Source organism: Pseudomonas sp. P4_C4, from assembly GCF_056402055.1.
Map to the genome: position 1 here is coordinate 1 of NZ_JBFUID010000008.1, position 115,343 is coordinate 115,343.

The 115,343-nt window shown below is 59.3% G+C and carries 96 protein-coding genes and 3 tRNA genes (1 of these 99 running past the window's edge); 57 read left to right on the plus strand and 42 right to left on the minus strand.

Annotation, left to right across the window (positions count from 1 at the left end; all coding sequences use genetic code 11):
• Positions 1-1,475, minus strand: a 1,475-nt coding sequence (gene recN / locus AC1DXW_RS06575; protein WP_477759857.1) for a DNA repair protein RecN, incomplete at its 3' end; no start/stop codon positions are given.
• 240 nt (positions 1,476-1,715) lie between these two features.
• Between recN and grpE the strand changes: the two genes are divergently transcribed.
• From grpE to AC1DXW_RS06615, 8 genes are all read left to right on the plus strand, one after another.
• Positions 1,716-2,282: a nucleotide exchange factor GrpE gene (grpE, locus tag AC1DXW_RS06580; protein ID WP_223458579.1), complete on the plus strand. Its 567-nt coding sequence runs from the start codon at positions 1,716-1,718 to the stop codon at positions 2,280-2,282.
• Positions 2,283-2,384: 102 nt separating this feature from the next.
• Positions 2,385-4,301, plus strand: a complete 1,917-nt coding sequence (dnaK, locus tag AC1DXW_RS06585; protein ID WP_477752817.1) for a molecular chaperone DnaK — start codon at positions 2,385-2,387, stop codon at positions 4,299-4,301.
• A 294-nt stretch (positions 4,302-4,595) separates the two neighbouring features.
• A complete protein-coding gene (gene dnaJ, locus AC1DXW_RS06590; RefSeq protein WP_477752816.1) occupies positions 4,596-5,720 on the plus strand; it encodes a molecular chaperone DnaJ in 1,125 nt (374 codons plus the stop codon).
• 10 nt (positions 5,721-5,730) lie between these two features.
• Complete coding sequence (gene dapB, locus AC1DXW_RS06595) at positions 5,731-6,534, plus strand: 4-hydroxy-tetrahydrodipicolinate reductase (RefSeq protein WP_057716481.1); 804 nt, start codon at positions 5,731-5,733, stop codon at positions 6,532-6,534.
• A 259-nt stretch (positions 6,535-6,793) separates the two neighbouring features.
• Positions 6,794-7,930, plus strand: coding sequence for a glutamine-hydrolyzing carbamoyl-phosphate synthase small subunit (gene carA, locus AC1DXW_RS06600; RefSeq protein WP_046038697.1), 1,137 nt, complete (start codon positions 6,794-6,796; stop codon positions 7,928-7,930).
• 118 nt (positions 7,931-8,048) lie between these two features.
• Entirely contained in the window at positions 8,049-11,270 is a 3,222-nt protein-coding gene (gene carB / locus AC1DXW_RS06605) for a carbamoyl-phosphate synthase large subunit (protein ID WP_477752815.1), read from the plus strand.
• Between the two features lie 2 nt (positions 11,271-11,272).
• Positions 11,273-11,749 (plus strand): transcription elongation factor GreA, encoded by a 477-nt coding sequence (greA, locus tag AC1DXW_RS06610; RefSeq protein ID WP_108218328.1) that lies wholly within the window; start codon positions 11,273-11,275, stop codon positions 11,747-11,749.
• A gap of 28 nt (positions 11,750-11,777) precedes the next feature.
• Positions 11,778-12,182, plus strand: a complete 405-nt coding sequence (locus tag AC1DXW_RS06615; protein ID WP_477752822.1) for an MFS transporter — start codon at positions 11,778-11,780, stop codon at positions 12,180-12,182.
• A gap of 9 nt (positions 12,183-12,191) precedes the next feature.
• Here AC1DXW_RS06615 and AC1DXW_RS06620 read toward each other — a convergent pair whose 3' ends face one another.
• A complete protein-coding gene (locus AC1DXW_RS06620) occupies positions 12,192-12,500 on the minus strand; it encodes a YhbY family RNA-binding protein (RefSeq protein WP_007942889.1) in 309 nt (102 codons plus the stop codon).
• Positions 12,501-12,605: 105 nt separating this feature from the next.
• Here AC1DXW_RS06620 and rlmE point away from each other — a divergent pair, with 105 nt between their 5' ends.
• The 17 genes from rlmE to AC1DXW_RS06705 all read left to right on the plus strand — a co-directional run bounded on the left by rlmE (position 12,606) and on the right by AC1DXW_RS06705 (position 28,604).
• Positions 12,606-13,238 carry a 23S rRNA (uridine(2552)-2'-O)-methyltransferase RlmE gene (rlmE, locus tag AC1DXW_RS06625; RefSeq protein ID WP_429368067.1) on the plus strand — a complete coding sequence of 211 codons (633 nt, stop codon included), beginning with the start codon at positions 12,606-12,608 and terminating at the stop codon, positions 13,236-13,238.
• A gap of 199 nt (positions 13,239-13,437) precedes the next feature.
• Positions 13,438-15,348: an ATP-dependent zinc metalloprotease FtsH gene (gene ftsH, locus AC1DXW_RS06630; protein ID WP_057398827.1), complete on the plus strand. Its 1,911-nt coding sequence runs from the start codon at positions 13,438-13,440 to the stop codon at positions 15,346-15,348.
• Between the two features lie 8 nt (positions 15,349-15,356).
• Entirely contained in the window at positions 15,357-16,208 is an 852-nt protein-coding gene (gene folP, locus AC1DXW_RS06635) for a dihydropteroate synthase (protein ID WP_477759858.1), read from the plus strand.
• A gap of 16 nt (positions 16,209-16,224) precedes the next feature.
• Positions 16,225-17,562 (plus strand): phosphoglucosamine mutase, encoded by a 1,338-nt coding sequence (gene glmM / locus AC1DXW_RS06640; RefSeq protein WP_477752813.1) that lies wholly within the window; start codon positions 16,225-16,227, stop codon positions 17,560-17,562.
• Positions 17,563-17,628: 66 nt separating this feature from the next.
• On the plus strand, positions 17,629-18,384 hold the full coding sequence (gene tpiA, locus AC1DXW_RS06645; RefSeq protein WP_477752812.1) for a triose-phosphate isomerase: 756 nt from the start codon (positions 17,629-17,631) through the stop codon (positions 18,382-18,384).
• 4 nt (positions 18,385-18,388) lie between these two features.
• Complete coding sequence (gene secG, locus AC1DXW_RS06650; RefSeq protein ID WP_017336473.1) at positions 18,389-18,772, plus strand: preprotein translocase subunit SecG; 384 nt, start codon at positions 18,389-18,391, stop codon at positions 18,770-18,772.
• A gap of 22 nt (positions 18,773-18,794) precedes the next feature.
• Positions 18,795-18,880 (plus strand) — tRNA-Leu (locus AC1DXW_RS06655).
• 97 nt (positions 18,881-18,977) lie between these two features.
• Positions 18,978-19,054, plus strand: a tRNA-Met gene (locus tag AC1DXW_RS06660).
• A 138-nt stretch (positions 19,055-19,192) separates the two neighbouring features.
• Positions 19,193-19,651, plus strand: a complete 459-nt coding sequence (rimP, locus tag AC1DXW_RS06665) for a ribosome maturation factor RimP (RefSeq protein ID WP_007973115.1) — start codon at positions 19,193-19,195, stop codon at positions 19,649-19,651.
• Positions 19,652-19,710: 59 nt separating this feature from the next.
• On the plus strand, positions 19,711-21,192 hold the full coding sequence (nusA, locus tag AC1DXW_RS06670; protein WP_008057419.1) for a transcription termination factor NusA: 1,482 nt from the start codon (positions 19,711-19,713) through the stop codon (positions 21,190-21,192).
• Positions 21,193-21,219: 27 nt separating this feature from the next.
• A complete protein-coding gene (gene infB, locus AC1DXW_RS06675) occupies positions 21,220-23,745 on the plus strand; it encodes a translation initiation factor IF-2 (RefSeq protein WP_477759859.1) in 2,526 nt (841 codons plus the stop codon).
• Between the two features lie 159 nt (positions 23,746-23,904).
• Complete coding sequence (gene rbfA, locus AC1DXW_RS06680) at positions 23,905-24,306, plus strand: 30S ribosome-binding factor RbfA (RefSeq protein ID WP_007973108.1); 402 nt, start codon at positions 23,905-23,907, stop codon at positions 24,304-24,306.
• 3 nt (positions 24,307-24,309) lie between these two features.
• Entirely contained in the window at positions 24,310-25,227 is a 918-nt protein-coding gene (truB, locus tag AC1DXW_RS06685) for a tRNA pseudouridine(55) synthase TruB (protein ID WP_046038714.1), read from the plus strand.
• Between the two features lie 143 nt (positions 25,228-25,370).
• A complete protein-coding gene (rpsO, locus tag AC1DXW_RS06690) occupies positions 25,371-25,640 on the plus strand; it encodes a 30S ribosomal protein S15 (protein ID WP_347910535.1) in 270 nt (89 codons plus the stop codon).
• Positions 25,641-25,846: 206 nt separating this feature from the next.
• Positions 25,847-27,952, plus strand: coding sequence for a polyribonucleotide nucleotidyltransferase (pnp, locus tag AC1DXW_RS06695; RefSeq protein ID WP_477759860.1), 2,106 nt, complete (start codon positions 25,847-25,849; stop codon positions 27,950-27,952).
• Between the two features lie 138 nt (positions 27,953-28,090).
• Positions 28,091-28,166 (plus strand) — tRNA-Thr (locus AC1DXW_RS06700).
• A gap of 132 nt (positions 28,167-28,298) precedes the next feature.
• Positions 28,299-28,604 carry a DUF6388 family protein gene (locus AC1DXW_RS06705; RefSeq protein ID WP_477752821.1) on the plus strand — a complete coding sequence of 102 codons (306 nt, stop codon included), beginning with the start codon at positions 28,299-28,301 and terminating at the stop codon, positions 28,602-28,604.
• A gap of 51 nt (positions 28,605-28,655) precedes the next feature.
• Here the strand turns inward: AC1DXW_RS06705 and nadC are convergent, their stop codons facing one another.
• Positions 28,656-29,504 (minus strand): carboxylating nicotinate-nucleotide diphosphorylase, encoded by an 849-nt coding sequence (gene nadC / locus AC1DXW_RS06710; protein WP_477752810.1) that lies wholly within the window; start codon positions 29,502-29,504, stop codon positions 28,656-28,658.
• A gap of 252 nt (positions 29,505-29,756) precedes the next feature.
• Between nadC and ampD the strand changes: the two genes are divergently transcribed.
• The 4 genes from ampD to AC1DXW_RS06730 all read left to right on the plus strand — a co-directional run bounded on the left by ampD (position 29,757) and on the right by AC1DXW_RS06730 (position 34,057).
• Positions 29,757-30,317 (plus strand): 1,6-anhydro-N-acetylmuramyl-L-alanine amidase AmpD, encoded by a 561-nt coding sequence (ampD, locus tag AC1DXW_RS06715; protein WP_477752809.1) that lies wholly within the window; start codon positions 29,757-29,759, stop codon positions 30,315-30,317.
• Positions 30,314-31,150 (plus strand): regulatory signaling modulator protein AmpE, encoded by an 837-nt coding sequence (gene ampE / locus AC1DXW_RS06720; protein ID WP_477752808.1) that lies wholly within the window; start codon positions 30,314-30,316, stop codon positions 31,148-31,150. Before ampD ends, ampE begins: the two co-directional genes overlap by 4 nt.
• A 1,523-nt stretch (positions 31,151-32,673) precedes the next feature.
• The gene (locus tag AC1DXW_RS06725) at positions 32,674-33,378 is read left to right on the plus strand and encodes a methyl-accepting chemotaxis protein (protein ID WP_477759873.1); all 705 of its coding nucleotides are present in this window, start codon (positions 32,674-32,676) and stop codon (positions 33,376-33,378) included.
• Positions 33,379-33,667: 289 nt separating this feature from the next.
• On the plus strand, positions 33,668-34,057 hold the full coding sequence (locus tag AC1DXW_RS06730) for a hypothetical protein (protein ID WP_477752807.1): 390 nt from the start codon (positions 33,668-33,670) through the stop codon (positions 34,055-34,057).
• On the opposite strand, the gene AC1DXW_RS06735 is transcribed toward AC1DXW_RS06730, so the two are convergent.
• Both AC1DXW_RS06735 and cra read right to left on the minus strand, forming a co-directional pair.
• Positions 34,058-34,834: a TatD family hydrolase gene (locus tag AC1DXW_RS06735; protein ID WP_477759861.1), complete on the minus strand. Its 777-nt coding sequence runs from the start codon at positions 34,832-34,834 to the stop codon at positions 34,058-34,060. It lies immediately after the preceding gene.
• 3 nt (positions 34,835-34,837) lie between these two features.
• On the minus strand, positions 34,838-35,833 hold the full coding sequence (cra, locus tag AC1DXW_RS06740; protein WP_477752805.1) for a catabolite repressor/activator: 996 nt from the start codon (positions 35,831-35,833) through the stop codon (positions 34,838-34,840).
• Positions 35,834-36,122: 289 nt separating this feature from the next.
• Here cra and ptsP point away from each other — a divergent pair, with 289 nt between their 5' ends.
• From ptsP to AC1DXW_RS06760, 4 genes are all read left to right on the plus strand, one after another.
• The gene (gene ptsP, locus AC1DXW_RS06745) at positions 36,123-38,984 is read left to right on the plus strand and encodes a phosphoenolpyruvate--protein phosphotransferase (RefSeq protein WP_477752804.1); all 2,862 of its coding nucleotides are present in this window, start codon (positions 36,123-36,125) and stop codon (positions 38,982-38,984) included.
• Entirely contained in the window at positions 38,984-39,925 is a 942-nt protein-coding gene (pfkB, locus tag AC1DXW_RS06750) for a 1-phosphofructokinase (RefSeq protein WP_477752803.1), read from the plus strand. The genes ptsP and pfkB overlap by 1 nt, the downstream gene beginning before the upstream one ends.
• Before the next feature lie 11 nt (positions 39,926-39,936).
• Complete coding sequence (locus AC1DXW_RS06755) at positions 39,937-41,676, plus strand: PTS fructose-like transporter subunit IIB (protein WP_477752802.1); 1,740 nt, start codon at positions 39,937-39,939, stop codon at positions 41,674-41,676.
• Between the two features lie 185 nt (positions 41,677-41,861).
• A complete protein-coding gene (locus AC1DXW_RS06760) occupies positions 41,862-43,403 on the plus strand; it encodes an alkaline phosphatase D family protein (protein ID WP_477752801.1) in 1,542 nt (513 codons plus the stop codon).
• A 57-nt stretch (positions 43,404-43,460) separates the two neighbouring features.
• Here AC1DXW_RS06760 and AC1DXW_RS06765 read toward each other — a convergent pair whose 3' ends face one another.
• The gene (locus AC1DXW_RS06765) at positions 43,461-45,989 is read right to left on the minus strand and encodes a PepSY domain-containing protein (RefSeq protein WP_477752800.1); all 2,529 of its coding nucleotides are present in this window, start codon (positions 45,987-45,989) and stop codon (positions 43,461-43,463) included.
• Between the two features lie 133 nt (positions 45,990-46,122).
• Positions 46,123-48,459 carry a TonB-dependent receptor gene (locus tag AC1DXW_RS06770; protein ID WP_477759862.1) on the minus strand — a complete coding sequence of 779 codons (2,337 nt, stop codon included), beginning with the start codon at positions 48,457-48,459 and terminating at the stop codon, positions 46,123-46,125.
• 207 nt (positions 48,460-48,666) lie between these two features.
• Here AC1DXW_RS06770 and AC1DXW_RS06775 point away from each other — a divergent pair, with 207 nt between their 5' ends.
• A complete protein-coding gene (locus tag AC1DXW_RS06775; protein ID WP_477755294.1) occupies positions 48,667-49,347 on the plus strand; it encodes a Fe2+-dependent dioxygenase in 681 nt (226 codons plus the stop codon).
• Positions 49,348-50,115 (plus strand): tetratricopeptide repeat protein, encoded by a 768-nt coding sequence (locus AC1DXW_RS06780; protein WP_477755293.1) that lies wholly within the window; start codon positions 49,348-49,350, stop codon positions 50,113-50,115.
• Between the two features lie 99 nt (positions 50,116-50,214).
• On the opposite strand, the gene AC1DXW_RS06785 is transcribed toward AC1DXW_RS06780, so the two are convergent.
• The 7 genes from AC1DXW_RS06785 to AC1DXW_RS06815 all read right to left on the minus strand — a co-directional run bounded on the left by AC1DXW_RS06785 (position 50,215) and on the right by AC1DXW_RS06815 (position 58,040).
• Positions 50,215-51,180, minus strand: coding sequence for an alpha-xenorhabdolysin family binary toxin subunit B (locus tag AC1DXW_RS06785; RefSeq protein ID WP_477755292.1), 966 nt, complete (start codon positions 51,178-51,180; stop codon positions 50,215-50,217).
• A 107-nt stretch (positions 51,181-51,287) separates the two neighbouring features.
• On the minus strand, positions 51,288-52,469 hold the full coding sequence (locus tag AC1DXW_RS06790) for an alpha-xenorhabdolysin family binary toxin subunit A (RefSeq protein ID WP_477755291.1): 1,182 nt from the start codon (positions 52,467-52,469) through the stop codon (positions 51,288-51,290).
• Positions 52,470-52,749: 280 nt separating this feature from the next.
• Positions 52,750-53,913: a type III PLP-dependent enzyme gene (locus tag AC1DXW_RS06795; RefSeq protein WP_108218162.1), complete on the minus strand. Its 1,164-nt coding sequence runs from the start codon at positions 53,911-53,913 to the stop codon at positions 52,750-52,752.
• A 660-nt stretch (positions 53,914-54,573) separates the two neighbouring features.
• Entirely contained in the window at positions 54,574-55,731 is a 1,158-nt protein-coding gene (locus tag AC1DXW_RS06800; RefSeq protein WP_477755290.1) for an osmoprotectant ABC transporter ATP-binding protein OsmV, read from the minus strand.
• Entirely contained in the window at positions 55,728-56,381 is a 654-nt protein-coding gene (locus AC1DXW_RS06805; protein ID WP_477755289.1) for an ABC transporter permease, read from the minus strand. The genes AC1DXW_RS06800 and AC1DXW_RS06805 overlap by 4 nt, the downstream gene beginning before the upstream one ends.
• A gap of 19 nt (positions 56,382-56,400) precedes the next feature.
• The gene (locus tag AC1DXW_RS06810) at positions 56,401-57,303 is read right to left on the minus strand and encodes a glycine betaine ABC transporter substrate-binding protein (RefSeq protein WP_477755288.1); all 903 of its coding nucleotides are present in this window, start codon (positions 57,301-57,303) and stop codon (positions 56,401-56,403) included.
• Between the two features lie 20 nt (positions 57,304-57,323).
• A complete protein-coding gene (locus AC1DXW_RS06815) occupies positions 57,324-58,040 on the minus strand; it encodes an ABC transporter permease (RefSeq protein WP_477755287.1) in 717 nt (238 codons plus the stop codon).
• A 438-nt stretch (positions 58,041-58,478) separates the two neighbouring features.
• On the opposite strand from AC1DXW_RS06815, the gene AC1DXW_RS06820 reads away from it, so the two are divergent.
• A complete protein-coding gene (locus AC1DXW_RS06820; RefSeq protein WP_060541686.1) occupies positions 58,479-60,062 on the plus strand; it encodes a peptide chain release factor 3 in 1,584 nt (527 codons plus the stop codon).
• A 403-nt stretch (positions 60,063-60,465) separates the two neighbouring features.
• Here AC1DXW_RS06820 and AC1DXW_RS06825 read toward each other — a convergent pair whose 3' ends face one another.
• Complete coding sequence (locus AC1DXW_RS06825) at positions 60,466-61,119, minus strand: HD domain-containing protein (protein WP_477759863.1); 654 nt, start codon at positions 61,117-61,119, stop codon at positions 60,466-60,468.
• Between the two features lie 267 nt (positions 61,120-61,386).
• Between AC1DXW_RS06825 and AC1DXW_RS06830 the strand changes: the two genes are divergently transcribed.
• On the plus strand, positions 61,387-61,641 hold the full coding sequence (locus tag AC1DXW_RS06830; RefSeq protein WP_223454129.1) for a hypothetical protein: 255 nt from the start codon (positions 61,387-61,389) through the stop codon (positions 61,639-61,641).
• A gap of 136 nt (positions 61,642-61,777) precedes the next feature.
• Here AC1DXW_RS06830 and AC1DXW_RS06835 read toward each other — a convergent pair whose 3' ends face one another.
• The 9 genes from AC1DXW_RS06835 to AC1DXW_RS06875 form a co-directional block, all read right to left on the minus strand.
• On the minus strand, positions 61,778-62,758 hold the full coding sequence (locus AC1DXW_RS06835) for a peptide ABC transporter ATP-binding protein (RefSeq protein WP_477753386.1): 981 nt from the start codon (positions 62,756-62,758) through the stop codon (positions 61,778-61,780).
• Positions 62,758-63,726 carry an ABC transporter ATP-binding protein gene (locus AC1DXW_RS06840; protein ID WP_477759864.1) on the minus strand — a complete coding sequence of 323 codons (969 nt, stop codon included), beginning with the start codon at positions 63,724-63,726 and terminating at the stop codon, positions 62,758-62,760. The genes AC1DXW_RS06835 and AC1DXW_RS06840 overlap by 1 nt, the downstream gene beginning before the upstream one ends.
• Before the next feature lie 10 nt (positions 63,727-63,736).
• The gene (locus AC1DXW_RS06845) at positions 63,737-64,648 is read right to left on the minus strand and encodes an ABC transporter permease subunit (protein WP_477753388.1); all 912 of its coding nucleotides are present in this window, start codon (positions 64,646-64,648) and stop codon (positions 63,737-63,739) included.
• Between the two features lie 16 nt (positions 64,649-64,664).
• Entirely contained in the window at positions 64,665-65,675 is a 1,011-nt protein-coding gene (locus AC1DXW_RS06850) for an ABC transporter permease subunit (protein ID WP_477753389.1), read from the minus strand.
• 72 nt (positions 65,676-65,747) lie between these two features.
• Positions 65,748-67,343, minus strand: coding sequence for an ABC transporter substrate-binding protein (locus tag AC1DXW_RS06855; protein ID WP_477753390.1), 1,596 nt, complete (start codon positions 67,341-67,343; stop codon positions 65,748-65,750).
• 78 nt (positions 67,344-67,421) lie between these two features.
• Positions 67,422-68,855 (minus strand): OprD family porin, encoded by a 1,434-nt coding sequence (locus AC1DXW_RS06860; protein WP_477753391.1) that lies wholly within the window; start codon positions 68,853-68,855, stop codon positions 67,422-67,424.
• Positions 68,856-69,029: 174 nt separating this feature from the next.
• Positions 69,030-70,631 (minus strand): ABC transporter substrate-binding protein, encoded by a 1,602-nt coding sequence (locus AC1DXW_RS06865; RefSeq protein ID WP_477753392.1) that lies wholly within the window; start codon positions 70,629-70,631, stop codon positions 69,030-69,032.
• Positions 70,632-70,934: 303 nt separating this feature from the next.
• On the minus strand, positions 70,935-72,560 hold the full coding sequence (locus AC1DXW_RS06870; protein WP_477753393.1) for an ABC transporter substrate-binding protein: 1,626 nt from the start codon (positions 72,558-72,560) through the stop codon (positions 70,935-70,937).
• Between the two features lie 489 nt (positions 72,561-73,049).
• Positions 73,050-73,766, minus strand: coding sequence for an SIMPL domain-containing protein (locus AC1DXW_RS06875; RefSeq protein WP_477753394.1), 717 nt, complete (start codon positions 73,764-73,766; stop codon positions 73,050-73,052).
• 314 nt (positions 73,767-74,080) lie between these two features.
• Between AC1DXW_RS06875 and AC1DXW_RS06880 the strand changes: the two genes are divergently transcribed.
• The 9 genes from AC1DXW_RS06880 to AC1DXW_RS06920 all read left to right on the plus strand — a co-directional run bounded on the left by AC1DXW_RS06880 (position 74,081) and on the right by AC1DXW_RS06920 (position 85,663).
• The gene (locus AC1DXW_RS06880) at positions 74,081-75,343 is read left to right on the plus strand and encodes an ATP-binding protein (RefSeq protein WP_477759865.1); all 1,263 of its coding nucleotides are present in this window, start codon (positions 74,081-74,083) and stop codon (positions 75,341-75,343) included.
• Positions 75,336-75,896, plus strand: a complete 561-nt coding sequence (locus AC1DXW_RS06885) for a response regulator transcription factor (protein WP_007981466.1) — start codon at positions 75,336-75,338, stop codon at positions 75,894-75,896. Before AC1DXW_RS06880 ends, AC1DXW_RS06885 begins: the two co-directional genes overlap by 8 nt.
• 97 nt (positions 75,897-75,993) lie before the next feature.
• Positions 75,994-77,721, plus strand: coding sequence for an ABC transporter ATP-binding protein/permease (locus AC1DXW_RS06890; RefSeq protein WP_477759866.1), 1,728 nt, complete (start codon positions 75,994-75,996; stop codon positions 77,719-77,721).
• 205 nt (positions 77,722-77,926) lie between these two features.
• Positions 77,927-78,676 (plus strand): FadR/GntR family transcriptional regulator, encoded by a 750-nt coding sequence (locus AC1DXW_RS06895; RefSeq protein ID WP_008018739.1) that lies wholly within the window; start codon positions 77,927-77,929, stop codon positions 78,674-78,676.
• A 385-nt stretch (positions 78,677-79,061) separates the two neighbouring features.
• Positions 79,062-79,973, plus strand: coding sequence for a 5-dehydro-4-deoxyglucarate dehydratase (kdgD, locus tag AC1DXW_RS06900; RefSeq protein WP_007981458.1), 912 nt, complete (start codon positions 79,062-79,064; stop codon positions 79,971-79,973).
• Positions 79,974-80,034: 61 nt separating this feature from the next.
• Positions 80,035-81,477 carry an aldehyde dehydrogenase family protein gene (locus tag AC1DXW_RS06905; RefSeq protein ID WP_477753398.1) on the plus strand — a complete coding sequence of 481 codons (1,443 nt, stop codon included), beginning with the start codon at positions 80,035-80,037 and terminating at the stop codon, positions 81,475-81,477.
• A 150-nt stretch (positions 81,478-81,627) separates the two neighbouring features.
• On the plus strand, positions 81,628-82,998 hold the full coding sequence (locus tag AC1DXW_RS06910; RefSeq protein ID WP_477753399.1) for an MFS transporter: 1,371 nt from the start codon (positions 81,628-81,630) through the stop codon (positions 82,996-82,998).
• Between the two features lie 11 nt (positions 82,999-83,009).
• Positions 83,010-84,563 carry a galactarate dehydratase gene (garD, locus tag AC1DXW_RS06915; protein ID WP_477759867.1) on the plus strand — a complete coding sequence of 518 codons (1,554 nt, stop codon included), beginning with the start codon at positions 83,010-83,012 and terminating at the stop codon, positions 84,561-84,563.
• A gap of 158 nt (positions 84,564-84,721) precedes the next feature.
• Positions 84,722-85,663, plus strand: a complete 942-nt coding sequence (locus tag AC1DXW_RS06920) for an AEC family transporter (RefSeq protein ID WP_477753401.1) — start codon at positions 84,722-84,724, stop codon at positions 85,661-85,663.
• Here AC1DXW_RS06920 and AC1DXW_RS06925 read toward each other — a convergent pair.
• The 7 genes from AC1DXW_RS06925 to gatC form a co-directional block, all read right to left on the minus strand.
• A complete protein-coding gene (locus AC1DXW_RS06925; protein WP_477753402.1) occupies positions 85,660-87,141 on the minus strand; it encodes a PhoPQ-activated pathogenicity-related family protein in 1,482 nt (493 codons plus the stop codon). The genes AC1DXW_RS06920 and AC1DXW_RS06925 overlap by 4 nt on opposite strands.
• A 215-nt stretch (positions 87,142-87,356) precedes the next feature.
• Complete coding sequence (locus AC1DXW_RS06930) at positions 87,357-87,737, minus strand: carboxymuconolactone decarboxylase family protein (protein ID WP_477753403.1); 381 nt, start codon at positions 87,735-87,737, stop codon at positions 87,357-87,359.
• Positions 87,734-88,795, minus strand: coding sequence for a calcium/sodium antiporter (locus AC1DXW_RS06935; RefSeq protein WP_477753404.1), 1,062 nt, complete (start codon positions 88,793-88,795; stop codon positions 87,734-87,736). The genes AC1DXW_RS06930 and AC1DXW_RS06935 overlap by 4 nt, the downstream gene beginning before the upstream one ends.
• A gap of 50 nt (positions 88,796-88,845) precedes the next feature.
• Positions 88,846-89,220 (minus strand): septal ring lytic transglycosylase RlpA family protein, encoded by a 375-nt coding sequence (locus AC1DXW_RS06940; protein ID WP_442095881.1) that lies wholly within the window; start codon positions 89,218-89,220, stop codon positions 88,846-88,848.
• 179 nt (positions 89,221-89,399) lie between these two features.
• A complete protein-coding gene (gene gatB / locus AC1DXW_RS06945; protein ID WP_347910607.1) occupies positions 89,400-90,845 on the minus strand; it encodes an Asp-tRNA(Asn)/Glu-tRNA(Gln) amidotransferase subunit GatB in 1,446 nt (481 codons plus the stop codon).
• A gap of 10 nt (positions 90,846-90,855) precedes the next feature.
• On the minus strand, positions 90,856-92,307 hold the full coding sequence (gene gatA / locus AC1DXW_RS06950) for an Asp-tRNA(Asn)/Glu-tRNA(Gln) amidotransferase subunit GatA (protein ID WP_477753405.1): 1,452 nt from the start codon (positions 92,305-92,307) through the stop codon (positions 90,856-90,858).
• A gap of 16 nt (positions 92,308-92,323) precedes the next feature.
• Positions 92,324-92,611, minus strand: a complete 288-nt coding sequence (gene gatC, locus AC1DXW_RS06955; RefSeq protein WP_007901429.1) for an Asp-tRNA(Asn)/Glu-tRNA(Gln) amidotransferase subunit GatC — start codon at positions 92,609-92,611, stop codon at positions 92,324-92,326.
• A 210-nt stretch (positions 92,612-92,821) separates the two neighbouring features.
• On the opposite strand from gatC, the gene mreB reads away from it, so the two are divergent.
• From mreB to tldD, 8 genes are all read left to right on the plus strand, one after another.
• On the plus strand, positions 92,822-93,859 hold the full coding sequence (mreB, locus tag AC1DXW_RS06960) for a rod shape-determining protein MreB (protein ID WP_002555108.1): 1,038 nt from the start codon (positions 92,822-92,824) through the stop codon (positions 93,857-93,859).
• A gap of 143 nt (positions 93,860-94,002) precedes the next feature.
• On the plus strand, positions 94,003-95,139 hold the full coding sequence (gene mreC / locus AC1DXW_RS06965; protein ID WP_477753424.1) for a rod shape-determining protein MreC: 1,137 nt from the start codon (positions 94,003-94,005) through the stop codon (positions 95,137-95,139).
• The gene (mreD, locus tag AC1DXW_RS06970; protein WP_007970244.1) at positions 95,139-95,630 is read left to right on the plus strand and encodes a rod shape-determining protein MreD; all 492 of its coding nucleotides are present in this window, start codon (positions 95,139-95,141) and stop codon (positions 95,628-95,630) included. Before mreC ends, mreD begins: the two co-directional genes overlap by 1 nt.
• Before the next feature lie 32 nt (positions 95,631-95,662).
• The gene (locus AC1DXW_RS06975; RefSeq protein WP_477753406.1) at positions 95,663-96,259 is read left to right on the plus strand and encodes a Maf family protein; all 597 of its coding nucleotides are present in this window, start codon (positions 95,663-95,665) and stop codon (positions 96,257-96,259) included.
• Between the two features lie 57 nt (positions 96,260-96,316).
• On the plus strand, positions 96,317-97,774 hold the full coding sequence (gene rng / locus AC1DXW_RS06980; RefSeq protein WP_007970246.1) for a ribonuclease G: 1,458 nt from the start codon (positions 96,317-96,319) through the stop codon (positions 97,772-97,774).
• 75 nt (positions 97,775-97,849) lie between these two features.
• Positions 97,850-101,653, plus strand: coding sequence for a YhdP family protein (locus AC1DXW_RS06985; RefSeq protein ID WP_477759868.1), 3,804 nt, complete (start codon positions 97,850-97,852; stop codon positions 101,651-101,653).
• Positions 101,654-101,815: 162 nt separating this feature from the next.
• Positions 101,816-102,670, plus strand: a complete 855-nt coding sequence (locus AC1DXW_RS06990) for a carbon-nitrogen hydrolase family protein (protein ID WP_477753408.1) — start codon at positions 101,816-101,818, stop codon at positions 102,668-102,670.
• A gap of 12 nt (positions 102,671-102,682) precedes the next feature.
• Complete coding sequence (tldD, locus tag AC1DXW_RS06995; protein ID WP_477759869.1) at positions 102,683-104,125, plus strand: metalloprotease TldD; 1,443 nt, start codon at positions 102,683-102,685, stop codon at positions 104,123-104,125.
• A 105-nt stretch (positions 104,126-104,230) separates the two neighbouring features.
• Here tldD and yjgA read toward each other — a convergent pair whose 3' ends face one another.
• Positions 104,231-104,755, minus strand: a complete 525-nt coding sequence (gene yjgA, locus AC1DXW_RS07000; RefSeq protein ID WP_057716427.1) for a ribosome biogenesis factor YjgA — start codon at positions 104,753-104,755, stop codon at positions 104,231-104,233.
• A 108-nt stretch (positions 104,756-104,863) separates the two neighbouring features.
• On the opposite strand from yjgA, the gene pmbA reads away from it, so the two are divergent.
• On the plus strand, positions 104,864-106,210 hold the full coding sequence (gene pmbA, locus AC1DXW_RS07005) for a metalloprotease PmbA (RefSeq protein ID WP_477759870.1): 1,347 nt from the start codon (positions 104,864-104,866) through the stop codon (positions 106,208-106,210).
• A 153-nt stretch (positions 106,211-106,363) separates the two neighbouring features.
• On the opposite strand, the gene AC1DXW_RS07010 is transcribed toward pmbA, so the two are convergent.
• The 10 genes from AC1DXW_RS07010 to AC1DXW_RS07055 all read right to left on the minus strand — a co-directional run bounded on the left by AC1DXW_RS07010 (position 106,364) and on the right by AC1DXW_RS07055 (position 113,479).
• Complete coding sequence (locus tag AC1DXW_RS07010; RefSeq protein ID WP_008046141.1) at positions 106,364-106,639, minus strand: HPr family phosphocarrier protein; 276 nt, start codon at positions 106,637-106,639, stop codon at positions 106,364-106,366.
• Between the two features lie 15 nt (positions 106,640-106,654).
• The gene (rapZ, locus tag AC1DXW_RS07015) at positions 106,655-107,512 is read right to left on the minus strand and encodes an RNase adapter RapZ (RefSeq protein ID WP_477753410.1); all 858 of its coding nucleotides are present in this window, start codon (positions 107,510-107,512) and stop codon (positions 106,655-106,657) included.
• 2 nt (positions 107,513-107,514) lie between these two features.
• Positions 107,515-107,979, minus strand: coding sequence for a PTS IIA-like nitrogen regulatory protein PtsN (gene ptsN / locus AC1DXW_RS07020; RefSeq protein ID WP_150718657.1), 465 nt, complete (start codon positions 107,977-107,979; stop codon positions 107,515-107,517).
• Positions 107,980-107,991: 12 nt separating this feature from the next.
• Positions 107,992-108,300 carry a ribosome hibernation-promoting factor, HPF/YfiA family gene (gene hpf / locus AC1DXW_RS07025; protein WP_007941242.1) on the minus strand — a complete coding sequence of 103 codons (309 nt, stop codon included), beginning with the start codon at positions 108,298-108,300 and terminating at the stop codon, positions 107,992-107,994.
• Between the two features lie 74 nt (positions 108,301-108,374).
• Positions 108,375-109,868 (minus strand): RNA polymerase factor sigma-54, encoded by a 1,494-nt coding sequence (locus AC1DXW_RS07030; RefSeq protein WP_477753411.1) that lies wholly within the window; start codon positions 109,866-109,868, stop codon positions 108,375-108,377.
• A gap of 272 nt (positions 109,869-110,140) precedes the next feature.
• Complete coding sequence (lptB, locus tag AC1DXW_RS07035) at positions 110,141-110,866, minus strand: LPS export ABC transporter ATP-binding protein (protein WP_477753412.1); 726 nt, start codon at positions 110,864-110,866, stop codon at positions 110,141-110,143.
• A complete protein-coding gene (lptA, locus tag AC1DXW_RS07040) occupies positions 110,866-111,414 on the minus strand; it encodes a lipopolysaccharide transport periplasmic protein LptA (RefSeq protein WP_477753413.1) in 549 nt (182 codons plus the stop codon). Before lptA ends, lptB begins: the two co-directional genes overlap by 1 nt.
• Positions 111,401-111,973, minus strand: coding sequence for an LPS export ABC transporter periplasmic protein LptC (lptC, locus tag AC1DXW_RS07045; RefSeq protein WP_477753414.1), 573 nt, complete (start codon positions 111,971-111,973; stop codon positions 111,401-111,403). Before lptC ends, lptA begins: the two co-directional genes overlap by 14 nt.
• 7 nt (positions 111,974-111,980) lie before the next feature.
• Positions 111,981-112,505 carry a KdsC family phosphatase gene (locus tag AC1DXW_RS07050; protein WP_008018712.1) on the minus strand — a complete coding sequence of 175 codons (525 nt, stop codon included), beginning with the start codon at positions 112,503-112,505 and terminating at the stop codon, positions 111,981-111,983.
• Positions 112,505-113,479, minus strand: a complete 975-nt coding sequence (locus AC1DXW_RS07055; protein ID WP_477753415.1) for a KpsF/GutQ family sugar-phosphate isomerase — start codon at positions 113,477-113,479, stop codon at positions 112,505-112,507. Before AC1DXW_RS07055 ends, AC1DXW_RS07050 begins: the two co-directional genes overlap by 1 nt.
• A gap of 276 nt (positions 113,480-113,755) precedes the next feature.
• On the opposite strand from AC1DXW_RS07055, the gene AC1DXW_RS07060 reads away from it, so the two are divergent.
• Together AC1DXW_RS07060 and mlaE are read left to right on the plus strand one after the other, a co-directional pair.
• A complete protein-coding gene (locus tag AC1DXW_RS07060; protein ID WP_477759871.1) occupies positions 113,756-114,565 on the plus strand; it encodes an ATP-binding cassette domain-containing protein in 810 nt (269 codons plus the stop codon).
• Positions 114,565-115,343: the 5' portion of a lipid asymmetry maintenance ABC transporter permease subunit MlaE gene (mlaE, locus tag AC1DXW_RS07065; protein ID WP_223546373.1), read on the plus strand. It continues 19 nt past the right edge of the window; 779 of the gene's 798 nt are visible here — the first part of the coding sequence; it begins with the start codon at positions 114,565-114,567; its stop codon lies beyond the right edge, outside the window. Before AC1DXW_RS07060 ends, mlaE begins: the two co-directional genes overlap by 1 nt.

The window sequence follows — 115,343 nt, forward strand, 5'->3', positions numbered from 1 at the left end:
GGGGTCACGGTCAGTACCTGCCCGCGCTCGCCGAGCCTGCGCAGCAACTGGCCGACGATTTCTGCAGTCGGACCACCGATACCAACGTCCACTTCGTCGAACACCAGGGTGGGAACGCGAGATGTCTGCGCGGTGATGACCTGAATCGCCAGGCTGATCCGCGACAGTTCGCCCCCGGATGCGACTTTTGCCAAAGCTTTCAATGGTTGGCCCGGGTTGGCGCTGACCAGTAATTCAACCTGTTCAAGTCCGTTAGGCAGCAGTTCGTCGCTACTGTTTGGACGCAGCTCGATGGTGAATCGCCCACCAGGCATGCCCAGGCGCTGGATCTCCAGTTCCACGGCGCTGGCCAGGCTGCTCGAGGCTTGATGACGCAGATCGCTCAGTTCGCGAGCCTTTTCCTGATAATGGCGAGCGTATGAAGACAGCTCATCGCTTAGCCGCTCGATGGATTCGTCGTTGGCATTCAGGGTTTCGATTTCATCCAGCAGTTTCTGCTGCATCTCGGCGACTTCGGTCGGCTGGATGCGGTGTTTGCGCGCAAGGGTGTAGATCGCGTCGAGGCGCTCTTCGAGGTATTGAAGGCGCGACGGGTCGGCGTCGAAATTGTCGAGGAAGCGGTTCAGCTCGCCAACAGCCTCTTCAACCTGGATCTGTGCACTGGTCAACAAGCTGCTGGCTTCGCCCAGTGCACCAATCGAACTGTTCACGCTGGACAGGCGGTTGAGGCTGGCGGTGAGGGCGTTCAGTACATTCCCGGAATCGCTTTCACTGCATTGCTCGACGACTTGCCGGCAGATGCCCAGCAGGGTTTCGGCGTTGGTCAGGTTCTTGTGTTCCTGCTCTAGCTGCTCCAGTTCGTTGTCGCCAAGGCCGAGGTTTTCCAGTTCTTCGAGTTGATAGCTGAGCAGCTGATGGCGAGCGCGTTGTTCGTCGCCGGAGTTGGAGAGTCGCTCCAGCTCCTGGCGAGTCTGGCGCCAGCGCTGTGCGGCAAGCTGCACCTGGCGGGCAAGGTCCGTGGCCCCGGCGTACTCGTCGAGCAGGCGGCGATGGGTGTCGGTCTTGAGCAGGGATTGGTGTTCGTGCTGGCTGTGGATGTCGATCAGCAGCTCGCCCAGCGCCTTGAGGTCGCCAAGCGGGCAGGGTGTGCCGTTGATGTAGCCACGCGAGCGCCCTTCGGATGTGATGACCCGGCGCAGGATGCACGGGCCGTCGTTTTCGAGGTCGCGTTCGGCCAGCCAGGCGCTTGCTTCCGGAATGTCGACCAGATCGAAGGTGGCCAGGATGTCGGCCTTGTCGGCGCCGGGGCGGACCACGCCGCTGTCGGCGCGATCACCCAGGGTCAGGCCCAGCGCGTCGAGCATGATCGACTTGCCCGCGCCGGTTTCCCCGGTGATCACGCTCATCCCGCGATCGAGTTCGAGATCGAGATGTTCAACGATGGCGTAGTTGTGTACGGACAGGTGCACCAGCATATGGGCCGCTCCCAGGTGTTAGGTCTGGTTATTTATACAGTGTTTTGTTTCTGGCTGACAATGCCCCTCGTTAGCTCGATTCGCTCGACCCGACGAAAGCCTTATCGCGACCGGGAATGACAAAGCAGTTGTTTTTTGTAGGGTTAATCGTCGGCGCCCCTTGAAGCCGGATTTTGCGGCCCCATATAGCTGGGCAGAAGCGCGAGTTGAGCTCGCGGACGATATTGAAAGGAGAAATCTATGGCTGACGAACAGACAGTGGATACGCAAAACCCAGACGCCAACCAGGCGCCCGAGGCTTCGGGTGAAGACCTGGCGGCTCGTGTACAAGTGCTCGAAGAGCAACTGGCAGGCGCTCAGGATCAGGCTTTGCGTGTAGCCGCCGATCTGCAGAACGTCCGCCGTCGCGCCGAGCAGGATGTGGAGAAGGCTCACAAGTTCGCGCTGGAAAAATTCGCCGGCGACCTGCTGCCGATCGTCGACAGCCTGGAGCGCGGCCTGGAACTGTCCAGCCCGGACGACGAAAGCATCCGTCCGATGCGCGAGGGCATCGAGCTGACCCTGAAAATGTTCCAGGACACCCTCAAGCGTTATCAGCTTGAAGCGATCGATCCGCATGGCGAACCGTTCAACGCCGTTCAACATCAGGCGATGGCCATGCAGGAAAGCGCCGATGTCGAGCCGAACAGCGTTCTGAAGGTGTTCCAGAAGGGCTATCAGCTCAATGGTCGCTTGCTGCGCCCGGCGATGGTCGTGGTCAGCAAGGCGCCTGCGCCGGTTTCGCCTTCGATTGACGAGCAGGCTTGAAATCCGCCGCAAGGCCCCCATTTATAAGTCAAGCGTTTAAGTGCTACCGCAGTTAGCCACCACTGCTGCGGCAACCAAATCCAAAGTTTCGGGAGAGTGAACATGGGCAAAATTATCGGTATCGACCTGGGGACTACCAACTCCTGCGTCTCCGTGCTGGAAAACGGCAAGGCAAAAGTTATTGAAAACGCTGAAGGCGCGCGTACCACGCCGTCGATCATCGCTTACGCCAACGATGGCGAAATTCTGGTTGGCCAATCGGCCAAGCGTCAGGCTGTGACCAATCCGCATAACACCCTGTATGCGGTGAAGCGTCTGATCGGTCGTCGTTTCGACGAAGAAGTCGTGCAGAAAGACATTCAGATGGTCCCTTACAAGATCGTCAAGGCTGACAACAGCGACGCCTGGGTTGAAGTGAACGGCCAGAAAATGGCACCGCCACAAATCTCGGCTGAAATCCTGAAGAAAATGAAGAAGACCGCCGAAGACTACCTCGGCGAGACTGTGACTGAAGCGGTGATCACCGTTCCGGCCTACTTCAACGACAGCCAGCGTCAAGCCACCAAGGACGCCGGCCGCATCGCCGGTCTGGACGTAAAACGTATCATCAACGAACCAACCGCAGCTGCTCTGGCTTACGGTATGGACAAGGCGAAGGGCGATCACACCGTGATCGTTTACGACTTGGGCGGTGGTACTTTCGACGTTTCCGTGATCGAGATCGCTGAAGTCGATGGCGAGCACCAGTTCGAAGTATTGGCCACCAACGGTGACACGTTCCTGGGTGGTGAGGACTTTGACATTCGTCTGATCGACTACCTCGTCGACGAATTCAAGAAAGAAAGCGGCATGAACCTCAAGGGTGATCCGCTGGCCATGCAGCGCCTGAAAGAAGCCGCTGAAAARGCCAAGATCGAGCTGTCTTCCGCTCAGTCGACCGACGTGAACCTGCCGTACATCACTGCGGACGCCACCGGTCCTAAGCACTTGAACGTGAAGATCTCCCGCGCCAAGCTCGAAGCGCTGGTGGAAGACCTGGTTCAGCGCACCATCGAACCTTGCCGCATCGCTCTGAAAGACTCCGGTATCGACGTTGGTGCGATCAACGACGTGATCCTGGTAGGCGGTCAGACCCGTATGCCTCTGGTGCAGAAGCTGGTAACCGAGTTCTTCGGTAAAGAAGCTCGTAAAGACGTTAATCCGGACGAAGCTGTTGCCATGGGTGCTGCTATCCAGGGCGCCGTACTGGCTGGCGACGTGAAAGACGTTCTGCTGTTGGACGTTAGCCCGCTGACCCTGGGTATCGAAACCATGGGTGGCGTGATGACCGCGCTGATCGAGAAAAACACCACGATTCCTACCAAGAAATCGCAAGTGTTCTCGACTGCCGACGACAACCAGGGTGCCGTGACCATTCACGTGCTGCAAGGTGAGCGTAAGCAAGCGGCGCAGAACAAGTCCTTGGGCAAGTTCGACCTGGCCGAGATTCCACCAGCTCCACGTGGTGTGCCGCAGATCGAAGTGACCTTCGACATCGACGCCAACGGCATCCTGCACGTAGGTGCGAAGGACAAGGCTACCGGCAAGACTCAGTCGATCGTGATCAAGGCTAACTCCGGTCTGTCCGACGAAGAAATCGAGCGCATGGTGCGTGATGCCGAGGCGAACGCCGAGGAAGACCGCAAGTTCGAAGAGCTGGCCGCTGCCCGCAACCAGGGTGATGCACTGGTTCACTCGACGCGCAAAATGGTTACCGATGCCGGCGATAAAGTGACCGCTGAAGAGAAGACTGCAATCGAAGCTGCCGTAGTTGCCCTGGAAGCCGCCGTCAAAGGCGACGACAAGGCTGCTATCGACGCCAAGGTTGAAGAGCTGTCGAAAGTCTCCGCTCCAGTGGCGCAGAAGATGTACGCCGAACAGGCTCAGCCTGCTGAAGGCGCGGCACCGCACGACGACAAGGCGGAAAAGGCTGACGACGTTGTCGACGCCGAGTTCGAAGAAGTCAAAGACCACAAGTAAGTTGTTGGTCGGCCGGTTGACTGCCTTCAGGCGGTGACTGGTAGGATGTCGCCGCGCGGGAGCTTGCTCCCGCGTTGGCGTATCTGGAATACGCGAATTTTTACAGCATGCGACAGCGTTCGCGTACTGGTGGTATGGCCGGAAATGCTCCTGCTTTTCGAGCCGCAAGTACCGCAGAATCAAAGACCAGGATCGTTGAATTGACGTGAGTTGGGTCCGGGCCTGTATTGGGGCTCAACGAGTTCGGCAAACTCAGGAGGGTTTTGTCGGACGTCCTCAAGAGTGCAAAGACTTATGGCAAAGCGTGACTATTACGAAGTGTTGGGTGTTGAGCGTGGCTCAAGCGAAGCGGACCTGAAGAAGGCTTACCGTCGCCTGGCGATGAAGCACCACCCGGACCGTAATCCCGATGACAAGGCGTCGGAAGAGATGTTCAAGGAGGCTAACGAGGCCTACGAAGTGCTGTCCGATTCCGGCAAGCGCGCGGCATACGACCAGTATGGCCATGCCGGTGTCGACCCGAGCATGGGTGGCGGCGGTGCCGGTTTCGGTGGTCAGAACTTCTCCGACATCTTTGGCGATGTCTTCAGTGACTTCTTCGGTGGCGGTCGCGGCGGTTCCCGTGGCGGCGCTCAGCGCGGCAGTGACTTGCGCTACACCCTGGAGCTGGACCTCGAAGAGGCGGTGCGCGGTACGACCGTGAATATCCGTGTTCCGACGCTGGTCAACTGCAAGCCTTGCGACGGCTCCGGCGCCAAGAAAGGTTCTGCGCCGGTGACCTGCCCGACTTGCGGCGGTATCGGTCAGGTGCGCATGCAGCAAGGCTTCTTCTCGGTGCAGCAGACCTGCCCGCGCTGCCATGGCCAGGGCAAGATCATTTCCGATCCGTGCGATTCCTGCCACGGCGAAGGTCGTGTCGAAGAGTACAAGACCCTGTCGGTGAAAGTGCCGGCCGGTGTCGATACCGGTGACCGCATTCGTCTGTCCGGCGAAGGCGAGGCGGGCGCTCATGGTGGCCCGACGGGCGACCTGTACGTGGTGATCAATGTGCGCGAGCACTCGATTTTCCAGCGCGATGGCAAACACCTGTTCTGCGAAGTGCCGATCAGCTTCGTCGATGCGGCGCTGGGTGGCGAGCTGGAGATTCCGACCCTTGATGGCAGGGTCAAGCTGAAGATTCCTGAGGGGACTCAGACCGGCAAGCAGTTCCGTGTGCGTGGCAAGGGCGTTGCGCCTGTGCGTGGCGGTGGTGCTGGCGACTTGATGTGCCGCGTGGCGGTCGAGACTCCGGTCAACCTGAGCCGTCGCCAGCGTGAAATGCTCGAGGAATTCCGTAGTTCGCTGGCGGATGACAACAGCCATTCGCCAAAAACCACCGGTTGGTTCGAAGGCGTGAAGCGCTTCTTCGGCGATTTGTAAGGAGACAGGCATGCGACGTATTGCAGTGATGGGCGCCGCCGGGCGCATGGGCAAGACCCTGATTGAAGCCGTGCAGCAAACTCCGGGCGCCGGTCTGACGGCGGCGGTGGATCGTCCCGACAGCACGTTGGTCGGTGCGGATGCCGGTGAGCTGGCTGCACTGGGTCGTATCGGTGTGCCTCTGTCCGGTGATCTGGATCGGGTGGTCGACGAGTTCGACGTGCTGATCGACTTCACTCACCCGACGGTGACCTTGAAGAACCTGGCTTTCTGCCGTAAGCACGGCAAGGCCATGATCATCGGTACCACCGGTTTCAGCGTTGAAGAAAAGCAGTTGCTGGCGGAAGCGGGCAAGGACATTCCGATTGTCTTCGCGGCCAACTTCAGTGTCGGGGTCAACCTGTGCCTGAAGTTGCTCGACACGGCAGCTCGCGTATTGGGCGACGATGTCGACATCGAAATCACCGAAGCTCACCATCGGCATAAAGTCGATGCGCCGTCCGGCACTGCCGTACGCATGGGCGAGGTGATTGCCGATGCGTTGGGCCGCGATCTGAAAAAGGTGGCGGTGTATGGTCGTGAAGGTCAGACCGGCGCTCGTGATCGTGAAACCATCGGTTTCGCCACGGTGCGTGCCGGCGACATCGTCGGTGATCACACTGTGCTGTTCGCCGCCGACGGCGAGCGTGTCGAGATCACTCACAAGGCGTCCAGTCGCATGACGTTCGCCAAGGGTGCGGTGCGTGCTGCATTGTGGCTGGACGGGCGCGAGCCTGGCCTTTACGACATGCAAGACGTGCTCGATCTGCGTTAAGATGCACCCGAAATCGGGCTCGCGCACAGCGTTTGAGCCCGGTTTTGTTCTGCCAAGCGACGTCCTGTCGCATTCTCCAGCCTTTAAGGCTCATTTGCGGTAGACCAAAAAGGCCTTTTTCTGTAAGCTACAGCTTTAGTGTGTCCACTAAAAGCGCGCAGAATAATTCAGTGAAGAAGCGGGGTGACGTGTCCATACGTCACTCCGCTTTTTTACAACCTGCGATCGCCCTTTCAGGCTTTATTTACGGGAGGTCTTCTTGACTAAGCCAGCCATACTCGCCCTTGCTGATGGCAGCATTTTTCGCGGCGAAGCCATTGGAGCCGACGGTCAAACCGTTGGTGAGGTGGTGTTCAACACCGCAATGACCGGCTATCAGGAAATCCTTACCGATCCTTCCTACGCCCAACAAATCGTTACCCTGACTTACCCGCACATCGGCAACACCGGCACCACGCCGGAAGACGCCGAGTCCAACCGCGTCTGGTCTGCCGGCCTGGTCATCCGTGACCTGCCACTGGTGGCGAGCAACTGGCGTAACACGATGTCCCTGTCCGACTACCTGAAGGCCAACAACGTTGTGGCCATCGCCGGTATCGACACCCGCCGCCTGACACGCATCCTGCGTGAAAAAGGCGCGCAGAACGGCTGCATCATGGCTGGCGACAACATTTCCGAAGCCGCCGCCATCGCCGCCGCCCAGGGTTTCCCTGGCCTCAAGGGCATGGACCTGGCGAAAGTCGTCAGCACCAAGGAAAGCTACGAGTGGCGCTCGACTGTCTGGGATCTGAAAACCGACAGCCACGCAACCATCGAAGCCTCCGAGCTGCCGTACCACGTGGTTGCCTACGACTACGGCGTCAAGGTGAACATCCTGCGCATGCTGGTCGAGCGCGGTTGCCGCGTGACCGTCGTGCCTGCACAAACGCCTGCTGCCGATGTGCTGGCACTGAAGCCGGACGGCGTGTTCCTGTCCAACGGCCCTGGTGATCCGGAGCCTTGCGACTACGCGATCCAGGCGATCAAGGACGTGCTGGAAACCGAGATTCCGGTCTTCGGTATCTGCCTCGGTCACCAACTGCTGGCCCTGGCCTCCGGCGCCAAGACCCTGAAAATGGGTCACGGCCACCACGGTGCCAACCACCCCGTCCAGGACCTGGACAGCGGCGTAGTGATGATCACCAGCCAGAACCACGGTTTTGCGGTAGACGAAGCGACCCTGCCAGCCAACGTCCGCGCGATTCACAAATCGCTGTTCGACGGCACCCTGCAAGGTATCGAGCGTACCGACAAGAGCGCCTTCAGCTTCCAGGGTCACCCGGAAGCCAGCCCTGGCCCGAACGACGTAGCGCCATTGTTCGATCGCTTCATCACCGAGATGGCAAAGCGACGCTGATCGCTGGCCCTGATGTAGCGAAGCTTGAGGGTGGTCCCGACACCGGCGGCCCCCTCAAGGCTTCAGAGATTGAACAAGACGGCTTGCCGACTGACCTGCGGATTTGAGTGACAAACCCATGCCAAAACGTACAGACATTAAAAGCATCCTGATTCTTGGCGCTGGCCCGATCGTGATCGGCCAGGCCTGTGAATTCGACTACTCCGGCGCCCAGGCCTGTAAAGCCCTGCGCGAGGAGGGTTACCGCGTCATCCTGGTGAACTCCAACCCGGCCACCATCATGACCGACCCGGCCATGGCCGACGCCACCTACATCGAGCCGATCAAGTGGCAGACCGTTGCCAAGATCATCGAGAAAGAGCGTCCGGACGCGCTGCTGCCGACCATGGGTGGCCAGACCGCCCTGAACTGCGCCCTGGACCTGGAGCGCGAAGGCGTTCTGGAGAAGTTCGGCGTAGAGATGATCGGTGCCAACGCCGACACCATCGACAAGGCTGAAGATCGTTCGCGTTTCGACAAGGCGATGAAATCCATCGGCCTGGCGTGCCCGCGTTCCGGTATCGCCCACAGCATGGAAGAGGCCAATGCGGTCCTCGAGAAGCTCGGCTTCCCGTGCATCATCCGTCCGTCCTTCACCATGGGCGGCACCGGTGGCGGTATCGCTTACAATCGTGAAGAGTTCGAAGAAATCTGCGCCCGTGGTCTGGACCTGTCGCCAACCAAGGAACTGCTGATCGACGAATCGCTGATCGGCTGGAAAGAGTATGAGATGGAGGTTGTCCGCGATAAGAAGGACAACTGCATCATCGTCTGCTCCATCGAAAACTTCGACCCGATGGGCGTGCACACCGGTGACTCGATCACCGTGGCTCCGGCACAGACCCTGACCGACAAGGAATACCAGATCCTGCGTAACGCCTCCCTGGCGGTACTGCGCGAGATCGGCGTGGAAACCGGCGGTTCCAACGTTCAGTTCGGTATCTGCCCGAACACCGGCCGCATGGTCGTGATCGAGATGAACCCGCGTGTATCCCGTTCCTCGGCACTGGCTTCGAAAGCCACCGGCTTCCCGATCGCCAAGGTCGCGGCCAAGCTGGCTGTAGGCTACACCCTCGACGAACTGTCGAACGACATCACCGGCGGCAAGACACCGGCGTCCTTCGAGCCGTCCATCGACTACGTTGTCACCAAGCTGCCACGTTTCGCTTTCGAGAAGTTCCCCAAGGCTGACGCGCGCCTGACCACTCAGATGAAGTCGGTGGGTGAAGTCATGGCCATCGGCCGTACCTTCCAGGAATCCCTGCAGAAAGCCCTGCGCGGTCTGGAAGTGGGCGTTTGCGGTCTGGACGAGAAGGTTGATCTGGCCAACCCGGAAAGCATGAGCGTACTCAAGCGCGAGCTGACCGTGCCGGGTGCCGAGCGTATCTGGTACGTGGCGGACGCAATGCGCGCCGGCATGACCGTCGAAGACATCTTCGGCATGACCATGATCGACCCTTGGTTCCTGGTGCAGATGGAAGACCTGATCAAGGAAGAAGAGAAGGTCAAGACCCTGGGTCTGACCAGCATCGACCGCGATCTGATGTTCCGCCTCAAGCGCAAAGGCTTCTCCGATATGCGCCTGGCCAAATTGCTGGGTGTGACCGAGAAGAGCCTGCGTGCTCACCGTCACAAACTGGAAATCTTCCCGGTCTACAAGCGCGTCGACACCTGCGCTGCCGAGTTCGCCACCGATACTGCTTACCTGTACTCGACGTACGAGGAAGAGTGCGAAGCGGCGCCATCGGGTCGTGACAAGATCATGATCCTGGGGGGCGGTCCTAACCGCATCGGCCAAGGCATCGAGTTCGACTACTGCTGCGTACACGCGGCACTGGCCCTGCGCGATGACGGCTACGAGACCATCATGGTCAACTGCAACCCGGAAACCGTTTCCACTGACTACGACACTTCCGATCGCCTGTACTTCGAACCAGTGACCCTGGAAGACGTGCTGGAAATCGTCCGCGTCGAGAAGCCGAAAGGCGTGATCGTCCAGTACGGCGGCCAGACTCCGCTGAAACTGGCGCGTGCCCTGGAAGCCGCCGGCGTGCCGATCATCGGCACCAGCCCTGATGCAATCGACCGCGCCGAAGACCGTGAGCGCTTCCAGCAGATGGTCCAGCGCCTGAACCTGCGTCAGCCGCCAAACGCCACCGTGCGCAGCGAAGACGAAGCGATTCGTGCCGCCGCCAAGATCGGTTACCCGCTGGTGGTGCGCCCGTCCTACGTACTGGGCGGGCGTGCGATGGAAATCGTCTACGAAGAAGAAGAACTCAAGCGCTACCTGCGTGAAGCGGTTCAAGTGTCCAACGACAGCCCGGTGCTGCTGGACCACTTCCTCAACTGCGCCATCGAAATGGACGTGGATGCGGTCTGCGACGGTAAAGATGTGGTGATCGGCGCGATCATGCAGCACATCGAGCAGGCTGGCGTTCACTCCGGTGACTCCGCATGCTCGCTGCCGCCGTACTCGCTGCCGGCGCACATCCAGGACGAGATGCGCGAACAGGTCAAGAAAATGGCCCTGGAACTCGGCGTGATCGGCCTGATGAACGTACAGTTGGCGCTGCAAGGCGACGACATCTACGTCATCGAAGTCAATCCGCGTGCTTCCCGTACTGTGCCGTTCGTGTCCAAGTGCATCGGTGTTTCCCTGGCAATGATCGCGGCTCGCGTCATGGCCGGTAAGACCTTGAAGGAAATCGGCTTCACCAAGGAAATCATCCCGAACTTCTACAGCGTGAAAGAGGCGGTGTTCCCGTTCGCCAAATTCCCTGGCGTTGACCCGATCCTCGGCCCAGAGATGAAGTCCACCGGTGAAGTGATGGGCGTGGGCGACACCTTCGGTGAAGCGTTCGCCAAGGCCCAGATGGGTGCCAGCGAAGTGCTGCCGACCGGTGGTACTGCGTTCATCAGCGTACGTGACGACGACAAGCCACTGGTTGCGGGCGTGGCCCGTGATCTGATCAACTTGGGCTTCGAAGTGGTCGCCACCGCCGGTACTGCCAAGCTGATCGAAGCGGCAGGCCTGAAAGTGCGCCGCGTGAACAAGGTGACCGAAGGTCGTCCGCACGTGGTCGACATGATCAAGAATGACGAAGTCACGCTGATCATCAACACCACCGAAGGGCGTCAGTCGATCGCTGATTCGTACTCCATTCGTCGTAATGCCCTGCAGCACAAGATTTACTGCACCACCACCATTGCTGCTGGCGAAGCCATCTGCGAAGCGCTGAAGTTCGGTCCCGAGAAGACCGTGCGCCGCTTGCAGGATCTACACGCAGGATTGAAGGCATGAGCATAACGAAGTACCCAATGACCGTTCAGGGCGCTCGCGCCCTGGAAGAAGAGCACACTCACCTGACCAAGGTCGTTCGTCCGAAGCTCAGCCAGGACATCGGTACGGCCCGCGAGTTGGGTGACTTGAAGGAAAACGCCGAATACCACGCTGCCCGCGAGCAGCAGGGTATGGTCGAGGCGCGGATCCGTGATATCGAAGGCCGGATTCAGAATCAGGTCATCATTGATGTCACGAGCATTCCGCACACCGGCAAAGTGATTTTCGGCACCACCGTTGAAATCGCCAACGTCGAGACGGATGAGCGCGTCACTTACCACATCGTGGGTGAGGATGAGGCTGACTTCAAACTCGGCAAAATTTCGGTCGGCTCGCCACTGGCTCGCGCCTTGATTGCCAAGGAAGAGGGTGATGTGGTTGCAGTCAAAACGCCTGGCGGCGTTATCGAGTACGAGATTGTCGAAGTTCGCCACATCTGAAGATCGGCGCCCGTTTCGTGCGGGCGCCATGCTTTGGCAGCTGACCCAGGTGTTGTGGGTCGGCGGCTTGTGGCTGTTGCAAATTGGTCTGTTGCCGGTGCTGGGGCGAATTGGCCTGGCGCCGCTGCTGATCGACGAAATCGCAGGCACGCTCAATACGTTGGTAGTGGGATTCGCCACGGCGTGTTTGATTTTTCAGGCTTTGGTGCTGATAAAGACCGAGGGCCTTGTCAGTCTATGGCGGGATATTCGCGGGAAACTGCTGTTGATGGCGCTGTATGCGTGCGCGATGTACTTCGCGGTGCGTTTCGGCTGGCCGGATGCCGTGCGTTGGCAGGCGTTCAGCTATCTTGTTCTGGGTTTTTCCGGACTGGTGCTGGTGTTGGAGCCGGTGCCGGGAGGGAGTGGCAGGGTGCGCGAAGCACACCCTTGACCCTTGTCATCACTTGAAGCGATGGACGTTCGACAGCTGCTTGTTGACGCTGAAGTTCTTGCGGTAGATCAGTGCCATCTTGCCGATGACCTGAACCAGATCCGCTTTGCCGACCTTGCAGAGCTCTGCAATGGACGCCAGGCGCGATTCGCGATCGAGGATGTTGAGCTTGATTTTGATCAGCTCGTGATCCGCCAAAGCGCGTTCGAGTTCGGCTAACACACCTTCAGTCAAACCATTGTCTGCCACAATCAAAACCGGTTTCAGATGGTGGCCAATGGATTTGTACTGTTTCTTCTGCTCTTGAGTGAGCGGCATAATCTGACCCCTGCGTCTGATCTTGTAAAAAGCGGCGGCCAGTTTACCCGAGCGAGTCCGGGACCGCCCAGTTAATCACGACCCGTTTTATTTCCGAGGTATCCCGTGGCCCGTTCCAAGACAAGCCTTAACTGGCTGAAAGAACATTTCAACGACCCATTCGTCAAAATGGCACAAAAAGACGGGTACCGTTCCCGCGCCAGCTACAAACTGCTGGAGATCCAGGAAAAGGACCGTCTGATCCGCCCGGGCATGAGCGTAATCGACCTTGGTGCGGCCCCCGGTGGGTGGTCCCAGGTGACCAGTCGTCTGATTGGTGGGCAGGGGACACTGATCGCTTCTGACATTCTGGAAATGGACAGTATCCCGGACGTAACCTTCATTCAGGGCGACTTTACCGAGGATGCCGTGCTGGCTCAGATCCTCGATGCCGTCGGAAATAAGGAAGTAGACCTTGTGATTTCCGACATGGCCCCCAATATGAGTGGATTACCGGCCGTGGACATGCCGCGAGCGATGTTCCTGTGCGAGTTGGCACTGGATCTTTCGACGCGGGTGCTCAAGCCCGGTGGTGATTTTTTGATCAAGATCTTCCAGGGCGAAGGCTTCGACGAATTCCACAAGAGCGTTCGCCAGCAGTTCGAGAAGGTGCAGATGCGCAAACCGACCTCGTCGCGCGACCGTTCTCGCGAGCAGTACCTGCTGGGCCGCGGTTTCCGCGGACGCAGTGAGGAATGAGTGAGTTTTCGATCGGGGTGATAGGATTTTTGTATTACGCCTTGTCAGAATTAGCGAATATTGTGTAGGAAGTGTTTCACAAAGGGTTACAGACGGCGCCTGCCAAGTTGTAGGTAATGTAGTAAGTTAGGCCGGTGAATATCATGCGAAGCGCGCGCCAGTAGCGGAGCTTGCTTCAGAGGGTAGTTAATTGAACGATATGGCAAAGAATCTGATCCTGTGGTTGATCATCGCGGCTGTCCTGGTGACGGTGATGAACAACTTCTCCAGCCCTAACGAGCCGCAGACCCTCAACTATTCCGACTTCATCCAGCAGGTCAAGGATGGCAAGGTCGAACGCGTGGCGGTTGATGGCTACGTGATTACCGGCAAGCGCAACGATGGCGACAGCTTCAAGACCATTCGCCCGGCGATCCAGGACAACGGCCTGATCGGTGACCTGGTGGATAACCACGTCGTGGTTGAAGGCAAACAGCCTGAACAGCAAAGCATCTGGACTCAACTTCTGGTCGCCAGCTTCCCGATCCTTGTGATCATCGCTGTGTTCATGTTCTTCATGCGGCAGATGCAGGGCGGTGCCGGTGGCAAGGGCGGGCCGATGAGCTTCGGTAAAAGCAAGGCGCGCCTGCTCTCCGAGGATCAGGTGAAAACTACCCTGGCTGACGTTGCCGGTTGCGACGAAGCCAAGGAAGAAGTCGGTGAGTTGGTCGAGTTCCTGCGCGATCCGGGCAAGTTCCAGCGCCTGGGTGGCCGCATTCCTCGCGGCGTGCTGATGGTTGGTCCTCCAGGTACCGGTAAAACCTTGATTGCCAAGGCGATTGCCGGCGAAGCCAAAGTGCCGTTCTTCACCATTTCCGGTTCCGACTTCGTCGAAATGTTCGTCGGTGTCGGTGCCAGCCGTGTTCGCGACATGTTCGAACAGGCCAAGAAGCACGCTCCATGCATCATCTTCATCGACGAAATCGATGCGGTCGGTCGCCATCGTGGTGCTGGCATGGGTGGTGGTCACGACGAGCGCGAGCAGACTCTCAACCAGTTGCTGGTCGAGATGGACGGCTTTGAAATGAATGACGGCATCATCGTGATCGCCGCAACCAACCGTCCTGATGTACTGGACCCTGCGTTGCTGCGTCCAGGCCGTTTCGACCGTCAGGTTGTTGTGGGGCTGCCGGACATCCGTGGTCGCGAACAGATTCTCAAGGTTCACATGCGCAAAGTGCCAATGGGCGACGACGTTGCTCCGGCCGTGATCGCTCGTGGTACTCCAGGCTTCTCCGGTGCTGACCTGGCCAATCTGGTGAACGAGGCATCGTTGTTCGCTGCTCGTGCCGGCAAGCGCATCGTCGAAATGAAAGAGTTCGAACTGGCCAAAGACAAGATCATGATGGGCGCCGAGCGCAAATCCATGGTCATGTCCGAGAAAGAAAAGCAGAACACCGCTTATCACGAAGCCGGCCACGCCATTGTTGGTCGCGTCGTACCTGAGCATGATCCGGTGTACAAGGTGTCGATCATCCCGCGCGGTCGTGCGCTGGGTGTAACCATGTTCCTGCCGGAAGAAGATCGTTACAGCCTGTCCAAGCGTGCGTTGATCAGCCAGATCTGCTCGCTGTACGGCGGTCGTATCGCTGAAGAAATGACCCTGGGCTTCGATGGCGTGACCACCGGTGCCTCCAACGACATCATGCGCGCCAGCCAGATTGCGCGGAATATGGTGACCAAGTGGGGTCTTTCGGAAAAACTCGGTCCGTTGATGTATGCCGAAGAAGAGGGTGAGGTATTCCTCGGTCGCGGCGGCGGTGGTCAGAATGCAAGCTTCTCCGGTGAGACAGCCAAGCTGATCGACTCCGAAGTGCGCAGCATCATCGATCAGTGCTATGGCACGGCGAAGCAGATTCTCACGGACAACCGTGACAAGCTCGATGCGATGGCCGATGCCTTGATGAAGTACGAGACAATCGATGCCGAGCAGATCGACGACATCATGGCGGGTCGTACGCCTCGCGAGCCGCGCGATTGGTCGGGTGGCACGGGTACTTCCGGCACCCCTCCGGTGGTGCAGGATGAGCGTCCGGAAACACCGATTGGCGGTCCTGCTGCTGACGTATAAGGTTTGAAATGACTTCTGTTCAGTCCTCGACCCGGTTGCCTTGCGGCAACCGGGTTCTTGATTTGGCCCAGACGCATGTCATGGGCATTCTCAATGTCACTCCTGATTCTTTCTCCGATGGTGGTCAATACAGCCAGCTCGACGCGGCCATGCGCCACGCCGAAGCCATGGTTGTGGCCGGCGCGACGCTGATCGATGTCGGTGGCGAATCCACCCGTCCTGGTGCCAGGGCGGTGTCGCCACTGGAAGAGCTGGAGCGCGTAGCGCCCATTGTCGAGCGCATCAGTCGCGAACTGGACGTCATCATCTCGGTCGACACCTCCACGCCAGCGGTCATGCGTGAAACTGCGCGCCTGGGTGCCGGGCTGATCAATGACGTACGTTCGTTGCGTCGCGATGGTGCCCTGGATGCTGCGGCGGCCACCGGGTTACCGGTTTGCCTGATGCATATGCTTGGAGAGCCAGGCGATATGCAGGACAATCCGCAGTATCAGGACGTTACAAGGGAAGTCGGTGAGTTTCTCGCCGAACGCATGCATCAGTGTTCATTGGTGGGAATTGCGGCTGAGCGGATCATTCTTGACCCCGGCTTTGGCTTCGCCAAAACCTTGCAGCACAATCTGAGTTTGTTCAAACATATGGAAGCCCTGCATGCCTTGGGGCGACCCCTGTTGGTCGGGGTTTCGCGAAAGAGCATGATTGGTCAGGCGTTGAATCGTCCGGTGGGAGACCGGCTGTATGGTGGTTTGGCGCTCGCGGCGCTGGCTTCGGCGAAAGGTGCGCGTATATTGCGCGTCCATGATGTAGCCGAAACAATGGATGTGGTGCGGATGATCGCCGCAGTGGAATCAGCCGAATAAGAATGATGGAGCACTTATGAGCAAAAAATATTTTGGCACCGATGGTATTCGTGGGCGTGTCGGTGAATACCCGATTACTCCTGATTTCATGCTCAAGCTCGGCTGGGCTGCAGGTATGGCGTTCCGCAAGATGGGCGCCTGCAAGGTATTGGTAGGTAAGGACACCCGGATCTCCGGCTACATGTTCGAGTCCGCGCTTGAAGCGGGACTGACGTCGGCAGGTGCTGATGTGATGCTTCTGGGGCCTATGCCGACCCCGGCGATTGCTTACCTGACGCGTACCTTCCATGCCGAAGCTGGCATCGTGATCAGTGCGTCGCACAATCCGCATGATGACAATGGCATCAAGTTCTTCTCCGGCAATGGCACCAAGCTGCCGGATGAGGTCGAGCACATGATCGAAGAGCTGCTCGATACCCCAATGACTGTGGTTGAGTCGAGCAAGATCGGCAAGGTGTCGCGAATCAATGACGCGTCGGGTCGGTATATCGAATTCTGCAAGAGCAGTGTGCCGACCGGTACCAGCTTTACCGGCCTCAAGATTGTGATCGACTGCGCCCATGGTGCGACCTATAAAGTGGCGCCGAGTGTGTTTCGTGAGTTGGGTGCCGAAGTCGTGGTCTTGTCCGCGCAGCCCAACGGTTTGAATATCAATGACAACTGCGGCTCGACCCATATGGGGCAACTGCAGGCCGCTGTGCTGGCTGAACACGCCGATCTGGGTATCGCCTTCGATGGTGATGGCGACCGGGTGTTGATGGTGGATCACACGGGGGCCATCGTCGATGGTGATGAGTTGCTGTTCATCATTGCTCGCGACCTGCATGAGCGAGACAAGCTGCAAGGTGGTGTAGTCGGTACACTGATGAGCAACCTGGGATTGGAGTTGGCCTTGGCCGACCTGGGGATTCCATTTGTCCGCGCCAATGTTGGTGATCGTTATGTGATTGCTGATCTGCTGGAGCGTAACTGGCTGGTCGGTGGCGAAAATTCGGGTCATATCGTTTGCTTCAATTACACCACCACTGGTGATGCGATTATCGCCGCGTTGCAGGTGCTGAAGGCGTTGAAAGCCCGTGCGCAAGGTTTGGCTGAAGCTCGTCAGGCGCTGCGCAAATGCCCTCAGGTGCTGATCAATGTGCGATTCGGTGGCGGCGCAAACCCACTCGACCATCCGTCGGTCAAGGAAGCCAGCGAGCGTGTGACCAAGGCCATGGCGGGTCGGGGGCGCGTGCTGTTGCGCAAGTCCGGAACCGAACCGCTGGTGCGTGTGATGGTCGAAGGCGAAGACGAAACGCAGGTTCGTGGCTATGCCGAAGAGCTGGCAAAACTGGTTACTGAAGTTTCTGCCTGAATTCGGCTTGCCAGCCATGATTGTGTTGGGTAACATCTGCGCCCACTTTGACCGACGAGGTACAGCATGCGTCGCCCTATGGTAGCTGGTAACTGGAAGATGCACGGTACCCGCGCCAGCGTCGCTGAGCTGATCAACGGCCTTCGTGACTTGGCCTTGCCGAGCAGTGTTGATGTCGCGGTATTCCCGCCTTTCCTGCATATCAATCAAGTGATTGATGGCCTGGAAGGAAAGTCGATTTCGGTCGGCGCGCAGAATTCTGCGGTGGAATCCGGGCAAGGTGCGTTGACTGGTGAAGTTGCAGCGAGTCAGTTGGTGGATGCAGGTTGTTCCCTGGTACTTGTCGGGCACTCCGAACGCCGCCAGATCATGGGCGAGCAGGACGCAGTGCTGATCCGCAAGTTCGCAGCGGCACAGGCATGTGGCTTGATTCCGGTGTTGTGCATAGGGGAAACCCTTGAGCAGCGTGAAGCCGGAAAGACTCTTGAGGTTGTCTCGCGTCAGCTGGGCAGTATCATCGAGGAGCTGGGTGTCGGTGCCTTTGCCAAGGCAGTGATCGCTTACGAGCCGGTCTGGGCCATTGGCACCGGGCTGACTGCAACGCCACAACAGGCGCAGGATGTGCACGCAGCCATTCGCGCCCAGTTGGCGGCAGAGAATTCTGAGGTCGCACAAGGTGTGCGGCTTCTATACGGCGGCAGCGTGAAGGCGGCCAATGCGGTCGAACTGTTCGGCATGCCGGATATCGATGGGGGCCTGATTGGTGGGGCTTCCCTGAATGCAGATGAGTTCGGTGCGATTTGTCGCGCCGCGGGAAACTGAAAAAATGCTGGAAACAGTCGTAGTCGTTTTTCATCTGCTGGGTGCATTGGGCGTAGTAGCTCTGGTTTTGCTGCAGCAGGGTAAAGGTGCGGATGCTGGCGCGTCTTTCGGAGCAGGTGCTTCAAATACTGTGTTCGGAAGCCAAGGTTCCTCTACCTTTCTTAGTAAGTTTACTGCTATACTTGCCGCAGGTTTTTTCATAACCAGCTTGGGGTTAGGTTACTTTGCTAAAGAGAAGGCTCACCAGCTGACTCAAGTAGGTCTCCCAAATCCAGCGGTACTGGAAGTTCCAAAGCAACAACCGGCTTCTGATGATGTCCCGGTGCTTCAAGAGCAAAAGTCGGCTACCCCAGCGACTGACGTGCCTCCAGCTCAAGAGCAGAAGTAAGAAGGGTTCCAAACGTAGTATTGCCGAGGTGGTGGAATTGGTAGACACGCAACCTTGAGGTGGTTGTGCCCATAGGGTGTAGGGGTTCGAGTCCCCTTCTCGGTACCAATTAGTCAGGAGAGCCCGCTGTTGCGGGCTTTCTTGCAGGTGGAAGGTTACATTGACCCTGTAGGGGATCGGTCGTATACTTCCGCCCCAGCTTTGTCGCGGGGTGGAGCAGTCTGGTAGCTCGTCGGGCTCATAACCCGAAGGTCGTCGGTTCAAATCCGGCCCCCGCAACCAGTTTAAGGAGCCCCTTTTAAGGGGCTTTTTGTTAGCTGGACACTTTCAACGCCGCTGTTCGACGGCGTTTCAAGGATGGGCGTTTCGCCCATTTTTTTATTTTGCATAGCATGCACATACATGCACTAGGGGGTTCAGGTGTCGAGCAAGCTAGAAGAGTTGCAGGCCTTGCTGGCCCCGGTGGTCGTGGCCCTAGGCTATGAATGCTGGGGTATCGAGTTTTCGGCTCAGGGTCGTCACTCGATGTTGCGCGTTTATATCGATAAAGAAGGCGGCGTGCTGGTGGACGATTGCGCCATCGTCAGCCGTCAGATCAGCGGTGTGCTGGATGTTGAAGATCCAATTTCCGTTGAATACACCCTTGAAGTTTCCTCGCCTGGCATGGAACGCCCGCTGTTCACTCTTGAGCAGTTTGCAAAATTTGCCGGTGAACAAGTGAAGATCAAGCTGCGCTCGCCTTTTGAAGGACGACGCAACTTTCAGGGCCTTCTGCGCGGCGTAGAAGAGCAGGATGTCGTGGTGCAGGTAGAAGACCATGAGTTCCTGTTGCCGATCGATATGATCGACAAGGCCAACATTATTCCCAGTTTTGACTGAGGCGTGCCAGATACTGCGGATCCCGCGGATCCAATGGCTTGCGAAAGGCGAGGCGTACGATGAGCAAAGAAGTACTGCTGGTTGTTGAGTCGGTATCCAATGAAAAGGGCGTACCGGCAAACGTTATTTTTGAAGCGCTGGAGCTGGCTCTGGCCACTGCTACCAAAAAGCGTTTCGAAGACGAAGTTGATTTGCGTGTGGAAATCAATCGCCACACTGGTGCATACGAGACATTCCGTCGCTGGACGGTCGTCGAAGAAGCAGACCTGGACGATCCGGCCATCGAAACCTGGCCGAGCAAGGTTGCCGAAACGCATCCTGGCGCCAAGGTCGGTGATGTCGTAGAAGAGAAAATCGAGTCCATCGAGTTCGGCCGCATCGCTGCACAGACTGCCAAGCAAGTCATTGTGCAGAAAGTTCGCGAAGCCGAGCGCGCTCAGGTGGTTGACGCTTACCGCGAGCGCCTGGGTGAAATCATCTCCGGCACCGTGAAAAAAGTCACCCGCGACAACGTGATCGTTGATCTGGGTAACAACGCTGAAGCGTTGCTGGCTCGTGAAGACATCATTTCTCGCGAAACTTTCCGGGTTGGCGTGCGTCTGCGTGCGCTGCTCAAGGAAATCCGCACCGAGAACCGCGGCCCGCAGTTGATCCTGTCGCGCACCGCGCCGGAAATGCTGATCGAGTTGTTCCGCATCGAAGTGCCGGAAATTGCCGAAGGCCTGATCGAAGTGATGGCTGCGTCCCGTGATCCGGGTTCGCGCGCCAAGATCGCCGTTCGCTCCAAGGACAAACGCATCGACCCGCAGGGCGCTTGCATCGGTATGCGCGGTTCGCGCGTCCAGGCAGTGTCGGGTGAGTTGGGCGGTGAGCGTGTTGACATCGTTCTGTGGGACGACAACCCGGCTCAGTTCGTGATCAACGCCATGTCCCCGGCCGAGGTTGCGGCAATTATCGTTGACGAAGATGCCCACGCAATGGACATCGCCGTTGGCGCAGACAATCTGGCTCAGGCCATCGGTCGCGGTGGTCAGAACGTGCGTCTGGCTAGCCAGTTGACTGGCTGGACCCTGAACGTGATGACCGAATCGGACATCCAGGCTAAACAGCAAGCAGAAACCGGCGACATCCTGCGCAACTTCATCGACGAGCTGGAAGTCGACGAAGATCTGGCGCAGGTGCTGGTGGACGAAGGCTTTACCAGCCTGGAAGAGATTGCCTACGTACCGTTGGAAGAAATGCTCAACATCGACGGCTTTGACGAAGACACCGTCAACGAGCTTCGCGCTCGGGCCAAGGATCGCTTGTTGACTAAAGCCATCGCTACTGAGGAAAAGCTGGCAGACGCCCATCCGGCCGAAGACCTGCTCTCGCTTGAGGGTATGGACAAGGATTTGGCGATGGAACTGGCGGTGCGCGGCGTAATTACCCGCGAAGACCTGGCCGAGCAGTCTATTGACGACCTGCTCGACATCGACGGCATTGACGATGATCGTGCCGGCAAGTTGATCATGGCCGCCCGAGCCCACTGGTTCGAGTAATTAGGCGCGGCCTGAGGAGAGAAGTGCATGACGCAAGTCACGGTGAAACAACTGGCCGATGAGGTCAAAACACCGGTAGAGCGCCTGTTGCAGCAGATGCGTGAGGCAGGTCTGCCGCACACCGCCGCCGAAGAACATGTGACTGACAGTGAGAAGCAATCGTTGCTGACTCACTTGAAAAGCAGCCACAAGGCGAAAGTGGAAGAACCACGCAAGATTACGCTGCAGCGTAAAACCACCAGCACCCTGCGGGTTGCTGGCAGCAAAAGCATCAGCGTTGAAGTACGCAAGAAGAAAGTCTTCGTACAGCGCAGCCCGGAAGAAATCGAAGCCGAGCGCAAGCGTGAACTGGATGAACGTCGCGCAGTAGAAAATGCTGCTCGTCAGAAGGCTGAAGAAGAAGCCAAGCGTCGCGCCGAAGAAGAAGCGCGTCGCCAGCCTGCTGCTGCGCCGACCGCTCAAGCCGTACCTGTTGCAGCGCTTGCTGTGGTGGCCGAGCCAGTTCGCGAAAGCGCACCGGTTGTGGCAGCCGCTCCAGCTCCTGCGGCCGATACCCGCAAGCGCGACGAACAGCGTCGTCCGGACAAGCCACGTGCCGACGACAACAGTCGTCGCGGTAGCGGCGATGGCGAGCGCAAAAACGCTCCGCATCGTGCTTCGGTCAAGGAAAAGGCGCCGGCTCCACGCGTCGCCCCACGTACTACCGACGAAGAAAGCGATGGCTTCCGTCGTGGTGGTCGTGGCAAGGCCAAGCTGAAGAAGCGCAACGCCCACGGTTTCCAGAGCCCGACCGGCCCTGTCGTGCGCGAAGTGAAGATCGGCGAGACCATCACTGTTGGCGATCTCGCCCAGCAGATGTCGGTGAAGGCTGCTGAAATCATCAAGTTCATGTTCAAACTGGGTACTCCAGCGACCATCAACCAGGTACTGGATCAGGAAACTGCTCAACTGGTTGCCGAAGAGCTGGGCCACAAAGTGACCCTGGTCAGCGACACCGCCCTGGAAGATTCCCTGGCCGAGTCCCTGAAGTTTGAAGGCGAGGCAGTTTCCCGTGCACCAGTCGTGACCGTAATGGGCCACGTTGACCACGGTAAGACTTCCCTGCTCGACTACATCCGTCGTGCCAAGGTAGCTGCTGGCGAAGCCGGCGGTATCACCCAGCACATCGGTGCGTACCACGTTGAAACCGACCGTGGCATGGTGACGTTCCTCGACACCCCTGGTCACGCCGCGTTTACCGCAATGCGTGCCCGTGGTGCCAAGGCGACCGACATCGTGATCCTGGTGGTGGCGGCGGACGACGGCGTGATGCCGCAGACCATCGAAGCTGTTCAGCATGCCAAGGCCGCGGGTGTTCCGCTGGTCGTCGCGGTGAACAAGATCGACAAGCCGGGCGCCGATCTCGATCGCATCCGTAGCGAATTGTCGGTTCACGGCGTGACGTCGGAAGAGTGGGGTGGTGACACGCCGTTCGTACCGGTCTCGGCGAAGATGGGTACTGGCGTCGACGAACTGCTCGAAGCTGTTCTGCTGCAAGCCGAAGTCCTGGAACTGACCGCAACTCCGTCGGCTCCTGGTCGTGGCGTCGTGGTTGAATCCCGTCTGGACAAGGGCCGTGGCCCGGTGGCTACCGTTCTGGTTCAAGACGGTACCCTGCGTCAGGGCGACATGGTCCTGGTCGGTTCGAACTATGGCCGCGTTCGCGCCATGCTCGACGAGAACGGCAAGCCAATCAAGGAAGCCGGTCCGGCCATCCCTGTCGAGATCCTCGGCCTGGACGGTACCCCGGATGCTGGCGACGAGATGAGCGTGGTTGCCGACGAGAAGAAAGCCCGTGAAGTGGCTCTGTTCCGTCAAGGCAAGTTCCGCGAAGTCAAACTGGCTCGCGCTCACGCCGGCAAGCTGGAAAACATCTTCGAAAATATGGGTCAGGAAGAGAAGAAGACGCTCAACATCGTCCTCAAATCCGACGTCCGTGGTTCGCTCGAAGCGTTGAACGGTGCCTTGAACGGCCTGGGTAACGACGAAGTGCAAGTGCGCGTGGTCGGTGGCGGCGTCGGTGGTATCACCGAATCCGATGCCAACCTGGCACTGGCCTCCAACGCTGTACTGTTCGGCTTCAACGTGCGTGCCGATGCCGGCGCGCGCAAGATCGTCGAGCAGGAAGGTCTGGATATGCGTTACTACAACGTGATCTACGACATCATCGAAGACGTCAAGAAAGCCCTGACCGGTATGCTCGGCAGCGATGTTCGCGAGAACATCCTGGGTATCGCCGAAGTGCGTGACGTGTTCCGTTCGCCGAAGTTTGGCGCGATCGCCGGTTGCATGGTTATCGAAGGTGTTGTGCACCGTAACCGTCCAATCCGTGTACTGCGTGAAGACATCGTTATCTTCGAAGGCGAGCTGGAATCCCTGCGCCGCTTCAAGGATGACGCTTCCGAAGTACGTGCCGGCATGGAATGCGGTATCGGCGTGAAGAGCTACAACGACGTTAAAGTCGGTGACAAGATCGAAGTCTTCGAGAAGGTGCAGGTTGCTCGCAGCCTCTAATTCGCGCACTTCAGGAGCCGTGACGGGTCGTCGCATGCAAATGCGCAGTTCGTCACCAGGACTCTAAACGCAACGCCCGGTCTGGCTTTTGTCAGGCCGGGCGTTTGCCGCTTTCAGACCTCACGGGTTTCACCGTGGGGCAGTAACAGGTAACAAGACATGGCAAAAGAATATAGCCGTACCCAACGCATCGGCGATCAGATGCAGCGTGAGCTGGCACAACTGATCCGTCGTGAAGTCAAAGACCCGCGCGTCGGCCTGGTCACCATTACCGCAGTGGAAGTCAGCCGTGACGTCGGTCACGCCAAGATCTTCATCACCGTGATGGGGCAGGACAGCGCCGAAGAAATCGCACAAAGCATCAAGGTGCTCAACTCCGCCGCCGGTTTCCTGCGCATGCAGCTGGCTCGCGAGATGAAGCTGCGCAGCGTTCCACAGCTGCACTTCCACTACGACGAAAGCGTCGTGCGTGGTGCGCATCTGTCGGCATTGATCGAGCGCGCAGTGGCTGAAGACAATCAGCATCCGGTTGCGGCAGAAGCCGAAGACACCAAGGAGTAATCGGTGGCTCAGGTCAAACGTATCCGTCGTAACGTCAGCGGCATTATCCTTCTCGACAAGCCGCTGGGGTTCACCTCCAACGCGGCCTTGCAGAAGGTTCGCTGGTTGCTGAACGCCGAAAAGGCCGGTCATACCGGCAGTCTCGATCCCTTGGCCACCGGCGTGTTGCCGCTGTGCTTCGGCGAAGCCACCAAGTTCTCGCAATACCTGCTCGACTCCGACAAGGGTTATGAAACCCTGGCGCAACTGGGCAAGACCACCACCACGGCGGATGCCGAAGGTGAAGTTTTGCAGGAGCGCCCGGTGACCGTTGGTCGCCCCGATGTCGAGGCGGTACTGCCGAAATTTCGTGGGCAAATCAGTCAGATACCGCCGATGTACTCGGCGCTCAAGCGTGATGGCCAGCCGCTGTACAAGCTGGCGCGTGCAGGCGAAGTAGTGGAGCGCGAACCGCGTTCTGTTACTATTACGCGCTTGGAATTGCTGGCCTTCGAAGGTGATACTGCGCGGCTGGCGGTGGATTGCACTAAAGGCACCTATATCCGCACCCTGGTGGAGGATATCGGTGAGCAACTCGGTTGTGGTGCTTACGTTGCAGAACTGCGACGTACCCAGGCCGGGCCATTCACCCTGGCGCAGACGGTTACCCTCGAAGAGCTGGAAGCGGTACATGCCGAAGGCGGCAACGAAGCGGTCGATCGCTTCCTGATGCCATCGGACAGCGGCCTGCTGGATTGGCCACTGTTGCAGTTCTCGGAAGCGAGTGCGTTCTACTGGCTCAACGGCCAGCCGGTACGTGCCCCGGATGCTCCGAAGTTCGGCATGGTGCGGGTACAGGATCACAATGGTCGCTTCATCGGTATCGGTGAAGTGAGCGAAGACGGGCGCATCGCGCCGCGTCGACTGATTCGGTCAGAATGACCGGAAACCAGCTTGTGTCAAAGCAGGCTGGCGAGGGTGGCTGTCAACAGGCACGGTCACTACTCATTTTTAGATACAGGGATTTGTCCCTGGCCTGTTGAAACTGTTTTTCTGAAACAGTTTCCTGATAAAAGGATTGCCTCATGGCTCTCGACGTTCAAGAAAAAGCTCAAATCGTAACTGACTACCAGCAAGCTGTTGGTGACACCGGTTCGCCAGAAGTGCAAGTTGCACTGCTGACCGCCAACATCAACAAGCTGCAAGGTCACTTCAAGGCCAACGGTAAAGACCACCACTCCCGTCGTGGTCTGATCCGCATGGTTAACCAGCGTCGTAAGCTGCTGGACTACCTGAAAGGCAAGGATCTGGGTCGCTATCAGACTCTGATCGGTCGCCTGGGTCTGCGTCGCTAATAAGCGATTGCGCTAGAGGTTGGTTGTCTGTCGTGCACCAGTGGGTTTCCCGCCGGTGCATGGCAGGCTCCCAGCCTCAAGTTTTATCTGGATACCTGCTTTGCCTGAGTAACACCTGGACAAACCAGTCGGGCCGATTCCCGGCGTTGCCCAAGAATTTCGCAAGAAACCAGTTCCCCCAAGAGCCACAAAGAAGGTAGGACACCGTGAACCCGGTAATCAAAAAATTCCAGTTCGGTCAGTCGACCGTTACCCTCGAGACTGGCCGTATCGCCCGTCAGGCCTCCGGCGCAGTATTGGTCACCGTTGACGACGACGTCAGCGTATTGGTGACCGTAGTCGGTGCAAAACAAGCCGATCCAGGCAAGGGCTTCTTCCCTCTGTCTGTTCACTACCAGGAAAAGACTTACGCTGCCGGTAAGATCCCTGGCGGTTTCTTCAAGCGCGAAGGCCGTCCTTCCGAGAAAGAAACCCTGACTTCCCGACTGATCGACCGTCCGATCCGTCCGCTGTTCCCGGAAGGCTTCATGAACGAAGTGCAGGTTGTCTGCACCGTCGTTTCCACCAGCAAGAAGACCGATCCGGACATCGCTGCGATGATCGGTACCTCGGCTGCCCTGGCGATCTCCGGCATTCCTTTCGATGGCCCGATCGGCGCTGCCCGCGTTGCGTTCCACGAAAGCACCGGCTACCTGCTGAACCCGACTTACGAGCAACAGGCTGCTTCCAGCCTGGACATGGTCGTTGCCGGTACTTCGGACGCTGTGCTGATGGTTGAATCGGAAGCCAAAGAGCTGACCGAAGACCAGATGCTGGGCGCGGTACTGTTTGCTCACGACGAGTTCCAGGTTGTGATCAACGCTGTTAAAGAACTGGCTGCCGAAGCTGCCAAGCCAACCTGGACCTGGGCTCCTGCGCCAGAAGCCACCGAACTGCTGGGCGCTATTCGTGCCGAGTTCGGCGAAGCGATCTCCCAGGCCTACACCATCACCGTCAAGGCCGACCGTTACGCTCGCCTGGGCGAGTTGAAGGACCAGGTCGTTGCCAAGCTGTCCGGTGAAGAAGGCCAGCCTTCTTCCAGCGAAGTCAAAGCCGCTTTCGGCGAAATCGAATACCGCACCGTTCGCGAAAACATCGTTAACGGCAAGCCACGTATCGACGGGCGCGACACCAAGACTGTACGTCCGCTGAACATCGAAGTCGGTGTTCTGCCGAAGACTCACGGTTCGGCCCTGTTCACCCGTGGTGAAACCCAGGCCCTGGTAGTCGCGACTCTGGGCACCGCCCGTGACGCACAGCTGCTGGACACCCTGGAAGGCGAGAAAAAAGACCCGTTCATGCTGCACTACAACTTCCCTCCGTTCTCGGTGGGCGAGTGTGGTCGCATGGGGGGCGCTGGTCGTCGTRAAATCGGTCACGGCCGTCTGGCCCGTCGTTCGGTTTCGGCCATGCTGCCTGCCGCTGACGTGTTCCCGTACACCATCCGCGTGGTTTCGGAAATCACCGAATCCAACGGTTCGAGCTCGATGGCTTCCGTTTGCGGCGCTTCCCTGGCCCTGATGGACGCCGGTGTGCCGATGAAGGCGCCGGTTGCCGGTATCGCCATGGGTCTGGTTAAAGAAGGCGAGAAATTCGCCGTCCTGACCGACATCCTGGGTGACGAAGACCACCTGGGCGACATGGACTTCAAGGTAGCCGGTACCGCCAAAGGCGTGACCGCGCTGCAGATGGACATCAAGATCAAGGGCATCACCGAAGAGATCATGGAAATCGCTCTGGGCCAAGCCCTGGAAGCGCGCCTGAACATCCTCGGCCAGATGAACCAGATCATTGGCCAGTCGCGTACCGAACTGTCGGCCAACGCTCCGACCATGATCGCGATGAAAATCGACACCGACAAAATCCGTGATGTCATCGGTAAAGGCGGCGCGACCATTCGTGCGATCTGTGAAGAGACCAAGGCTTCGATCGACATCGAAGACGACGGTTCGATCAAGATCTTCGGCGAAACCAAGGAAGCGGCAGAAGCTGCTCGTCAGCGCGTTCTGGGCATCACCGCTGAAGCCGAGATCGGCAAGATCTACGTTGGCAAGGTTGAGCGCATCGTCGACTTCGGCGCATTCGTCAACATCCTGCCAGGCAAGGACGGTCTGGTTCACATCTCCATGCTGAGCGACGCTCGCGTCGAGAAAGTGACCGACATCCTGAAAGAAGGCCAGGAAGTGGAAGTACTGGTACTGGACGTGGACAACCGCGGCCGTATCAAGCTGTCCATCAAAGACGTGGCAGCAGCCAAGGCTTCGGGCGTTTAATCGCGCCTCACGCCTGACCGCTTCAACGTTGTAAAAAATGCCCCGCCGTGAAAACGAAGGGGCATTTTTTTGTCTGCAGGAAATTGAGACGTTCCGGAAGTTGCCTGCCTCTGAAGTCAGTGCTAGGTTTAGCCCACCGCCCGTGTAGCTCAGCCGGTAGAGCAGCGCACTCGTAACGCGAAGGTCGCAGGTTCGATTCCTGTCTCGGGCACCAGCAAGACTTGTTTTCAGATGATCCCGAATGGTTCTGAAGGCCAGACAAACCGCGCTTTATACGGTTTTTTGCGTCAGAGAGATCCTTGATGATCCAGATCCATCTTCCATTCCCCAGATCAACGAGAACGCCATGACAATAAAAGAATTGACCCAAGAAGCCAGACACGAAGAAGCACTGAAAAAGTACATGCTGGATGTGCCGGATCTGATGGAAGAGATCAAGGACCTGAGTGCCGATGATCAGAAGGACCAGATTCAGTGGGCGTTTGAGGATGAAGCCGAAGCCCAGGGCTTGCAGCCGTGGGAGTTGAGCCTCAAATACACCTCGACACCAGAAGAGTACGAGACAGAACGCCTGAAGCTGCATAAAGAAGCGGCCGAGGTGCTAGGTGTCGAGTGGGAAGAGTACTGCGAGATGAACAATCTGGTGGTTTGAACAAAAACGCCAGCCTCAATGGGGCTGGCGTTTTTCATTGCACAAGAGCGATCAGATGCTCAGGCGCATCGAAAGGTCTACAGCCTTCACATCCTTGGTCATCGCACCGATCGAAATGTAATCCACCCCGGTCCGGGCAATCGGCAGCAACGTACTTTCGTTGATCCCGCCGCTGGCCTCCAGTTTGGCCTTGCCGGCATTCAGGCGCACGGCTTCGCGCATATCGTCCAGGCTCAGTTCGTCGAGCATGATGATGTCGGCACCGGCCGCCAGCGCTTCTTTCAGTTCATCCAGGCTTTCCACTTCAATCTCGACTGGTTTTCCCGGGGCGATCTTGTGCGCGGCGGCTATGGCCTGGGCGATGCCGCCGCTGGCGGCGATGTGGTTTTCCTTGATCAGGAAGGCGTCATAAAGGCCGATGCGGTGGTTATGGCAACCGCCGCAGGTCACGGCGTACTTTTGCGCCAGGCGCAGCCCCGGTAGCGTTTTACGAGTGTCGAGCAGTTTGACCTGAGTCTCGGCCACGAAGTCCGCCAGGTATTGCGCGCGGGTCGCCACGCCGGAGAGCAATTGCAGGAAGTTCAGGGCGCTGCGTTCGCCAGTCAGCAGTGAGCGTGCAGGGCCTTCGAGGTGGAACAGCACCTGGTTGGGCGTCACCCGTTCACCGTCGGCAACCTGCCAGTGCACCGCCACCCGTGGATCCAGTTGCCGAAACACGGCATCTACCCAGGCGGTGCCGCTGATGACGGCCGCGTCGCGGGTAATGATGGTGGCTTTGGCCAGGCGTTCAGCCGGGATCAACTGCGCGGTGATGTCGCCGCTGCCGATGTCTTCGCGCAACGCACGGCGCACGTTGGCTTCGATTTCGGCGGTCAGATCGGCGAGACGTAGATTCGGCATAATGGACTCCACAAACAAAGTGGCTCGATTATAGGGCCATGGCAGCGACCAACCCAAGGCATCAGCGCGTTACATTGGTGCTGGCGCCTGCATTTGGTCGAATCCCTGTCGTTGTCGGCGTAGGCCGTCGATTCCGAACAAACGCCAGTTTGAGATCGGCAACCTCCAGCGCCTCAATCGCGGCAAGTGATCGCGCCCCGGGGGATTATCACGGCATACTGTGTCAACTCAGTCGATGTCGAAGGAATATGTATGCAGTTGGACCCCGCGAGCGGTTGGATTCAGGGTGTGCATGTCTGCCCCTCACCCAACTTCAATGCGCGCCCCACAGGCGAAATTTCCCTGCTGGTGATCCACAACATCAGCCTGCCACCGGCGCAGTTCGCCACCGGTAAGGTGCAGGAGTTTTTCCAGAATCGTCTGGATGTCACCGAACATCCCTATTTTGAAGGGATCGCGGATTTGCGGGTGTCCGCGCACTTTCTGATTGAGCGTGACGGTACCGTCACTCAGTTCGTTTCATGCCTTGAGCGTGCTTGGCATGCGGGTGTTTCGAGCTTCGAGGGACGGGAAACCTGTAACGATTTTTCCGTGGGCATCGAACTGGAAGGCACGGATGATCAGCCGTTCACCGACGCGCAATACAGCGCGTTGACAGCCCTGACCCGCCAGTTGCAGCAGGCGTTCACGGCAATCACCACAGAGCGCATCTGCGGGCACAGCGACATTGCACCGGGGCGCAAAACCGATCCAGGGCCGGCGTTCGACTGGGCACGCTATCGTGCCGCCCTGGCACAAGAGGAAGGACGATGAGTTTTCTGGTGTTGCTGTTGGCGGTGTGGATCGAGAAGTTCTCGGCCTTGCGTCATCGGGTTCAGCGTGACAGTGGCTGGACACAGGAGCTGAACAAGCTTGAGGCCAGCCCGCGACTTTCGGGCCGGCCCTGGCTGGTGTTGTCGGTACTGGTCTTGTTGCCGGTGGCGTTGCTGGGTTTGCTGCTGGTCATCATCGAGCCGGTGGCCTACGGGTTGCTGGCGTTGCCGATTCATTTGCTGGTGGTGATTTACAGCCTGGGGCGCGGTGATCTGCTGGGCGATCTCGGGCCGTTCCGCGATGCCTGGCGTCGGGAGGACCTGCAAGCAGCAGCCCATGTCGCCAAGCGCGATCTGGACATTTGCGCCGACAGTGGCGAGCAACTGCTGGAACAGGTCGAAGGGCATTTGCTGTGGGAGGCCTACCATAGTTTTTTCGCGGTGATTTTCTGGTACTTCCTGTTGGGTCCGGTCGCCGCGCTGAGCTATCGGTTGCTGGCGCTGGCCGAAGAACACGGAAAAAACCCGGCGGTGGTCGAACGCGCCGGGCAACTGCGTCACGCCTTCGACTGGGTGCCGGTGCGTCTGCTGGCGGCGAGCCTGGCATTGGTCGGCAATTTTGTCGCGGTCAGCCGGGTCATGCTGCATGAGCTGCTGAACTGGAACATCAGCGCCGCGCAATTGATCGTGAAAGTCGGGCTGGTGGCCGGTGAAATTCCGGCGCCGGTGGCTGGCGCAGAAGGTATCAACAACCTGGACCGCATCTGGGAACTGCTGCTGCGTGCCGCAGTGCTCTGGTATGCCGGGTTTGCGCTGTGGACGGTCCTGCCTTAGCGCTGTAGTCAGAAATCAGAGCAAGCTCCCTCGCCACAGGGCGATCACTTGTCCGAAGTGCTTCGCCCTGTCGTTAACCTTAAGTTACAAAACCCCCTGCCGATTTAAGTTATACAGAGATAGCGCTGAATAGTGGCTATCTGCCGCCCGTCTGCGCCTGCCAATAAAAAAAATAAGAAATCGAAGGGAGACATCCAGTGAAGAGCTTGCTCTATCCCGCTGTCGCACTGATGAACCGCCTGAGCTTCGGCATGAAGTTCAGCCTGATCAGCGTACTGTTCCTGGTGCCGATGCTGGTGACCAACTTCTATCTGGTACGTGACTCCTACCGCGAGTTCCAGGGCACGCGCATCGAACTGCAAAGTCTCGACCTGTTGGGCAGCAGCCTGACGTTGCGGCGCGATCTGGAAACCCTGAACAACCTGGTGCAGATCGATGTCAGCCTCGGCCAGTCCGGCAAGGCCAGCAATGTCGAATCGAAAATCAGCGCCCTTGAGCAGAATATTCTGACTCGCCTGCAAGGGCTGACGGCAATGACCAGCGACCCGGAGCAGGTCGCGGTGTTTGATGGCAAACGCGATGAAATGATCGCCGCGTTCAAGGCCCAGCAAACGGAAAACTCCCTGCAAAGCAAAAGTGCCCTGATTGGCAAACTGGTCGGCAGCGCGCAGATTTTCAGCCAGCTCATCACCAGCCAGGCCGGCCTCAGTCGCGACAATCAGAGCGACATGCGCCAGTTGAGCGAGCTGGTCACCCTCGTCACGCCACGTGTCACCCAGATCCTGGGCGAAGGTCGGGCAATGGGTTCCTATTCGTTGGGGCAGGGTTTCATCAACTCGGCTTCGAGTACCCGTTTCGATGAATTGCTGGTGCAGATTGAAAAGCTCCAGGCCGAGTATGGCCTGAAACTGCAGGATGCCCTGGGTTCCAGCAAAGCCGCACGCGATACCTTGGCCGCTCAGGCCGATAGCAGCCGGGCATCCTTGAAGAAAGCCAGCGAGCTGTTTGAAGAACAAGTGGTCATGGCCGATACCCTCGACGCGCCGTGGCAGGGCTTTTACGATCAGGTCAGCGCCCTGATGGACCAGACCTACCAACTCAACGAGGCGACCCTGAAGTATATGGGCCCGCAGTTGCAGCAACGCCTGGACCAGAACCGTACGCACATGGTCTTGCAGGCCGTGGCGTTGTCAGTCGTATTTGTATTGATCTTTTATCTCTACGGCGCTTTCTATGTCTCGACCCGCACCACGCTCAAGCGCCTGGGGGCGGTGATGGACAAGGTGGCGGCCGGCGACATGACCGTGACCTTCAGCGCCCACAGCCGCGATGAGCTGGGGGAGTTGGGCGAGGTGTTCAACGGCACCGTGAAGAAAATCCATGACCTGATCGAGCGGGTGGGGCAGACCGTCAGCGAAGTCGAGCGTCAGGCCGGGCAAGTGGAAAATGTTTCCGCGCAAAGCAACCAGGCCGTCGCCGGGCAGCGCACGCAAATCGAGCAAGTGGCCGCGGCGATGAACCAGATGTCGGCCACTTCCCAGGAGGTCGCGCGCAGTGCCGCCGCGGCAGTGAGCAGTGCCCACAGTGTCAACGACGAAACCATCAGTGGTCGCGGCTTGGTGGAGTCGCAGCAAGGCAGCATTGCCGCGCTGGCCAGCGAGATCGATCAATCGGTGCGGGTGATCAATCAACTGGCCAACGACAGCCAGTCCATCAGCCGCGTGCTCGACGTGATCAAGAGCATCGCCGAGCAGACCAATCTGCTGGCGCTCAATGCCGCCATCGAGGCCGCACGGGCCGGTGAGCAGGGCCGTGGTTTCGCCGTGGTAGCCGATGAAGTCCGGACCCTGGCCAAACGGACCCAGCAATCGACCGAAGAAATCGAGCAGATGATCGCCAGGCTTCATGGCGGTGTCGGCGCGGCGGTCAAGGCCATGGGCACCAGCCATGAAATGGCCAACGGCACGGTGGGGCAGTCGGAGAAGGTCCAGCGGGCGCTGGAAAACATCCTGGGCGCGGTCGGCATGATCGTCGACCAGAACCAGCAGATTGCCGCCGCCGTGGAGCAACAAACCGCCGTAGCCCACGACATCGACCAGAACATCGTCGAGATCAATCGCGCCGGCGAGCGTACCGCTGAAGGTGCACATCAGACCGAAGATGCCAGCCGGGCGTTGTCGGCCCAGGTCGTGGAGTTGAAACAGTTGATCAGTGCATTCAGGGTCTGAAAGTCTTCTCGAGACCCTGTGGGAGCGGCGTTCCGCAAAATCTGTGAACCACCCAAATCACTGTAGGAGGGAGCTTGCTCGCGATGGCGGCAGCACATCCAACATCCATGTGGCTGACCCACCGTTTTCGCGAGCAAGCCCGCTCCCACAATTTTGGTGTACTGTCGGAAAGTTTCGTAATACTTTTTCCCTTTACGGGTGGGAGTCCTCCTGATTTCCTCCGTGCACTGGATTTTGGATGTCAATCAAGGAAGAGTTACGCGGCTTACTTCATGGAGGAAACCCGGTTATGTCTGTTGCAACATCAGGAATCCAGGGGCGCTGTGCGCATTGTCAGCGCACATTGCTGCTTCAACCCTGGCAGCTCAACGCCATTTCGATCAATGAAGCGTTTGCCTGTGCCCACTGCCAGAAGCACGTTCAGTTACGTTGCCCGGAACAATTCAAACGCTTCAAGTCCCTCGACTCTTTTTCGCTGTTGCGCGCCAGCCTGCGGGTGATGGTTTGCACTGCCTTGCTGGTGGCGTTGGTGATGGAGTGGTTGGGGATGCTCAGCGTCATCGAACAGCTGAATGCTTCGCTGATCGTCATATTCGTGTACTTCGCGGTGGTCCTTTATTTCCGCCGGCGCCAGCACCTGACGCTGGTCCTGGAGGCTGCCAGGGCTCACGTCGACTGATTACCAGCCGAACACTTCGCAGCTGTTGGCGGTGCTGGCAGCCGCCAATCGTTCCGGGCTGATCGCCATCCATTGCGCCAGTGCCGTGCAGATCGCCGGCAAGTGTGCCGGACTGTTGCGCTGGCCGGGGAACATGGCAGGGGCCATGTCCGGCGAGTCGGTTTCCAGCACCACCGAATCCAGTGGCAGTCCGCCGAGCACGCGGTGCATGCGTAGCGCCTGCGGCCAGGTCGGGGCGCCGCCAAGGCCGAGTTTGAAACCGAGCTTGATGTATTCCCGCGCTTCTTCCTGGCTGCCGGCGAAGGCGTGGATGATGCCGGCCCGTTTCAGGCGAAACCGTTTGAGCGTGGCAATCACCGCCGCATGGCTACGCCGCACATGGATCAATGCCGGAAGATTGAAATTCACCGCCAGTTGCAATTGCGCCTCGAACAACGCCTGCTGACGGTCGCGGTCCAGGGTTTCGATGAAGTAGTCCAGGCCGATCTCGCCCACCGCACACAGTTGCCGATGGCCGGCCAGACGGGTCAGCCAGTCACCGAGTTCGCTCAGGTGTTGCGGTCGATGATCGTCCAGGTACACCGGGTGCAATCCGAACGCGGCGTGCAGGTCGGGATCACTCTGCACCAGCTCCCAGACCCGCTGCCAGTTGGCCTGATAAACCCCCAGCACCACGATCCGCCGCACCCCCAGGGCGCGGCTTTCGGCCAGCAGCGCCTGGCGGTCGGCGTCGAAGTCCGGAAAATCCAGATGGGTGTGGGTGTCGATCAGCTCCACGGTTCAGTCCTGAAGAATACGCTGCTTGAACGTGCGCGGGATGGCTTGCACGCCGGGCCGGTAATCAGACTGCTCGATGGCTGCCAGGGCCAGCGCGAGGACCTTGTCTGCGATCAGCTGATGTTGCTGGGCCATGGCGTTGACCGGCAGTGGCAGGAAGTCCAGTAACTGGGTATCGCCGAACGTGCCGAGGCGTAGCGGGCGGTTTCTCAGCGGGAAGTCGTGCAGCGCATCGAACACGCCCTGAAGCAGCACGTAGGAGGTGGTCACCAGGGCATCGGGTAAATGGCCCAGGCGCTGCAGCAACTCGTCCATCAATTGTTTGCCGCACTCGCGACTGAAGGATTCGCCTTCTTCGATCAGCACTTCCCCGTTGAACCCGACGAGCGCCTCTTTGAAGCCAGCGGCACGTTCCCGGCTGATGCTCAGCTCTGGGCGGGCGCCGATCAGCGCGATGTGCCTGGGCAGCGGCTCCAGCAGGCTGCGGGTCAGTTGCAGGCTGGCCTCGCGGTCGTCGCTGATCACCGAACAGAAATGCTCGGGCTCCATGACCCGGTCGATGGCGATGATCGGAAGGCCCTTGGCCTGCAATTGGCGATAGCTGTCGTCGCCGGTCGGCAGGCAACTGGCAACGATCAGTGCGTCGCAGCGCCGGGCGCGGAACAGTTGCAGCAATTGCCGTTCGCTGTCCGGTGCATCGTCGGAACTGGCGATCAGCAACTGATAGCCCCGGGCTCGCGCACCTTGTTCCAGCAATTTGGCGATTCGCGCGTAACTGGGGTTTTCCAGATCCGGCAGAATGAACCCCAATGTGCGCGTGTGTCGGCTGCGCAAGCCAGCGGCCTGTGGGTTAGGCGTGAAGCCATGCAGTTCGACGACTGCGCGCACGCGTTCGACGGTGGCGCTGCTGATGCGCTGTTGTTCGGCCTTGCCATTGATGACATAGCTGGCGGTGGTGACGGACACACCGGCCAACTGGGCGATATCACTGAGTTTCAACCCGCTGTTTCCTTGTTTTTTCGAGATTGCCTCGACATTTTCGTCAATCCTAACCGATTAAGGCAGGCGACCATTGTCGCAACGCATCCGACAAGTTGAGCTTCAAGGATGGGACATTATCGAGTAACGTGCCATTCATTCTAGATTAAACGTTTCAGCAAGCGTATTTTCTACGTTAGAGGCGCCTTTGGCCGGTTCTGCCGTGAAACCGCCAAAATGACGACCAAGCGCCTGAGCTGGCTCATTCAAAACAATACCTGGCGCCCCAAGGCGCCAAAAAGGAGAACACATGCTCGAGCTCACTGTAGAGCAGATTTCCATGGGCCAGTCGGCTGTGGATAAATCCGCAGCGCTGCAATTGTTGGCCCGGCATCTGGTCGCCGACGGCCTGGTTGCCGAGGGCTATCTCGCCGGTTTGCAGGCGCGGGAGGCCCAAGGCTCGACCTTTCTCGGTCAAGGTATTGCCATCCCCCACGGTACGCCCGAAACCCGCGACCTGGTGTTCACCACCGGTGTGCGCCTGATGCAGTTCCCCGATGGCGTGGACTGGGGCGATGGTCATATCGTTTACCTGGCGATCGGTATCGCCGCCAAATCCGATGAACACCTGCGCCTGTTGCAATTGCTGACCCGCGCCCTCGGCGAGACGGATCTGGGCCAGGCCCTGCGTCGCGCCGGTTCCGCCGAAGCATTGCTGAAGTTGCTGCAAGGCGCGCCGCAGGAGCTGGCGCTGGATGCGCAGATGATCGGCCTGGGTGTGGCGGCCGAAGATTTCGAAGAGCTGGTCTGGCGCGGCGCACGTCTGTTGCGGCAGGCCGACTGCGTGAGCAACGGTTTCTCCGCCGTGCTGCAGCAGGTTGAAGCGCTGCCCCTGGGCGATGGCCTGTGGTGGTTGCACAGCGAGCAAACGGTGAAGCGCCCTGGCCTTGCCTTCGTCACCCCGGACAAACCGCTGCGCTATCTCGGCCAGCCACTCAATGGACTGTTCTGCCTGGCCAGCCTTGGTGAGGCCCATCAAGCGCTGCTCGAACGCCTGTGCGCGTTGTTGATCGAAGGGCGTGGCCATGAGTTGGGACGCGCCACCAGCAGCCGCAAAGTCCTCGAAGTGCTCGGTGGTGAAGTGCCCGCCGACTGGCCCAGCGCGCGAATTGCATTGGCCAACGCCCACGGTTTGCATGCGCGGCCGGCGAAAATCCTCGCGCAACTGGCAAAGAGTTTTGAAGGTGACATCCGCGTGCGCATTGTCGATGGTCACGACAGCGCGGTGTCGGTAAAGAGTTTGAGCAAGTTGCTCAGCCTCGGCGCCCGTCGGGGACAGGTTCTGGAAATCATTGCCGAACCGGGCATCGCGGCTGATGCGTTGCCGGCCTTGTTGGCCGCCATCGAAGAGGGCCTCGGTGAGGAAGTCGAGCCGCTGCCGCCAGTAAGCCAGGCACGCGAAGTCGTTGCCGATATGGCCGAAGTGGTCCTCGCCCCGGTGTCAGGCAGCGTGGTCCAGGCGATTGCCGCCGCCCCGGGGATTGCCATCGGCCCGGCGCATATTCAAGTGCTGCAAACCATCGATTACCCGTTGCGCGGCGAGTCCGCCGGCATCGAGCGTGAGCGTCTCCAGCACGCCCTGGCGCAGGTGCGTCGTGACATTCAGGGCCTGATCGAGCGCAGCAAGAGCAAAGCCATCCGCGAAATCTTCATCACCCACCAAGAGATGCTCGACGACCCGGAACTGACCGATGAGGTCGATGCGCGCCTCAAGCAGGGCGAAAGCGCCCAGGCGGCGTGGATGGCTGTGATTGAGGCGGCGGCCCGGCAGCAGGAAGCGTTGCAGGATGCCTTGCTGGCCGAGCGCGCAGCCGACTTGCGCGACATCGGGCGCCGGGTGCTGATGCAGCTCAGTGGCATCGAAACCCCGAGCGAGCCGGATCAACCGTACATTCTGGTGATGGACGAGGTTGGCCCGTCCGACGTCGCGCGTCTGGATCCGGCTCGCGTGGCCGGGATTCTCACCGCCCGGGGTGGCGCTACGGCGCACAGTGCGATTGTTGCCCGGGCCTTGGGCATTCCGGCACTGGTCGGCGCCGGCCCCGGCGTGTTGCTGCTGGCGCCGGGTACGCCATTGCTGCTCGATGGCCAGCGGGGTCGCCTGCATGTGGACGCCGACGCGGCGACCTTGCAGCGCGCCACCGCCGAGCGCGATACCCGCGAGCAACGCTTGAAGGCGGCTGCTGAACGGCGCCATCAACCGGCGCTGACCACCGATGGCCACGCCGTAGAAGTGTTCGCCAACATTGGTGAAAGCGCTGGCGTAACCGGCGCGGTGGAGCAGGGCGCCGAAGGCATTGGCCTGTTGCGCACCGAACTGATTTTCATGGCCCACTCGCAAGCGCCCGACGAAGCGACCCAGGAAGTCGAGTACCGCCGCGTCCTCGACGGTCTGGCCGGGCGGCCGCTGGTGGTGCGCACTCTCGATGTCGGTGGCGACAAACCGCTGCCGTACTGGCCGATTGCGAAGGAAGAAAACCCCTTCCTCGGCGTGCGTGGCATTCGCCTGACCTTGCAGCGCCCGCAGATCATGGAAGCGCAATTGCGCGCCTTGCTGCGGGCGGCCGACAACCGGCCGCTGCGGATCATGTTCCCGATGGTGGGCAGTGTTGACGAGTGGCGCCAGGCCCGTGACATGACCGAACGTCTGCGCCAGGAAATCCCGGTCGCCGACCTGCAACTGGGGATCATGATCGAAGTGCCATCGGCGGCATTGCTGGCGCCGGTGCTGGCCAAAGAGGTCGACTTTTTCAGTGTCGGTACCAACGACCTGACCCAATACACCCTGGCCATCGACCGTGGCCATCCGACGCTGTCGGCCCAGGCCGATGGCTTGCATCCGGCGGTGCTGCAACTGATCGACATCACCGTGCGCGCGGCTCATGCTCACGGTAAATGGGTCGGTGTGTGCGGCGAACTGGCGGCCGACCCGTTGGCAGTGCCGGTGCTGATCGGCCTCGGGGTGGACGAACTCAGCGTCGGCGCTCGCAGCATTGCCGAAGTCAAGGCGCGGATTCGCGAACTGGGCTTCACTCAGACTCAAACCCTTGCCCGACAGGCCCTGGCCGTGGGCAGCGCCAATGAAGTGCGCGCACTAGTGGAGGCCCTGTAATGGCCCGGATTCTTACTTTGACCCTCAACCCGGCGCTGGACCTGACCGTCCAGTTGCCGCGCCTTGACGCCGGCCAGGTCAACCGCAGCGAGGTGATGCACACCCACGCCGCCGGCAAAGGCGTGAACGTGGCGCAGGTGCTGGCGGACCTCGGTCATCAGCTGACCGTCAGTGGCTTTCTTGGCGAAGACAACCTGCAAGCGTTCGAAACATTGTTCGCTAAACGCGGTTTTGTCGATGCGTTCATCCGCGTTCCCGGTGAAACCCGCAGCAATATCAAACTGGCGGAAAGCGACGGACGCATCACCGACATCAATGGGCCGGGACCGCAGGTCAGCGAAGCGGCGCAGCAGGCCTTGATGGAGCGACTGGAGCAGATTGCCCCGGGCCATGATGCGGTGGTGGTTGCCGGCAGTTTGCCGATGGGCGTCAGTGCGCAATGGTTGCAGGCGTTGATTTTGCGCTTGAAGAAGTTGGGCTTGAACGTCGCCCTCGACACCAGCGGCGAGGCATTGCGCGCAGCGCTGAAAGCGGGACCGTGGCTCATCAAACCCAACACTGAAGAGCTGGCCGAAGTATTGGATTGCGAGGTCGTCTCGGTCAGTGCCCAGGCCTTGGCGGCGGAGCGCTTGCACGCCCAGGGCATCGAGCATGTGGTGATTTCCCATGGTGCCGAGGGTGTGAACTGGTTCAGCGTCGGTTCGGCACTGCATGCCACTCCGCCCAGGGTCAGTGTCGCCAGTACGGTGGGCGCGGGCGACTCATTGCTGGCGGGGATGCTCCACGGTTTGCTCAGTGCCGATACGCCGGAGCAGACCTTGCGCACCGCCACGGCGATTGCCGCGATGGCAGTGACCCAGATCGGATTCGGCATTGGCGATGCAGCGCAACTGGCGCAGCTCGAACAGGGTGTGCGCGTGCGTCCCCTGACAGAACAATAAGAGGGTTTGTCATGAAGTTAGCCATCGTTACGGCCTGCCCGAACGGCATGGTCACCAGTGTGCTGTGTGCCCGGCTGCTCGATGCCGCGGCTCAGCGTCAGGGCTGGAGCACCAGTGTCGAAATCACCGATGCCGCGCATCCCGAAAAACAACTGTCGGCGGCCACCCTGGACGCGGCCGAGTGGGTGCTGCTGGTGACCAGCGCGCCGGTGGAGATGTCGCGGTTTGTCGGTAAGCGGCTGTTCCAGAGCACCCCGGCCCAGGCCCTGCAAGACGTGGAAGCCGTGTTGCGGCGCGGTGCGCAGGAGGCTCAGGTTTACGCCGCTGACGAAGCCGTCGTCGAACCTGTGACGGTGCCTCAAAACACGCCGCGACTGGTGGCCGTCACCGCGTGCCCGACGGGTGTCGCTCACACGTTCATGGCTGCCGAAGCCTTGCAGCAAGCGGCCAAACGCCTGGGCTATGACCTGCAAGTGGAAACCCAGGGCTCGGTCGGCGCGCGCAATCCATTGAGCGCGCAAGCGATCGCCGAGGCCGATGTGGTGCTGTTGGCGGCTGATATCGAAGTCGCCACCGAGCGTTTCGCCGGCAAGAAAATCTATCGCTGTGGCACCGGTATCGCTCTCAAGCAAGCTGAAGCGACCTTGAAAAAGGCCTTGGCCGAAGGCCAGCAGGAAAGCGCTTCGAGCAGCGCCAAGGGCCCAGCCAAATCAGAGAAAACCGGCGTCTATAAACACCTGCTGACCGGCGTGTCGTTCATGTTGCCGATGGTGGTGGCCGGCGGACTGATGATCGCCTTGTCGTTCGTGTTCGGCATCACCGCATTCAAGGAGCAGGGCACGCTGGCGGCGGCGTTGATGCAGATCGGTGGCGACACTGCATTCAAGTTGATGGTGCCGCTGCTGGCAGGCTATATCGCCTATTCCATCGCTGACCGTCCGGGCCTCGCGCCGGGGATGATCGGCGGTCTGCTGGCGAGCACCTTGGGCGCCGGATTTATCGGCGGGATCATTGCCGGTTTTCTGGCCGGTTATGTGGCCAAGGCGATCAACCGTTATGCACGTTTGCCGCAAAGTCTTGAGGCGCTGAAGCCGATCCTGATCATTCCGTTGCTGGCGAGTCTGTTCACCGGCCTGGTGATGATCTATGTGGTTGGCAAACCGGTCGCCGGCATGCTCGCCGGGCTCACGCATTTCCTCGACAGCATGGGCACCACCAACGCGATTCTGCTGGGTGTATTGCTGGGCAGCATGATGTGCGTCGACCTCGGCGGGCCGATCAACAAGGCGGCCTATGCCTTCTCGGTCGGGTTGCTGGCGTCGCAGAGTTACGCGCCGATGGCGGCGACCATGGCGGCCGGCATGGTGCCGCCGATCGGCCTGGGCATCGCCACGTTCATTGCGCGGCGCAAGTTTGCGCAGACTGAGCGCGAAGCCGGTAAGGCAGCACTGGTGCTGGGGCTGTGCTTCATCTCCGAAGGGGCTATTCCGTTTGCGGCGAAAGACCCGTTGCGGGTGATTCCGGCGAGCATCGCCGGCGGTGCGTTGACTGGTGCGCTGTCGATGTATTTCGGCTGCAAACTGATGGCGCCCCACGGTGGGTTGTTCGTGCTGGCGATCCCGAATGCGATCAACCATGCGCTGCTTTATTTGCTGGCGATTGTGGCAGGGAGCCTGTTGACGGCGGTGGTGTATGCGCTGGTGAAACGGTCGGAGGCGGTGGAGCTGGCGGTAGAGCCCGTCAGCGCCTGACACCCAATCCTGTAGGAGCGAGCCTGCTCGCGATGACGGCGTGATATTCAGCAAATATGGCGACTGTTACACTGCTATCGCGAGCAGGCTCTCTCCTACAATGGATCTGCATTGCTAGTAGATATTTGTGTCATGCCAGGGTCTTAGGGCCATGCTTTAGTTTTTCCTTTTTCAGGGAGAACACCATGAGCGATTTCAACCTCGGGCGCCGTCGTGTCATGCAAGCGGTCGGCGCCGGATTGCTGTTGCCGGGGCTGGCGCCGGCGGTGATCGCTTCGGTCAAGGACCGGCCGCAACTCACCGACGGCGTGCAGTCCGGCGACCTGCTGGGCGACCGGGCGATCATCTGGAGCCGCTGCGATCGCCCCGCGCGGATGGTGGTGGAGTGGGACACCCGCAGCCTGTTTTCCAACCCTCGACGTTTCGTCTCGCCCCTGGCCGATGCGCGCACCGATTTCACCGCTCGGGTCGAACTCAGCGGGCTGCCCGCCGACCAGGCGATTTTCTATCGCGTGCAGTTTGAGGACGCCCAGAGCGGCGTTGCCAGCGAGCCCTGGTTCGGTCACTTGCGCAGCGTGCCGCAGACCCGGCGCGACATCCGTTTTGTCTGGAGCGGCGACTCCGCCGGCCAGGGCTTCGGCATCAACCCGGACTTTGGCGGCATGCGCATCTACGAGGCGATGCGCCGGCGGCTGCCGGACTTCTTTATCCACAGCGGCGACATCATTTACGCCGATATCCCGATCCGGGCGCAGCTCACCACAGAAGGCGGCCGGGTATGGCGCAACATCACCACCGAGGCCAAGAGCAAAGGCGCCGAGACCCTCGATGAGTACCGTGGTAATTACCGCTACAACCTGATGGACGAAAACATCCGTCGCTTCAACGCCGAGGTCCCGCAGATCTGGCAGTGGGACGACCATGAAGTGGTGGACAACTGGTCGCCCGGCAAGCAGCTGGGTGCGCGTTACCAGAGCAAAGATATCCACAGTCTGGTGGACCGCGCACGCCAGGCCTGGCTCGAATACGCGCCGATGCGCTGGCAGAGCGCCGATGGCGGCGGGCGCATCTATCGCAAGCTCGGTTACGGGCCCATGCTCGATGTGTTCGTGGTGGACATGCGCAGTTATCGCGGGGCCAATGACGACAATCTGGGCGAGGCCAAGCCATTCCTCGGTCGTGAGCAACTGGACTGGCTCAAGCGCGAAATGCAGGCCTCGAATGCGCAATGGAAAGTGATCGCCGCCGACATGCCCATCGGCCTCGGCGAAGGGGACGGCGAAGTCAGCCCCGGTGTCACGAGGTGGGACGCGGTGGCCAACGGTGACCCCGGCCCGGCCCAGGGCCGCGAACTGGAAATCGCCGAATTGCTCGGCTTTCTGCGGGCGCAGCAGGTGCGCAATTTCCTGTTCCTGACCGCGGATGTGCATTACTGCGCGGCCCATCATTACCACCCGGATCGGGCGGCGTTTCAGGATTTCGAACCGTTCTGGGAGTTCGTCGCCGGGCCTTTGAATGCCGGCAGCTACGGGCCGAATCCGCTGGATAAAACCTTTGGTCCTGAAGCGGTGTTCGAAAAGGCCCCACCGGCGCAGAACCTCTCGCCGTTTGCCGGGTTTCAGTTTTTTGGCGAGGTGAACATCGATGGGCAGAGCGGGGAGTTGAGCGTGGTGTTGCGCGATCTGGATGGTGTGTCGGTGTTTGAGCAGAAGTTGCAGCCGGTCTGATCGCTGGACACAAAGCCCCTGTGGGAGCGAGCTCGCTCCCACAGGGAATTCAGTGAATCAGTACACGTCGCGGCGGTAGCGGCCCTGTTCGATCAGGCGCTCCACTTCGGCGGCGCCCAACACCTCGTTGAGCACCTGGTCCACGCCTGAAGCCATGCCTTGAAGGCTGCCGCAGATGTAGATCACCGCACCGTCCGCCAGCCACTTCTTGAGCTCGGCTGCCGATTCGCGCAGGCGATCCTGTACGTAAACCTTTTCGGCCTGGTCGCGGGAAAACGCCAGGTCGAGGCGCGCCAGATCACCATTGATCAGCCACTCCTCCAGCTCCTTTCGGCACAGGTAATCGTGTTCGCGATTGCGCTCGCCAAACAGCAGCCAGTGACGTTGCTGACCGTCGGCAATCCGCGCCTTGAGCAGGCTGCGCAACCCGGCCAGCCCCGTGCCGTTGCCCAGCAGGATCATCGGCACCGGCTGCGCCGGCAGATGGAAACCGCTATTGCGCCGCACTCGCAGGCTGATGGAACTGCCTACGGGCGCGTGCTCGGTCAGCCAACCGGAGCCGACGCCGAGGTTGCCGTCGGCATGCACTTCCTGGCGCACGATCAATTCCAGCACGCCATCGGCCGGGATCGACGCAATGGAATACTCGCGCATGGCCAACGGCACGAGGGCCTCTGCCAACGCTTGGGCGTGCAGGCCGACCAGATGGGCGCGGTTCTCCGGCAACTGGCGGCTGGCCAGGGCCTGTTCGAGGGTTTCCTCCAGGCCGTTGAGTTGCACCCTGGTTTCACCGTGAATGCCCAGGCCGTCGAGGAAATGCTCGATGGCCCACGGGCAATTGCGCGGCAACACTTCCACCAGGTCGCCCGCCAGCCAGCTGCTGGTGGAAGGAGGCTTGAGGCCCAACAAGTACACCGGCGAGCCACTGCTGTCCGGGTTGAGCAGTTCACGACGCAGCAGGGTCCAGTTGTCGTAGTTGGGTGCTTGCCAGGTATCCACGGGGGCCTGACCGGTCAACAGGCCCAGTTGCTGTTGCCAGTGACGCAAGGCGTAAGGGTCACCGCTGTCGACCTCCACCGGGGCGAACAGGGTCTTTGCGCCATGTTCACCCAACCAGGCGTGCAGGCGTTTGGCGAAACCGCAGAAGTGTTGATACTGCCGGTCGCCCAACCCAAGGACGGCATAATTCAGGCGTCCCAGGCTCGGTGCCCGGCCCAGTACCTTGCGCTCGAAACCGCGGGCGCTGTCCGGTGCTTCGCCGTCGCCGAAGGTGCTGATGACGAACAAGGCATTGTTCGATTCATGCAAGTCCTGCTCGCTGACGTCCGCCAATGGTTGCACTTTTACCGGCAAGCCTGCGGCCTGCAATTGACCGGCGGTCTGCCATGCCAACTGCTCGGCAAAACCACTTTGGCTGGCGAAGCCGATCAGCCACGCCGGCGCATCGCTGGCGGTTTGCACGAGGTCTTTGCGCGCATCCTTGATCTGGCGTTTTTTGCGCCGACGATCCAGGTACAGCATCCAGCCGGTGACGAAGAACAGCGGCATGGTCAACGCGGTGAGGGTCAGGATGATGCGCCCGACGATGCCGAAGTAACTGCCGACGTGCAGCGCATAGATGCTGGTCAGCAGTTGCGCCTTGAGGCTCTTGTCGCTGTAGCGATCAACCCGTTTGACCACACCGGTGGCCGGGTCGAGGGTGATCTGGTTGAGGGCGCGGTCGTGAGGCGAAGTTTTCAGCAGGAAGTACACGGTCGCTGGTTGGCCGGCCACGGGCGGCATGCGCACATTATAGGAACTGAGTTGCGGACCGGCCGCGCTGTAGATGCTGCTCCACATCGCCGCGTAATCGGCCGTCGGTGCCGGACCGCTTGGCGCAGGGCCGCGTCCGCCGCGAACGCGTTCGTTCTGCGGTGAGTCGGAGAGCAACCGGGTCAACCCCTTGTTGTACCACTCGTAGGACCAGGACAACCCGGTCAGCGCCGCCAGGAGGTAAAACACCAGGCACCAGGTGCCGGCCACCGAGTGCAGGTCCCAGTTGAAACTGCGACCCTTTTTCTTCCAGTCCAGAGTCAGCCAGGCGCGCCAGCTTCTCCACTGGCGAGGCCAGCGCAGGTACAGGCCGGACAGGCAGAAGAACACCAGGATCAGCGTGCACGCACCGGTGATCTGCCGACCCGTGTCGCCCATGGCGAGAAAGCGGTGCAGTTGCAGCATCAGGCCGAAGAAGTCCTGGCCGGTGGCGTCGCCGAGGAATTCGGCTGTGTACGGGTCGAAGTAGCGCATCTCGCCTCGGCGCTCACCCGGCGGCGGGGTGAACCACACTTTGGCGGCGTTGCCGCTGTCGGTTTCCACGGTGAGCATCGAGACTTTTTTGCCCGACACGGCTTCGATGCGCTCCACCAGTTCGGCAGGCGGCAGCACACCGGCGACCTGTTTTTCGACCTGCAACACGGAAGGGTTGAGCACATTCAGGATTTCATCCTGAAACGACACCGTTGCCCCGGTGATGCCCATCAGGGCCAGGACCAGCCCGGAGCTGATGCCGAAAAACCAGTGCAACTGGAACAGGGTTTTCTTCAACACGTCGCTCGCCTTGTTCGTTCAAATTGATTCATCACGGCGCGCATTATGCCGTGGGGTTGTCGAGAAGCATTCTTTCTTACACACAAAAGCCCCGTTCATGTGGATGAACGGGGCCTCGGGCTTCACACGTCTATCAGAAATGGAAGTTGGTGCTCAGCAGTGCGGTACGACCGGCCGCCTGGTTGGCGAAGTGAGTCGAGAACGCCTTGTCGTAGTAGGTTTCGTCGGTCAGGTTCTGCACGTTCAGTTGCAGGTCGACGTTCTTGGTCAGCTTATAGGCCGCCATCGCGTCGTAACGAACGTAGGAATCAACCATGGTGGTGTTGGCGGTACTGCCGAACACGTCATCGACATAGAACGCACCGCCACCGATGGTCAGCCTTGGCGTGACCTGGTAGGTCGTCCACAGGCTGGCGCTGTTTTCCGGCGTGTTAGGTAACTGGTTGCCGTCATTGGCCGCGCCCAATGGGCCACCATCGATTTGTTCGCTGTCCATGTAGGCGTAACCGGCGAACACTTGCCATTTGTCGGTGAGCTTGCCGCTGGCCGACAGTTCGATGCCTTGAACGCGGGTTTTGCCGACGTTTTCGAAGGTGGTGGTGTTGGTCTGCACACGAGCGTTGTCTTTCTCGGTGCGGAAGATATCGGCGGTCAACGACAGGCGATTGTTCAGCAGATCCCACTTGGTACCGATTTCGTAGTTCTTGGTGGTTTCCGGCTCCATGTCGCTGCTCAGCAGGTTGCCGTTGCGATCCGGCGTGCCACCCAACGGGTTGCCTTCCGAACCTTCGCCCAAGGTGTTGCCCGGTGGCGTGGCAGACGTCGCGTAGGACGCATAGATGCTGCCGTTTTCGGCTGGCTTGTAGACCACGCCGAACTGGCCAGTGACGAATTCGCTGGTGTCCTTGCCTTTGGCTGCGTTGCCTTTGGTCACGACGGTGGCGCCGGAACCGTCAAAGGTACGGTACTGGGTATTGAAATGGTCATACCGCAGGCCCATGTTCACCAGCCACTGCTCGGACAACGTCAGGGTGTCGAACACGTACAGTGCGTAGGTGTCGGCCTTGGTGTTGGTGCCGGCGTAATTACGCGAGATGGCACCGTTCCATGGATCATTCGGGTTCGGGTTGGACAGCGAGGTGCAGTTGAAGCCGCTTGGCGCGCCGATCAGTGCCGGCGAGCAGTTGGTGGTCACCGCTGCTGTTCCCGGGGTGGTGTCCGTGTTGACATTGTACGAGGATTTTTCACTTTCCTCGTGGGTGTATTCGACACCGGTGGAGAAGCTGTTCTTGAACCCGGCAATGTAGACATCGCCAAACAGGTCGGTCTGGTTGGTGGTGGTCTCGGTGTTGCTCACGCGGGTGTTCGCGCGGCGCCAGACGCTGCCGTTGTTGACGTTGCCTTTACTGTCGTCCGGCTGGGTCAGGATGTAATCCTGCATGCTGGTGCCGTGACGCAGGGTGTTCTTGATGGTCAGCGAGTCGCTCAGGTCGTGCTCGATGGCGAAGGTCGCGGTGTCGGTGCGGGTCTTGCGGAAGTCGCGATCGGTCAGACCATAGAAGTTGCTGCTGTCGCCGCCGTCATTCGGCTTGTCCGGATTGGCCTTGGTACGGGCAGTCGAGCCACCGACCGGGATGGAGTACGGAATACCCGAGTCCGGCGTGTCATTGCTTTCGAGGTGGTAGTAGTCGAGGTTGACGCGTGTGTCCGTACCCAGGCCGAAGGCCAGGGACGGTGCAACACCCCAACGGTCGTAGTCGACGCTGTCACGTCCGGCGACGTTGCTCTCGTGGCTCAACAGGTTCAGACGGCCAGCGGCGGTGTCGGTGAACTGGTAGTTGCCGTCGAAGGTGTAGCGTTGGGTCTGGTCGGAGCCCCAGGTGAAACCACCGTCGAGCGAATCGCCCAGGTGCGCTTTCTTGCTGACCAGGTTGATGCTGCCGCCGGCGGCGCCACGGCCGCCGATCGCGGAGTTCGGGCCTTTGCTGACTTCGATCGATTCAACGGCGAAGATCTCGCGGCTCTGGGAACCGGTATCGCGCACGCCGTCCAGATAGGTGTCGCCCTGGGCGTCGAAGCCGCGGATGAACGGACGGTCGCCCTGCGGGTTGCCGCCTTCACCGGCACCGAAAGTGATGCCCGGAACAGTGCGCAGTGCGTCCTGCAAGTTGAGCGAACCGGTGTCTTTCAGAACCTGCTGCGGAACAACGGTCACCGAGCGCGGCGTGTCGATCAGCGGCGCCGTGTACTTGGGGGAGGAGGCTTTCTCGACGTTGTAGGTCGTCTCGTCCTGGGCTTCGCCGGTGATGGCGGTGGCGCCCAGCGAAATCACTTTGTCCGGTGCTTTTTCGTCGGTTTTTTCCGCCGCGAAAACCATGTGGCCCGCAGAGCCGGCAGTAATCGCCATGCCGATGGCGGATGCGAGCAGACGTGGTGAACTGACCGGTACTTGTGGTTGTTGACGCGACATTTGAATTCCCCTCCCCAAGGATTTGAGGCCGCGGAATATAGGGTAAACAGGTATTCGTAACAATTGCGAAATATTACTATTCGCACTTAATTTACATTCTTTACAATTTACCCTTACGGTTTTTGCTGACTCACTCGTCAGATGTGTTTTACACAGGCAATAAGAATCAATACCATTAGAGCTCCTTTGGTTTCAGGTGCCTTTGTCATGCTGCTGCACATTCCCGGCCTGTTCGAAAAAGACGAGGTGCAGCGCATTCGCGAGGCTCTGGAACAAGCGGATTGGGCTGATGGCAAGATCACCGCCGGCTACCAGTCGGCCAAGGCCAAGCACAATTTGCAGCTGCCTGAAGGGCATCCGCTGGCCAAGGAGATCGGCGCGGCGATGCTGGAGCGGCTGTGGAAAAACCCGCTGTTCATGTCGGCTGCACTGCCGCACAAAGTCTTTCCTCCGTTAGTGAACTGTTACACCGCCGGTGGCAGTTTCGACTTCCATATCGACAATGCGGTGCGCCAACCTAAAGGCAGTATCGAACGGGTACGCACGGACTTGTCCGCCACGCTGTTCTTCAGCGAGCCCGAGGATTACGACGGTGGCGAACTGGAAATCCAGGACACCTTCGGCACCCAGCAGGTGAAGCTGCCTGCCGGTGACATGGTGCTGTACCCCGGCACCAGCCTGCACAAGGTCAATACGGTGACGCGCGGAACGCGACTCGCCTCGTTTTTCTGGACGCAAAGCCTGGTGCGTGAAGACAGCCAGCGCGCCCTGTTGTTCGAGATGGACGGAGCCATCCAGCAACTGACCCGTGATGTGCCCGATCATCTGTCACTGATCCGCCTGACCGGCACTTATCACAATCTGCTGCGTCGCTGGGTCGAGGTGTAAGTGGCGGATTTTCGTTTACGCCGCGAGGAATTGCTCGACGGTGAGCGCCTGCGCGCGATGCTCGACGAAAGTCCGGCCCGCGCGGCCCAGGCCATCCTGATTGCCGCACGCGAAGGGGAGATTGAAGCCCAGGCTTTGCTCGGGCAGATTCTGCTCGACGGCCAGGGGATCGCGCAGGATAAGCCGCTGGCGCTGAGCTGGTTCGGCATCGCCGCGCGCCAGGGGCACCTGATGGCGCGCAACATGCTCGGCCGTTGTCATGAGCATGGTTGGGGTTGTGCGGACGATGCATCGCTGGCGGCCAGGCATTACCGAATTGCCGCTGCGGCAGGGCTGGATTGGGCGATGTACAATTTCGCCAATCTGCTCGCCACCGGGCGCGGTGTAGCCGAGGATCAGGCGCTGGCGCTTAGCTGGTATCGGCGTGCGGCGGACCTTGGCCATGCGAAGTCGATGAACCTGCTGGGGCGCTATATGGAGGAAGGCCGATTTTGCCAGGCCGACCCGGATGCCGCTTTCGAGTGGTATCGACGTTCTGCCAAGGGTGGGGATTTCCGCGGGCAATTCAGCTATGCGGCTGTTCTGGCGCAGGACGGGAAAATCGAAGAGGCCTTGGTGTGGTTGCACAAGGCATTGGCGGCAGGGAACCTGAACTTCCTGCGCGTCAGCGGCCAGGCACTGTTACACGCTCCTCACCCGGATCTACGGGCATTGGCGCCGTGCTTTGAACAGCGTGCCGTGCAATTGCAAAATCAGGCGCTGGCATGAGCATGTGGGTATGACAGTCATTGAGGCGAGCGAAAAGGCTGCTCAGGGTTTTCGCTCGCATTAATCGAAGTTGCCGCAAACAACCGAATCGAAACCGGTTTAGCTCTTCCATTCCCCGCGCAGAGACTTCATATGCTTCATGAAAATATCTGATTGTTCAATGAAGCGTTTAACCACCGACTCGAGATCGTCGCTCTCGTCATGTTCGGTAAGTTCCAGGAATTTATTAATGGCGTCGGCGAGAACACTCAATTCATGGGTATAGAGTTCTCTGGGTGTTTGTACAGACTGGAATTCCTCCAGCTGATTCTTTTGATTCTGTAGGATTTTTATATCTTGATTGATGCGAGCGAGATTGCGGCGGCGGTCATCCAGTTGTTTTTGAATCTGGCTTCTGGCTTGGATCAGGTTGTCATACTTTATACTGTCGCTGATTAAATTGAGGATCTTGCCGGCGGCAGCAATACCTGCCTTGACAAGTTCGACTTGAGGGGCGGGCAAGTTGAGGGTGGCGAGTTTTTCAGCGGTTAGAAATAATTCCTTGATGAGCAAGAAGTTGTCTGTCGCTTCAATGAGTTTTATCGCCTCGTTCAGCTCTGTTTCGTTTTTTACCAGTCGTGCTATTGCGCTTTCTTCTTCTGAGATATACGGAGTAGCGTTGCTGATTGAAGTTTCCAGCTCTTTAATTCGGTATTGGTTGTCGCTGAGTGTCACTGCTTTCAGATTTATCAGATTGTTGTTTAATGCCGTCAGAAAATCTAATGTTCCGGTTGTCCCGCTCTTCATTAATATTTTGATTTCTTTGTAAAAGCTGTCTATCGCCTCCTGCTGTTCCGGTGTGGGTGTTCCTGTTTTCAGGTTTTCAATGGCGGTAAGGAAGTGTTTGATTTCAGTAATGGGTAATGCTGTGGGGGTCAGGGTTAAGGTGCTGAGCGCCTGCTTGTTGGTTGAATTTATTTCTTCCTGTAGCGACTTTAATTGTTCCCCTAGTACGGGTAAGTAAATGGTGCTCAATGTACGGATTTTATAATTGAGTGCTTCTCTGCTCTCCTTGATTTTTTTCATGTCAGGTACTGGGTATTGAAATGAGGTGTCTAGTGTATGTACGGTCATGATTGTCCTGTCTTTAAAAGGAAGATTGATGGTAGGGGGGAAGTTTGCACTTGCGGAGTTCAGGCGTTTCGGGTGGCGTTGTTAAAGGCTGTCAATAAATCGCCCGCCTGCTTTTTTATCTTTGACCAGTTATCCATCATCGTGGTTAGCCTGGAGACAAAAGACACCAGGTACATGGCATTGGTAACGCCATCGAGTTTTTTGCTGGATGAGTCGATATAAGCCTGTATCAACTCCCAGAGACTTTCGAGGTTCGATGAACTGCCAGCAGCACCTTCGATCCTGACATGCAGGTCCTGTAGGCTGGTTTCGAATGCCCGCAACGATGCGAGGGTCGCATTGGTGGTTGCAATTTTTGTTTCGATTTCACGTCGTTCGGTTGTTAGCAGATCCAGTTCATTACGAGCCTTGTTGGCCTTGTCTCCATATATTGTAGAAGCAATGATAAAGCCAACTGCGCCACCGATGAGTCCCCACCATTTACTTTTGGAGTATTCTTCGATTTCCGCGAGTTTTTCGTTGATGCGCTGGTTGAGAATTTCAATCCTTTGATTGAACAGTTTTATTTTTTCGTCGAAGTTGTGGCTGTTGCACAGGGCTATTTTCAAACCCAGTGCCGGTTTCAGTGAGTTGCTGATTTCCCGTTTGAATTCGGTGATCTGGGCTTTGGTGATCTGCGTGCTTGCGCTGTGTTCGGTAATAACTGCTTTAAGCTCTTCAACCAGTTCCAGTAATGCCGGAATTTTTCGTTTCTCATCTCCAGTCAATTGGATTTCCGGCAGATTGTCGATTTCCTCCGGGCTCAGGCTGCCGATTTTTCCGACTCCACTGATGTAGCTGGGTAGTGTCATCAGGTAGTTGATGATGGATTGACTGCTTGAAGTGAAATTGTCGGCAAATACATGAAGATCCGAACCAACTCTCTTCATGTTTGATTCCAGCGGCGACCAGGTTTCAGCATGATTTCTCATGGATTTATACAATTTTTTCATATCGGCAGATTTAAGCCCGGCGATATTCAGTTGGTCATACTTGTGTATCTGTTCTATTTCATCAATTTCGATGGGTAGCGCCAGTCCGGCATTGACGTAGCGTCTTATTTTTCTGATGTCATCGTTTGTAACCAATAGTCCACGTTCACGCTCGACACCTTCGAGGGTGCCGGAAACGGCCCCCATGAAATCCGATGTCAGTGAGTTAAGTTCTTCGGCGGTAATGGTCTGTTCTTGAATGGCTAACATGAAAATCCCTTTTGTGTTTTTTCGTCATGGAGGTCCTTGTTGTTGCCGCTGAAAAGTAATGGTAGTTGTGGTTAAAGTTAAGTCTGGAAGAATTTCAATGTGTGTCGGGTAGGGAGTGAAACTCTGAGTTTTGCTGTTTCTATTGAATAAAGTGCAGCTTTCTGATATCGAAACTTAATGTGTTGTGAAGTCGCTTTGGAATCGCTTTCAAGATGAAATGGTGGAAATAAAAAAAAGGCCTGTGATTACTCACAGGCCTTTTTTGTACAGCGGGCAGAATTTAAACGTAGAACGACTTCAGCGGCGGGAAGCCATTGAACTCAACAGCGCTGTAACTGGTGGTATAGGCACCGGTCGACAGCCAGTACAGGCGATCACCGATGGCCAGGTTCAGCGGCAGGCCGTACTTGTAGTTTTCGTACATGATGTCGGCGCTGTCGCAGGTCGGGCCAGCGATGACCACTTCTTCCATCTCGCCCTTTTTCTCGGTCCAGATCGGGAACTTGATGGCTTCGTCCATGGTTTCGATCAGGCCGGAGAACTTGCCCACATCCGTGTACACCCAACGCTCTACCGCGGTACGGGATTTACGCGCAACCAGCACCACTTCGCTGACCAGGATACCGGCGTTGGCGATCAGCGAACGGCCCGGTTCCAGGATGATTTCCGGCAGGTCGTCACCGAAGTCTTCCTTGAGGAAACGGATGATTTCCTCGGCGTAGGTTTCCAGGCTGTTGGTGCGGGTGATGTAGTTGGCCGGGAAGCCGCCGCCCATATTGATCAGTTTCAGGTGAATGCCGTCTTCTTCCTTCAGGCGTTCGAAGATCACTTTGACCTTGGCGATGGCCGCGTCCCAGACGCTGATGTCGCGCTGCTGCGAACCCACGTGGAACGAGATGCCGTAAGGCACCAGGCCCAGGTCGCGGGCGAGGATCAGCAGGTCCATGGCCATGTCGGTCTGGCAGCCGAATTTGCGCGACAGTGGCCAGTCGGCGGTGGTCGAGCCTTCGGTCAGGATGCGCACGTAGACTTTCGAACCCGGTGCGGCCTTGGCGATGTTGCGCAGGTCGGCTTCGGAGTCGGTGGAAAACAGGCGCACGCCCTTCTCGTAGAAGTAGCGGATGTCCTTGGATTTCTTGATGGTGTTGCCGTAGCTGATACGGTCGGCGCTGACGCCGCGATCCATCACTTTGTCCAGTTCATAGATCGAGGCGATGTCGAAGCTCGAGCCTTTCTCTTTGAGCAGGTCGATGATCTCGACGGCCGGGTTGGCCTTGACCGCGTAGTAGACCTTGGCGAATTCGAAACCGGCGCGCAGGTCGTCATAGGCCTGGCTGATCATCGCGGTGTCGATCACCACGAACGGGGTTTCCTGCTTGTCGGCGAACGCCTTCATTTTGTCAAAAGTGGCGCGCGCGAAATAATCTTCGACCTGGATCGGCATGCTGGGAACTCCTACTGGCAAACTAAAATTATCAATGGGTGCAAATGAACGTCCTCCGTATCCCCACTTTGGTTCGCCTACTTCCCAAGGCATGTCGCCGAAAGCAAAAAGGCCATGGGAAGTGCAGCTTTCCCTTGGCCTTGCTGTCTCGTCGTCAGTACTTGAGCCGGATGGATCGTTTCCAGCATGGACGTTCGGCGCGAACTTTAGGGCGTGAGGGGCCTGAGATCAACAAAAAATGTCGCGTTTTTGCACTCTTCTGACGTGCGTTGCGAGCATTACTCTTTGTAACCGACACAGATGACAGTCGGATGTTCCCAAGGAATTGTGAAGTGTTAAGAATACCTGCACGTTCGACGCTTTTGTGCGCCAAGTCGCTAGTAACTACGATAGCGTCAACATCGCCGACGTTGGCTGCGAAAAGGTAGGCTGAGAGGGGATTTGACTATTTCAGCGCGTATTTTCGGATGGCTTTTACAGACGCGACTGTTGATATTTTTTTCCGGTATGCCGATTACCCAAAAATTGCACAAACCTTGTAGGAGCGAGCCTGCTCGCGATGGCATTTTCACTGCCAACATCGTCGTTGACTGATATTGCGCTATCGCGAGCAGGCTCACTCCTACAGGTTTTGCGTTTTTTACCTGGCGATATGGGTGATCAGGCGATCACTGCCTTGGCAGGCGACACGATATTGGTCTTCATCCCGCGCGATCGGCCAGAGCTCAGGTAAGCCGCAATCGACTCCTGCGTCACCTCCCCCAAAAACACCCGCTCGGCATCCATCACCGGCAACCACGCGCGATTGAACTCGTACATGCGCGACAGCAAGATGCGCAAGTGCTCGTCGTACGCTGCGGTGGCGTTGAACTCGCGTTGGTACTGCGCGCAAGTGCCGGCTTGACGGTGCAGGTCGCGACGGCGCACGTAACCCAGGGCTTTATTCTCGGCACAAGTGACCACCACGTAGCGTCGGTCATGCTCGTCCATCAACTCCAGCGCTTCGGCCACCGGGGTTTGCGGGCTGACGGAAGGCGCGTTGTCCGCCGCGTCTTCGGCTTTTACCAGCAGCAGGCGCTTGAGTGTGCTGTCCTGACCGACGAAGTTGCTGACAAACTCATCCGCCGGGTGCGCGAGCAACGTGTCCGGGTGATCGATCTGCAACAGCTTGCCGGCGCGGAAGATCGCGATCTTGTCGCCGAGCTTGATCGCTTCGTCGATGTCATGGCTGACCATGATCACGGTCTTGTTCAGCGCCCGCTGCATTTCGAAGAACTCGTTCTGGATCATCTCGCGGTTGATCGGGTCGACCGCACCGAAGGGTTCGTCCATCAACAGCAGCGGCGCATCGGCGGCCAGTGCGCGAATCACACCGATCCGCTGTTGTTGGCCTCCGGACAATTCCCGCGGATAGCGATGCAGGTATTGCTTGGGTTCGAGCTTGATCATGCTCATCAACTCACGGGCGCGGTCGTGGCATTTCTGCTTGTCCCAGCCGAGCAGTTTCGGCACGACCACGATGTTCTCTTCGATGGTCATGTTCGGGAACAGACCGATCTGCTGGATCACGTAGCCGATGTTGCGGCGCAGCGTTACTTCGTCGAGACCGGTGGTGTCTTCGCCGTTGATCAGGATCTTGCCCGAGGTCGGTTTGATCAGGCGGTTGATCATTTTCAGCGTGGTGCTTTTGCCGCAACCCGATGGCCCGAGGAACACGCAGATTTCGCCTTCATTGACGGTCAGGCTCACCGAATCCACGGCTTTCACATCTTTGCCGTTGCTTTGGAAGGTCTTGCTGAGGTTTTGAAGTTCGATCATTTGAGCAGTCCTTTTGGAGTCAACGAGCGCTGTAGCACTTGCAGAATGAGGTCGGCGATGATTGCCAGCACACTGACCAGCACAGCACCGACGATCAGCATCGACATGTCGCTGCGGCTGATGGAAGCGAGGATGAGTACGCCGAGGCCTCCGGCGCCGATGGTGGCGGCGATGGTCATGACACCGATGTTCATCACCACGGCGGTGCGCACACCGGCGAGGATTACCGGTACGGCGATGGGCAGTTCGACCATGCGCAGGCGCTGGCCGAAGGTCATGCCGATACCGCGGGCGGCTTCGCGGATGCCCGGCTCGACGCTGGTCAGGGCCAGGTAGGTGTTGCGCATGATCGGCAACAGCGAGTACAGGAAAACCGCGGTAATCGCCGGCATCGGCCCCAGGCCCTGGTCGAACTTTGAGTAGAACGGCAGCAGCAGGCCGAACAGGGCAATCGACGGCACAGTCAGCAGCACGGTGGCGCTGGCCTGCAACGGCCCGGCGAGGCTCGGGAAGCGTGTCATCAGGATGCCCAGCGGCACGCCAACCACAATCGCCAGGGTCACGGCGATGCCGACCAGCATGATGTGCTGCCAGGTCAGGTGGATCACCTGCTGCCAGTCGAGATGGGAAAAGGCGTTGATAAATTCCATGACTTTTTCTCTTCCCGCCTCAATTATTAGAAAGCAAGGGGTGTTGGCGCAGGAAATCCGCGGCAACGGCTGAAGGATTTTGGTGCTCGACGTCGACCCGCGCGTTGAGTTCGCGCATGGTGTTGTCGTCGAACAGTTCAGCCAGCGGCTTGAGCTGTGCGGCCAATTGCGGATGCGCATCGAGGTAGGCCTGACGCACCACGGGCGCGGCGGTGTAGTCGGGGAAGTAGTGCTTGTCGTCTTCCAGCAGTTTCAGCTGGAAGGCGTTGAGGCGACCGTCAGTGGTGTAGACCAGACCGGCAAACACCTGGCCGTTGCGCAGGGCGGTGTAGACCAACCCTGCGTCCATCTGCCGGATGTTTTTGCGGGTCAGGTTCATGTCGTAGAGCTTGACCATGCCATCAAGACCGTCCGAACGGTTGGCGAACTCGGTATCCAGCGCCACCAGGTTGTTGGTCTCGGCTTCCTTTCGCAGCACCGTGTTCAGCTCACTGATGGTGTTGATTCGCGGGTATTGGTCGGCGACATTCTTCGGTAGGGCGAGGGCGTAGGTGTTGCTGAATTTCGACGGGGTGAGCCAGACCAGGCCTTTTTTCGCATCGAGTTCTTTCACTCGGGCGTAGGACTGTTCGCTGTCGAGTTTTTCAGTGACATGGTTGTAGGCCACCAGCGAAACGCCGGTGTATTCCCAGAGCATGTCCAACTGGCCACTTTCATGGGCGCTGCGGGCCAGATTGCTGCCCAGGCCGCCGGTCACTTGCACCTCGTAACCCTTGGTGCGCAGGTACTGCGAAGTGATTTCCGCCAGCAGGGTCTGTTCGGTGAACACCCGGGCGCCGATGCGGATCAAGGGTTTGTCAGCGGCTTGGGTAAATCCTGCGAACAGCAGGACGCAGCCTAGTAAAAAGCTTGATGTTTTCATGACGATTCCTTTGCCGAGGCTTAAGACGGGCGCAAGCCGCGTTCGAGCCAGAGGCGGCTGGCGAGTGTCACCAGGCCGTCGAGCAACAAGGCCAGCAGAGCGGTGCAGGCCGCGCCGAGGAGCAATTGCGGCTGATTGTTCAGGGCAATGCCGGGGAAGATCAGGCTGCCGAGACTGTTGGCGCCGATCAGGAACGCCAGCGGCGCCGTCCCGACATTGATCGCCAACGCCACGCGCACACCACCGATGATGATCGGCACCGCGTTGGGCAATTCGACTTTCCGCAGCACCTGGAGCGGGGTCATGCCGATGCCGACGGCGGCTTCCTTGAGCGAACCCTGAACGTTTTTCAGGCCTTCGTAGGTGTTGCGTACGATGGGCAGTAGCGAGGCGAGGAACAGGGCGAAGATGGCCGGGCCGCTGCCGATGCCGAGGATACCGAGGGCTATGGCCAGAACGGCGAGGGGCGGAACGGTGTTGCCGATGTTGAAAAACTGCATGAAGCGTTCGGCACGGCCGACCATGGACGGGCGGCTGAGGAGGATGCCGGCAGGAATGCCCACGACAAGGGCGGCCAGCATGGAAGCGAGGACGAGAATCAGATGAGCTTGCAGGTAAAACAACAAATCGTCGCGGTAGTGTTCGATCGTGTCGATGCCGATCCAGTGGATCAGCAGGGCCAGAAGGGCGATTACCAGCGCGCCTCCTATCAGCCCTTTGCCATAGTGGATAGCCACAGGCGGACTCCTTTTTTCAGTCGGCGAAAAATTTTCGTGTGGCAACGCCATGCCTGGCTGCCGAAAAATGATCGCGAGAAGCAGCTCATGCCGAGCGCGTTCCACTGTAGGAGCGAGCCTGCTCGCGATGGACGTCAACGATAACGCTGGGTATCTGAATGTACGCGTTGTCTGGACGTTTTTTCGCGAGCGAGCTCGCTCCTACAGAGGGTAGGCACACGGCTATTGAGCCATGAGCACAGCCTCGTCAGGCTGAATTGCAGGTGTTTCAGGCCCCCGACGAGTGGTCGTAACGGGGGAGTGGACGTCTCCGTGCTTTAAAAGGTTCCCATCTGAAGCTGCATTTGGCCACCCCTAATGTGCTCAACGGTTCGGTTCTTCGATCAACTTGGGCTATAATCTGCGCCCTTTTTTGAATCACCTGCCAGGCGATTTCCCATGACCAAACAGGCCGCCGAAGTCGCGAAACGCCGCACTTTCGCCATTATTTCCCACCCCGATGCCGGTAAGACCACCATCACCGAGAAGCTCTTGCTGATGGGCAAGGCGATTGCGGTAGCTGGTACGGTGAAATCGCGTAAATCCGACCGCCATGCCACCTCCGACTGGATGGAAATGGAAAAGCAGCGGGGTATTTCCATTACCACGTCGGTCATGCAGTTCCCGTATCGCGAGCACATGATCAACCTGCTCGACACCCCGGGCCACGAAGACTTCTCCGAAGATACCTACCGCACCCTGACGGCGGTGGACTCGGCCTTGATGGTCCTCGACGGCGGTAAAGGTGTAGAGCCACGGACCATCGCCCTGATGGATGTCTGCCGTCTGCGTGACACGCCGATTGTCAGCTTCATCAACAAACTAGACCGTGACATCCGCGACCCGATCGAACTGCTCGACGAAATCGAAGCCGTCCTCAAGATCAAGGCTGCGCCGATCACCTGGCCGATTGGTTGCTACCGTGACTTCAAAGGCGTGTATCACCTCGCCGATGACTACATCATCGTGTACACCGCCGGTCACGGCCACGAGCGCACCGAAACCAAGATCATCGAGAAGCTCGACTCCGATGAAGCCCGTGCGCATCTGGGTGACGAGTACGAGCGTTTCATCGAGCAGCTGGAGTTGGTGCAGGGCGCCTGCCACGAGTTCAACCAGCAGGAATTTCTCGACGGCCAACTGACCCCGGTGTTCTTCGGTACGGCACTGGGCAACTTCGGTGTCGACCACGTACTCGACGCCGTCGTTGATTGGGCGCCGCGCCCACTGGCACGCGTGGCCAACGAGCGCACCGTGGAGCCGGTGGAAGAGAAGTTCTCGGGCTTCATCTTCAAGATCCAGGCGAACATGGACCCGAAACACCGCGACCGCATCGCCTTCATGCGTATCTGCTCCGGCAAATACGAGAAGGGCATGAAGATGCGCCACGTGCGCACCGGCAAGGACGTGCGCATCGGCGACGCGCTGACCTTCTTCTCCTCCGAGCGTGAGCAACTGGAAGAAGCGTTCGCCGGCGACATCATCGGCCTGCACAACCACGGCACCATCCAGATCGGCGACACCTTCAGCGAAGGCGAAGTCCTGGGCTTCACCGGTATCCCGCACTTCGCCCCGGAACTGTTCCGTCGCGTGCGCCTGAAAGATCCGCTGAAATCCAAGCAACTGCGCCAAGGCTTGCAGCAGTTGGCCGAAGAAGGCGCGACCCAGGTGTTCTTCCCTGAACGCAGCAACGACATCATCCTCGGCGCCGTCGGTGTGCTGCAGTTCGATGTGGTCGCCAGCCGCTTGAAAGAGGAGTACAAGGTCGAATGCTCCTACGAGCCGATCACCGTTTATTCCGCGCGCTGGATCGAATGCAGCGACAAGAAAAAGCTTGAGGAATTCTCCAACAAGGCTGTGGAAAACCTGGCACTGGACGGCGGCGGTCACCTGACCTACCTCGCACCTACGCGGGTCAACCTGGCCCTGATGGAAGAGCGCTGGCCGGATGTTAAATTCCGTGCGACCCGTGAGCACCATTAAGCGCTGAGTTGAAACACCAGAAACCCCGTCGCGAAAGCTGCGGGGTTTTTTGTTACCTGACGCAATCCCCTGTAGGAGCGAGCCTGCTCGCGAAAAATTCAGACCCGCCGCGTTTATTCAGGCAGCACGCGTCATCATTGACGACCATCGCGAGCAGGCTCGCTCCTACAGTAATCCGGGGTGTTCACAACATTCTCCGACTCGCCGCGGGCACTGTAGGAGCGAGCTTGCTCGCGAGGGATCCGGATTCGCCATGAATGCCTGCGTCATTGTTCACTGGGAACCAATGTCCCCTGGTGGAAAACCATCTGCCACTGCTCGCCCCGATTACGCCAGATGGAACTGCGCAGACTGTGGACTGCGCCGGGATGGCCGTGGCTGCAGGTTCAGTGCTCCTGGCGTATCAGCCAATCCCGATCTCTTCCTTGAACTGCTCCAGAAACCCCTTCAAACGCTCATGACGAACCTGTGCCAGACGTTGCCCTGTCGCAGTCTGGAAACCGTCTGCCAAGTGCAGCAGCTTGGTCTGGAAATGGTCGATGCAGAAGCGGGTGTCGTCATAGTCGCGGTCATAGGCCTGCGGGTCCTGCGGGTCGTAGAGGGCGCTGCCCATGCGCCCGGCAACGTAAAAGGTGCGGGCGACTCCGAGCATACCCAGGGAGTCGAGGCGGTCGGCGTCCTGCACGATTTTCGCTTCCAGCGAGGTCAGCGGGATGTTGGCGGAAAAGCTATGGGCTTCGATGGCGTGGGCGACGGCGGCGATTTTTGTCTCGCGCCAATCCATCTTCGCCAATACCCCTGACGCTTTGCGCGCTGCCAATTGCGATGCCTGCGAGCGCAACGGCGAGTTCTTTTCCACTGCTACACAATCATGCAGCAGCACCGCCGCCAGCAGCACCTCAAGATCGCCACCTTCCTGTGCCTGAATCAAGTGGGCGTTGTGCCAGACCCGTTGCAGGTGCGAAAGGTCGTGAGCGCCGTCTTCCGAGGATTCCAGGACGTGGGGCAGCAGGGTGGTGGCGAGTGATTGCATCGGTGCGAAGGTGCTGCTGATCATGCTGTGTCCTTTGATTAAACGTGCCGATCGCGGGAAGTCCTGTCCTGCGTACATCCCGCGAATCCTGCGAGGAGTTCTGTGGGTACACAAGCGTTCTGGACGGCGGAACACGCTTTGATCTTTTCGGCATAACCTTTATAGCAAACCAGTCTCCAAGCCAAGGGCATTTCCGCGGGTTCGACAACGTCCAATTTGGAGAACCCGACTGATCGGAACTAGATTTGACTCAGCGCCAGACAGGCACTCTACGAAAGGAAGGAATCGGCTATGAACAGGTTGTTTCGCGTTTTACTGCTGTTGAAGGTGTTGGTGATGCTTTCGCTCGGAACGTCGATGGCGTGGGCCGAGTGCACCAATCACGGTGAGCAGGCCTCGAGCGGGCAGGCGGGGTACGCGGGGTTGATGCTCGCCAAATCCGAATCGGAGCCGGGAGATCAGGGGCAGGGTGGTGCTGACAACGACGATGACTCGACCACCGACGAGCCGGACTCCGATGAAGAAGAAGGTGACAGCCAGACGTAGTCGCTGAATGGCAGGTAAAAGAAAACCCCTTCTGCCTGACTGATGCGCAATCGAGGCGGAAGGGGTTTGGTCAACGCATCAAGAATTTGAGCAACTCAATCCCTGTAGGAGCGAGCAAGCTCGCTCCTACAGTTTTTTATGCCGCGCCGTCGAGGAATTGCTCGGCGTAGTGGCAAGCCACTTGGCGGCCGTCGAGCAGGCGCAGGGCCGGCTCTTCGGTGCTGCAACGCTCGGTGGCGTACGGGCAGCGCTTGTGGAAAGCGCAGCCGGACGGCGGGTTCAGCGGGTTGGGCAATTCGCCGACGATCTTGATTTTCGGCTTGTTCGGATCCGGGTGGATGGCTGGCGTCGCCGACAACAGCGCCTGGGTGTAGGGGTGCAGAGGACGAGAGTAAATGTCCTCTTTCGAGCCCATTTCCACCGGACGACCGAGGTACATCACCATCACGTGGTCGGCAACGTGGCGTACCACCGCCAGGTTGTGGGAGATGAACACATAGGCGGTGTTGAACTCCTGCTGCAAATCCATGAACAGGTTGAGCACCTGCGCCTGAATCGACACGTCCAGCGCCGAGGTCGGTTCGTCCGCTACCAGCACTTTCGGTTGCAGCATCATTGCCCGGGCCAGGGCGATCCGCTGGCGTTGACCGCCGGAGAACATGTGCGGATAACGCTGGTAGTGCTCGGGACGCAAGCCCACCTGCTTCATCATCGCCTGGACTTTCTCGCGACGTTCCGCGGCGCTGAGGTTGGTGTTGATCAATAATGGCTCTGCAAGCTGATCACCGACTTTTTGCCGTGGGTTCAACGATGCGTACGGGCTCTGGAACACCATCTGCACGTCTTTGCGCAGTTGTTTGCGCTGGGCCTTGTCGGCACCGGCGACTTCCTGTCCGGCAATTTTCAAGGAACCGGAGGACGGCTCTTCGATCAGGGTCAAGGCCCGGGCCAGGGTGGACTTGCCGCAACCCGACTCGCCTACGACAGCGAGGGTCTTGCCGGCTTCCAGTTCGAACGACACGCCGTTGAGGGCGCGCACAGTGGCGTGACCCTTGAACAGGCCTCGGGACACCTCGTAGTGACGGGTCAGGTCGCGGGCGGTAAGAACGACGGCCATTACGCCACCTCCTGGTTCAGCGGGTAGAAGCAGCGAGCGAGGCTGTTGCTTTTCTGGTCTAGTGCCGGACGTTGTTGACGGCAGTTGTCTTTCACGTAAGGGCAGCGCGGCGACAGCAGGCAACCCTGTGGACGGTCGTAGCGACCGGGAACGATGCCCGGCAGGGTCGACAGGCGCGAGGCGCCCAGGCTGTGTTCCGGAATCGCCTTGAGCAGCGCTTCGCTGTACGGGTGCGCAGGGATGTCGAACAGTTGCGGCACCTGGCCGACTTCGACCGCTTGGCCGGCGTACATCACGCACACGCGCTGGGCGGTTTCGGCCACGACGGCGAGGTCGTGGGTGATCAGCACCAGGCCCATGTTCTGCTCTTTCTGCAGCGCCAGCAGCAGGTCCATGATCTGCGCCTGAATGGTGACGTCCAGCGCCGTGGTCGGTTCGTCGGCGATCAGCAGTTTCGGTTCGCCGGCAATCGCCATGGCAATCGCGACACGCTGGCTCATACCACCGGACAGTTGATGCGGGTAGGCGTCCATACGGCTCGCGGCACCCGGGATTTCAACTTTTTCCAGCAGTTCGATGGCGCGCTTGCGCGCGGCCTTGCCGGACATTTTCAGGTGCAGGCGCAGCACTTCTTCGATCTGGAAGCCGACGGTGTAGCTCGGGTTCAGCGCGGTCATCGGATCCTGGAAGACCATGGACAGGTCTTTACCGACGATCTGTCGACGCTGGCGATTGTTGAGCTTGAGCATGTTCTTGCCGTCGAAATTCAGGGCGTCGGCGGTGACGATACCCGGATGCTCGATCAGGCCCATCAGCGCCATCATGGTCACGGACTTGCCGGAACCCGATTCGCCAACGATGGCCAGCACTTCGCCCTTGTCCACATTCAGGTCGAGGCCGTCGACCACTGGCGTGGCGTTTTTGTCGCCGAAGCGAACGTTGAGATTCTTGATTTCTAGCAGTGACATGGGAATCTCCTCAGGCGGCGTTCTTGAGTTTCGGGTCCAGCGCGTCGCGCAGGCCGTCACCCATCAAGTTGATTGCCAGCACGCTGAGCAAAATGGTCAAACCAGGCAGGCTCACCACCCACCAGGCGCGTTCGATGTAGTCGCGGGCCGAAGCCAGCATGGTGCCCCACTCAGGGGTTGGCGGTTGTACGCCAAGGCCGAGGAAGCCCAGTGCGGCGGCATCGAGGATCGCCGAGGAGAAGCTCAGGGTGGCCTGAACGATCAGCGGCGCCATGCAGTTAGGCAGCACGGTAACGAACATCAGGCGTGGCAGGCCGGCACCGGCCAGGCGCGCGGCGGTCACGTAGTCGCGGTTCAGTTCGCCCATCACCGCAGCGCGGGTCAGACGAACGTAGGACGGCAGGGACACCACGGCGATGGCGATCACGGTATTGATCAGGCCAGGGCCGAGGATGGCGACGATCGCCACGGCCAGCAGCAGGGACGGCAGGGCCAGCATGATGTCCATCAGGCGCATGATGGTCGGGCCAAGCACGCGCGGGAAGAACCCGGCGAACAGCCCCATCAGGATGCCAGGAATCAGCGACATCACCACCGATGACAAGCCGATCATCAACGACAGGCGCGAGCCAGTGATCAGGCGCGACAGCAGGTCGCGGCCCAGTTCGTCGGTACCGAGCAGGAATTGCAGTTGCCCACCTTCCAGCCAGGCCGGCGGGGTCAGCAGGAAATCGCGGTACTGCTCACTCGGGTCGTGGGGGGCAACCCACGGGGCGAAGATCGCGCAGAAAATCACCAGCAGCATGAACATCAGGCCGGCGACGGCACCTTTGTTCCTGGAGAATGCTTGCCAGAACTCTTTGTACGGAGACGGGTACAGCAGGCTTTGATCGACTGCTACCGATGGAATTGGAGTGGTCATGGTCATGGTCATGATCTCAGCGCTGGTGACGGATGCGTGGGTTGGCAAAGCCGTAGAGGATGTCCACTACGAAGTTGACCACAATCACCAGGCAGGCGATTAACAGGATGCCGTTTTGCACGACGGGGTAATCCCGGGCGCCAATGGCTTCGATCAGCCATTTGCCGATGCCGGGCCACGAGAAGATGGTTTCGGTCAGGACCGCACCGGCCAGCAGGGTACCAACTTGCAGGCCAACCACGGTCAGTACCGGAATCAACGCGTTACGCAGACCGTGCACGAACACCACGCGCGACGGCGACAGGCCTTTGGCCTTGGCGGTACGAATGTAGTCTTCACGCAGCACTTCGAGCATCGAGGAACGGGTCATCCGCGCGATCACCGCCAGCGGGATGGTACCCAGCACGATGGCCGGCAGGATCAGGTGATGCAGAGCATCGAGGAACGCGTCGACGTCATCGGCCAGCAGCGTATCGATCAGCATGAAGCCGGTGCGTGGCTCGATGTCGTAGAGCAGGTCGATCCGCCCGGACACTGGGGTCCAGCCCAGCGACACCGAGAAGAACATGATCAGGATCAGGCCCCACCAGAAGATCGGCATCGAATATCCCGCCAGGGAGATGCCCATCACCCCATGGTCGAACAGGGATCCTCGCTTGAGTGCCGCGATCACTCCGGCCAAGAGTCCCAGGACACCGGCGAACAACAGCGCGGCCGAGGACAGTTCCAGGGTCGCGGGGAACAGAGAGGTGAATTCGGTCCAGACGCTTTCACGGGTACGCAGGGATTCACCGAGATCGCCGTGGGCCAGTTTGCCGATGTAATCCAGGTATTGGGCATACAGGGGTTTGTTCAGACCTAGGCGTTCCATTGCCTGAGCGTGCATTTCGGGATCGACCCTACGTTCTCCCATCATGACTTCCACGGGGTCGCCCGGGATCATGCGAATCAACGCGAAAGTCAGCAAGGTGATACCGAAGAACGTGGGGATCAGTAACCCCAGTCGGCGGGCAATAAAACTAAACATCGTGTGTTGTACCTCATCAGCCGGTTAGGCGTGCCCGGCATGCCTGGGTCAGGCATGCCGGGAGTTTTCTTATTACTTCACCTGGGTGGTGGCGAAGTTATTCGTGGTGAGGGGGCTAATGTGATAGCCCTCTACGTTGTTGCGCATTGCGGTAAACATTCTAGTGTGCGCCAAGCTGATCCACGGCTGGTCCTGGTTAAAAATGACCTGGGCCTGCTCGTACAGGGCTGCACGCTCGGCCGGGTCGGTTTTTTCCCGGGCCTGATCGATCAGGGCCTGGAACTTGTCATTGCACCAGCGTGCGTAGTTTTCGCCGTTCTTGGCCGCATCACAACTGAGCATAGGCGTCAGGAAGTTATCCGGGTCGCCGTTATCGCCCGCCCATCCGGCGGAAACCATGTCGTGCTCGCCGTTTTTCGCGCGTTTGAGCATTTCGCCCCATTCCATCACGCGAATGTCGATCTTGATCCCGACCTTGGCCAGGTCGGCCTGCATCATCTGCGCACCGAGCATCGGGTTCGGGTTGGTTGCACCGCCTCCGTTGCGGGTGAACAGGGTGAAGGTGGTGCCTTCCGGTACGCCGGCTTCCTTGAGCAGGGCGCGGGCCTTGTCCAGGTCACGGGCCGGGTTCTTCAGTGTGTGGTTGTAGCCCAGCAGGGTGTCCGGGAACGGGTTGACTGCGGCTGTTGCATTGCCCTTGCCGAATAGCGCGTTGACAGCCGCTTCCTTGTCGAAGGCGATGTCGATGGCTTTACGCACCCGTACATCGCTCAGGTACTTGTGCGTGGTGTTGATGGCGATGTACGCGACGGTCATCGCATTCAGCTCATCGACTTTCAGCTTGTCGTCTTTCTTGATGCTCGGAATGTCATCCGGTTTTGGATACAGCGCGACCTGGCACTCGTTTGCCTTTAGCTTCTGCAGGCGCACGTTGTTGTCGGTGGCGATGGCCAGGATCAGCGCATCAGCCGGAGGCTTGCCGCGGAAGTAGTCCAGGTTGGCCTTGAAGCGTACCTGGGCGTCCTTGTTGTAACGCTGGAAGACGAACGGGCCGGTGCCGACCGGCTTGTTGTTCAGGTCACCGCTCTTGTTCGCCTTGAGCAACTGGTCGGCATACTCGGCGGAATAGATCGAGGAGAACGCCATGGCGATGTCGGCCAGGAACGGTGCTTCAGGACGGGTCAGGGTGAACTTGACCGTGTTGTCGTCGACTTTCTCGACGCTCTTGAGCAGCTCCTTGAAGCCCATGCTTTCAAAGTACGGGAAGCCCACGCTCGACAGTTTGTGCCACGGATGATTCGGGTCCAGCTGGCGCTGGAAGCTCCAGACCACATCGTCGGCATTCATGTCGCGGGTCGGCTTGAAGTATTCGGTGGTGTGGAACTTGACGCCTTTACGTAGATGGAACGTGTAGCTCAGGCCGTCTTCGCTGATATCCCAGGATTCGGCCAGCGCCGGAATCACTTCGGTGGTACCGGGCTTGAAGTCTGCCAGGCGATTGAAGATGGTTTCGGCCACCGCATCGGCTGTGACTGCAGTCGTGTACTGGACCATGTCGAAGCCTTCGGGGCTGTTTTCGGTACAAACCACCAGGGGTTTGGCCGAGACACCGACAGCGACACTGAGCAACGCAGCCGCGATGGCCGCACGTAGGGGAAGCATTTTCATCAAGAACCCTCTGCAATCAGTTAAAGGACAAAAGCCCAACGGCCGACTCGTCAATGAATCAGCCGTTCGGCAGCGGCATTACAGGATGTTGAACGGAACCGTGGTCACGAGACGGAACTCGTTGATGCTGCCGTCAGCCTGGTTTTCGCTGGCACGGTGAGCGGTGTAGGTGCCGCGGATCGTGGTGGCCTTGAGCGGGCCGCTCTGCACGGCGTAAGTCGCGCCGATGCCGTATTCATAGTGGTGTTCGCCATCCTGGGACTGGATGCCGTCGTAACCCTTGCCGGCCACGCCGCCGTTGCCGGTGTAGTGAGTACCGTCGATGCCCCAACCGCGAGCCTGGTAGATGTTGAACTTCAGGCCTGGCACGCCGTATTCGGCCATGTTCAGACCGTAGGCAACCTGGAACGATTTTTCGTTCGGGCCGTTGAAGTCCGACAGCAGGGAGTTGGCCAGGTAGATGCCGTTGGTTTCGTGCAGGTAGTCGAAGTACTCGTTACCGTTCACTTCCTGGTACGAGAAGGTCAGGGTGTGGGCCTGGTGGGTCAGGCCGAACGACAGCGAGTAGGTGTCGTTGTCGATATCGCCGATCAGGGCTTTACCGGTTTCCTTGGTTTTGTAGTAGTTCAGGCCGGTGGTCAGGCTCAGTACCTGGCTGTCGCCCAGTACGTGGGAGGCGCCGAAGTAGTACTGGTTCCAGATGTCTTCAGCCTGGGTCGCCCAGAGGCTGGTGGTCAGGCTGGCGAGCGGGTTGTAGGTGATACCGCCGGTGTAGATGTGGTCGGTTTCGACGATGCCGTTGGCGTATTCGGTGCGGAATTTGCGCAGGCTTTCTTCGGTACGCGGTGAGTTGCGGTCGAAGGTGGCCAGGTCGAAGGCCAGGTTGTTCAGTTCTTCGCTGTGGATGGCCACGCCCTGGAAGCTCGAAGGCAGTGCACGGTTCCCGATCACGTCGACCATCGGGCTGCTGAAGTTCATGCGGCCGGCAGTCAGGGTGCTGTTGGAGACACGGGCCTTGACGTTGGCCAGGCCCAGCTTGCTCCACTGTCCTTGAGCGTCGCCGCCTTCCTTGGTCAGGGTGCGGTTGTTGCCCGCGCCTGGACGAGAGCCCGGGGCGCCACCGTTGTTGGATGCCAGGTCTTTGCGGTCCCGGTCCAAGGCAACGGCGTTGTACGCCGCCACTTCAGTGCTGAAACCGACAGTGCCTTCGGTGAAGCCCGAGTTGTACTTGAGGATGGTGCCCTGGACCCAGTTGATCCGGCGATCGGTCGGGGTCGAAACGCCGTCTTTCTTGTAGGCGAACTTGGCGCCACGTTGCAATTGCTCGTTGGCGTACCAGTTACGCGTGGTGCCGGTGATCGACTGGCCTTCGACAAAGCCGGTGGCTTCGCTTTGGGCGCTTTTCTCGTTCACGGTAACCGGGGTGAAAGCCTGGCTTTGGGTTTCTGCGTAAGCCGTGGCGGTTACGCTGCTTATGGCCAAGGCCAATAACGCGGTGCTGCTCAGTTTCATGGGTAAAGCTCCTTACTTTCTTTTTTTATGCCGGTCTTTTTTTGTGATCCGGCTATTGGTTTAGAACTCATTCACGGCATCGCAAACGTTTGCTGCCAGCCAAATTGGCAAAAGACGGCAAAGCGTCTGCGTGAGGGCGGAAAAATCCGCCCCCCGGCATTTCTGGCTAATCGGTTATTTTTCTATGCTGACACCCGAGAAAACATTGCGACCGAACGGGCTCACCTTGAACCCTTCGATTTTGGCGCTCAGCGGCTGGTTGACCGTTGAGTGGGCGACTGGCGTGATCGGCACCTGCTGCTTGAGGTACTGCTGCGCCTGTTTGTATAGCAGGGTGCGCTGGTCACGGTCGGTGACGACCTTGGCCTGCTTGATCAGCTTGTCGTAGGCCGGATCACACCACATCGAGTAGTTGTTGCCGCCAATGGCGTCGCAGCTGTAGAGCGTGCCCAGCCAGTTGTCCGGATCACCGTTGTCACCAGTCCAGCCGATCAGGCTGATGTCGTGTTCGCCGTTCTTGGTGCGCTTGATGTACTCGCCCCACTCATAGCTGACGATCTTGACCTTGAGGCCGATCTTCGCCCAGTCAGCCTGGAGCATCTCGGCCATCAACTTGGCGTTGGGGTTGTACGGACGCTGGACCGGCATGGCCCAGAGGGTGATTTCAGTGCCTTCCTTGACGCCGGCAGCCTTGAGCAGCTCCTTGGCTTTTTCCGGGTTGTAGGCGACGTCCTTGATCGTGTCGTCGTAGGACCATTGGGTCGGCGGCATGGCGTTGACCGCCAGTTGCCCCGCACCCTGATAAACGGCATTGAGAATGCCTTGCTTGTTCACCGCCATGTCCAGCGCCTGGCGCACTTCGAGCTGGTCGAACGGCTTGTGGCGCACGTTGTAGGCGATGTAGCCGAGGTTGAAACCAGGCTTCTCGATCAGTTGCAGGGCCGGGTCGTTCTTCAGCGCGGTCACATCGGCAGGGCGCGGGTGCAGGGTGATCTGGCACTCGCCGGCCTTGAGTTTCTGCACGCGCACCGAGGCGTCGGTGTTGATGGCGAAAATCAGGTTGTCGAGCTTGACCCGGCTCGGGTCCCAGTAATGCTGGTTGCCGGTGTAACGGATGTTCGAGTCTTTCTGGTAGCTCTTGAACACGAACGGCCCGGTGCCGATCGGCTTCTGGTTGATGTCGCTCGGCTTGCCTTCGGCCAGCAGCTTTTCGGCGTATTCGGCCGAAAGGATGGCGGCGAAGCTCATGGCGATGTTCTGGATGAACGCGGCGTCCACGCTGTTGAGCGTCATGACCACGGTCAGCGGCCCGGTCTTTTCGACCTTGGCGATGTTCTTGTTCAGGCTCATGCCGTTGAAGTACGGAAACTCTGTCGGATAAGCCTTACGGAAAGGTTGTTGCGGATCGAGCATGCGATTGAACGTGAACAGCACGTCATCGGCATTGAAATCGCGGGTCGGCGTGAAGTACTTGGTGGTATGAAACTTCACCCCTTCGCGCAGGTGAAAGGTGTATTTGAGGCCGTCCTCGGAAATATCCCAGCTCGTGGCCAGGCCCGGTACGACGTTGGTCGCGCCTTTTTCAAACTCTGCCAACCGGTTGTACAGCGGTTCGGCGGCGTCGTTGTCGGTCGCAGTGGTGTACTGCGCCGTGTCGAAACCGGCGGGACTGCCTTCGGAGCAGAACACCAGGCTGTTGTTGGCGGCCTGGCTGATGGAAGTGGCGGCCAACAGGCCGGTGCCCAGCAATGCGGATAAAACCAAGGTATGGCGCATAACGCTTCCTTTTCTCTCAAAGTGTTGTCAATGAGCCGCCGTCCCGTCAGCGGACGTAGAGGCATCATTGATTTCAAGCCATGCACGCAGCAGTAACCGATGACCCACGCATGCACTGGTCGGATCCCGACGGTATGAGCCACGGGTCCGGCAGTAAATGCGTAAAGTCCTAAAGGCTCGTAGGAAATGGCAACGCGTCCTCCCCCGATGCTGTAGTCAGCTGCGGATTTGGATGTAGGCAAATTCCTGCTTTCTCGGTAGATAAAGCTACGGCGACGTCAGAAACGTCGCCGTAGCAATGTCTTACTTGCTGACGCTGACGCCGTAGAAGGAGTTCAAGCCAAATGGGCTGATCTTGAAATCCTGCACGTTGGCGCGCATGGGTTGGAACACCGTCGAGTGAGCGATAGGTGTCATGGGCACAGCATCTTTGAGCACGTGTTGCGCTTGTTTGTAGAGCTCGGTGCGCTTGCCTTGGTCTGAAGTGCGCTTGGCTTGCTTGACGATGTCGTCAAACTTCTTGTCGCACCATTTGGAGAAGTTGTTGCCTTCCAGCGAGTCGCAGCCGAACAGCACGTTCAGCCAGTTGTCCGGATCACCATTGTCACCGCTCCAGCCAATCAGCATCGCCTGGTTTTCGCCACCTTTGGAGCGCTTGATGTACTCGCCCCACTCGTAGCTCTGGATCTTGACCTTGAGGCCGATCTTGGACCAGTCGGACTGCAGCATTTCTGCCATCAGTTTGGCGTTCGGGTTGTATGGACGCTGCACCGGCATCGCCCAGAGAACGATTTCGGTACCATCTTTCACGCCGGCTTCCTTGAGCAGCTCTTTGGCTTTCTCAGGGTTGTACGGCGCATCCTTGATGGTGGTGTCGTAGGACCACTGGGTCGGAGGCATGGCGTTGACGGCCAGTTGGCCAGCGCCCTGGTACACGGAGTCGATGATCTGTTGCTTGTTGACCGCCATGTCCAGTGCCTGGCGCACCTTCAGCTCGGCCAGCGGGTTCGCATCGGTTTGTCCCTTGACCTTGGGCATCACGTTGTAGGCGATGTAGCCCAGGTTGAAACCAGCCTGGTCAGGCAGCTTCAGGGTTTTGTCTTCACGCAGCGCCTTCAGGTCGGCCGGACGAGGGAACAGGGTGACCTGGCACTCGTTCTTCTTCAGCTTCTGGATACGTACCGACGGGTCGGTGGTGATGGCGAAGATCAGGTTGTCGATCTTCACGTCGTCAGGCTTCCAGTAGTCCTTGTTCCCGGAGTAGCGGATGTTGGAGTCTTTCTGGTAGCTCTTGAATACGAACGGGCCGGTGCCGATCGGCTTCTGGTTGATGTCGGCAGCCTTGCCTTCCTTGAGCAGCTGGGCAGCGTACTCGGCGGACTGGATCGAGGCGAAGCTCATGGCCATGTTCTGGATGAACGCGGCATCAACGTCTTTGAGGGTGAACTTGACAGTTTTGTCGTCGACTTTATCGATCTTGGTGATGTTGGTATCCATCCCCATGTCGGTGAAGTACGGGAATTCGGTCGGGTAGGCTTTGCGGAACGGGTCATCCTTGTTAATCATGCGATTAAAGGTGAACAGCACGTCGTCGGCGTTGAACTCACGAGTCGGCTTGAAATACGGGGTGGTGTGGAACTTGACGCCTTCACGCAAGTGGAAGGTGTACGTCAGGCCGTCATCGGAGACGTCCCAACTGGTTGCCAGACCAGGAATAACGGCGGTGCCGCCGCGCTCGAACTGGGTGAGGCGGTTGAACATGGTTTCTGCAGAGGCGTCGAAGTCGGTTCCGGTGGTGTATTGACCTGGATCGAAACCGGCCGGGCTCCCTTCGGAGCAGAACACCAGGTTAGTCGCTGCTTGGGCGAACGGTGCGCTGGCTAGCAAGCTTGCGCCAACTAAGAACGGAATGACCGCGTGTTTAAGCATGGTGGCCTCATGATTTGTTGTCATTTTTGGAATTAGAGGACGACCTCGTGAGTCGTGCCTGCGGATACTTATGCAGGGGCCATACCCAATGCAAGATCCAGAGTGACTACAAGCCTGAAACGGTGGTACGAACGTACCTTAATGTCGCATTTGTATAAATCCTGACGTATTTTACCGTTTGCGCGACATTTTCACGGTGCAAACGACGCACTTTCACGGTGCGTCCTGAGCGCAGGGTGCTCCCGATCAGGGCGGGGTGTTACTTATTTATACCCCGTTTTGTGAGGTGGGTATGGCGTGAATAAGAGTGGTTATTGTTGCACCGATAGTGGCCAATCAATCTCAGTTGCACCCGGTGCAACTGCCGGCTTTTCTCAGTGGACTCTCCAGTTATAGCTCATGCCTGAAAACAGCCCCCCCCCAAAAAAAAAAAAAAGAAACGGCGATCATGTGAGTGATCGCCGTTTTTTTTATTTAGAGGCTATCGAATCAAGGCATCAGCACTTCAATCGAGCCATCCGCGGTCATGCTGACCTGGCTGGTGCCGGCTTCAACATCTGGCGTCACTGGTGCGGCGTCCATGGCGGCGGCTTTCATCATCATCGGCGCGCGCAGGTAAGGCTGTGGATAACCGTTGCTGTTGAGGTTCAGGTTGACGATTTTGTAGCTCTTGCCGCCGAGGGCGTCGGTGGCCAGTTGGGCGCGGGCCTTGAAGGCGGTCACGGCGTCCTTGAGCAGGGCGTCTTCGCTGGCTTTGCGGGTCGGGGTGGCGATGGCGAAGTCCATGCCGCCCATTTTCAGGTCGGTGAGCAGTTCGCCGGTCAGCTTCGACAGCGCGGCGAAGTCCGAGCTTTCCAGGCGCAATTCGGCGCGCTCGCGCCAGCCGGTGATTTTCTGGCCTTTGGTATCGTAGATCGGGTAGCTGTTGCGACTGCCCTGACGCAGGGTGATGTCCTTGACTTTCTTGGCCTGGGCCAGCGCCTTGTTCATTGCAGTGCTGACGTCGGCGGCGAGTTTGGCCGGGTCGCTATTCTGTTCTTCGGTGTAGAGGGTCACGATCATCAAGTCGCGGGCCACTTCCTGACTGACTTCGGCGCGCAGGGAAATCTGGTTGTAATGCAGCTCGTCGGCAGCCAGGGCCGGGAGGCTGGTGACGGTGCCAACACTCAGGGCGAGGAGGGCGGCGCTGCGGCGGAATCTGTACATGAAGGCTCCTTGAAAGGTGCGCAGGGGTATGGTCCGGGCCTGCGTGAAACCATCAGACTCTAGCTTTTATGCTCCGGTTCGCACAGTTACAACTTCTATACAGATGCATGGCTGCTGCTCGCTGTTTGTAGGAGCTGGCTTGCCAGCGATGGAGTCCTGGGCGCCGCGTTTATCCTGAATGCGCGCGTTATCGTTAACGTCCATCGCTGGCAAGCCAGCTCCTACATGTGGCCGTTTGCCGCACTTTTGCCTGTCAGCCCCCGCGCTTGGTTATACTCCCTGCGATCCGCCTGGAGCGCTCATCAGGAGAGCTCATGCTCGCCCCCGTTCAAATCACTTCCGCCACTCGCCAGAACCTCTGGCGGCTGACGTTCATCCGCACCTTGGTGCTGGCCGCCCAGGCCGGTTCCGTGGGCCTGGCCTACTGGCTCCAATTGCTGCCACTGCCCTGGTTTCAATTGGCCGCGACCCTCGGTTGTTCGATGCTGTTGTGCGTGTTCACGGCGATTCGCCTGCGTACTTCGTGGCCGGTGACCGAGCTCGAATACGCCGTGCAACTGGCCTGCGACCTGTTTATCCACAGCGCCTTGCTGTATTTCTCCGGCGGCTCGACCAACCCCTTCGTCTCCTATTACCTGGTGCCGCTGACCATTGCCGCGGTGACGTTGCCATGGCGTTATTCGGTGATCCTGTCGGGTATCGCGCTGACGATGTACACGCTGTTGCTGGCACAGTTCTACCCACTGCAAACCTTTCCGATCGCTCGGGAAAACCTGCAGGTGTACGGGATGTGGTTGAGCTTCGCCCTCGCCGCCGCAGTGATCACGTTCTTCGCCGCGCGCATGGCCGAAGAGCTGCGCCGTCAGGAAGAGCTGCGCGCCATTCGTCGCGAAGAAGGCTTGCGCGATCAGCAACTGCTGGCCGTCGCCACCCAGGCCGCCGGTGCGGCCCATGAACTGGGCACGCCGCTGGCGACCATGAGTGTGCTACTCAAGGAAATGCGTCAGGACCACCATGACCCGATGTTGCAGGATGACCTGAGCGTGCTGCAGGATCAGGTCAAGTTGTGTAAAGAGACCTTGCAGCATCTGGTGCGCGCCGCCGAGGCCAATCGCCGGTTGGCGGTGGAGATGCAGGACGTCACCGATTGGCTTGATGAAGCCCTCAATCGCTGGCACCTGATGCGCCCGGAAGCCAGTTATCGCTTCCAGCGCCTCGGCCAGGGCGCAGTACCGCGCATGGCGCCGCCGCCGGACTTGACCCAGGCCTTGCTGAATCTATTGAACAACGCCGCCGATGCCTGCCCCGAAGGGCTGCAAGTGACGCTGGACTGGGATTGGGAAAACCTCACCATCAGCATCCGTGACCATGGCGCCGGTGTGCCGCTGGCCATCGCCGAGCAAATCGGCAAACCGTTTTTTACCACCAAGGGCAAAGGCTTCGGCCTGGGCCTGTTTTTGAGCAAGGCCAGCGTGACACGCGCCGGCGGCTCAGTGAAACTCTACAGTCATGAGGAAGGCGGCACGCTCACCGAGCTGCGCCTGCCCCGTGTCGCCCGAGGAGACGAACATGAGTGAAGAGATCCAAGTCGAAGGCGAAGAACTGCCGCATTTGCTGCTGGTCGATGACGACGCCACGTTCACCCGCGTCATGGCCCGCGCCATGGCCCGCCGCGGTTTTCGCGTCAGCACTGCCAGTTCCGCCGAAGAAGGCCTGGAACTGGCCAAGGCCGATCTGCCGGATTACGCCGCCCTGGACCTGAAGATGGACGGCGATTCGGGCCTGGTGCTGCTGCCCAAGTTGCTGGAAATGGACCCGGAAATGCGCGTGGTGATCCTCACCGGTTATTCGAGCATTGCCACCGCCGTCGAGGCGATCAAGCGCGGTGCCTGCAACTACCTGTGCAAACCGGCGGACGCCGACGACGTGCTGGCGGCGCTGCTGTCCGAACACGCTGACCTCGACAGCCTGGTGCCGGAAAACCCGATGTCCGTGGACCGCCTGCAGTGGGAGCACATCCAGCGCGTGCTGACCGAGCACGAAGGCAACATCTCGGCCACGGCCCGTGCCCTGGGCATGCACCGTCGCACCCTGCAGCGCAAACTGCAGAAGCGTCCCGTTCGTCGCTGAACCTGCGCTGAACGAATGCAGGCCGTATCTCACGACAAACCGAACCGATCATCTATGATCGGTTCGTGCGTGTTCTTTTCTCTATCGAGCCTTATCCATGAATCAGAACGCTGAGTATTCCGCGGTCAACGACGCCGTGCGCGGGCAGTTTTTTCGCAAAGTGTGGGCGATGATCACGCCTTACTGGCGCAGCGAGGAGAAGGTCAAGGCCTGGACGCTGCTGATCGCGGTGATTGCGTTGTCGCTGATCAGTGTGGGGATCTCGGTGTGGTTCAACACCTGGTACAAGGACTTCTACAACGCCCTGCAAAAGAAGGACGAGGCGGCGTTCTGGCAACTGATCCTGTACTTCTGCGCGATTGCGGCGGTGGCGATCGTCGGTGCGGTGTACCGCCAGTACCTGACGCAGATGCTGACGATCCGCTGGCGGGCATGGCTCACCGAAAAGCATTTCACTCGCTGGTTGGGTGATAAAAACTACTACCAGCTCGAGCAGGGCGGTTACACCGATAACCCGGACCAGCGGATTTCCGAAGACCTCAACAACTTCACCTCCAACACCCTTGAGTTGGGGATCGGGTTGCTGCGCAATATCGTCAGCCTGGTGTCGTTCTCGATCATTCTGTGGGGCGTGTCGGGCAGCATTGAAGTATTCGGCATCACCATTCCCGGCTACATGTTCTGGTGCGTGCTGGTTTACGCCGTGGTGGGCAGTTGGCTGACGCATTTGATCGGTCGTCGCCTGATCGGCCTGAACAACCAGCAACAACGCTTCGAAGCCGACCTGCGTTTCTCCATGGTGCGGATTCGCGAGAATGCCGAAAGCATCGCGTTGTACAACGGCGAGCCGAACGAAAATCGTCGGTTGAGCAGTCGCTTCGGGATGGTCTGGCATAACTTCTGGGACATCATGAAGGTGTCCAAGCGCCTGACATTCTTCACCGCCGGTTACAGTCAGGCCGCCATCATTTTCCCCTTCATGGTTGCCGCGCCGCGTTACCTCTCCGGAAAGATCGAACTGGGCGAGCTGATGCAAATCAGCTCGGCATTTGGCAATGTGCAGGAGAGTTTCAGCTGGTTCATCAGCGCGTACCAGAGCCTCGCTTCCTGGCGCGCCACCTGCGATCGTCTGCTGAGCTTCCACCAGGCCATGCGTGACAACGAAGAGCGTGCGCCGGCCATCGACGTACAGAATTCGGGCTCGGTGCTGAAGGTGCACAACCTCGGCCTCGACCTGGCTGAAGGTCGTCACCTGCTGACCAACGCCGACATGACCGTGGAGGAGGGCGACCGTGTGATGCTCAGCGGTCGTTCCGGCAGCGGCAAGTCGACCTTGCTGCGGGCGATGGGCCATTTGTGGCCGGCCGGCCACGGCAGTATTCGCCTGCCAGCGGCGCGTTACCTGTTCCTGCCGCAAAAACCGTATTTGCCGATTGGCACCCTGCGTGATGTTCTCAGTTATCCACAGGCTGGCGATATCTATCCGAACGAACGCTACGTGCAGGTCTTGGAAACCTGTCGCTTGCCGCACCTGATTGCCCGTCTCGACGAAGCCAACCACTGGCAGCGCATGTTGTCCCCGGGTGAGCAGCAGCGCCTGGCCTTTGCCCGTGCGCTGCTTTATGCACCGCAATGGCTGTATATGGACGAAGCGACCTCGGCGATGGACGAAGAGGACGAGGCCACGCTGTATCAGGCGCTGATCGACGAGTTGCCGGGGTTGAGCATTGTCAGCGTCGGCCATCGCAGCAGCTTGAAGCGCTTCCACCCACGGCACATCCGTATCGAGAATGGCCATCTGGTGGACCAGGCCGTGACCGCCTGAACACCGCAAAACCTTGTAGGAGCGAGCTTGCTCCGGGCGGCGCTCCGACGATGGACTTGAAAGCGCCGCGTTTATTCAGAAAGCACGCGTTATCGTTAACCTCCATCGCGAGCAGGCTCGCTCCTACAGGGGTGTGGTGATCGTACAACCGCGTTGCGCTATGATGCGCTTTCAGCAGCCGAACTTTTCGAGACAGATGTTCACCATGGAAAACCCGAACGACGCACCACGCCTCCCACGCAAGCGCCGCAGCCTCGCTCAGGAACTGGTGACGGTGCTGTCCGAGCAGATCCGCGACGGTCATCTCAAGCGTGGCGACAAGTTGCCCACCGAGTCGGCCATCATGGATGCCCATGGCGTCAGCCGCACCGTGGTGCGCGAAGCGATTTCCCGCTTGCAGGCGGCGGGGCAGGTTGAAACCCGCCACGGTATCGGCACCTTCGTGCTCGACACGCCGAGCCCGAGCGGTTTCCGTATCGACCCGGCGACCGTGGTGACCTTGCGAGATGTGCTGGCGATCCTGGAGCTGCGCATCAGTCTCGAAGTGGAGTCTGCCGGGCTGGCGGCGCAACGCCGCAGTCCGGAGCAACTGGCCAACATGCGCGCCGCCCTCGATGCGTTGAACGAAAGCGCCGCTCATGCCAGTGATGCCGTGGCGTCGGACTTCGCCTTCCACCTCGAAATCGCGTTGTCCACCGGCAACCGCTACTTCACCGACATCATGACCCACCTGGGCACCAGCATCATTCCGCGCACCCGGCTGAATTCCGCGCGCCTGGCCCATGACGACCAGCAGCACTACATGAGTCGCCTGAGCCGTGAGCACGAGGAAATCTACGACGCCATTGCCCGTCAGGATTCCGATGCGGCGCGGGCGGCCATGCGTTTGCACCTGACCAACAGCCGTGAACGGTTGCGTCATGCCCATGAAGAGGCTGAGGCGCAGCGGGGGTAAGTAATCTACCCTTGTCCTCCATCGTCTGAACTACCGCTATCGTGAGCAGGCTCGCTCCTACAGTGGATCTCGCAACACTGAAGATCACTGTAGGAGCGAGCCTGCTCGCGATAGGGCCGTAAGCCATAAAACAAATCCAGTAGCTTTCCCGCATCTTCCGACAACGTATCTCTCAAGCGACCGTTTATCACGGTGCTCGCAACTGTCCTTCCCTCGCGAAAACCCGCTAAAACTCAGGCCGACAGCCTTTCTTGTCGAACAATTTTCACCCTGCGCGATGAAATGCAGTTGACGGTTGTATTTTAAGTTGTACGATGACCTACAACTTCGGCGCAAGCTGAACGGTTTTCTCACACATAACGTCGCTACCCAGGGTGTTCGAATAATGAATCCACAAGAACTGAAGTCCATCCTCTCTGCCGGTCTGCTGTCTTTCCCGGTCACCGATTTCAATGCTCAGGGCGACTTCAATCGCGCGGGTTACATCAAGCGTCTCGAATGGCTGGCCCCATACGGCGCCTCGGCGCTGTTCGCTGCGGGCGGCACCGGTGAGTTCTTCTCTCTGGCGGCCAGCGAATATTCGGAAATCATCAAGACCGCCGTCGACACCTGCGCCACCAGCGTGCCGATTCTGGCTGGCGTGGGCGGTTCGACCCGTCAAGCCATCGAATACGCTCAGGAAGCCGAGCGTCTGGGCGCCAAAGGTCTGTTGCTGCTGCCGCACTACCTGACCGAAGCCAGCCAGGACGGCGTTGCCGCCCACGTTGAAGCCGTGTGCAAATCGGTCAACATCGGCGTGGTGGTCTACAACCGTAACGTCTGCCGCCTGACCGCGCCGTTGCTGGAACGTCTGGCCGAGCGCTGCCCGAACCTGATCGGCTACAAGGATGGCCTGGGTGATATCGAGTTGATGGTGTCGATCCGTCGCCGCCTCGGTGATCGCTTCAGCTATCTGGGTGGCTTGCCGACCGCCGAAGTCTACGCCGCCGCCTACAAGGCCCTGGGCGTACCGGTCTACTCCTCGGCTGTGTTCAACTTCATCCCGAAAACCGCGATGGACTTCTACCACGCGATCGCTCGTGAAGATCATGCCACCGTCGGCAAGATCATCGACGACTTCTTCCTGCCGTACCTGGACATCCGTAACCGCAAGGCTGGTTATGCCGTGAGCATCGTCAAGGCCGGGGCAAAAATTGCCGGCTACGACGCAGGTCCTGTGCGCGCACCGCTGACCGATCTGACCGGCGAAGAGTACGAAATGCTCGCCGCGCTGATCGACAAGCAAGGTGCGCAATAACACATCCGATTTAACAAGGCCGCTGAGTAATCAGCGGCCTTTTGCGTGAGGAGAACATCTCGTGGCAGAAGCAAAGCGTTTTGATAACTACATCAATGGTGAATGGGTCGCGGGCAGTGATTACTGCGCCAACATCAACCCGTCCGAACTGACCGACACCATTGGCAACTACGCCAAAGCCGATCTGGCTCAGGTCCACGCCGCCATCGACGCTGCTCGCGCCGCGTTCCCGGCCTGGTCCGTTTCGGGCATCCAGGCACGTCACGATTCGCTGGATAAAGTCGGCACTGAAATCCTCGCCCGTCGCGAAGAGCTCGGCACCCTGCTGGCCCGGGAAGAGGGCAAGACCCTGCCTGAAGCCATCGGTGAAGTGACCCGCGCCGGCAACATCTTCAAATTCTTCGCCGGCGAGTGCCTGCGCCTCTCCGGTGACTATCTGCCGTCGGTGCGTCCGGGCGTCAACGTTGAAGTCACTCGCGAAGCCCTTGGCGTGGTCGGTCTGATCACCCCGTGGAACTTCCCGATTGCCATCCCGGCATGGAAAATCGCTCCGGCCCTGGCCTACGGCAACTGCGTCGTGCTCAAGCCGGCGGACCTGGTTCCGGGTTGCGCCTGGGCCCTGGCCGAAATCATCTCCCGCGCAGGCTTCCCGGCCGGTGTGTTCAACCTGGTGATGGGCAGTGGTCGCGTGGTGGGCGATGCACTGGTCAACAGCCCGAAAGTCGATGGCATCAGCTTCACCGGTTCCGTGGGCGTGGGTCGTCAGATCGCCGTCAGCTGCGTATCGCGCCAGGCCAAGGTTCAGCTGGAAATGGGTGGCAAGAACCCGCAGATCATTCTCGACGACGCCGACCTCAAGCAAGCGGTCGAATTGTCGGTACAGAGCGCGTTCTACTCCACCGGCCAGCGTTGCACCGCTTCCAGCCGCTTTATCGTCACCGCCGGCATCCACGACCAGTTTGTCGGAGCCATGGCCGAGCGCATGAAGTCGATCAAGGTCGGCCATGCATTGAAGGCAGGTACCGACATCGGTCCGGTGGTTTCCCAGGCTCAGCTTGAACAGGACATGAAGTACATCGACATCGGCCAGTCCGAAGGTGCACGTCTGGTCAGCGGCGGTGGTCTGGTGACCTGCGATACCGAAGGCTACTTCCTCGCGCCAACCCTGTTTGCCGACAGCGAAGCCTCGATGCGCATCAGCCGTGAAGAGATCTTCGGTCCGGTGGCCAACATCGTCCGCGTCGCCGATTACGAAGCAGCCCTGGCCATGGCCAACGACACCGAGTTCGGTCTGTCGGCGGGCATCGCTACCACGTCCTTGAAGTACGCCAACCACTTCAAGCGCCACTCCCAGGCAGGGATGGTGATGGTCAACCTGCCGACGGCCGGCGTGGATTACCACGTTCCGTTCGGTGGGCGTAAAGGTTCATCCTATGGATCACGTGAGCAAGGTCGCTATGCGCAAGAGTTTTACACCGTTGTGAAGACTGCCTACATCGGTTGATTCACCGCAATACCTCTGTAGGAGCTGCCGCAGGCTGCGATCTTTGCTTTTAAAAATCAAAAGATCGCAGCCTCGTTTCACTCGACAGCTCCTACGGGGAACAACCAAAGATTCACCCCGCATAAAAATAATCAGTGGGAGTACATCTACATGCAATCGACCCAAAAGCCGACTCACGTCCGCTATTTGATCCTGCTCATGCTGTTTCTGGTGACCACGATCAACTACGCCGACCGGGCTACCATCGCAATCGCCGGCTCCAGCCTGCAGAAAGACCTGGGCATTGATGCCGTTACCCTCGGCTACATCTTCTCCGCATTCGGTTGGGCCTACGTGGCCGGGCAAATCCCCGGTGGCTGGCTGCTGGACCGTTTCGGTTCGAAAAAAATCTACGCGTTGAGTATCTTCACCTGGTCACTGTTCACCGTGCTGCAGGGCTATGTCGGCGAGTTCGGCATGTCCACGGCAGTGGTTGCGCTGTTCATGCTGCGCTTCCTGGTGGGCCTGGCTGAAGCGCCATCCTTCCCTGGCAACGCACGTATCGTAGCGGCCTGGTTCCCGACCGCTGAGCGCGGCACTGCCTCGGCGATCTTCAACTCGGCGCAATACTTCGCCACGGTACTGTTTGCACCGCTGATGGGCTGGATCGTCTACAGCTTCGGCTGGCAGCACGTGTTCATCGTCATGGGCGTGATCGGCATCATCTTCTCCGGGATCTGGCTGAAGGTTATCCACAGCCCGCGTCAGCACCCGATGATCAATGATGCCGAGTTCAAGCACATCGCCGACAACGGCGGCATGGTCGACATGGACCAGGACAAGGGCAAAGGCAAGAAGACCGATGGTCCGAAGTGGGACTACATCCGGCAGTTGCTGACCAACCGCATGATGCTCGGCGTATACCTGGGCCAATACTGCATCAACGGCATCACCTACTTTTTCCTGACCTGGTTCCCGGTGTACCTGGTGCAGGAACGCGGCATGACCATTCTCAAGGCCGGTTTCATCGCGTCCTTGCCGGCGATCTGCGGCTTCATCGGTGGTGTGCTCGGCGGGGTGATTTCCGATTACCTGCTGCGCAAAGGCCATTCCCTGACCTTCGCCCGCAAGGCGCCGATCATTGCCGGCCTGCTGGTTTCCAGCAGCATCGTGGCCTGCAACTACGTGGATGTTGAATGGATGGTGGTCGGCTTCATGGCCCTGGCGTTCTTCGGCAAAGGCGTGGGTGCACTGGGTTGGGCGGTGGTGTCCGACACCTCGCCGAAGCAGATCGCCGGCCTGAGCGGTGGCCTGTTCAACACCTTCGGTAACCTTGCGTCCATCACCACCCCGATCGTCATCGGCTACATCATCAGCTCCACCGGGTCGTTCAAGTGGGCACTGGTGTTCGTCGGTTGCAACGCACTGGTCGCGGTGTTCAGCTATCTGGTCATCGTGGGCCCGATCAAGCGTGTGGTGCTCAAAGAGCCACCAGCGAACGGTTCTGAAGCCCCTGGCAAATTGTCTCAAGCGCATTCCTGAGGAGCGGCGTCATGCAGTTGATTGAACATTCCGACTCGCCGCGCTACATCCGCCTGCACGAGCGGGATAACGTGGTCATCGTGGTCAATGATCAGGGCGTACCAGCCGGTACCGAGTTTGCGGACGGCCTGGTCACCTTGGACTTCGTGCCGCAGAGCCACAAGGTCACCCTGGAAGACATTCCCGAAGGTGGCCAGGTGATTCGTTACGGCCAGGTCATTGGCTATGCCTTGCAGCCGATTCCCCGTGGCAGTTGGGTCAAGGAAGATCAACTGCGCATGCCGACCGCGCCACCGCTGGACAGCCTGCCGCTGTCCACCGATGTGCCGGCCGCGCAGGCACCGCTGGAAGGCTTCACTTTCGAGGGTTATCGCAACGCCGACGGCACCGTCGGCACGCGCAACATTCTCGGCATCACTACCACCGTGCAGTGCGTGACCGGGGTGCTGGATCATGCGGTCAAGCGCATCAAGGATGAGTTGCTGCCCAAGTACCCACACGTCGATGACGTGGTGGCGCTGACCCACAGCTACGGCTGTGGCGTGGCGATCACTGCGACTGACGCATACATCCCGATCCGCACCGTGCGCAACCTGGCCCGCAACCCGAACCTGGGCGGCGAAGCCCTGGTGATCAGCCTGGGCTGCGAGAAATTGCAGGCCGGGCAGGTGATGCACGACAACGACAGCTCGGTGGATCTCAGCGAGCCATGGTTGTACCGCTTGCAGGACTCCAGCCACGGCTTCACCGAGATGATCGAGCAGATCATGGAACTGGCCGAGACGCGCTTGAAGAAGCTCGATCAGCGTCGCCGGGAAACCGTGCCGGCGTCCGAGCTGATCCTGGGCATGCAATGCGGCGGCAGTGATGCGTTCTCCGGTATCACCGCCAACCCGGCACTCGGTTATGCCTCGGACCTGCTGCTGCGGGCCGGTGCGACGGTGATGTTTTCCGAAGTCACCGAAGTGCGCGATGCCATTTATCTGCTGACCTCCCGCGCGGAAAACCAGGACGTCGCCCAGGAACTGGTGCGGGAAATGGACTGGTACGACCGCTACCTGGCCAAGGGTGAAGCAGATCGTAGCGCCAACACCACGCCGGGCAACAAGAAGGGCGGGTTGTCGAACATTGTCGAGAAGTCCTTGGGCTCGATCGTCAAGTCCGGCAGCAGCGCGATCAATGGCGTGCTTGGCCCTGGCGAGCGCTTCAAACGCAAAGGCCTGATCTTCTGCGCGACCCCGGCCAGTGACTTTGTCTGTGGGACCTTGCAGCTGGCGGCGGGGATGAACCTGCATGTGTTCACCACCGGTCGTGGTACGCCTTACGGGTTGGCCATGGCCCCGGTCGTCAAGGTATCGACCCGGACTGAATTGGCGCAGCGCTGGCCTGACCTGATCGATATCGACGCCGGGCGTATTGCCACCGGGCGCGCATCGATCGAGGAACTGGGCTGGGAGCTGTTCCATTACTACCTGGATGTGGCCAGCGGCAAGAAACAGACATGGGCCGAGCAGCACAAGCTGCATAACGACATCACCTTGTTCAACCCGGCGCCGATCACCTGATACTGCATTGCCCGGGAAAAGATCGCAGCCTGCGGCAGCTCCTACAGAGCACGATTTTCCCTGTAGGAGCTGCCGCAGGCTGCGATCTTTTGATCTTAATGCGCTCGTGTGGCTTATCATTAGCCCCCTAACGACGCCCACCCCAAGGTCCTCCCGGCATGCTGGCAATTTTCCTCGAAACCCTGAACATCACCGCGCCGGTGTTTGCCATGCTGTTTTTGGGGGTGCTGCTCAAGCGCATCGACTGGATCAACGACAACTTCATCCACACGGCGTCGGCACTGGTGTTCAACGTCACCATGCCGGCGTTGCTGTTTCTGGGCATCCTGCATGCTGACCTGCGCGCGGCATTGCAGCCGGCGCTGCTGATCTATTTCTCCGTGGCGACGCTGGTGTGTTTTGCCATTGCCTGGGGCTGGGCGATCTGGAAGTGCCCGCGGGAAGATCGCGGGATCTACACCCAGGGCGCCTTTCGCGGTAACAACGGGGTCATCGGCCTGGCGCTGGCGGCCAGCATGTACGGCGACTACGGGATTTCCCTCGGGGCGATCCTCGCGGCACTGGTGATCCTGTTTTACAACACCCTCTCGACTATCGTGCTGGCGGTCTACAGTCCGGTGATCAAATCCGATCCTTGGAGCATCTGCAAAAGCGTGTTCAGCAATCCGCTGATCGTCAGCGTGATTGCGGCTGCACCCTTCGCCTATTTCAAGATCGGCTTGCCCGGCTGGCTGGAGACCTCCGGCCAGTACCTGGCGCAAACCACGCTGCCGCTGGCGCTGATCTGCATCGGCGGCACGCTGTCCCTGGCGGCACTGCGCAAAAGCGGTAACATGGCGCTGAGTTCAAGCCTGGTGAAGATGATCGGCCTGCCGGTGCTGGCGACGCTGGGGGCATGGCTGTGGGGCTTTCGTGGGGCGGAACTGGGGATTCTGTTTCTGTACTTCGGTAGCCCGACCGCCGCTGCCAGTTTCGTCATGGCCCGGGCGGCGGATGGCAATCACGAACTGGCGGCGGCGATTATCGTGATCACTACGTTGATGGCGGCTGTCACCACCAACATCGGGATCTTCTTCTTGCAGTGGGGTGGCTGGATTTAGCGCCCCTGTTCATCGGCCAGGGTTTTGCACGCCGGTTCGATAACCGGAGGCGCCTGGGTCGGATAGTGCGTGGGCATGACCTGCACCGGGGTTGTCACGACGAAGCCATCGACAAAGGTCGTTTCGACAAAGGTCGCTTTCCAGCCATTTTCCGGTGTGTCGATCTGCATGTCAGCGTTGAGCGGGTCTGTGAGCTTTACGTCTTCAGGCACGTACTGGACGCCACAGGGGTGACGAAAGTCCCGGGCGACCGGATTTATCGCCGTCCATTGAACGACTCGCACCGGTGCCTCGGAAAAGTGCAGCCCCATCCTTTGTGTTGAAACGTGCGGATTCGAGCGCATGGAAATGACCGGCAAAGGCTTGTCCTGTTGCCAGCGATTGATGACCGGTATCAGCGAGTTCTCGACGAACCGATTGATGCCGTAGTGGCTCGCATTGGGCGCGATTCGCAAGGCTTTCGGACCGGGTAGCTGATCGAAGAAAAACTGTGAATTGTCTGGCAGGAAAAAATCGTCGCTGCTGGCATTGACGATGTATTTCGGGATCGCCAGGCGATCGGCATAGCGGGTTTGCAAGTAGCTTAGCGGGTCTTCGATTTTCATCAGGTGTGCGAAGTTTTCAGTCTTGATTCGTTGGGTAATGCCCTCGTGATGGTAGTCAAAAAATGCCAGTGGCCAGTTCTTTCCGTAGGCCTGCCAGGTATGTTCAAGCACACTGTCCGTGCCCAGTACGTCGATCACAAACGGCACGATGGCCTTGATCCGCTCATCGGCAATCGCTGCCAGCCAGGTGGTCCAGCCACGTTTTGATGCGCCGCTGGCAATGAAACGGTCTATTCCCCAGGGTTGCAGCTCCTTTTGCGCGAGGTCCATGGCCTTGATCATCGACACCACCATGGGTAGGCGCACCGACATGTACGGGCGCTGGTACGGGTCATCGAGAAAGAGCTTCCAGCTGTGGGCGACGCTGGCATCTTCAGTGCGCGCAATGCCGTCGTCGGTATAGGTCAGGTACTGGTTCGGAACGTTGCTGACTGAAATGACAATCGTGCGTGTTTTACGCGCCACTTCAAGTGCCATGGCTTCGGTAAAGTCCGTCGGCTCGTCGGCGTTGTTTTGCCCTGCGTTAGGGGTTCCGTTATTGGCCACCAGCAGCGACTGGCCGCGCAGGGCATTGTCCGGGATGTAGATGTCCACGGTGTGTTTCCACTGTGCGGGGCTGACCAATCCTTGTGGCGACCATTGCTGGGAGGACAGGTCGAAACCGCGCTTTTCCACACCTGGAAATGATGTGTTGCCTTTGGCGGTGTAAACCAATGGATTGGCGTCTTCGGCTTTCGTGTAGCAGGCAAGCACTTCGCTGAAGTCTTGATTGCTGGCCTCGAAACACGCCTGGGCAGAGGCATGTATCGAGCTGCTGACGAGCAGGCTGGCCAACATCAATTTCGACAATACGAACCTGGAGTTCAATCGCATGAGAACCTTCCTTGTAATGCAGGGAGAGGTTCGAGTCCTGGTTGCAGCGATGCTGCGCCGACCATCCCCCCTGGTGGATTTTTGTCGGCGCAGTGTGTCGAAAAGATGTGTGGGCGAACAGGGTTGGCGGGGTGTCTTTTATTGTCGAAATATGTGGTTGAACCGTTCAACGCACAAGCGTTACCGAGGGCGGCGAACCACTCTGGCGATGGTGATTACTTCGGCGTCTGATAGCTGTCGATCACTTCCTGCGCTGCCCGAAACGCATCGATCGCCGCCGGCACACCGGCATACACCGCGCAATGCAACAAGGCCTCGCGAATCTCATCCACAGTGCAGCCGTTGTTCAGCGCACCGCGCACGTGACCTTTCAATTCCTGCGGGCACTTCAGTGCGGTCAGGGCCGCGAGGGTGATCAGGCTGCGGGTTTTCAGCGGCAGACCTTCGCGATTCCACACCCCGCCCCAGGCGTGTTCATTGACAAAGTCCTGCAGCGGCTGGGTGAACTCGGTGGCGTTGCCCAGTGCGCGGTCGACGAAGGCGTCGCCCATCACTTGGCGGCGGACTTCAACGCCGGTTTTTTTATTCTCGGTCATGGGACTTCCCTCTTATGGTGTTGGCGACGCCAGGCGCGTAGCGACGTGAACAGCAAAAACGCCACCAACGCCGGCAGGACGAAAAACAGCATCAAGTGTTCCAGCTTGCCGGCCAGTGGCATGCCGGTGGTGAACGACACCACGTGCAGTCCATAGGCCAGGTACAAACCCAGAAACAGCAGGCCTTCGGCGCGGGTCACCCGGTAGCCGGAGTAAAACACCGGCAGGCACAGCGCAGCGACGCCGAGCATCACCGGCAGGTCGAAATCCAGGGCGTTGGGCGACACCGACAGGGGCGACGGCGCCACCAGTGCGGTAAAGCCGAGCACGCCCAAGAGGTTGAACAGGTTGCTGCCAATCACGTTGCCCACGGCAATCTCGCGCTCGCCGCGCATTGCGGCGATCAACGAAGTGGCGAGCTCAGGCAGTGACGTGCTGACAGCGACGATGGTCAGGCCGATGATCCGCTCCGACAACCCCAAATCGGTGGCGACCGCAACCGCTGCACCCAGCAACAAGTGCCCGGCGTACACCAGCATCGCCAGTCCTGCGACGATCATCAGCAGGCTGCTCAACCATGGCGCTTGCGGGTGGTGGTCATGGCTCGATACCGGCCGTGCCGAGTGTCGCGACTGGCGCAGCAACAAGCCCAGGTAAATCGCCAGAGCCGCAAGCAATATCATGCCGTCGGCCCGGGTCAGTTCTTCATTCCAGGCGAGTACGAACACCAACAGGCTGGCGCCGATCATCAACGGAATATCCAGACGCACCAGTTGTCGGGAAACCCTCAACGGAATGATCAGCGCGGACAACCCGAGGGTGACGAGGATGTTGAAAATGCTGCTGCCGATCACGCTGCCGACCGCGATGTCGGCGTTGCGCGCCAGGGTGGCTTGCAGGCTGACCGCCATCTGCGGGGCGCTGCTGCCGAGGGCGACGATGGTCAGGCCGATGATCAGCGGGCGTATGTGCAACCTTGCGGCAATGCGTACTGCAGCGCGCACCATCAATTCGGCGCCGACAATCAGCAGGAGCAATCCGCTGAGCAATTCGATCACGCTGATCAGGGGTAAATCGGCTAATCCGAAAATGGTCGGGGCTCCATCGGTCAGTCGTCGAGGGCTTGTACGCGAACCCGTGCGGTGCCGCTTTTGAGCATGCCCAGGCGCGCGGCGGCTTCGTGGGACAGGTCAATCAGGCGGCCACGGGTGTGCGGCCCGCGATCATTGATGCGCACCACGCAGGATTTGTCGTTATTCAGATTGGTCACCTTCACCCGTGTACCGAAGGGTAGCTGGCGATGGGCGGCGGTCATGGAATTCTTGTCGAAACGTTCGCCGTTGGCGGTGCGTTTGCCTTGGTGTTTGGCGCCGTAGTACGAAGCCACGCCGGTTTTGTCGTAGCCGTGTGGATCGACGGTGTCGGTGCTGGCGCAACCGGCCAGGAGCGAGAGGAGGGCGCAAAGTCCAAGTAGACGCTTCATTTGAAAGCTTCCAAAAATAAATGTGGGAGCGACGGTGCGGCGGTCCGACTTGCTCGCGATTGGCATTCTGACAGTCAACTTTGTGTTGAGTGCCGGACCGCTATCGCGAGCAAGTCGAATCGTCGCACCGTCGCTCCCACAGGGATTTGAGCCAGACTTAAAAACTGGCTCCATTCCGGTCAGCCTTCGAGCTTGCTTTTCAGCAGTTCGTTGACTTGTTGCGGGTTGGCCTTGCCTTTGGAGGCTTTCATGGCCTGGCCGACGAAGAAGCCGAACATTTTGCCGCGCTTGGCTTCGTCTGCCGCACGGTATTGCTCGACCTGCTCGGCGTTGGCCGCGAGCATTTCGTCCAGTACCGCCGAGATGGCGCCGGTGTCGGTCACTTGCTTGAGGCCGCGCTTGTCGATGATCTCGTCCGCGCTGCCTTCGCCGTTGGCCATCGCTTCGAACACCACCTTGGCGATCTTGCCGGAGATGGTGTTGTCCTTGATACGCAACAGCATGCCGCCCAGAAGCTCGGCGGAAACCGGCGACTCTTCGATGTCCAGGCCTTGCTTGTTGAGCAGGCTGCCCAACTCGACCATCACCCAGTTCGCCGCCAGTTTGGCGTCGCCGCCGATGCTCGCGACTTTTTCGAAGTAGTCGGCTTGCTCACGGCTGGTGGCCAGGACGCTGGCGTCGTAGACCGACAGACCGAATTGCTCCTGGAAGCGTTCGCGCTTCTGCGGTGGCAATTCCGGCAGGGTGGCGCGCACGTCGTCAAGGAACGAGTTCTCGATGACTACCGGCAGCAGGTCCGGATCGGGGAAGTAACGGTAGTCGTTGGCTTCCTCTTTGCTGCGCATCGGACGGGTTTCGTCCTTGTTCGGATCGTACAGGCGGGTCTGCTGGATCACCTTGCCACCGTCTTCGATCAATTCGATCTGACGCTGGATTTCGCTGTTGATCGCCTTCTCGATGAAACGGAACGAGTTGACGTTCTTGATCTCGCAGCGGGTGCCGAATTCGACCTGGCCTTTCGGACGGATCGACACGTTGCAGTCGCAACGCAGCGAGCCTTCGGCCATGTTGCCGTCGCAGATGCCCAGGTAGCGCACCAGCGCGTGGATCGCCTTGACGTAAGCCACGGCTTCCTTGGCACTGCGCATGTCCGGCTCGGAGACGATTTCCAGCAACGGCGTGCCGGCACGGTTCAGGTCGATGCCGCTGGCGCCGCTGAATTCTTCGTGCAGGCTCTTGCCGGCGTCTTCTTCCAGATGCGCGCGAGTGATGCCGACACGTTTGACCGTGCCGTCTTCGAGGGCGATGTCCAGGTGGCCCTTGCCGACGATCGGCAATTCCATCTGGCTGATCTGATAGCCCTTCGGCAGATCCGGGTAGAAATAGTTTTTACGGGCGAACACGTTGTGCTGGCCGATCTCGGCGTCAATCGCCAAGCCGAACATCACCGCCATGCGCACCGCTTCCTGGTTCAGCACCGGCAATACGCCGGGCATGCCGAGGTCTACCAGGCTGGCCTGGGTGTTCGGCTCGGAACCGAAGGTGGTGGAGCTACCGGAAAAGATTTTCGACCGGGTGGTGAGCTGGGTATGAATCTCCAGCCCGATCACGACTTCCCATTGCATGTGTTTCTCCTCAGAAGCCGGTTGGGGTGCGGGTGTGCCAGTCAGTGTTTTGCTGATACTGATGGGCAACGTTCAACAGGCGACCTTCCTGGAAATACGGAGCGAGCAGTTGCACGCCGACCGGCAGGCCATCGACAAAACCTGCCGGCATGGACAAGCCCGGCAGACCGGCGAGGTTGGCGGTGATGGTGTAGACGTCTTCCAGGTAGGCAGCGACCGGGTCGCTGTTCTTGGCGCCGAGCTTCCAGGCCGGGTTCGGCGTGGTTGGGCCGAGGATGATGTCGACCTCATTGAAGGCCGCCATGAAGTCGTTCTTGATCAAGCGACGAATCTTCTGCGCCTTCAGGTAGTAGGCGTCGTAGTAACCGGCGGACAGCGCATAGGCGCCAACCATGATCCGGCGCTGAACTTCCGGCCCGAAGCCTTCGCCACGGGAACGCTTGTACAGGTCTTCCAGGTTTTTCGGGTCTTCGCAACGATAGCCGAAACGTACGCCGTCGAAACGCGACAGGTTGGAGGACGCTTCCGCCGGGGCGATCACGTAGTACGCAGGAATCGCGTGCTGCATATTCGGCAGGCTGATTTCCTTGACCACCGCGCCGAGCTTTTTCAACTCTTCAACGCTGGCCATGACCAGATCGGCGATGCGGGGGTCGAGACCGGCGCTGAAGTATTCCTTCGGCACGCCGATGCGCAGGCCTTGCAGCGAGCCGTTGAGGCCGGCGCTGTAATCAGGCACGGGTTCGTCGATGCTGGTGGAGTCTTGCGGGTCGAAACCGGCCATGCCTTGCAGCAGGATCGCGCAGTCTTCGGCGGTGCGGGCCAATGGGCCGCCCTGATCGAGGCTGGACGCGTAGGCAATCATGCCCCAGCGCGAAACGCGACCGTAGGTCGGTTTCAGGCCGGTGAGGTTGGTCAGGGCCGCAGGCTGACGGATCGAACCGCCTGTGTCAGTGCCGGTGGCTGCTGGCAACAGACGAGCAGCTACCGCCGCCGCCGAACCGCCAGACGAGCCGCCCGGCACGTGTTCCAGGTTCCACGGGTTTTTCACCGCGCCGTAGTAGCTCGACTCGTTGGCCGACCCCATGGCGAATTCGTCCATGTTGGTCTTGCCCAGGGTCACGGCCCCGGCCGCAGCCAGCTTGGCGACGACGGTGGCGTCGTACGGTGCCTTGAAGTTGTCGAGCATCTTCGAGCCGCAGCTGGTGCGAATGCCCTGGGTGCAGAACAGGTCTTTGTGGGCGATCGGCGCGCCGAGCAGGGCGCCGCTCTCACCATTGGCCCGACGAGCGTCAGCGGCTTTCGCCTGCGTCAGCGCCAGGTCCTCGGTGAGGCTGATGAAACTGTTGAGCTGCGGATCGAGCTGGGCGATGCGCGCCAGCAGGACTTTGGTCAGCTCTTCGGAGGAAAACTTTTTATCGGCGAGTCCGCGGGCGATCTCGGCCAGAGTCAATTGATGCATTGCAGGCTCTTTCCCTTTAGTCGATGACTTTCGGAACCAGGTACAGGCCGTTTTCGACCGCTGGTGCGATGGACTGGTAGGCCTCGCGGTGATTGGTCTCGGTCACGACGTCTGCACGCAGGCGCTGGCTGGCTTCCAGTGGGTGGGCCAGCGGTTCGATACCGTCGGTATTGACCGCTTGCATTTCGTCGACCAGCCCGAGAATGCTGTTCAGGGCCGAAGTGATGTGTGGAAGATCGGCATCATTGAGGCCAAGGCAGGCCAAATGAGCGATTTTTTCCACGTCGGAGCGTTCAAGCGCCATGGGATTCTCCAGTGGAAAACAGAACGGACGGCGTCCGTGTGTTAGATTGTCGGAACACTACCGCATTTCTACGGTCTCAAGGCCGCGATTGTGGGGCTTGGTGCACAGAAAAGCGGCCAATTTAACATATTGGCGCCTTGCCCAAAATCCCTGTCGTTGTTAGAGTTTGCCGCACTTTTTTACCCACGCGTTGCCTAGGGTCCCTTTCCCATGTTCAAGAAACTGCGTGGCATGTTTTCCAGCGATCTTTCCATTGACCTGGGCACTGCCAACACCCTTATTTACGTGCGCGAGCGCGGTATCGTCCTGAATGAGCCCTCCGTTGTGGCCATTCGGACACACGGTAACCAGAAAAGTGTCGTTGCTGTCGGCACCGAAGCCAAGCGCATGCTCGGCCGTACGCCGGGCAACATTGCTGCCATTCGTCCGATGAAGGACGGTGTGATCGCCGACTTCAGCGTTTGCGAAAAAATGCTGCAGTACTTCATCAACAAGGTTCACGAAAACAGCTTCCTGCAGCCTAGCCCTCGCGTGTTGATCTGCGTTCCGTGCAAATCCACCCAGGTTGAGCGTCGTGCCATCCGTGAATCGGCCCTTGGCGCCGGTGCCCGTGAAGTGTTCCTGATCGAAGAGCCAATGGCCGCTGCGATCGGTGCCGGCCTGCCGGTTGAAGAAGCTCGCGGTTCGATGGTCGTGGATATCGGTGGCGGTACCACCGAAATCGCGCTGATCTCCCTGAACGGTGTGGTTTACGCCGAATCCGTGCGTGTTGGCGGCGACCGCTTCGACGAAGCGATCATCACCTACGTGCGTCGCAACTACGGCAGCCTGATCGGCGAATCCACCGCCGAGCGCATCAAACAGGAAATCGGTACGGCCTACCCGGGTGGCGAAGTTCGCGAAGTCGATGTTCGTGGCCGTAACCTGGCCGAAGGCGTTCCGCGCGCATTCACCCTGAACTCCAACGAAGTGCTGGAAGCTCTGCAAGAGTCCCTGGCCACTATCGTTCAGGCCGTGAAAAGCGCCCTGGAGCAATCGCCTCCGGAACTGGCTTCCGACATCGCCGAGCGTGGCCTGGTACTGACCGGTGGTGGCGCCTTGCTGCGTGACCTGGACAAATTGCTGGCCCAGGAAACCGGTCTGCCGGTGATCGTTGCCGAAGACCCGCTGACCTGCGTTGCTCGCGGCGGTGGCCGTGCATTGGAAATGATGGATAAACACACCATGGACCTGCTTTCCAGCGAATAAGTCGCCGGATTGCCTCTATGCTGTTGAGCGCGCAGGCGGCACTTTGCAGTGCTGCCTGTTCGCGTTTATCTTCTGTCACTTTGCATCCTGGCCGGATTGCTGCCGTATGAATAAACAGAACATTTGCCTGGGAGGAGCGGCTTATTAAACCGCTTTTCACCAAGGGCCCTTCACTGGGCGTGCGCCTGTTGGTGCTTGTCGTGCTATCGGTCGCGCTGATGGTGGTCGATGCCCGTTTCAGTCTGCTCAAGCCTGCACGCAGCCAGATGTCGCTGGTGCTGATGGACGCCTACTGGATCACTGACCTGCCTGGACGACTGTGGGAAGGTATCGCCAGTCAGTTTGGCAGCCGGACCGAACTCGTCGCCGAAAACGAAAAACTCAAAAGCGAAAACCTGCTGTTGCAGGGGCGCATGCAGAAGCTTGCCTCCCTGACCGAGCAGAACGTTCGGCTGCGCGAGTTGCTCAACTCTTCGGCACTGGTCAACGAGAAGGTCGAAGTGGCCGAGTTGATCGGTATGGACCCCAACCCGTTCACCCATCGCATCATCATCAATAAAGGTGAGCGCGACGGCGTGGTCCTCGGTCAGCCGGTACTCGATGCCCGTGGCCTGATGGGCCAGGTGGTCGAGTTGATGCCCTACACCTCCCGCGTCTTGCTGCTGACCGATACCACCCACAGCATCCCGGTGCAGGTGAACCGCAACGGGTTGCGGGCGATTGCCAGCGGCACCGGCAACCCGGAACGTCTCGAATTGCGGCATGTGGCCGATACCGCCGACATCAAGGAAGGCGATTTGCTGGTCAGCTCCGGCCTCGGTCAGCGTTTCCCAGCAGGTTATCCAGTGGCGACGGTCAAGGAAGTGATTCACGATTCCGGCCAGCCGTTTGCCATTGTCCGCGCCATTCCGACCGCTGCCTTGAACCGCAGCCGTTACCTGCTGCTGGTGTTCAGTGACAACCGTACGGCTGAAGAGCGCGCCAACGATGCCGCCCAGGCTCAGGAAAGCCTGGATGCACAGGGTGGTGGCCCGATCATTCCGGCGACAGTTCCGAAACTGGTCAACCCTGTAGCCCCCGCTGCACCGGCCGCCGCACCGGTAGCTCCTGCTACGGTGGCGCCCGCGGCCACTGCGCCAGTCAAGCCAGCCACCACGCCAGCCAAATCTGCGGCCACGCATCCTGCGGCGGCTAAACCGCCGGCGGCGCAACCCGCTGCCGCGAAACCTGCCGCCAAACCGCCAGTCTCCGTGCCGGCCACTCCAGTGGGGAGAGAATAATGGGCGGTGTAAAAGCATCCCGAAACGGCTGGATAGTCTGGCTGACATTTGCCGTCGGTCTGCTGCTGAGCGTTTCACCTCTGCCGCAATTCATGGAAATCCTGCGCCCGCTGTGGCTGGCCTTGTTGCTGGCATTCTGGGCGTTGAACCTGCCGCAGACCGTCGGGATGGTGACGGCGTTTTGCCTGGGGCTGGCTGAAGACGTGCTCTACGGTACCTTGCTGGGTCAGAATGCCTTGATCCTGACGCTCATCACCTACCTGGTACTGGCGCTGCAGCAACGTCTGCGGATGTTCCCGATGTGGCAGCAGAGCCTGGTGATCCTGGTGATCTTCGGCCTCGCCCAGCTTGTACAACTATGGCTCAGTGCCTTGACCGGCAATCGTCAACCGACGCTGGCGCTGGTACTGCCGGCACTGGTCAGTGCATTGCTCTGGCCCTGGATCAGTTTCGGTTTGCGCGGATTGCGTCGACGCTACAAAATCAATTAATTCGCTCAGGCATTGGACAGGGAGAGGTCTTGATGAAACGGTTGTACCTCGCCTCTGGCTCGCCGCGTCGGCGTGAATTGCTCACGCAGATCGGCGTTCCGTTCTCCGCCGTCAGTGCGGACATCGATGAAACCCCTGTACTCAAAGAATCCCCATCGGCCTATGTCGAGCGTCTGGCGCGCGGCAAGGCCGAAGCCGGGTGCGGCGGCGTCGTGTCTGAAGAACCGTTCTGCGTGCTCGGCGCCGATACCGCCGTGGTGCTCGATGGAAAAATTCTCGGCAAACCGGTTGATGAAGCGGATGCGTGCGCCATGCTGATGATGTTGTCAGGGTGTGAGCATGAGGTCCTGACCGCGATTGCAGTGCTCGATGGCGAACGTTGCGAGTCTCGGGTTGTCACCAGTCGGGTGCGATTTCGTGCTATCAGTCGCGATGAAGCCGCGGCCTACTGGGCCAGCGGCGAACCACGGGACAAGGCGGGCGGTTATGGCATTCAAGGACTGGGTGCGGTGTTTGTCGCCGGACTCAATGGAAGTTATTCAGCGGTAGTCGGACTACCGCTTTGCGAAACCGCGGAACTGCTCGGCCATTTCGGCATACCCTGTTGGCAACCCCGGAACGCGCTTTAAGCGTCGTCCTGAACAGATGCGGCCATTATCGTGAACATGCCTGAACGAGACCCTGCCATGAGTGAAGAGATCCTGATCAACATCACGCCGATGGAGTCGCGCGTGGCGGTGGTCGAAAACGGTGTCCTGCAAGAGGTCCACGTCGAGCGTACGCAAAAGCGCGGGATCGTCGGCAACATCTATAAAGGCAAAGTCGTGCGGGTATTGCCGGGGATGCAGGCGGCATTCGTCGATATCGGCCTGGATCGTGCCGCATTCATTCATGCGTCGGAAATTTCCCTGCGCGAAGGTCCGGCGGTCGAGAGCATCAGTGCACTGGTGCACGAAGGCCAGAGCCTGGTGGTGCAGGTGACCAAGGACCCGATCGGTTCCAAGGGCGCACGCCTGACCACTCAGCTGTCGATCCCTTCGCGTTACCTGGTGTACATGCCACGCACGGCCCATGTCGGCATTTCCCTGAAGATCGAAGACGAGGCCGAGCGCGAGCGACTCAAGCAAGTGGTCACTGATTGCGTGGCCAAGGAAGGGATCAAGGAAGCCGGCGGTTTCATTCTGCGCACGGCAGCCGAAGGCGCCGGCGCCGATGAAATCCTCATGGACATCCGCTACCTGCGAAGGCTTTGGGACCAGATCAGCGCCCAGATCAAAACCATCAGCGCGCCCAGCGTGATCTACGAAGACCTCGGTTTGGCGCTGCGCACCCTGCGTGATCTGGTGAGCCCGAAAATCGAGAAGATCCGCATCGACTCCCGGGAAACCTTCCAGAAAACCACGCAATTCGTCGCCGAATTGATGCCCGAGATTGCCGACCGTCTGGAGCATTACCCGGGCGAGCGGCCGATTTTTGACTTGTATGGCGTCGAAGACGAAATCCAGAAGGCTCTCGAGCGCAAGGTCCCGCTCAAGTCCGGCGGTTATCTGGTGGTCGACCCGGCTGAAGCCATGAGCACCATCGACGTCAACACCGGGGCGTTCGTCGGCCATCGCAACCTCGAAGAAACCATCTTCAAGACCAACCTCGAAGCCGCGACAGCCATCGCTCGTCAATTGCGCCTGCGTAACCTCGGCGGAATCATCATCATCGACTTCATCGACATGGAAGATGAAGAACACCAGCGCCAGGTGTTGCGCACGCTCGAAAAGCAACTGGAGCGCGATCACGCCAAAACCAACATCATCGGTATCACCGAACTGGGCCTGGTGCAGATGACCCGCAAGCGCACCCGCGAAAGCCTTGAACAAGTGTTGTGCGAGCCGTGCAACGCCTGTCAGGGGCGCGGCAAGCTCAAAACCCCGGAAACCGTTTGCTACGAAATCTTCCGCGAAATCCTGCGTGAAGCACGCGCCTATCAGGCGGAAGGCTATCGTGTATTGGCAAACCAGAAAGTGGTGGACCGCCTGCTCGACGAAGAGTCGGGCAACGTCGCCGAACTGGAGGGGTTTATCGGGCGCACCATCCGCTTTCAGGTCGAAACCATGTATTCCCAGGAACAATACGACGTGGTGCTGCTCTGAAGCGTATCGTTTTGATTGTTCGAGAATGGCTGGCCTCAGCTTTTTGCAAAACTTTTGCCATGGGGGCCACCTGACATGGACCGTCTGACACGCATTTTGGCCGCACTGACCCGCTGGGGTCTGGGCCTGTGCGCGTTGGTTTTGGTGTTGATGGCGCTCTACGTCAGCCTGGGCCGGGAGCTGACGCCGTTAGTCGCCGAGTACCGTGCCGACATCGAAACCAAAGCCAGCGATGCCTTGGGCATGCCGTTGCAGATCGGCGAGCTCGAAGGCAACTGGAGTGGATTCGCCCCCATACTGATGGCGCACGACGTGACGGTCGGCGAGGGCGCCAATGCCTTGCACCTGGATCAGGTGCGCGCGGTGCCGGACCTTTGGGCCAGCCTGCTGGCACGTCAGGTACGCATCGCTCATCTGGAGCTCAGCGGCCTGAAGATCAGCGTCAAGGAGGGTAACGACGGTCAATGGGCGCTGGAAGGTTTGCCGGTACAGCAGGACCAGCCAACCGATCCGGAACAGCTGCTCAATCGCATGCAGATGATCCAGCAACTGTCGGTGCTCGACAGCCAGGTGACCTTGCAGCCGTTTGCGCAGTCGCCGCTGACCCTGACTTATGTCGGCCTGAATCTGAAAACCGGGGCGTCGCGGCAGCGACTCGACGCCCGCCTGACCCTGCCCGACGGCCAGCCCGTGGCCATGAGTCTGCGCACCCGCATTCGAGCCAGTCAATGGAGGGACGCTGAAGCCGAGGTTTACCTGAGCCTGCCGCAAAGCGACTGGTCGAAGTGGTTGCCCGAGCGAGTGACCCAAGAGTGGAGTTTCTCTGAGATCAAAGCCGGCGGCGAGCTTTGGCTGACCTGGGGCAAAGGTGCCCTGCAAAGTGCTGCGGTCCGTTTGAATGCACCACAACTCAAGGGTGCCTACGCCGAGCGCAAGCAGATCCAGATCAACAATCTGGCCCTGAACGGCTACTTCCAGCGCAGTGCCGAAGGCGCGTCAGTGACTTTCGATTCCCTGGCGATGAACCTTGGCGAGACCCGCTGGGAAACGCATTTGCAACTCAAGCAAAACGCGGCCACTGATAAAACCGAAGAGCTCTGGCGCCTGCAAGCCGACCGGGTCGATCTCACTCCGCTGACCCCGCTGCTCAACGCGCTGGCGCCGTTGCCAGAAGGTCTTGCCACGGTCGTCGAGCGGCTCAAAGTCACGGGCAGCCTGCGTAACGTGCTGGTCGACTTGCGCCCCAATGCCACAGACGACAGCAAGTTCGGCTTTGCCGCCAACCTCGACCAGGTAGGCTTCGATGCCTATCACGGTGCGCCGGCGGCGCGAAATGTCAGCGGCAGCATCAGTGGTGACCTGGGGCGCGGCGAATTGCGTATGGACAGCAAGGATTTCATGCTGCATCTGGACCCGATTTTCGCCAAGCCATGGCAGTACCTTCAGGCCAATGCGCGGCTGACCTGGAAACTCGATAAAGAAGGTTTCACCCTGATCGCGCCGTACCTGAAGGTGCTGGGCGAGGAAGGCAAGATCGCCGGCGACTTCCTGATTCGCCTGCACTTCGATCACACCCAGGAAGACTACATGGACCTGCGGGTCGGCATGGTGGATGGTGACGGTCGCTACACCGCCAAGTACTTGCCGGCAGTCCTCAGCCCGGCGCTGGATGAATGGCTGCGCACGGCGATTCTCAAGGGCGCGGTGGACCAAGGCTTCTTCCAGTATCAAGGGTCGCTCAGCCATGGTGCCGCGGACGTCGATCGCAGCATCAGCCTGTTCTTCAAGGTTCACGATGCCGAACTGGCCTTCCAGCCGGGCTGGCCCCATGTCAGCAAGGTCAGCGGCGATGTGTTTGTCGAAGACAGCGGCGTGCGGATTCTGGCCAGCAAGGGCCAGTTGCTCGACACGCAGGTCAGCGATATCTACGTCAACATTCCCCATGTGCCTGCCGGGCAGAACGTTCATTTGTTCCTCGATGGCGGGTTTACCGGCGGTTTGGGCGATGGCCTGAAAATCCTCCAGGACGCGCCGATCGGTACCGGGGCAACCTTTGCCGGGTGGGAAGGCGAGGGTGATCTGCAAGGCAACTTGAAGCTGGATATTCCGCTGGCGAAAGGCGAGGAGCCGAAGATCCTCGTCGATTTCAAGACCGCCAAGGCACGCTTGAAACTGGCTGAACCTGTGCTGGAGCTGACCCAACTCAAAGGTGATTTCCGTTTCGACAGTGCCAAGGGCCTGAGTGGGCAGAACATCAGCGCACGGGCGTTCGACAAGCCGGTCACCGCACAGATTTTTGCCGACGGCAGTCCGGGTAAGCTTAATACCCGGGTGACCGCGTCGGGCCAGGTCGAGGTCAGGAAACTGACCGACTGGCTGAAGGTGACCCAGCCTCTGCCGGTGAGTGGCGTGATCCCTTATCAACTGCAACTGACCCTGAATGGCGCCGACAGCCAATTGCTGGTCAATTCCAATCTCAAGGGCGTGGCCGTCGATTTGCCTGCGCCGTTCGGCATGGCTGCCGATGCCGGGCGCGACACGACGTTCCGTATGACCTTGCAGGGTGACGAACGGCGCTATTGGGTCAACTACGCGGACCTGGCGAGTTTCACGTTTGCCGCCCCGGCCAGCAATTTCGCCGACGGTCGCGGGGAATTGTTCCTCGGTGGCGGCGAGGCCGTGTTGCCTGGCACCAAAGGCCTGCGGATAAAGGGTGTGTTGTCGGAGCTGGACGTTGGCCCGTGGAAGGATCTGGTGGATAAATACGCCGGACAGGACCCCGGCGGCAGCGCGAAGCAATTGCTCAGCGGCGCGGATTTCAAGGTAGACAAGCTTAGCGGTATCGGCACCACGCTCGACCAGGCCTCGATTCAGCTGGCGCGCAAGCCTTCCGCCTGGGCGCTGCAACTCGACAGCCAGCAGATCAAGGGTAGCGCGAGCCTTCCTGATTCGAAGGCCACGCCGATCATGATCAATCTGCAAACCGTGCGCCTGCCCGCACCGGACCCGGCCGTGCTGGCCGATGAAAACTCGCCGGATCCGCTGGCGTCGGTGGACCCGACGATAATCCCTGCGATGGACATCACCATCAATCAGTTATTCCAGGGCCAGGATCTGGTGGGGGGCTGGTCGCTGAAGATTCGTCCTACGCCCAAGGGCATCGTGTTCAACTCGCTGGACCTGGGCCTCAAGGGCATGCTGTTGGTGGGCAGCGGTGGCTGGGAAGGCGCGCCTGGCGCCAGCAACAGCTGGTACAAGGGACGCATCAGCGGCAAGAACCTCGCCGATGTACTCAAGGGCTGGGGGTTTGCGCCAAGCGTCACCAGCCGGGACTTTTATATGGATGTCGATGGCCGCTGGCCCGGATCGCCGGCCTGGGTGGCGACCAAACGATTCTCCGGCTCGCTCGATGCGACGCTCAATCAGGGCCAGTTCGTCGAGGTCGAAGGCAGTGCTCAGGCGCTGCGGGTATTTGGTTTGCTCAACTTCAACTCCATCGGCCGGCGCCTGCGCCTGGACTTCTCCGACCTGTTCGGCAAAGGTCTGAGTTATGACCGGGTCAAGGGGCTGCTGGTTGGGACCAATGGGGTGTATGTCACCCGTGAGCCGATCCGGCTGACGGGCCCTTCGAGCACCATCGAACTCGACGGCACCCTGAACATGGTGGCCGATCAGATCGATGCGAAACTGATGGTGACCTTGCCGGTGACCAATAACCTGCCGATTGCCGCACTGATCGTCGGTGCACCCGCAGTCGGCGGGGCACTGTTCCTGATCGACAAGCTGATCGGCGACCGGGTCTCCCGTTTCGCCAGTGTGAAGTACATGGTCCAAGGGCCGTGGAAAGAACCGAAAATCACCTTCGACAAGGCTTTTTGAAAAGCCATCCTTCGGACCTATGGAGTAGCATGGCCGTAACTCCCCTGTAGGAGCTGCCGCAGGCTGCGATCTTTTGATCTTGTTTTTCAGAAGCAAAATCAAAAGATCGCAGCCTGCGGCGGCTCCTACGGTTATGCGTTGATTTCAATCAAGGAAAGGGCCATGTCTGTAGCGGTGATTCAAATGGTCAGCCAGAGCGATGTGCTGGCTAATCTGGCCCAGGCCCGTCGACTGCTCGAGCAAGCGGCCGCCGGTGGCGCGAAGCTCGCGGTATTGCCGGAAAACTTCGCCGCCATGGGCCGGCGCGACGTTGCCGACATCGGGCGCGCCGAAGCCTTGGGCGAAGGCCCGATCCTGCCCTGGTTGAAACAGACCGCACGCGACCTCAAGTTATGGATTGTGGCCGGCACGTTGCCGTTGCCGCCGGTGGATCAGCCGACGGCGAAAGCCCATGCCTGTTCGTTGCTGGTCGATGACCAGGGCGATACGGTGGCGCGCTACGACAAGCTGCACCTGTTCGATGTGGACGTGGCGGACAATCGTGGCCGTTATCGTGAATCCGATGACTATGCTTATGGCAACGGAGTGGTTGTGGCGGACACACCGGTCGGCCGGGTTGGCCTGACGGTCTGCTATGACCTGCGCTTTCCCGAGCTGTACAGCGAATTGCGCGCGGCCGGCGCGGAACTGATTACCGCCCCTTCGGCCTTCACCGCGGTGACCGGCGCGGCGCATTGGGATGTGCTGATACGTGCGCGAGCCATCGAGACGCAATGTTATGTGCTCGCCGCGGCCCAGGGCGGGACGCATCCGGGGCCGCGGGAAACCTTTGGCCATGCCGCCATCATCGACCCATGGGGCCGGGTACTGGCGCAACAGGATCAAGGCGAGGCCGTGCTGCTGGCCGAACGCGACAGCAATGAACAGGCGTCCATCCGGGCGCGGATGCCGGTGTCCAGTCACCGGCGATTTTTCTCGCAGGGCGCCCAGCGACCTGCATCAGAACGACGAATTTAAGGCGTAAAGCATATGAGCGAGTTGTTGTCCTCAGTCAGTGAACACCTGCTGGCGCCCGGTGGCGTCACGATCGAGAGCCTGCAAGGCGTGCTCGGCGACTTGGCCGGGCCAGGCATCGATGCCGCCGACCTGTATTTCCAGGGGCAGATCTCCGAGTCCTGGGCGCTGGAAGACGGCATCGTCAAGGAAGGCAGCTTCAACCTTGACCAGGGTGTCGGCGTGCGCGCGCAATCGGGTGAAAAAACCGGTTTTGCCTACAGCAATGCCATTACTCTTGAAGCCCTGGGCGCGGCGGCGCGTGCCGCCCGTTCGATTTCCCGGGCCGGGCAGCACGGCACCGTACAGGCATTCACCAGCCAGGACGTCGCGCAGTTGTATGCGCCGGACAATCCCCTGGAAGTGCTGACCCGTGCCGAGAAAGTCGATTTGCTCAAGCGAGTCGACGCCRCGACCCGCGCCCTCGACCCACGCATCCAGCAAGTCACCGTGAGCATGGCCGGTGTCTGGGAGCGGATTCTGGTGGCTTCCACCGATGGCGGTCTGGCGGCGGATGTGCGGCCGTTGGTGCGCTTCAACGTCAGCGTGATCGTCGAGCAGAACGGTCGCCGCGAGCGCGGCGGTCATGGCGGTGGCGGGCGGACCGATTACCGTTATTTTCTTGGCGAAGACCGCGCCATGGGCTATGCCCGTGAAGCGTTGCGTCAGGCACTGGTCAACCTTGAAGCCATCCCGGCACCGGCCGGTACCTTGCCGGTGGTGCTCGGTTCCGGCTGGTCGGGTGTGCTGCTGCATGAAGCCGTCGGTCATGGCCTGGAAGGCGACTTCAACCGCAAGGGCAGCTCGGCTTATAGCGGGCGCATGGGCGAGATGGTCGCATCGAAGCTGTGCACCATTGTCGATGACGGCACCCTGGCCGGTCGCCGCGGCTCGTTGAGCGTCGACGACGAAGGCACGCCGACCGAGTGCACCACGCTGATCGAAAACGGCGTACTCAAAGGCTACATGCAGGACAAGCTCAACGCGCGCCTGATGGGCGTGGCGCGTACCGGTAACGGCCGTCGCGAATCCTACGCGCACCTGCCGATGCCGCGCATGACCAACACCTACATGCTCGCCGGCGAAAGCGACCCGGCGGAAATCATCGCCTCGGTGAAGCGCGGCATCTACTGCGCCAACCTGGGTGGTGGTCAGGTGGACATCACCAGCGGCAAGTTCGTGTTCTCCACCAGCGAGGCGTACCTGATCGAGGACGGCAAGATCACCGCTCCGGTCAAGGGCGCGACCCTGATCGGCAACGGGCCGGAAGCCATGAGCAAGGTGTCGATGGTCGGTAATGACCTGTCGCTGGACAGCGGTGTGGGCACGTGTGGCAAGGATGGGCAATCGGTGCCGGTGGGTGTCGGCCAGCCAACGCTGAAGATTGATGCGATCACCGTGGGTGGCACGGGCGCATAAGGATAGGGACATCTCCTGTAGGAGCTGCCGAAGGCTGCGATCTTTGCCTTTTTTAATGATCAAAAGATCGCAGCCTTCGGCAGCTCCTACAAGAGCTTCGGAGAATTAACGCAGACCGCGTTGAGTCTCGTCCAGCTCACGGATGTACTTGAAGATTTTACGGCTGGAAGCAGGAGGCTTGTTTTGCGCAACCTCATGCTGGGCCTGACGGATCAGGGAACGCAATTGCTGGCGGTCCGCGTCCGGGTAGTCGACGACGAATTTCTCCAGAACGGCATCGTCGCCGGCGATCAGACGATCGCGCCAGCGCTCCAGGTTATGGAAGCGTTCGTTGTATTGACGGGTGGAGGCATCGAGTTGATCGAGCAGAACCAGAATGGCGGTAGTGTCCTGATCGCGCATCAGTTTGCCGATGAACTGAAGGTGCCGTTTACGCGCGATGTTCGCGGTGTGCTTGGGCGCATCGGCCAGAGCCCGACGCATTCCGTCGGTCAAGGGCAGTTTTGCCAGCAAGTCAGGCTTGAGTGTTGTAAGGCGCTCGCCAAGGTCAACCAGAGCATGCAGCTCGCGTTTAACCTGGGATTTGCTTTTTTCTCCCGTATCGAGGGAGTCGTCGTAAGAATCAACCATGGTGGCCGTCCGCAAAGAAACGCCGCCATGATAACCAGTCGGGGGCCGCTTGTCCGGCCCGGTCGCTCGATGACCGTTACCGAAAGCAGAATTTGAGTGGAGAACAGCATGAGTGCAGTTGAAAGCGTCGGCCCACAAGCGTTGCCGGCACTGCAGGAACAAGTCGAGCAGATCATCGCTGAAGCCAGGCGCCTGGGCGCCAGCGCCTGTGAAGTGGCGGTGTCATTGGAGCAGGGCTTGTCGACCACGGTGCGTCAGCGTGAAGTCGAAACGGTAGAATTCAACCGCGATCAGGGTTTTGGCATCACCTTGTACGTCGGTCAGCGCAAAGGCTCGGCCAGCACATCGGCCAGTGGTCCGGAAGCGATTCGCGAAACCGTCGCCGCGGCACTGGCCATCGCCAAACACACTTCGGAAGACGAAGCCTCGGGCCTGGCGGATGCCGCGCTGATGGCGCGGGATATTCAGGATTTCGACCTGTTCCACCAATGGGACATCACTCCGGAACAAGCCATCGAACAGGCCTTGGCCTGTGAAGCCGCGGCGTTTGCTGCCGACAGCCGGATCAAGAACGCTGACGGCACCACTCTCAGTACCCATCAGGGTTGCCGCGTTTATGGCAACAGCCACGGGTTTATCGGTGGTTACGCATCGACTCGTCACAGCTTGAGCTGCGTGATGATCGCCGAAGCGGACGGCCAGATGCAGCGCGATTACTGGTACGACGTGAACCGCCAGGGCAATCTGCTGGCCGATCCGGTCAGCATCGGCCAGCGTGCCGCGCAACGGGCGGCGAGTCGTCTGGGAGCGCGTCCGGTGCCGACTTGTGAGGTGCCGGTGCTGTTTTCCGCAGAGTTGGCCGGGGGCCTGTTTGGCAGTTTCCTGTCGGCGATTTCCGGCGGCAGCCTGTATCGCAAGTCTTCGTTCCTTGAGGGCACTCTCGGCCAGAAGCTGTTTCCGGAGTGGCTGACCATCGACGAACGTCCGCACTTGATGCGAGCCTTGGGCAGCGCGGCGTTCGATGGCGATGGCCTGGCAACCTACGCCAAACCGTTCGTCGAAAAAGGCGAGTTGGTGTCGTACATCCTCGGTACCTACTCCGGCCGCAAGCTCGGCATGCCAAGTACGGCCAACGCCGGCGGCGTGCACAACCTGTTCGTCACCCATGGTGATGAAGACCAGGCGGCCTTGCTGCGGCGCATGGGACGCGGACTGTTGGTCACCGAGTTGATGGGCCAGGGGCTGAACATGGTCACCGGCGATTATTCCCGGGGCGCGGCGGGTTACTGGGTCGAGAACGGCGAAATCCAGTTCGCGGTCCAGGAAGTGACCATCGCCGGCAACATGCGCGATATGTTCAAACAGATCGTTGCCGTGGGTAACGACCTGGAACTGCGCAGCAACATTCGCACTGGTTCGGTGTTGATCGAGCGGATGACGGTGGCGGGTAGCTAAGCTCAGACCGTTGCATAAAAAAGGCGCGCCACCCAATGGGTGGCGCGCCTTTCTTTTTGTGGATCAAAAGATCGTCCGAACGCGGCCCGAGCCTTCAGCAGCTCCTACACGAGCCCAATGTAGGAGCTGCCGAAGGCTGCGATCTTTTGATGTTTATTCGCCTTCGTCGAAGTAGTTATTGATCAAGGCTACCAGCGCGTCCATCGCTTCCTTTTCCTGCTCGCCTTCCGTGCTCAGATGGATTTTGGTGCCCTTACCGGCAGCGAGCATCATCATGGCCATGATGCTTTTGCCATCTACTGTGGATTCAGGTGTGCGTCCTACCCTGATCGTGCAGTCCTTGAACTGGCCGGCGACCCCGACGAATTTTGCAGAAGCACGGGCATGCAGGCCCAGCTTGTTGATGATTTCGATTTCCAGAGCAGGCATCGCGATGTGAATCCTTTAGCTGAGGTCGCGGTGGCGAACCTGGACGTTCTTCAGGGATTTTTGCAGCGCCTGCCCCAGACGCTCGGTCAGGTAGACGGAGCGGTGATGTCCGCCAGTGCAGCCAATGGCAATGGTGACATAGGCGCGGTTGCTGGCGGCAAAACGAGGCAGCCACTTTAGCAGGTATGTGGAAATGTCCTGGAACATCTCTTCGACATCCGGCTGTGCCGCCAGGTATTCGGCAACCGGTTGATCGAGCCCGGACTGCTCGCGCAATTCCGGTTTCCAGTAAGGGTTGGGCAGGCAACGCACATCGAACACCAGGTCGGCGTCCACCGGCATGCCACGCTTGAACCCGAAGGATTCCACCAGGAACGCAGTGCCCGGCTCGGGCTGATTCAACAGACGCAGTTTGATGGCGTCGCGCAGCTGGTACAGGTTCAGGCTGGTGGTGTTGATCTTGAGATCGGCGAGGTCGGCAATCGGCCCGAGCAGGTCGCTCTCGACGCTGATGGCTTCGGCCAGCGAGCGGTTGGCGTTGGTCAGGGGGTGACGTCGGCGGGTTTCCGAGAAGCGCTTGAGCAAGGTTTCTTCGTCGGCATCCAGGTACAGCACATCGCACTGGATGTGGCGGTTGCGGACTTCTTCGAGCAGATCGGGGAAGCGTGACAGGTGGCTGGGCAGGTTGCGCGCATCAATGGAAACGGCGACCAGCGGCTGTAGCAGCTCGGTATGAATCAAGGCTCGTTCGGCCAGTTCCGGCAGCAGACCGGCAGGCAGGTTGTCGATGCAGTAGTAGCCGTTGTCCTCAAGAACGTCGAGGGCGGTACTTTTACCTGAGCCGGAACGGCCACTGACGATGATCAAGCGCATGATTACTGACCGTTTTGCTCGTCCAGGACAACCTGATACAGGGCTTCGTTGCTTGCAGCATTACGCAGTTTTTCGCGAACTTCCTTGCGGTCGAGCATGCTGGCGATTTGTCGCAGCAGCTCAAGGTGCGCATCGGTGGCGGCTTCCGGGACCAGCAATACGAACAGCAAGTCAACCGGCGCGCCGTCGATGGCGTCGAAGTCGATAGGGGCGTCCAGGTGCATCAATGCACTGATGGGTGAAACACAGCCCTTGAGACGGCAGTGTGGAATAGCGATGCCGTTGCCAAAACCGGTGGAGCCGAGTTTTTCACGGGCAATCAGTGCCTCGAAGACATCTTGCATCTCCAGGGCCGGCACTTCGCGGGCGATCAGATTGGCAATTTGCTCGAGGGCTTTCTTTTTACTGCCGCCCGGCACGTTCACCAGGGAACGGCCGGGGGTCAGGATACTTTCAAGTCGGATCATGGGTTGGGAGTGTTAACGACCGGTTGCACCCTGGAGGAGGCTCTGGGTCTTTTCCTTATGCTTTTTGAGTTGTTTATCCAGCTTGTCGGTGAGTGCGTCGATCGCGGCGTACATATCGGTATGTTCCGCGTTGGCGACCACTTCATTCCCGGGAATATGCAGCGTGGCTTCGATTTTCTGCTTCAGTTTTTCGACGGTCATCGTGACCTGCACATTAGTGATCTTGTCGAAATGTCGCTCCAATCGTTCGAGTTTTTCGCCGATGTAGGTGCGAAGAGGTTCGGTCACTTCCAGTTGGTGTCCACTGATGTTGACTTGCATACAGCTTCTCCTTCGTTGCCAGTGCATAAAGCGGCAGGCAGAAATGCCTGCCACTGGAACGCTGTGGCGTGGCTCTACATCAACCGCTTGCGTTCGCTCGAAGGCGCGATCCCGAGGGATTCGCGGTACTTGGCGACGGTGCGGCGAGCCACCTGAATGCCTTGTGCCTCCAGTAAACCAGCGATCTTGCTGTCACTCAATGGCTTTTTCTGATTTTCCGCGGCAACCAGTTTTTTGATGATCGCGCGGATCGCCGTGGACGAGCATTCGCCGCCTTCGGAGGTGCTGACGTGACTGGAGAAAAAGTACTTCAGTTCATAAATGCCCCGGGGGGTGTGCATGAACTTCTGGGTGGTCACCCGTGAAATCGTCGACTCATGCATGCCGACCGCTTCGGCGATGTCATGCAGGACCAGCGGCTTCATGGCTTCGTCGCCATATTCGAGGAAACCACGCTGATGCTCGACGATCTGGGTGGCAACCTTCATAAGGGTTTCATTGCGGCTTTGCAGGCTCTTGATGAACCAGCGGGCCTCCTGCAACTGATTGCGCATGAACGTGTTGTCGGCGCTGGTGTCGGCGCGGCGCACGAAACCAGCGTACTGGGCGTTGACCCGCAGCCGTGGCACCGACTCCTGATTCAGCTCCACCAGCCAGCGCTCGTTGTCCTTGCGCACGATAACGTCAGGAACGACATACTCGGCTTCGGTGGACTCGATCTGCGAACCCGGGCGCGGGTTGAGGCTCTGGACCAGCTCGATGACCTGGCGTAGTTCATCTTCCTTGAGCTTCATGCGGCGCATCAGTTGGCTATAGTCGCGGCTGCCAAGCAAGTCGATGTAATCGGTGACCAGGCGCTTGGCCTCAGCCAGCCAAGGGGTCTTGGCGGGTAGCTGGCGCAATTGCAGCAGCAGGCATTCGCCCAGGTTGCGGGCGCCGATGCCGGCGGGCTCGAATTGCTGGATGCGATGCAGGACCGCTTCGATTTCGTCCAGTTCGATGTCCAGTTCCGGATCGAAGGCGTCGAGGATTTCCTCGAGGGTTTCGTCCAGGTAGCCCTGATTGTTGATGCAGTCGATCAGGGTCACGGCGATCAGGCGATCGGTGTCGGACATCGGGGCCAGGTTCAGTTGCCACAGCAAGTGGCTTTGCAAGCTTTCGCCGGCCGAGGTACGGGTGGTGAAGTCCCACTCGTCGTCGTCATTGCTGGGCAGGCTGCTGGCGCTGGTCTGGTAAACGTCTTCCCACGCGGTGTCGACGGGGAGTTCGTTGGGGATGCGCTCGTTCCAGTCACCCTCATCGAGGTTATCAACCGTCGGGGCGGTTTCCTGGTAGGAGGGTTCCTGGATGTCGGTGTTGGGCTTCTGTTCGGCGTTGTCGGCCAAGGGGTCGGTGTTATCGAAGTCGTCGCCTTCTTCCTGGCGTTCGAGCATCGGATTGGACTCCAGGGCCTCCTGGATTTCCTGTTGCAGGTCCAGGGTCGACAATTGGAGCAGGCGGATAGCCTGTTGCAGCTGCGGTGTCATCGTCAGCTGCTGGCCCATTCTCAAGACTAGCGATGGTTTCATGGCAGGGGCTTAACACCTTATTCGCCGGCGCACACGCGCCATCCACTACAGGGCGCCGGGGCGCCAAACATAAGCAAATTATATGCCTGAAACTGTAGAGTTTGCCTAGAGCGCTGTAACAATAAAAAGCTGCAATGTTTTGTTGACAGGTTGCTCCGGCCGGCTCTTGAACATCTTTGAGGCGTCGTGTTTGCCTAGAGCGCTGTAACAATAAAAAAGAGTTGTTTTTTATCGAGACAAGCGCTCGTCGACCAGTCTCGCATCTCGGTGTCTTACAGGCGGAATTCGTGGCCCAGGTACACTTCCTTCACCAGGTCGTTGGCCAGGATGGTTTCAGCGTCGCCTTCGGCGATCAGTTGGCCGTCGTTGACGATGTAGGCGGTTTCGCAGATATCCAGGGTTTCACGAACGTTGTGGTCGGTGATCAGCACGCCAATGCCTTTGGCCTTGAGGTGGTGAATGATCTGCTTGATGTCCCCGACCGAAATCGGGTCCACGCCGGCGAAGGGTTCGTCGAGGAGGATGAATTTCGGGTTGGTGGCCAGGGCTCGGGCGATTTCCACGCGACGGCGCTCACCACCAGACAGGCTCATGCCGAGGTTGTCGCGGATGTGGCTGATGTGGAATTCCTGCAGCAGGCTTTCCAGTTCCTTGCGCCGACCGGCCTTGTCGAGTTCCTTGCGGGTCTCGAGGATGGCCATGATGTTGTCGGCCACCGACAGTTTGCGGAAGATCGATGCTTCTTGCGGCAGGTAGCCGATACCAGCCTTTGCGCGGCCGTGCATCGGCTGGTGGCTGATGTCCAGGTCATCGATCAGGACGCGGCCCTGGTCGGCCTGCACCAGACCGACGATCATGTAGAAGCAGGTGGTCTTGCCGGCACCGTTCGGGCCAAGCAGGCCGACGATCTGACCGCTGTCGATGGACAGGCTGACGTCGCGCACGACCTGGCGGCTCTTGTAGCTCTTGGCCAGATGCTGAGCTTTCAGAGTTGCCATTACTGGGCCTTTTTCTCGTCGGTTTTCTTCTTCGGCTGGATCACCATGTCGATACGCGGACGCGACTCGGTCACCTTGCTGCCGGTGGCGCGACCGGCGCTGGCCAGCTTCTTCTCGGTGTCGTAGACGATTTTCTCACCTTGGGTGGTGTTGTTGTCCTTGTCGATGACTTTGGCCTTGTCGATCAGCACAACGCGATTTTGCGTTGCGTGGTACTGGATGGTCACACCCCAGCCCTGGACGGGTTTGGTGTCGCCCGCCGTTTGCAGTTGCTCGAAGTAGGCCAGGTTGCCCACCGAGGTAACCACGTCGATGTCGCCATTCGGGGTGCGGGTCATGGTCACCTTGTTGCCGGTAACCTTCATCGTACCTTGGGTAATGATCACGTCACCGGTATAGATGGCAATACCTTGCTTGTCGTCCAGTTGGGCATCGTCGGCCTGAATGCGGATAGGCTGCTGTTGATCTTCCGGCAGAGCCCAGGCGCTCACGCTTCCCAGTGCTGCGCCCAGACTGAGCAAAATCGGGAGGGTTTTAACGAGCCTCATACTGTCCTCTTACGTTCGATAGCAGGTGTATCCTGCTTTCTTTCAAATACGCCTTCATTCCCTTGCCAGTCGATACACCGCCAGCGCCGTCGATTCTAACGTCTTGCTCTGTCTGCGCATATTGCTGCTGCGGGAACACGGTCATGCGGGTGCTGGTGATCAGGGTTTTACGGTTTTTCTCGTCGAAGCGCGTGATACGCACGTCATCGATCAGTTCGACCTGTGTGCCATCAGGGTTGACCTCGCCGTGCAGGCTCTGGACGTGCCACGGAAATTCAGTGCCGCGGAACACATTCAGGTCGGGGTTGGTCAGCAATGTCACCTCGGTCGCTTTCAGGTGCTCGACCTTGTCGGACACCAGATCATATTGCAGCTTGCCGTCCGGCAGGTACTGCACGCTGTGGGCGTTGATGGCGTAATAGTCGATCGCGCTTTCATCGACCGGCGTTACCGGCTTGTCGAGGAAGCGTTCCGGGCTGATGTTCCAGTAGCCAGCCGCGGCGAATATCGCCGCGATGCAACTGTACATCAGGGTGTTGCGAAACTTTTTGCTCAGCATAGTGGGCTCACAGGTACGCCGCATTGGCCGCATCGAGGCGGTCCTGGGCGCGCAGGATCAGTTCGCAGAATTCGCGAGCGGCACCTTCACCACCACGGGCGAGGGTGATGCCGTGAGCGTGTTCACGCACGAAGCTGGCGGCATTGGCCACCGCCATGCCCAGGCCGACGCGGCGAATCACCGGCAGGTCCGGCAAGTCATCGCCGAGGTAGGCCACCTGTTCATAGCTCAGGTTGAGTTGGGCCAGCAGTTCGTCGAGTACCACCAGTTTATCCTCACGACCCTGATAGAGATGCGGGATGCCGAGGTTTTTGGCTCGTCGCTCGACCACCGGAGTCTTGCGGCCACTGATGATGGCGGTCTGCACACCGGCGGCCATCAGCATCTTGATGCCCTGGCCGTCGAGTGTGTTGAACGTCTTGAATTCGCTGCCGTCTTCGAGGAAGTACAGGCGCCCGTCGGTCAGCACGCCATCGACATCGAACACCGCCAGTTTGATCTGTTTGCCGCGTTGCAACAGGTCCGCACTCATTACATTACTCCTGCACGAAGCAAGTCGTGCATGTTCAAGGCGCCGACCGGGCGGTCTTCACGGTCGACCACGACAAGCGCGTTGATTTTATGATCTTCCATGATTTTCAGCGCTTCGGCGGCGAGCATTTCGGCGCGGGCAGTCTTGCCGTGTGCAGTCATGACCTGGTCGATGGTAGCGCTATGGATGTCGATGCTACGGTCCAGCGTGCGACGCAAGTCACCGTCGGTAAAGATCCCGGCCAGCTTTCCATCGGCTTCCAGGACCACGGTCATGCCCAGGCCTTTGCGGGTCATTTCCATTAGTGCGTCCTTCAGCAGGGTGCCGCGCTGTACTTGCGGCAACTCTTGCCCGGCGTGCATGACATTTTCCACTTTCAGCAGCAGGCGTCGGCCCAGGGCACCACCGGGATGGGAAAAGGCGAAGTCTTCGGCGGTAAAGCCACGGGCTTCCAGCAGCGCGACTGCCAGGGCGTCGCCCATGACCAGGGCGGCGGTGGTCGACGAGGTTGGTGCCAGGTTCAGCGGGCAGGCTTCATGCTCGACGTGAACATTCAGGTTGACCTCGGCGGCCTTGGCCAGCGCGGAGTCAGGATTGCCGGTCATGCTGATCAATTGAATGCCCAGGCGCTTGATCAGCGGCAGCAGGGTCACGATTTCATTGGTGGAGCCGGAATTCGAGAGCGCCAGAATGATGTCGTCGCGGGTAATCATGCCCATGTCGCCGTGGCTGGCTTCAGCCGGGTGCACAAAAAATGCCGTGGTGCCGGTGCTGGCCAGGGTCGCGGCAATCTTGTTGCCGATGTGCCCCGACTTGCCCATGCCGACCACGACCACGCGGCCCTTGCTGGCCAGAATCATCTCGCAAGCGCGTACGAAATCAGCATCGATATGGGGCAGCAGGCCTTGCACGGCTTCTACCTCGAGGCGGATGGTGCGTTGTGCTGATTGAATCAGGTCGCTGGATTGGCTCATGTCAGAAATCGTATAGCCTGATGAAAAGTCGGCGATTATAACGGTAATGATCGAATCCCTCACGCAAGTTCGTCGCGCATTGTCATTACCTGTTGCGGGAAACCTTCTAAATGGCGCTTTCAACCCGTCATGCAGTTGAACTTGCCCCGGCTTTGGCCTTGGGCGCGCAGCCTTTGCAGTGATATAGTTCGCCGCCAGTTCGGCCTGCCCGGGAGGTATGTGCTTTCGTCAGGAAGCCAGGCGTCCGAGTGAGAGGCTGCATCGCAAGGAGTTTAGATGAGTGCCGATAACGCCTACGCGGTCGAGCTGAAGGGACTGTCCTTCAAGCGCGGTGCGCGCAGCATTTTCAATAATGTCGATATCCGTATCCCGCGCGGCAAGGTCACCGGCATCATGGGGCCTTCCGGGTGTGGCAAGACCACGCTTTTGCGTCTGATGGGTGCCCAGTTGCGGCCTACCAGGGGCGAAGTCTGGGTCAACGGTCAGAATCTGCCAAAACTGTCGCGCAGCGACCTGTTCGATGCGCGCAAGCATATGGGCGTGCTGTTTCAGAGCGGCGCACTGTTCACCGACCTCGATGTCTTCGAGAACGTCGCCTTTCCGTTGCGGGTCCATACGCAACTGCCGGATGAAATGATCCGCGACATCGTCCTGCTCAAGCTGCAGGCTGTGGGCTTGCGCGGTGCCATCGACCTGATGCCCGACGAGCTTTCCGGCGGCATGAAACGCCGTGTTGCGCTGGCCCGGGCGATTGCGCTCGACCCGCAGATCCTCATGTACGACGAGCCCTTTGTCGGCCAGGACCCCATCGCAATGGGCGTTCTGGTGCGCCTGATTCGTTTGCTCAACGATGCGCTGGGCATCACCAGCATCGTGGTGTCCCATGACCTGGCCGAGACCGCGAGCATTGCCGATTACATTTATGTGGTGGGCGATGGTCAGGTGCTGGGGGAGGGGACGCCGGACGAGTTGATGAACTCGGATGAACCGCGCATTCGTCAGTTCATGACCGGCGAACCCGACGGCCCGGTCCCGTACCACTTTCCAGCGACGGATTACCGCGCAGATCTTCTGGGGAAGCGCTGATGCGCAGAATTTCATTGATAGAACGCGTTCGCCGCTTCGGCCAGGCCGGCATCGATGCGCTGGCGGTGTTCGGGCGTTCGAGCTTGTTCCTGTTCCATGCCTTGCTCGGCCGGGGCGGTATCGGTGGCGCCTTCGGGCTGCTGGTCAAGCAGCTGCATTCGGTGGGCGTGATGTCCCTGGTGATCATTGTGGTCTCCGGGGTGTTCATCGGCATGGTGCTGGCGCTGCAGGGCTTCAACATTCTTTCCAGCTATGGTTCGGAGCAGGCTGTCGGGCAGATGGTTGCCCTGACGCTGCTGCGTGAACTGGGGCCGGTGGTGACTGCCTTGCTGTTCGCCGGGCGCGCAGGTTCGGCGTTGACCGCCGAAATCGGCAACATGAAGTCCACCGAGCAGTTGTCCAGCCTGGAAATGATCGGGGTTGACCCGCTCAAGTACATCATCGCGCCACGCTTGTGGGCCGGTTTCATTTCCCTGCCGGTGCTGGCGATGATTTTCAGCGTGGTGGGTATCTGGGGCGGCTCGTGGGTAGCTGTCGACTGGCTGGGAGTCTATGAAGGTTCCTACTGGTCGAACATGCAGAACAGCGTGACGTTCACCGACGATGTGCTCAACGGGATCATCAAAAGTATCGTCTTTGCCTTTGTCGTGACCTGGATCGCCGTATTCCAAGGCTATGACTGCGAACCCACTTCCGAGGGGATCAGTCGTGCCACTACCAAGACCGTTGTATATGCCTCGTTGGCAGTACTCGGCCTGGACTTTATTCTGACCGCCTT

Bases quoted from the DNA above. Each gene is read 5' to 3' on its own strand.
- rng (WP_007970246.1), top strand. From the start codon at position 96,317: ATGAGTGAAGAGATCCTGATCAACATCACGCCGATGGAGTCGCGCGTG.
- AC1DXW_RS06865 (WP_477753392.1), bottom strand. From the start codon at position 70,631: ATGCGCCATACCTTGGTTTTATCCGCATTGCTGGGCACCGGCCTGTTG.
- AC1DXW_RS06880 (WP_477759865.1), top strand. From the start codon at position 74,081: ATGCTCGCCCCCGTTCAAATCACTTCCGCCACTCGCCAGAACCTCTGG.
- AC1DXW_RS06870 (WP_477753393.1), bottom strand. From the start codon at position 72,560: ATGCTTAAACACGCGGTCATTCCGTTCTTAGTTGGCGCAAGCTTGCTA.
- AC1DXW_RS06755 (WP_477752802.1), top strand. From the start codon at position 39,937: ATGAAGTTAGCCATCGTTACGGCCTGCCCGAACGGCATGGTCACCAGT.
- pmbA (WP_477759870.1), top strand. From the start codon at position 104,864: ATGAGTGCAGTTGAAAGCGTCGGCCCACAAGCGTTGCCGGCACTGCAG.
- AC1DXW_RS07050 (WP_008018712.1), bottom strand. From the start codon at position 112,505: ATGAGTGCGGACCTGTTGCAACGCGGCAAACAGATCAAACTGGCGGTG.
- AC1DXW_RS06920 (WP_477753401.1), top strand. From the start codon at position 84,722: ATGCTGGCAATTTTCCTCGAAACCCTGAACATCACCGCGCCGGTGTTT.
- ptsN (WP_150718657.1), bottom strand. From the start codon at position 107,979: ATGATCCGACTTGAAAGTATCCTGACCCCCGGCCGTTCCCTGGTGAAC.
- ampD (WP_477752809.1), top strand. From the start codon at position 29,757: ATGCAGTTGGACCCCGCGAGCGGTTGGATTCAGGGTGTGCATGTCTGC.
- AC1DXW_RS06825 (WP_477759863.1), bottom strand. From the start codon at position 61,119: ATGATCAGCAGCACCTTCGCACCGATGCAATCACTCGCCACCACCCTG.
- secG (WP_017336473.1), top strand. From the start codon at position 18,389: ATGCTGGAAACAGTCGTAGTCGTTTTTCATCTGCTGGGTGCATTGGGC.
- AC1DXW_RS06840 (WP_477759864.1), bottom strand. From the start codon at position 63,726: ATGTCACTGCTAGAAATCAAGAATCTCAACGTTCGCTTCGGCGACAAA.
- AC1DXW_RS06615 (WP_477752822.1), top strand. From the start codon at position 11,778: ATGCTTTGGCAGCTGACCCAGGTGTTGTGGGTCGGCGGCTTGTGGCTG.
- carB (WP_477752815.1), top strand. From the start codon at position 8,049: ATGCCAAAACGTACAGACATTAAAAGCATCCTGATTCTTGGCGCTGGC.
- AC1DXW_RS06705 (WP_477752821.1), top strand. From the start codon at position 28,299: ATGACAATAAAAGAATTGACCCAAGAAGCCAGACACGAAGAAGCACTG.
- AC1DXW_RS06850 (WP_477753389.1), bottom strand. From the start codon at position 65,675: ATGTTTAGTTTTATTGCCCGCCGACTGGGGTTACTGATCCCCACGTTC.
- AC1DXW_RS06795 (WP_108218162.1), bottom strand. From the start codon at position 53,913: ATGCCGATCCAGGTCGAAGATTATTTCGCGCGCGCCACTTTTGACAAA.
- AC1DXW_RS06810 (WP_477755288.1), bottom strand. From the start codon at position 57,303: ATGAAAACATCAAGCTTTTTACTAGGCTGCGTCCTGCTGTTCGCAGGA.
- AC1DXW_RS06985 (WP_477759868.1), top strand. From the start codon at position 97,850: ATGGACCGTCTGACACGCATTTTGGCCGCACTGACCCGCTGGGGTCTG.
- ampE (WP_477752808.1), top strand. From the start codon at position 30,314: ATGAGTTTTCTGGTGTTGCTGTTGGCGGTGTGGATCGAGAAGTTCTCG.
- AC1DXW_RS06770 (WP_477759862.1), bottom strand. From the start codon at position 48,459: ATGTCGCGTCAACAACCACAAGTACCGGTCAGTTCACCACGTCTGCTC.
- folP (WP_477759858.1), top strand. From the start codon at position 15,357: ATGACTTCTGTTCAGTCCTCGACCCGGTTGCCTTGCGGCAACCGGGTT.
- lptC (WP_477753414.1), bottom strand. From the start codon at position 111,973: ATGCTGAGCAAAAAGTTTCGCAACACCCTGATGTACAGTTGCATCGCG.
- AC1DXW_RS06860 (WP_477753391.1), bottom strand. From the start codon at position 68,855: ATGAAACTGAGCAGCACCGCGTTATTGGCCTTGGCCATAAGCAGCGTA.
- hpf (WP_007941242.1), bottom strand. From the start codon at position 108,300: ATGCAAGTCAACATCAGTGGACACCAACTGGAAGTGACCGAACCTCTT.
- AC1DXW_RS06785 (WP_477755292.1), bottom strand. From the start codon at position 51,180: ATGAAAAAAATCAAGGAGAGCAGAGAAGCACTCAATTATAAAATCCGT.
- AC1DXW_RS06760 (WP_477752801.1), top strand. From the start codon at position 41,862: ATGAGCGATTTCAACCTCGGGCGCCGTCGTGTCATGCAAGCGGTCGGC.
- AC1DXW_RS06725 (WP_477759873.1), top strand. From the start codon at position 32,674: ATGTCGGCCACTTCCCAGGAGGTCGCGCGCAGTGCCGCCGCGGCAGTG.
- lptB (WP_477753412.1), bottom strand. From the start codon at position 110,866: ATGGCAACTCTGAAAGCTCAGCATCTGGCCAAGAGCTACAAGAGCCGC.
- AC1DXW_RS06845 (WP_477753388.1), bottom strand. From the start codon at position 64,648: ATGACCACTCCAATTCCATCGGTAGCAGTCGATCAAAGCCTGCTGTAC.
- dnaJ (WP_477752816.1), top strand. From the start codon at position 4,596: ATGGCAAAGCGTGACTATTACGAAGTGTTGGGTGTTGAGCGTGGCTCA.
- AC1DXW_RS06940 (WP_442095881.1), bottom strand. From the start codon at position 89,220: ATGAAGCGTCTACTTGGACTTTGCGCCCTCCTCTCGCTCCTGGCCGGT.
- AC1DXW_RS07060 (WP_477759871.1), top strand. From the start codon at position 113,756: ATGAGTGCCGATAACGCCTACGCGGTCGAGCTGAAGGGACTGTCCTTC.
- gatC (WP_007901429.1), bottom strand. From the start codon at position 92,611: ATGGCGCTTGAACGCTCCGACGTGGAAAAAATCGCTCATTTGGCCTGC.
- AC1DXW_RS06830 (WP_223454129.1), top strand. From the start codon at position 61,387: ATGAACAGGTTGTTTCGCGTTTTACTGCTGTTGAAGGTGTTGGTGATG.
- pfkB (WP_477752803.1), top strand. From the start codon at position 38,984: ATGGCCCGGATTCTTACTTTGACCCTCAACCCGGCGCTGGACCTGACC.
- AC1DXW_RS06775 (WP_477755294.1), top strand. From the start codon at position 48,667: ATGCTGCTGCACATTCCCGGCCTGTTCGAAAAAGACGAGGTGCAGCGC.
- AC1DXW_RS06875 (WP_477753394.1), bottom strand. From the start codon at position 73,766: ATGTACAGATTCCGCCGCAGCGCCGCCCTCCTCGCCCTGAGTGTTGGC.
- AC1DXW_RS06620 (WP_007942889.1), bottom strand. From the start codon at position 12,500: ATGCCGCTCACTCAAGAGCAGAAGAAACAGTACAAATCCATTGGCCAC.
- AC1DXW_RS06990 (WP_477753408.1), top strand. From the start codon at position 101,816: ATGTCTGTAGCGGTGATTCAAATGGTCAGCCAGAGCGATGTGCTGGCT.
- AC1DXW_RS07055 (WP_477753415.1), bottom strand. From the start codon at position 113,479: ATGAGCCAATCCAGCGACCTGATTCAATCAGCACAACGCACCATCCGC.
- AC1DXW_RS06925 (WP_477753402.1), bottom strand. From the start codon at position 87,141: ATGCGATTGAACTCCAGGTTCGTATTGTCGAAATTGATGTTGGCCAGC.
- AC1DXW_RS06855 (WP_477753390.1), bottom strand. From the start codon at position 67,343: ATGAAAATGCTTCCCCTACGTGCGGCCATCGCGGCTGCGTTGCTCAGT.
- nusA (WP_008057419.1), top strand. From the start codon at position 19,711: ATGAGCAAAGAAGTACTGCTGGTTGTTGAGTCGGTATCCAATGAAAAG.
- AC1DXW_RS06805 (WP_477755289.1), bottom strand. From the start codon at position 56,381: ATGGAATTTATCAACGCCTTTTCCCATCTCGACTGGCAGCAGGTGATC.
- grpE (WP_223458579.1), top strand. From the start codon at position 1,716: ATGGCTGACGAACAGACAGTGGATACGCAAAACCCAGACGCCAACCAG.
- ptsP (WP_477752804.1), top strand. From the start codon at position 36,123: ATGCTCGAGCTCACTGTAGAGCAGATTTCCATGGGCCAGTCGGCTGTG.
- dapB (WP_057716481.1), top strand. From the start codon at position 5,731: ATGCGACGTATTGCAGTGATGGGCGCCGCCGGGCGCATGGGCAAGACC.
- infB (WP_477759859.1), top strand. From the start codon at position 21,220: ATGACGCAAGTCACGGTGAAACAACTGGCCGATGAGGTCAAAACACCG.
- garD (WP_477759867.1), top strand. From the start codon at position 83,010: ATGCAGTTGATTGAACATTCCGACTCGCCGCGCTACATCCGCCTGCAC.
- nadC (WP_477752810.1), bottom strand. From the start codon at position 29,504: ATGCCGAATCTACGTCTCGCCGATCTGACCGCCGAAATCGAAGCCAAC.
- AC1DXW_RS06730 (WP_477752807.1), top strand. From the start codon at position 33,668: ATGTCTGTTGCAACATCAGGAATCCAGGGGCGCTGTGCGCATTGTCAG.
- AC1DXW_RS07030 (WP_477753411.1), bottom strand. From the start codon at position 109,868: ATGAAACCATCGCTAGTCTTGAGAATGGGCCAGCAGCTGACGATGACA.
- AC1DXW_RS06820 (WP_060541686.1), top strand. From the start codon at position 58,479: ATGACCAAACAGGCCGCCGAAGTCGCGAAACGCCGCACTTTCGCCATT.
- rapZ (WP_477753410.1), bottom strand. From the start codon at position 107,512: ATGCGCTTGATCATCGTCAGTGGCCGTTCCGGCTCAGGTAAAAGTACC.
- ftsH (WP_057398827.1), top strand. From the start codon at position 13,438: ATGGCAAAGAATCTGATCCTGTGGTTGATCATCGCGGCTGTCCTGGTG.
- AC1DXW_RS06835 (WP_477753386.1), bottom strand. From the start codon at position 62,758: ATGGCCGTCGTTCTTACCGCCCGCGACCTGACCCGTCACTACGAGGTG.
- rpsO (WP_347910535.1), top strand. From the start codon at position 25,371: ATGGCTCTCGACGTTCAAGAAAAAGCTCAAATCGTAACTGACTACCAG.
- yjgA (WP_057716427.1), bottom strand. From the start codon at position 104,755: ATGGTTGATTCTTACGACGACTCCCTCGATACGGGAGAAAAAAGCAAA.
- AC1DXW_RS06895 (WP_008018739.1), top strand. From the start codon at position 77,927: ATGGAAAACCCGAACGACGCACCACGCCTCCCACGCAAGCGCCGCAGC.
- AC1DXW_RS06975 (WP_477753406.1), top strand. From the start codon at position 95,663: ATGAAACGGTTGTACCTCGCCTCTGGCTCGCCGCGTCGGCGTGAATTG.
- mreD (WP_007970244.1), top strand. From the start codon at position 95,139: ATGGGCGGTGTAAAAGCATCCCGAAACGGCTGGATAGTCTGGCTGACA.
- AC1DXW_RS06930 (WP_477753403.1), bottom strand. From the start codon at position 87,737: ATGACCGAGAATAAAAAAACCGGCGTTGAAGTCCGCCGCCAAGTGATG.
- mreB (WP_002555108.1), top strand. From the start codon at position 92,822: ATGTTCAAGAAACTGCGTGGCATGTTTTCCAGCGATCTTTCCATTGAC.
- lptA (WP_477753413.1), bottom strand. From the start codon at position 111,414: ATGAGGCTCGTTAAAACCCTCCCGATTTTGCTCAGTCTGGGCGCAGCA.
- rbfA (WP_007973108.1), top strand. From the start codon at position 23,905: ATGGCAAAAGAATATAGCCGTACCCAACGCATCGGCGATCAGATGCAG.
- kdgD (WP_007981458.1), top strand. From the start codon at position 79,062: ATGAATCCACAAGAACTGAAGTCCATCCTCTCTGCCGGTCTGCTGTCT.
- tpiA (WP_477752812.1), top strand. From the start codon at position 17,629: ATGCGTCGCCCTATGGTAGCTGGTAACTGGAAGATGCACGGTACCCGC.
- gatA (WP_477753405.1), bottom strand. From the start codon at position 92,307: ATGCATCAATTGACTCTGGCCGAGATCGCCCGCGGACTCGCCGATAAA.
- glmM (WP_477752813.1), top strand. From the start codon at position 16,225: ATGAGCAAAAAATATTTTGGCACCGATGGTATTCGTGGGCGTGTCGGT.
- gatB (WP_347910607.1), bottom strand. From the start codon at position 90,845: ATGCAATGGGAAGTCGTGATCGGGCTGGAGATTCATACCCAGCTCACC.
- AC1DXW_RS06885 (WP_007981466.1), top strand. From the start codon at position 75,336: ATGAGTGAAGAGATCCAAGTCGAAGGCGAAGAACTGCCGCATTTGCTG.
- AC1DXW_RS06790 (WP_477755291.1), bottom strand. From the start codon at position 52,469: ATGTTAGCCATTCAAGAACAGACCATTACCGCCGAAGAACTTAACTCA.
- AC1DXW_RS06890 (WP_477759866.1), top strand. From the start codon at position 75,994: ATGAATCAGAACGCTGAGTATTCCGCGGTCAACGACGCCGTGCGCGGG.
- AC1DXW_RS06800 (WP_477755290.1), bottom strand. From the start codon at position 55,731: ATGATCGAACTTCAAAACCTCAGCAAGACCTTCCAAAGCAACGGCAAA.
- AC1DXW_RS06910 (WP_477753399.1), top strand. From the start codon at position 81,628: ATGCAATCGACCCAAAAGCCGACTCACGTCCGCTATTTGATCCTGCTC.
- AC1DXW_RS07010 (WP_008046141.1), bottom strand. From the start codon at position 106,639: ATGCCTGCTCTGGAAATCGAAATCATCAACAAGCTGGGCCTGCATGCC.